This window comes from Burkholderia sp. Bp9142 (assembly GCF_003853415.1).
Classification (GTDB): Bacteria; Pseudomonadota; Gammaproteobacteria; order Burkholderiales; family Burkholderiaceae; genus Burkholderia.
Map to the genome: position 1 here is coordinate 1 of NZ_QTPP01000015.1, position 115,343 is coordinate 115,343.

Here is a 115,343-nt window from a genome sequence, read left to right on the forward strand (position 1 = left end):
GACAACCCTCTTTGCCTGATGACCATAGCGAGTCGGTCCCACCCCTTCCCATCCCGAACAGGACCGTGAAACGACTCTACGCCGATGATAGTGCGGATTCCCGTGTGAAAGTAGGTAATCGTCAGGCTCCCTAAGCCAGAAACCCCCGCCCGAAAGGCGGGGGTTTTTGCATTTGTGGCGCCGGAAACGCGCGATGGCCGCGAGGCGGGGGGCGTGGCCGTCGCGGACTCAACCGATCTGCGATGCATGTCCGGCAACGACACGCCAGGTGCTCCCTGATCGGCGCCACAGGCGCGTATAGGCGAATGTACCGTTGACCGCGATGCCGCCGAAATGACCGGCAAGCACTGCCTTGGTCGTGGTGAGGATCATCTCGCTTATCGCATTCGCCTGCGTCTCCTGGCGATCGAGCGCTTCCAGACGCAGCAGCTTCGCACGATGCGCGGACAGATCATCGTGCTTCGAAATCACCTGTCCGCTTGGAATGGTGAAGATCAGATCGTCATCCAGCAACGCGTCGAGCGCGTCGACGTCGTTGGCCAGCATCGCTGCTCGAAGTGCGGCTTCATAGGGTTCGATGACTGCACGAACTGCATTCATATCGGGGCCTCGCATCGGTTCGAAGGATCGGGATTCCGCGCATGATCGGCAAGCGGGCGGCGGCTGGCACATTCGGGCGCCGCAGCTACGCGACAGAGGCTACTCCGGTTTCGACAGCGCCTGACGCCGCACCATCATCAGCAAGCAGATGCCGAGCGACGCGAGGATGTTGACCGAAGGATAGAACGCGACCGCGACATTCCACGTACTCAACGCCAGCAGCGCCAGCGCGTACTTGAGCACGCACAACGCGAAATACGCAAGGCTCTCGCTCCACGGATCGCGGAGCGTCTTGCGCACGGTCGGGCCGAGGCCGGCAAGCTCGATCAGCGTGACCAGACAGACCGACATCGTCGGGTCGTCGGTCAGCATCCAGAGCGGAATCGCCGATAGCGCCGCGCCCAGGAAAAACCAGTCGATGCGGGTCCAGCCGCGTTCGCCTCGAAACAGGCTCGCGACGAACGTCAGGAAGCACGTGAGCGCAATCGCCGCCGTGCACCACGCGGACGGTCCGGCGCTCGCAACGAACTGGCCGGCGGCCGCGATCGCCGTGACGATCGACCAGATGAGCCAGGTGAACATATGCGGACGAACGGTGCGCCGGTAAATCGCGAGCGCGTACGGAATCGCTGCCAGCAGGGACACGGCAGATCCGACGATCCCCAGCACTGAAGCGGCACCCTGATCGACAGTCACCATCGCAGCGGTCCGGTTCGCACGAGCCGATCAGTATGTGATCGGATCGGCCCATGCGCAACGTTGTGCCGGTGACGAGTATCGATATCCGCGCAGTGAGTCGCGGTCGGGCACTGAAGCGATCGAACACAAACCGGCTAGACGAACTTCATCCTGCTGCTGTTGTGCGTGCTCGTGCCGTGGACGGCGACCAACCTGGTCGACGACTTCCTCGCGTGTCACGGCGAATACGACGTCGATTCGTTCTTCCGGCAGGACGGCGGCATCTACCAGCACTTCAATGCGATCGCGGTCAAGTCGTATTTCATCGGCATCGTCGCGCAGGCGCCGTTCATGGCGACCGAGCGCTATACCGGGAAGCCGGCGAGCCGGCTTGGCGGGGCCGACATCCCGTGGATCGTCGGGCTGTCGTCGACGTCGCTCGCCCACGACGAGGGCTGCAAGCCGTTTTCGCGTCCGCTGCAGGGTGTGGCCGCCAGCATCGACGGCATGTCGTGCTGATCCCGCAGCGTGCCCGGGCCGCGTCGCGCATCAATGCTCCGGCTGCGCCGCATTGACGTCGCGCCGAAACGCGCCCGGGCTCGTGCCCGTCCATTTCCGGAACGCGCGATGAAACGCACTGGGCTCGGTGAAGCCGAGTTCCGCCGCGATCTCCGCGACGCTGAGCGTGTGTCCGCGCAGCAGCGACTGGGCCAGCGCGCCGCGCAGTTCGTCCTTGATCGACGCGAAGCTCTGTCCCTCGCTGCGCAAGCGTCGCCGCAGCGTCGCGGGCGTGGTGCCGAGGCGCACGGCCAGCGTGTCGAAGTCCGGCCACTCGGCGGCCGGCTGCGCTTTCAGGTGGGCGCGCGTTTTTGCGACCCAGCCGGTGTCGTGCCGGTAGCGGACCAGCAGGTTGCCGGGCGCGCCGCGCAGGAAGGTCTTCAGCGCCTGCGCGGAGCGGATCGTCGGCAGCGCGAGATACGCGGCGTTGAATGCGAGCCGGCTGTCGGGGCGGTCGAAATGTACCGGTACCCCGAAGAACTGGTGGTAGTCGCTGCGCTGATCGGGGCTCGGGCACGCGAAATCGATGCGCTGCAGCGGAATGCGCCGGCCGATCAGCCAGCAGGCGACGCCGAGCAGGATCAGCCAGAAGGTCCGGTAAGCGAATGCCGAATAGGGCGCGCCGGACGGCGCGAGGACGATCTGCGCCTGGCCGTCGGCGACCAGGAGCTCGCCGTGCGGTTCGTCAAGCACCACGCGCAGGAACTGCAGCGCGCGCCGCAGCGCCTTCTCGAGCGTGCCCGCGTGCAGCACGGCGTGGCACAGCAGCGTGAAGCTGCCGCGCCGCATCGGGCGGGCCGCGAGCCCGAAAAATTCGTCGTCGATCGCGCTGGCGATCGCCAGCCACAGCCGGCCGTACTGTTGCGGCGTGACGGGCTCGCGCACGGCGGCCGACAGGCCGGCGGCGCGCAGCACGGGCCCGGCCGGAATCCGCTGCCGGCGCAGGCTCTCGAGCGCATCCTCGACGAAATCCGGCGAGATCATCTGCGGCCCCATTTTTCATGCCCCCCAGATATGGCAAAAGCGATCACGATTCTAGATTCTGTTTGTCATTGATTGCAATGTGACGGCTGTCTACCATCATCGATATACCCCCGGTTCGCCGGCGGTCATAACGAACAGGAGACACGCATGCGTGATGGAGCAACTGCCCGGGTGGTGCCGGCCTACGCCGACGCCGTGGCCGGCTTCCGTATCGAGACCGCCGCTGCCTGTCTGCACGGCGACCTGGAGCAGGGCCTGAACGCCTGCGTCGAATGCTGCGACCGGCATGCGGCGGCGGACGAGAACGCGATCGCGCTCGACTGGATCGACGCCGGCGGCCGGCACCGCAGCTTTACGTTCGCGCAGATGCAGGCGCTGTCGGCGCGTGTCGCGAACCTGCTGGTCGAGCAGGGCGTGAAGCCGGGCGACGTGGTGGCCGGCCTGCTGCCGCGCACGCCCGAACTCGTCGCGACGATCCTCGGCACGTGGCGCGCGGGCGCCGTCTATCAGCCGCTTTTCACCGCGTTCGGACCGAAGGCGATCGAGCACCGGCTGCGCATGAGCGATGCGCGGCTGGTCGTCACCAACATCGCGAATCGCGCGAAGCTCGACGAGATCGCGGATTGCCCGCGGGTCGCGACGGTGCGCGAGCCGGGCGACGCGCTGCCGGCCCGCGACGTCGATTTCCGCGCGGCGCTCGACGCGCAGTCCGACACCTTCGAGGCGGTGCCGCGCAAGGGCACCGACCTGTTCATGATGATGTCGACGTCGGGCACGACGGGCTTGCCGAAGGGGGTGCCGGTGCCGCTGCGCGCACTGCTCGCGTTCGGCGCATACATGCGCGACGCGGTGGACCTGCGCGACGGCGACCGCTTCTGGAACATCGCCGATCCGGGCTGGGCATACGGTCTCTATTACGCGATCACGGGCCCGCTGCTGCTCGGCCATGCAACGACGCTGTACGAGGGCGGCTTCACGGTCGACAGCACCTACGACGTGATCGAACGGCTCGGCATCACGAGCCTCGCCGGTTCGCCGACCGCGTACCGGATGCTGATGGCGGCCGGCGCCGAAGCGGCGGCGCGGCTGAAGGGGCAGTTGCGGGTCGTCAGCAGCGCGGGCGAACCGCTGAATCCGGAAGTCGTGCGCTGGTTTCACGCAGCGCTCGGCGCGCCGATCCACGATCACTACGGGCAGACGGAACTCGGGATGGTCGTGAACAACCATCACGGACTCACGCACGTCGTTCATGCCGGTTCGGCCGGTTTCGCGATGCCCGGCTACCGCGTCGCGGTGCTCGACGAAGCCGGTCGCGAACTCGGCCCGGGCGAGCCCGGCAACCTCGCGATCGACATCGCGCGCTCGCCGCTGCTGTGGTTCCACGGGTACTGGCAGCAGGACACGCCGGCGATCGCGGGCGGCTACTACCGGACCGGCGACAACGTCGAGCTCGAGCCGGACGGCACCGTGAGCTTCATCGGCCGCGCGGACGACGTGATCACGTCGTCCGGCTACCGGATCGGCCCGTTCGACGTGGAAAGCGCGCTGATCGAGCATCCGGCCGTGAGCGAGGCCGCGGTGATCGGCGTGCCGGACCCGGAGCGCACGGAGATCGTCAAGGCGTTCGTCGTGCTGTCGAAAGGTTTTGAGGGCACGCCGGCGCTGGCCGACGAACTGAGCCAGCACGTGAAGCGGCGACTGTCGGCCCACGCCTATCCCCGCGCGATCGACTTCGTCGACGCGCTGCCGAAAACCCCGAGCGGCAAGATCCAGCGCTTCGTGCTGCGCAAGATGGAAGCCGACAAGACCGCTCAATCCTGAATACCGAATACGGAGTGCGAATGAATATCAAGGATCGCGTTTTTCTGATTACGGGCGCCGGTTCGGGCCTCGGCGCGGCGGTGGCGCGCATGGTGGTCGCCGAAGGCGGCAACGCCATGCTGCTGGACGTCAATGAAAACGCCGGCGTGAGCCTCGCGCATGAACTCGGCACGTCCGCACGCTTCGTGAAGACCGACGTGACGAGCGAAGCCGACGGTCAGGCGGCCGTTGCCGCCGCGCGCGACGCGTTCGGCCGCATCGATGCGCTCGTGAACTGCGCGGGCGTCGCGCCGGGCGAGAAGGTCGTCGGCCGCGAAGGCCCGCATTCGCTCGATCGCTTCGCGCGCGCGGTGTCGATCAACCTGGTCGGCACGTTCAACATGATCCGGCTGGCGGCCGACGCGATGTCGAAGCAGGACGCCAACGCGGAAGGCGAGCGCGGCGTGATCGTCAACACCGCGTCGGTGGCGGCGTTCGACGGACAGATCGGGCAGGCGGCCTATGCGGCATCGAAGAGCGGCGTGGTGGGCATGACGCTGCCGATCGCGCGCGAACTCGCGCGGTTCGGCATTCGCGTGGTGACGATCGCGCCGGGCATCTTCGCGACGCCGATGATGGCCGGCATGCCGCAGGACGTGCAGGACGCGCTCGGCAAGAGCGTGCCGTTCCCGCCGCGGCTCGGCCGCCCCGATGAATTCGCGGCGCTGGTGCGCCACATTGCCGAGAATACGATGCTGAACGGCGAAGTCATTCGTCTCGATGGCGCGCTGCGCATGGCACCGCGCTGACACTGGAACTGGAGGAACTCGATCATGACGACACAGGATCCGATCGTAATCGTCGGCGCGGCGCGCACGCCGATGGGTGGTTTTCAGGGCGACCTGGCCGCGGCCAGCGCGAGCGAGCTCGGCGCGGTGGCGATCCGCGCGGCGCTCGAGCGTGCGAACGTGCCCGCCGAGCGCATCGATGAAATCGTGTTCGGCTGCGTGCTGCCGGCCGGCCAGGGTCAGGCACCGGCGCGGCAGGCCGCGTTGAAGGCCGGATTGCCGCTGGGCGCGGGTGCGACCACGGTCAACAAGATGTGCGGCTCCGGGATGAAGGCCGCGATGTTCGCGCACGATCTGCTGCTGGCCGGGTCGGCGGACGTGGCCGTCGCGGGCGGGATGGAGAGCATGACGAATGCGCCGTACCTGCTGCCTAAGGCGCGCGCGGGGATGCGCATGGGTCACGGCCAGGTGCTCGACCACATGTTCCTCGACGGGCTCGAGGATGCGTACGACAAGGGCCGGCTGATGGGTACGTTCGCGGAGGACTGCGCGCAGGCCTATCAATTCACGCGCGAGGAACAGGATGCGTTCGCGATCGCATCGCTGACGCGCGCGCAACGCGCGATCGCGGACGGGCGCTTCACGTCGGAGATCGCGCCGGTGACCGTGAAGGCCGGCAAGACGGAAGCCGTCGTGTCGATCGACGAGCAACCGGGCAACGCGAAGCTCGACAAGATTCCGACGCTCAAGCCGGCATTCCGCGAAGGCGGCACGGTGACGGCGGCCAATTCGTCGTCGATCTCCGACGGCGCGGCCGCACTGGTGATGATGCGTCGCTCGGAAGCGGAGCGGCTCGGCCTCGCGCCGAAGGCCGTGATCATCGGGCACGCGAGCTACGCGAACAAGCCGGGCCTGTTCGCGACGGCACCGATCGGCGCGATCCGCAAGCTGTCGGAGAAAACCGGCTGGAACCTGCGCGACGTCGACCTGTTCGAGATCAACGAAGCCTTCGCGGTCGTCGCGATGGCCGCGATGCGCGATCTCGACCTGCCGCACGACAAGGTCAACGTGCACGGCGGCGCGTGTGCGCTCGGCCATCCGATCGGCGCATCGGGCGCGCGCGTGATGGTGACGCTGCTGGCCGCGCTCGAGGCGTATGGGCTGAAGCGCGGCATCGCATCGCTGTGCATCGGCGGCGGCGAGGCGACGGCGATCGCGATCGAGCGCGTCGCGTAACGCGAACGCATTCGCGCATCACGCACGGGACGGCACGTACGCCGTCTCGCGACGCGGGCGACGGGCATCGTGCCCGTCGCCCGTTTTGCTTTCCCGGGAATGCGCGATCGCGCTACGCGCTATACGTTCGCGTTCGGCGACACCGCACCGCATGCGCGGATCACGAGCTGCACGACCTGCTCGGTCTTCTCGGCGAAGGCCTTCTGCGTGAACGCACGCTTGCCGCTCAGCGCGCGGATCTGCGCGTCGAAATCCGCATAGTGCTGCGTGGTCGCCCAGATCAGGTACATCAATGCATGCGCATCGATCGGTGCGAGCAGTCCGCGCGCGATCCAGCCTTCGATCACCTTCACGCGTGTGTCGAACCACGGCTTCACGCGTTCCGACAGGATGTCCTGCATGTGCGTGGCGCCGTGGATGATCTCGTTGGCCCACACTTTCGAGCCGAGCGGGCGCCGTCGCGACAGATCCATTTTCGCGCGCACGTAGCTGCCGATCGCTTCGACCGGATCGTCGCCGGCCTCGAACGATCCGGCCGCGCGGTGCCAGTCTTCGAACAGGTCGTCGAGCACACGGCGGTACAGCGCAAGCTTCGTCGGGAAGTAGTAATGCAGGTTCGCTTTCGGCAGGCCCGCACGTTCGGCGATCATCGCGGTGCTCGCGCCGTCGAGCCCGCGCTCCGCGAACACGGCTTCCGCACAGGCCAGCAGATGCGCCTCGTTGGACTCGCGGATGTGCGCCTTGCGTCGCCGCAAAGGCGTGCCCGTTTCGTCGTGGCCGCCGGCTTCGGTGGCCGCTTCGTCATGTCTCATCGTTGCCCTCGCGCGGCATGCATGCCGCGTTGGGCTTCATTCTAGCCGCTGGTTCGCGTCGAGCGCACGTGCGTGCGCACATCCGCGCATGCGCGATGCTGCGATGCGGTGGCACGTTTCTCGCTCGACCGAGTCACGCAAGAAAGACATTGCGCTGCGCATTTTGATCGTCTAAAACCTGTCCAATCGGACAGGATTCAACGAGCGGCGGAGCGCGGTGCCGGTACTCCGCCGATCGATCGGACGAATCGCGCGAACGATGCGCATCTGCACCTCGCGGGTGCGGGTTTGCCCCGACTGCAGCAATGCGTGCACCGGCAGCGACCGGGATGACGACATGACCGACCCCACAGGAGCGATACGTATGGACGCGGTATCGGAAACAGTGAAGCGGGCAGCATTCGACACGTCGATCAAGGTCGACGGCAGGCGGTTGTGGGACAGCCTGATGGAGGTCGCGAAGATCGGCGCCACGCCGAAGGGCGGTGTCTGCCGCCTCGCGCTGACCGATCTCGACAAGGCCGGCCGCGACCTGATCGTTAGCTGGGCGAAGGCGGCCGGTTGCACGGTGACGGTCGATACGATGGGCAACGTGTTCATGCGCCGCGCGGGCCGCGTGGCCGACGCGGCGCCGGTCGTCACCGGCTCGCATGCGGATTCGCAGCCGACGGGCGGCCGCTTCGACGGCATCTACGGCGTGCTCGGCGGCCTCGAGGTGATTCGCAGTCTCAACGATCACGGCATCGAGACCGAGCATCCGGTCGAAGTCGTGATCTGGACCAACGAGGAAGGCTCGCGCTTCGCGCCGGCGATGGTCGCGTCGGGCGTGTTCGCGGGCGTCTTTCCGCTCGAGTACGGGCTGTCGCGCAAGGACGTCGACGGCAAGACGATCGGCGAGGAGCTGGCGCGCATCGGCTATGCGGGCGCCGTGCCGTGCGGCGGCCGCAAGCTGCACGCGGCGTTCGAGCTGCATATCGAGCAGGGGCCGATTCTCGAGGCGGAGTGCAAGACGATCGGCGTCGTGACCGACGCGCAGGGGCAGCGCTGGTACGAGATCACGTTCACCGGCCAGGAAGCGCATGCGGGGCCGACGCCGATGCCGCGCCGCCGCGACGCGTTGCTCGGCGCGTCGCGCGTCGTCGATCTCGTGAACCGGATCGGCCTCGATCACGCGCCGTTCGGCTGCGCGACGGTCGGGATGATGCAGGTCCACCCGAACTCGCGCAACGTGATTCCGGGCCGCGTGTTCTTCACCGTCGATTTCCGTCATCCGGACGACGCCGTGCTCGCGGAGATGGACGCCGCGCTGCGCGACGGCGTCGCGCGCATCGCGGGCGAGATCGGGCTCGACACCGCACTCGAGCAGATTTTCTACTACAAACCCGTCGCGTTCGATCCGGCTTGCGTGGCCGCCGTGCGCGGCGCGGCCGACCGCTTCGGCTATTCGCATCGCGACATCGTGTCGGGTGCGGGACACGACGCGTGCTACCTGGCGCAGGTCGCGCCGACGTCGATGGTGTTCGTGCCCTGCGTTGACGGCATCAGCCACAACGAGATCGAGGACGCGACGCCTGCGTGGATCGAGGCCGGCGCGAACGTGCTGCTGCACGCGATGCTGTCGCGTGCCTGCGAGCCGGCTTCATGACGGATCGAATGTAGCGCAGCCGGCAGGCGGTTCACCGCCTGACCATGGCACGCCAAAGCATGACCGCCCCGACTGTGCATTCGCAGCCGGCGGGGACGGCTTTGTCTCCACCCAGTCGAAGGAACGCGTATGACCACCCAGCCAACCGGCGATATCGCCGCGCATCGCCTGTCGTCCACGCAACTCTCGTGCGAATTCGCCGATATCGCGCCGCTGCTCGATCCGACTGCCGCCGCGGCCGCAGCCAGCCGCTGCCACTACTGCTACGACGCGCCGTGCGTGCAGGCCTGCCCGACGCAGATCGACATACCGAGCTTCATCCGCAAGATCGGCAACGGCAACCTGAAGGGCGCGGCGACCGATATCCTGTCCGCGAACCCGCTCGGCGGGATGTGCGCACGCGTGTGTCCGACCGAGATCCTGTGCGAAGGCGCGTGCGTGCGCAATCATCAGGATGCGCAGCCGGTCGCGATCGGCGCGCTGCAGCGGCACGCGACCGACTGGGCGATGGCGACCGGCGCGGTGCGCTTCACGCGTGCGCCCGATACGGGGCGGCATGTCGCGGTGGTCGGTGCAGGGCCGGCCGGGCTTGCGTGCGCGCACCGGCTCGCGGTGGCCGGGCATCGCGTCACGCTGTTCGATGCGCGACCGAAGGCGGGCGGCCTGAACGAATACGGGATCGCTGCCTACAAGACCGTCGACGATTTCGCGCAGCGCGAGGTCGAGTGGCTGCTGTCGGTCGGCGGCATCGCGCTGGAGACGGGCGTCGCGCTCGGCCGCGACGTGACGCTCGACGCGCTGCGCGAGCGGCACGACGCGGTGTTTCTCGCGATGGGCCTGGGCGGCGTGCGCACGCTCGAGATCGACGGCGAGCAACTGGCAGGCGTGATGAACGCGGTCGACTTCATCGAGCAGGTGCGGCAGGCCGACGGGCTGGAGAACGTGCCGGTCGGGCGGCGCGTGGTCGTGATCGGCGGCGGCAACACGGCGATCGACGCGGCCGTGCAGAGCCGCAAGCTCGGCGCGGTGCGCGTGACGATGGTGTACCGGCGCGGCGTGGACACGATGAGCGCGACCTGGGCCGAACGCGAGTTCGCGCAAAAGAGCGGCGTCACGCTCGTCACGCATGCGAAGCCGGTGCGCATCGCGGGCGCGGACGGGCACGTGACGGGCGTCGAATTCGAGGCCGCGTCGGGCGAGCGCTTCACCGTCGACGCGGACATGGTGCTGAAGGCGATCGGCCAGACGCTGGTGCCGGACGGTGTCGCGGCCGCGCTGCTGACGGCGGACGGTACGCGCATCGCGGTCGATGCGGACGGACGCACCGCGTGGCCCGACGTGTGGGCCGGCGGCGATTGCGCGGCAACCGGCGGCATCGATCTCACGGTGCAGGCCGTGCAGGATGGCAAGCGCGCGGCCGCGGCGATCGCCGCGGCGCTCGCGCAGCGCGATGCCAAGGCCGCGTGAACGCGACATACGCAACGGCATCGCGCGCATCGCGAGCGTCACGCACGCCGCGCGGATCACGATAAACGCCCCATTTTCACGGAGCCGAACATGGCCGACCTTCGCTGCACCATCGCAGGCATCACTTCGCCGAATCCCTTCTGGCTCGCGTCCGCGCCGCCGACCGACAAGGCGTACAACGTCAACCGCGCATTCGAGGCGGGCTGGGGCGGCGTCGTGTGGAAGACGCTCGGGCTCGATCCGCACGTCGTCAACGTCAGCTCGCGCTACGGCGCGGTGCAATGGAACGGCCAGCGGATCGCCGGGCTGAACAACATCGAGCTGATCACCGATCGACCGCTCGACGTGAACCTGAGAGAGATCGCGCAGGTGAAGCGCGACTGGCCCGACCGGGCGCTCATCGTGTCGCTGATGGTGCCGTGCAACGAGCGCGACTGGAAATGGATCCTGCCGCTCGTCGAGGATACGGGCGCCGATGCGGTCGAGCTGAACTTCGGCTGCCCGCACGGGATGAGCGAGCGCGGGATGGGCGCGGCCGTCGGCCAGGTGCCGGAATACGTCGAGATGGTCACGCGCTGGGTCAAGGAAGGGTCGAAGCTGCCATGCCTCGTGAAGCTCACGCCGAACATCAGCGACATCCGGACGGGCTCGCGTGCCGCCTACAAGGGCGGCGCGGACGGCGTGTCGCTGATCAACACGATCAACTCGATCGTCGCGGTGGACCTCGACCAGATGGCGCCGATGCCGACCGTCGACGGCAAGGGCACGCACGGCGGCTACTGCGGCCCTGCGGTCAAGCCGATCGCGCTGAACATGGTCGCGGAGATCGCGCGCGATCCGGAAACGCCGAACCTGCCGATTTCCGGCATCGGTGGCATTTCGTCGTGGCGCGACGCGGCCGAGTTCATGGTGCTCGGCGCCGGCAGCGTGCAGGTGTGCACCGCCGCGATGCATTACGGCTTCCGGATCGTGTCGGATCTCGCCGACGGGCTGTCGAACTGGATGGACGAGAAGGGCTACGCGACGCTCGACGACGTGCGCGGCCGCGCGGTGCCGAACGTCACCGACTGGAAATACCTGAACCTGAAGTACGACATCAAGGCGCGCATCGACCAGGACCGCTGCATCCAGTGCGGGCTGTGCCATATCGCGTGCGAGGACACGTCGCACCAGGCGATCACCGCCGAGAAGGACGGCGTGCGGCATTTCGAGGTGGTGGATGCGGAGTGCGTCGGGTGCAATCTTTGCATGCATGTGTGTCCGGTCGAGCAATGCATCACGATGGAGCGGGTCGACGCGGGCGACTACGCGAACTGGACCACGCATCCGAACAACCCGGCGCGCGCCGACGCGGGTGCAAGCCCGGCGGAACCCGCGAAGCACGCGAAGGCGGCCTGACCGGCGGCCGGCGGCGCGGTACGGGCCGCCCCCGCCGCTTTTGTTCTGTTCGGCGGCCGGCATCGCACGATGCCGGCGCTGACGTTTACGTGGAGCGCGTTCCGATGAAACCAGCAGCGATTCCCGCCGATCCCGACAGCGCCGTGGCGCCGGCCGGCAGCCTGTACAACGACGACCTCGCGCCGACGACCGCGGCGCAGCGCACATGGAAGTGGTACCACTTCGCGGCGCTGTGGGTCGGGATGGTGATGAACATCGCGTCGTACATGCTCGCGGCCGGGCTGATCCAGGAAGGCATGTCGCCGTGGCAGGCCGTGCTGACGGTGTTGCTCGGCAACCTGATCGTGCTCGCGCCGATGCTGCTGATCGGCCATGCGGGCGCGAAGCACGGGATTCCGTACGCGGTGCTCGTGCGCGCGTCGTTCGGCACGCAGGGCGCGAAGCTGCCCGCGCTGTTGCGCGCGATCGTCGCGTGCGGCTGGTACGGCATCCAGACCTGGCTCGGCGGCAGCGCGATCTACACGCTGCTGAACATCCTGACCGGCAACGCATTGCACGGCGCTGCGCTGCCGCTCGTCGGCATCTCGTTCGGGCAGCTCGCGTGCTTCCTCGCGTTCTGGGCGCTGCAGCTGTACTTCATCCTGCACGGCACCGATTCGATCCGCTGGCTCGAGAGCTGGTCGGCGCCGATCAAGGTCGTGATGTGCATCGCGCTCGTGTGGTGGGCGACGTCGCAGGCGGGCGGCTTCGGCTCGATGCTGTCGGCGCCGTCGCAGTTCGTCGCGGGCGGCAAGAAGGCGGGACTCTTCTGGGCGACGTTCTGGCCAGGCCTGACCGCGATGGTCGGCTTCTGGGCAACGCTTGCGCTGAACATTCCCGACTTCACGCGCTTCGCGCATTCGCAGCGCGACCAGGTGATCGGGCAGTCGATCGGGTTGCCGCTGCCGATGGCGCTGCTGTCGGTGGTGTCGGTCGTCGTGACGTCGGCGACCGTCGTGATCTACGGCAACGCGATCTGGGATCCGATCGACCTGACGAGCCGGATGACCGGCATCGGCGTCGGCATCGCGCTCGTGATCCTCACGCTCGACACGATGTGCTGCAACCTCGCGGCGAACCTCGTCGGCCCTGCCTATGATTTCTCGAGCCTGTGGCCGAAGGCGATCTCGTATCGCACCGGCGGGATGATCACCGCGACGATCGCGATCGTGATGATGCCGTGGAAGATCCTCGCGACGACGGACGGCTATATCTTCACCTGGCTCGTCGGCTATTCGGCGCTGCTCGGGCCGGTCGCGGGCATCATGATGGTCGATTACTTCCTGATTCGCGGCACGCGGCTCGATACACACGCACTGTTCGACGAGCGCGGCGACTTCAGCTATGCGCGCGGCTGGAACCCGGCCGCACTGGTTGCGCTCGCGATCGGCGTGCTGCCGAACCTGCCGGGCTTCCTGCACACCGCATTCCCGGCGTCGTTTCCGAACGTACCGGTATTCTTCAACACGCTTTACACGTATGCGTGGTTCGTCGGCCTCGTGCTGGCGTCCGGCGTGTACGGCACCTGGATGAAGTGGCGCGCCGCACAGCGCGCGCAGGTCGCGAGCGCGTGATGCGCGAACGCATGCGGCATCCGACAGTCAACGAGGAGGCAACGACATGGCAATCCTGATTCGCGGCGGCACCGTGGTCGATGCAGACCGCACCTATCGCGCGGACGTACTGTGTGCCGACCCGCAGGACGGCGGCACGATCCTGCAGATCGCGGAGACGATCGACGCGCCGGCCGGCGCGGCGGTGGTCGACGCGCACGACCAGTACGTGATGCCGGGCGGCATCGATCCGCATACGCACATGGAGCTGCCGTTCATGGGCACGACGGCGAGCGACGATTTCTATTCGGGCACCGCCGCGGGGCTGTCGGGCGGCACGACGAGCATCATCGACTTCGTGATCCCGAGCCCGAAGCAGCCGCTGATGGACGCGTTCCACGAATGGCGCGGCTGGGCCGAGAAGGCGGCGGCCGACTACGGGTTTCACGTGGCCGTTACCTGGTGGGACGAATCGGTGCACCGCGACATGGGCACGCTCGTGCGTGAGCACGGCGTGTCGAGCTTCAAGCACTTCATGGCGTACAAGAACGCGATCATGGCCGACGATGAAGTGCTCGTGAACAGCTTCTCGCGTTCGCTCGAACTCGGCGCGCTGCCGACCGTGCACGCGGAGAACGGCGAGCTCGTGTTCCGGCTGCAACAGGCGCTGCTCGCACGCGGGATAACGGGGCCGGAGGCGCATCCGCTGTCGCGGCCGCCCGAGGTCGAGGGCGAGGCCGCGAACCGCGCGATCCGGATCGCGCAGGTGCTCGGCGTGCCCGTGTATATCGTGCACGTGTCGGCAAAGGACGCGGTCGATGCGATCACGCGCGCGCGCAGCGAGGGGCTGCGCGTGTTCGGCGAGGTGCTGCCGGGCCACCTGGTGATCGACGAAGCCGTTTATCGCGACCCGGACTGGACGCGTGCGGCCGCGCACGTGATGAGCCCGCCGTTCCGCTCGGCCGAGCATCGCGAGGCGCTGTGGCGCGGGCTGCAGGCCGGGCAGCTGCATACGACCGCGACCGATCACTGCGTGTTCTGCGCATCGCAGAAGGCGATGGGCCGCGAGGATTTCACGAAGATCCCGAACGGCTGCGGCGGCGTCGAGGACCGCATGTCGGTGCTGTGGCATCACGGCGTGAATCACGGCCGCATCACGCCGAACGAGTTCGTGCGGATCACGTCGACGAACGCCGCGCAGATCTTCAACCTGTATCCGCGCAAGGGCGCCGTGCAGGTCGGCGCCGACGCGGACCTGGTCGTCTGGGATCCGGCCGCGACGAAGACGATCTCGGTGAAGACCCATCACCAGCAGGTCGATTTCAACGTGTTCGAGGGGATGACGGTGCAGGGCGTCGCGACGCACACGCTCACACGCGGCGCGCTCGCATGGGCCGACGGCGAACTGCGTGCAGTGCGCGGCGCGGGCCGCTACCTGAAGCGCCCGCCCGCGGCCGGCTACTACGAGGCCGCGCGCATCGCGAACCGGCTGCGCGAACCGCATCCGGTCGAGCGCACCGGCTGAGCGAGCGCGAAGCGGGCGAAAGCGGGCGAAAGCGGGCGCGCGCCGCGGCGGTCAGCGCGCGTCGCCCGCGTTCGCTTCGCGGATCGGGATCACGGTGCGCGCGCCGCACTGGCGCAGCAGGTCGCGCAGTTCGTTGATGACCGGGAACACCTCGTGATTCCAGTCGGCGCCTTGCCGGTCGTGCGCTTCCTGCTCGCGCTCGACGATCCAGCGATCCTCGCGGAAGATCCGCTCGGTGAACCAGACGAGCAGCGGCCACGCGAGATCGAGCGCGAACGGAATGCCGGGCTTGTGGATCGACAGCAGTCCGAACGTGCGGTTGGTGCGCTGCTGCGCGTCGAGCGGCACGTAGACGATCCACAGGTCCATCACGAGCGTGCCTTCGCTCGAGCGGATCTGCAGCGTCTGGTACGGGTAGCCGGTGCGCACCGTCATCACGCTCTTGTCGGCCTGGTCGCCGGGCTTCTTGCTCGAACCGAACACGAGCGCCTCGCCGACCGGCTGTTTGCCTTCCATCCGCGCGAACGTGTAGTCGACCTCGACCCAGTCGTCGCCGCGCCGCCGGCCGATGCTGCGCGCGCGCATCTGCCCCATCTGCTTGCGATGCAGGAACTGATGGTTCATGTCCATCAGGTTCTCGTGCATGAACGAGTAGTGGCACTTGACCTCGCGGCCGAAGCGGCGCGTCTTGAATGCGCGGTCGTCCGCCGATTCGAGCGCGGGGAACGGGCGTTCGTCGGCGAGCGTCGCGTCGCCGGGGAACACGAAGATCAGACCGTGCGCTTCGCGGCACGGATACGCGCGCACGCCGTTGGGCAGGCGCTCGCGGCCGAGGTAGGGCACGTCGACGCAGCGGCCGCTGTCGCACGCGTAGGTCCAGCCGTGATAGCAGCAGCGCAGCGTTTCGCCGGTCACGACGCCCGCATGCAGCGGCACCTGGCGGTGCGCGCAACGATCTTCGAGCGCATACACGGCGCCGGATTCGGTGCGCACGAGCACGATCGGATCGCCGGCGAAGCGCACGCCGAGCGTCTGGCCGCGCTTGAGCTCGCGCGACCACGCGAGCGGATACCAGTGATCGGGATGGATGGGCACGCGGCGCAGGTCGCGCACGACCGAGCCGGTGGACGGTTCTTCGAGAGCACTGCTGTCAGGCAAAGGCACTGCGCGCATGCGTGACGCCTCCTGGCGGGCTGAAGCGTTCCGGGCGCCGCGGGTCGCGGCGGGGAGCTGATCTGGAGAAGTCTACGCGAAGTTGGCCCGCGAAGCTGATGCATTGCGGGTTTGCCCGGTCGGGCCGGCATGTGTTTCGTTGATGCAGCGCAAACGCGCCCGGCGGCGCGGGCCGGCCGCGTACCCGCCGCACGGCCGGCGGTCCGTCACTGGCGGGCGTCGCGCCACAGCACCGCGTCGGCGCGGTACAGCGCGGGGAAGCGCTGCTTCAGCCCGGCGACCTTCGGCAGGTCGTTGAACGCGATGTACGGCGCGTCGGGATGCAGCTCAAGGTAGTTCTGGTGATACGCCTCGGCCGGATAGAAGCCCTTGTACGCCTCGACGCGCGTGACGACGGGCGCCGGGAACGTGTGTGCGGTGCCGAGCTGCGCGATGTACGCGGTTGCGACCGCTCGCTGCTGCGCGGTGGTCGGGAAGATCGCGGACCGGTATTGCGAACCTTCGTCGGGGCCCTGACGGTCGAGTTCGGTCGGATCGTGCGCGACCGAGAAGAACACCTGCAGCAGCCGGCCGTAGGTGATCTGCGTCGGGTCGTAGACGATGCGCACCGATTCCGCATGGCCGGTCAGCCCGGTGCCGACCATCGCGTAATGCGCGGTTTCGGATGCGCCGCCAGCATAGCCGGCCGTGACCTGCTTCACGCCCTTCACGTGCTCGAACACGCCCTGCACGCCCCAGAAGCAGCCGCCGGCGAGCACGGCCGCTTCCTCGTGGGACGCGCCCGGGGTTTCGTCGAGCGTCGGCGCGGGCACGGTGCGCATCGGTTCCGCGGAACTGACGACGCGCTGGTAGCCGAACACGGCGGCGGCCGCGACGGCGAGCGCGCCGATGCGGCGCAGCATGGCCGCCCGTCGCCGCGGTGCGGGATCGGGAGTGGATGTCGGGATCATGATTTGCTCCTTCGAAATGCGGGACGGGATAAGGTGATCGGGCTGCGTCCGGAACTGCGTCTGCGTTCAACCAAACGTGAACGCATACGCATCGACGCCGGGGTCGAGAAACTCGATCGAGAACGTGTGGTCGGCGATCGCGCCCGGCTGCCGGACCAGCTGGTACAGGCGTTGGCCGGTGACGGTGCCGTAGCCCTGCGCATCGACGTCGGCGCCGTGTGCCGCGCCCGGTGCCGCGCCGTCGAGCGTCACGCGAAAGCGCACCGGCTTGCCGTTCGCGCCCGGGCCGAGCACGAGGTGCAGGTCGCGCGCATGGAAGCGGTAGACGATCCTGCCGGCGGGCGCGGCGAGCGTCGCGCGCTCGGCGCCGACCTGCCACGTGCCGGCGAGGCCCCAGTCGTTCAGGCCGGGCTGCGCGGGCGCGTCGTAGCGGTGCGCCGCGTCGCGCACGACGCCGCCCGGCGACGTGAAGTCTTCCGCGCGCGCATAGCCGACATAGGTTTCCGGCGAGCGGACGTCCGCGCTGTCGGCCGCCGCGAGCGCGCCCTTCGCGGGTGCGCCGGTGAGGCCGAGCGGCACGTTCAGCGCTTCCGGGTGGCCGGCTTCGGCGAGCAGCGACTGGATCGCGCGTTCCGACTGCGCGTACTCGCCTTCGCCGAAGTGGTGGTGGCGGATCCGCCCCTGCGCGTCGACGAAGTAGTGCGCGGGCCAGTATTCGTTGCCGAACGCGCGCCAGATCGCATAGCCGTTGTCGATCGCGACCGGGTAGTCGATGCCGAGGTCGTGCACGGCCTTCTTCACGTTGCCGATGTCGCGCTCGAACGCGAACTCCGGTGCGTGCACGCCGATCACGACGAGCCCGTACTTCGCGTATTTGTGCGCCCATGCGGTCGTGTACGGCAGCGTGCGCAGGCAGTTGATGCACGAATACGTCCAGAAATCGACGAGCACCACCTTGCCGCGCAGGCCGGCCGCGGTCAGCGGCGGCGAGTTCAGCCACTGCACCGCGCCGTCGAGCGACGGGAGCGTGCCTTCGACGGGCAGCGTGGCCCGCGCCTGCGTCGCGGGCGTCCTGTCGGCGGCGCGCATCATTGCGCTGCCGGCTGCCGGTGCGGCATCGGTCGTCGCGGCCATCATCGCGGCGCCTGCCGCGTCGCCGTTGCCGCTGGCGGCATTGCCCGTCGCGGAAATTGCCGTCGGCGCGCCATTCGAGCGCCCGCCGAGCCGGTCGACGAGCTTCGTCTCGAGTCCGCCCGTCGTGACGGTCGACAGTTGCGCGAGCGCACCCGTATCGAGGCCGAGCGCGATCGCGGCGACACCGGCCAGCAGCGCCGCGCCGATCCCGCGCCGGACCCATTCGCCGGCGCCAAGCGAGCGCTTCATCGCGGCGAACACCTTGCCGCCGATCACGAGCGCGACACCGAGCGACGTCGCCGCGCCGGCCGCATACGCGACCAGCAGCAGCGTCGTGCCGACGCTTGCGCCGCGCAGCGCGGCACCGGTCAGCACGAGGCCGAGGATCGGGCCCGCGCACGGCGCCCACAGCAGGCCGGTCGCGACGCCGAGCAGGAGCGACGATGCGGGGCCCGCCGGGCGGCCGTCGCGCTGCGCGAACCCGGTGAGCCGGTTGCCGGCCGCGACGAGCGGGCGCGTCAGGTGTTCGGCGAAGCGCGGCAGCAGCAGCGTCAGGCCGAATACCGCAAGCAGCACGATGGCGAGCCAGCGGCCGGCCTGGTTGGCCTGCGCGACCCAGCCGCCGCCGACGGCGGCAAGTGTTGCGACGACGGCGAACGTGAGCGCCATGCCGATCAGCAGCGGCAGGCCGGTACGCACGAACGGCTGGTCGGCGCGCGCAAACACGAATGGCAGCACGGGCAGGATGCACGGGCTCAGGATCGTGAGCACGCCGCCGAGATAGGCGAGGACGATGAGCAGCATGGGGCAGTCTCCGGTCGTTCAGGAAGGCGGCGGCCCGTCAGGCGGCGGCCGGATGGAAGGCGAGCGCGAGCCCGTTCATGCAGTAGCGCAGGCCGGTGGGCGGCGGGCCGTCGTCGAACACGTGGCCGAGATGGCCGCCGCAGCGGCGGCAGTGCACTTCGGTGCGTGCCATTCCGTACGACGCATCGGCCTCGGTCGCGACCGCGTGGTCGAGCGGCTTCCAGAAGCTCGGCCAGCCGGTGTGGCTGTCGAACTTGGTGCTCGACGAGAACAGCGCGAGGTCGCAGCCGGCGCACGCGAACGTGCCGCGGCGGTGCTCGTCATTCAGCGGGCTGCTGTACGGCGGCTCGGTGCCGGCGTCGCGCAGCACCGTGTATTGCGCGGGCGTGAGGCGGCGGCGCCATTCGGCGTTGGTGCGGGTGATTTCGAACGGGGTGGCCATCGGTGTGGCGGCCGACCCGGGGGCGGCGGGCGGCGCGGCGAAAGCACGGCCGACCAGCGCGCGGCGGCCGGCCGACGACAGCGCCGCGAGCGCGGCGAGGCCGGTGGCGCCGGCGAACAGCAGATGTCTGCGGGTGGGCATGATGGGCTCCTGGAAGCAGGTCCTGAAAACATGCGCACAGAGTAGGCAGCGGCCGGTGTCGAAGTCCTCACGGAAAGTTAAAGGATTTGTGATGGTTTTCCGGGTGATCCGGCGAGGTCCGTCGAAATCCATCAAAGCCCCGTCTGACAAGGGTTTGCGGGGGATTGATGGTCCGCCAAGTTCTACGGAAATCCTCCACGAGCCGCCGCTTTTTAGTGTTTTTTTAGTGTTTGCGAAGTGAGGTAGGCTCTGCTTAGAGACGCGCGGGCCGACCTGGTTGCGATATTCAAAGGAGGGCGATCATGGGTGCTCTGACGGTTAGACAAATCGAAGCCGCGAAGGCGATCGGAAAGCTGTATTTCCTCTCGGATGGGCGGGGGCTTTTCCTGCGCATCGGCCCGGATGGCACGAAAACATGGCTCGTCCGCGTCAGCATCAATGGCAAGCAACGCGACAAGCCGCTCGGCAAGGCATGGGGGCGCACTATGACTGCGGGAGAGTTGTCGCTAGAGGAGGCACGCGCAGCCGCGGCGACGATCCGTTCACAGGCACGCGACGGTGTGGACTATCTCGAAGCGAAGAAGCGTGAACATCAGGCCAAAGTTGAAAAAGCGGCGACAGCGGAGCTCACGTTCGGCGATATGTTTGATACGTGGTTCGCGACCGTCAACAAGAAGCGCGGTAAGAAAGGCCGCAAGGATGGCGGCAGGATGCTTCGAGGCGCGATGGAAAAACATGTGCTGCCGGCCCTCCGTTCACACAAGATTGCAGGCGTGTTTGCCTCGAACGTTCTGCCGTTGCTTACCGCGATTTCCGATGCGGGATACAACCGGCGCGCAGTCGAGGTATTGGGGGCCGTCCAGCAAATGATTCGATGGGGCGAGCGCAACCAGCCGTGGAAACGCTTGCTGATCGATTGTGATGTGCTCGCGCTCGCAAAAGAGGATGTCGTTGCAGGCGATTACGACCCGGTACGTGACAACGACCGCCATCGGACGCTGTCGGACGATGAAATTCGCGCGCTCGGTGAGCTTATGCCAACTGCACGGCTTCCGCGTTCCATTGAGTCAGCGGTATGGGTGATGCTTGCTTGCGGAACGCGTGTCGGTGAAACGCTCGTGACTCGATGGGCTGATCTCGACTTCAAGGCACGGACGTGGACGATTCCCAAGGAGCGCACGAAGTCAAGCGCGGCGATTACGATTCATCTTTCCGATTTTGTCCTTGCGCAGTTCGCGGCACTGCAGATTGTGCGCGGAGGATGGCCTGAGGACGACGTGCGGCGCGAATACGTATTTCCCTCGCAACAGGGTAAGATTCCGCACGTCACTATCCACACAACGTGCAAGGCGATCCGTGATCGGCAACGCGGGAAGGGGGCATCGACCGAAAATCGTACGACCGCAACGGATGCGCTTATTGTCTCGGGTGGTCAGTGGAAATGCCATGACCTGCGTCGTACCTGTGGAACGATGATGCAGTCGCTTGGTATTGCTGAGAGCATCGTGCATCGATGTCTGAACCACGCGCGTAACGATCCGCTTGATCGGATTTATCTGCAGTTCGATTATGGTGCGCAAATGCGCGACGCATGGCAGCAATGGGGCGATCGTCTGTCAGACTTGCTCGGCGCGGACACGGCAAAAGTGCGTTTCCTGTTCAAGTCGTGATCCGACACTGGCGCGCATGTACGGACTGCATCGTCTCGCTCAGATTCACTTCGGATCAGCCGCGTGGCGCACTTGAGATCCTGTTGATGTAGGGTGCAGGACATGCTCCGTGACTCGCTGTCGTAAGATGTCCGCTTTGAATAGCGTAATGTCTAGCTAATATCGGGTGACGACATTCCGGCCATTTTCGAGATCACACAATGAAGCACGCTGCCAACCGCGACGAAGTCATGACGGCGGACGCCGGAACGATGCGGCAGTTCACGCGTTACGCCAAGGTTAGTGGTCTTTCGCTGGACGACATATTCGACGATGACCTGCGCGAGATTCTCGCACTGAGCGAAACACAGGATCGAATTCCCGCACATGGAATTGTCGATGCACTTGAGGTATGTGCCGCCGCAGCACGTCGACCGGCACTCGGTATTGAATTCGCCAACTGGACCGACCTGCATGGATTCGGGGTGCTCTGCCTGCTGTGGGATCATTGCCCGACCATGGCGGAGTTGTTGCGGATCAACGCGCGTTATCTGCACGTGGAAAGCGATGCGCTGAACGTGACGGTCGAGCGGCAGGGTGACGAGGTCATGATCAGACATATGCTGGCGATCCCCGCGCATTATGGCGGTACCCAGTTCATCGAAAGCACTATGATGCTGTCGATCCGGATCATGAGGATGATCATGGGTGAAAAGTGGGCGCCGGTTCGCATCGAACTGGAGCACCCGGAGCCCATTGGCGGGCGTCGCCACTTATCGCCGTTCGGGTGCGACGTCCAGTTTGGGGCCGAGCGATCGGCATATTTCGTTCGACCACGTGACCTGAATACGCCATCCGTCCGAGGCAATGCTCAACTACTGGATTATCTCGAGCGCCAGATCGGAACGCTCGAAGAAGCCCACGGAGGCACCGTCTCATCTCGGGTGTCGCAACTGGTTACGAAGCATCTATCGTCAGGCAGAGCGACGCTCGAACACATTTCTACCGCTGCAGGCATGACACCGCGTACCCTCCAGCGGCGACTAGCCGAAGAAGGCGCGGAATTTTCCCTGCTGCTCGAACAGGTCCGCAAGCAGATCGCGGAGCAATATGCGCTGACCGAGCGCAAGCCACAACTCACCCGGCTCGCATTCCGGCTCGGATATAGCGAAGCGAGCGCCGCGAGCCGATTCCTGCGGCGACAATTCGGTGCCGGGTTGCGTGAATTGGTTCAGACGATCCGCGCGAGTGCGTACGACAGGCCTCCAGGTTAACACGGAGTGTCGTGATCAGCCATCGTATTGTCGTGATCGGTCAAGAATAATCGATTTTCCCCGTCCTATCATCAGTGCTCCTGCCACGAATGACACCAAAAGGCGTCCCGGACAACCGCACGGTCGGCACCGTCGGACAACGCCTGAGAAAGGAGACAGATGATGACGATCACGGACACGCTTTGCATTTCCGACGTGGATCCCGGCGCCGGGCTGGATATTGAGGGGCTGCGGAAAAAGTACACCGATGAGCGCGAAAAGCGCACTCATCCGCAGCGCAGCGCGCAATTCACGGAAGTGAATGGTGAGTTCTCCCGTTACATCGATGATCCTTATGTCGAGCAACCCTTGGTTCGCGAGCCGGTCGAGCGCACTGTCGAGGCAATCGTTGTAGGCGGGGGCTTTGGTGGTCTCATTACGGCGGCCAATCTGCTCAAGATCGGCATCGAGGATTTCCTGATCGTCGAGAAGGCCGGCGACTTCGGCGGGACCTGGTACTGGAATCGTTACCCGGGCGCGCAATGCGACATCGAATCCTATATTTATATGCCGCTGCTCGAGGAGACGGGTTATGTCCCGACCGAGAAGTACGCTCACGCCGATGAACTGTTTGGCCAGGCCAAACGAATCGGGCAGCACTTCGGCTTGTACGAGCGCGCGCTTTTCCAGACCCAGGCAACACGCATGAAATGGGAGGAGCGAGCAGGGCGCTGGCACGTCACCACTGACCGTGGCGACAGCATCCTGGCACGATATATCTTCAGCGCCAGCGGCCCGCTCAACCGGCCAAAATTGCCGGGTATCCGCGGCATCAATCGATTCGTGGGCAAGACGTTTCACACGAGCCGGTGGGATTACGGATACACCCGAGGCAACAGCCGTGGCGGAATGACGGGGCTGGTGGACAAGCGAGTCGCGGTCATCGGCACCGGAGCGACGGCGATTCAATGTGTGCCGTATGTTGCGCGTGATGCCGCCCATTTGTTCGTGGTGCAGCGCACGCCGTCCACGGTCGACGTCCGTGGCAATCGTCCGACCAATTACGAATGGGTCCGGTCGCTCGTGCCAGGCTGGCAGCGGGAGCGAATGGACAACTTCAATGTTCTGATTTCCGGCTTGTGGGCGGAACGCGATCTGGTCCAGGATGGCTGGACCGAGTTGTTTCGCGACATGGTGCTCTCGTGGTTGCCGCGTGACGGCTCGTCGTTGCCACCTCAGGAAATGGCTCGTCTTTCGGAGATCGCGGACTTTCGCAAAGGCGAGAAGCTGCGAAAGCGCGTTGACGAGCTGGTAAGCGATCCGGCTACGGCCGAAGCCTTGAAGCCGTGGTATCAGGTGTTTTGCAAGCGCCCGACATTCAATGATGATTACTTGCCGGCCTTCAACCGGCCCAATGTCACGCTCGTCGATACTCAGGGCCGGGGGCTGGATGAGATTACCGAGACGGGCATCGTATTCGATGGCGTGGAACACGAGGTCGACTGCATTGTCTTCGCGACGGGCTTCGAAGTAGGAACCGCTTACACCAGGCGCGCCGCATTCGAGGTAATCGGTACGGGCGAACGCAAGCTCAGCGAGCACTACGCGCAGGGTAATCGCAGTCTGCACGGCTTTTTCGTACACGGATTTCCGAATTTCTTCATGCTGGCTCAGGGGCAATCGGGATTCAAGCCGAACGTCACCGACATGCTTGCCGAACAGGCGGAGCACATCATCGGTGTGATTGCCGCAGCCAGGGCAAAGGGACTCACCCGGATCGAGGCCACGGCTGAAGCAGAAGAGGAGTGGGTGCAGACGATCTACGAAAGCTCGCTCGCAAAGCGTGCATTCCTGGAGAGTTGCACGCCTGGGTATTACAGCGGCGAAGGAGATGTCTCGAAGGGGTTGATCGCAGACCACTATGGCCATGGCTCGGTCGCATTCACTGCGCTCCTCGAGGCATGGCGTGCTACAGGGACATTCCGAGGTTTGACGATACGCTGAGATCGGGGTATCCGATAACACATTTAATCGTCGTGTAAATAAGGAATGCGAAGCATAGGGATAAAACGTCGATCGCCCCTGCTTACGTGACTCTATGGGAGTCGGTACTCGATGAAATCAAACATCTCTTTCGAAGCTGGATCAGTCGATTCGCCACTATTGGAATTCGGAATTGGCGAGGCGTTGCGCATGGCCGCCCGGCGCTGGCCCGAGCACGAGGCACTCGTGTCCCGCGCCGAAAGGTTGCGTTATACCTACGTCGCGCTTGATCGGGAAGTCGATCGGCTTGCTGCCGGGTTGCTTCGCCTCGGCCTGGTACCTGGAGACCGCGTCGCGATCTGGGCGCCGAATTCTGCCGCGTGGACGTTGCTGCAGTTCGCGACGGCGCGGGCTGGTCTTGTCTTCGTCACCTTCAATACCGCCTATCGTCGTTCGGAGTTGACGCATGTCCTGAACTTGTCTGGCGCGCGGGCGATCGTGTCGGCGCCCGGCTTCAAGGAAATCGACTATGCAGAGGAGTTGGCGGCTATCGACACATCGGATCTCGAGTGGCGAGTCATGCTCGGCGCACGAGCGCCTCGGGGCTGGCTGACATTCGACAGCCTGTTTTCGGACGATTTTTCGCCGTTGCAGACAGTCGCGCCATTAGCGACCGATCCAGTGAATATACAGTTCACGAGCGGTACGACCGGGCGTCCAAAGGGCGTCACCCTGTCTCATCGAAACATACTGAACAACGGCGCGAGCGTCGGCGAGCGCGCGGGAATTCAGGAAGGTGATCGTGTGTGCATACCGGTCCCGCTGTTTCATTGCTTCGGCATGGTCATGGGCAATCTGGCGTGCGTTACACGCGGCGCGACGATGATTTACCCCGCTGCCGGATTTGATCCACTGGCTACGTTGGCAGCGATCGAAACCGAGAAATGCACGCACTGCTATGGCGTTCCGACGATGTTCATCGCGATGCTCGAATTGGCTGAGACCCTGCGCGTCGACCTCCGTTCGCTGCGCGGCGGAATCATGGCCGGCGCGACCTGTCCGGTCGAGGTCATGCGTCGCGTCATGGAGCGCATGAACATGCGCGACGTCACCATCGCTTACGGGATGACCGAGACCAGCCCGGTCAGTACGCAAACGCTGCCGGACGATCCGTTCGAAACCCGTATCGGCAGTGTTGGAAGAGTGATGCCGCATGTGGAGGTGAAGATCGTCGACACGGATGGTCAGATCGTGCCGCGCGGCGTTCAGGGTGAACTCTGTACGCGCGGCTATTCGGTCATGAGCGGCTACTGGAACGATTCGGCTGCTACGGCTGCGGCGATCGACGTTGATGGCTTCATGCATTCCGGCGATCTCGCGACGATGGATGCAGAAGGATTCGTTGCCATCACTGGACGAGCCAAAGACATGATCATTCGCGGTGGCGAAAACATCAGCCCGCGGGAGATCGAAGAATATCTCTACACGCATCCCGAGATTGTCGATGTCGCGGTGATCGGTGTACCCGATCGCAAATTCGGCGAGGTGGTCTGTGCGTGGATCGTTCCCAGCGCCGGTGCCGGCCTGACGAGCGAGGACGTCATCGCATACTGCCGCGGACAACTGGCCCACTACAAGGTGCCGACATACGTTCGTCTGGTCGATGTCTTGCCGACAACGCCCTCCGGCAAGGTGCAGAAGTTCGTGATGCGCGCCAATGAGGCTGAGCGGTCAACCGATGGAGCCATGCAATGAAGATGAACTGTCCTCAACTGGATGCGGAATTCGAGCCGCTCGTCAAAGCACTTTCGGATCCCGGTCTGCCGACGATTCGTACCGCCGGTCCGGCGGCAATGCGTGCGTTGCTATCGCAGTTGTCACCGACCGGCGGCCCCGAATTGAAGCAAGTTCGTGATGTCGAGTTCGGCGGCGTGAGGGGGCGCGAGTACTTACCCCATTCCGTGACGGGGACGATCGTCTTTTATCACGGCGGTGGCTGGGTGATCGGTTCGGTGTCGGATTACGACTTCTTCGCCCGTACGCTTGCTGAAACGATGGAAGCGAGGGTGCTGTCGGTCGAGTATCGGCTCGCTCCCGAACATCCGTTCCCGGCTGCGGCAGAGGATGCGTGGGCATTCCTGCGTGCCGTCGAACCGTCAGGCCCCCTGTTCGTCGCGGGCGACAGTGCTGGCGGGAATCTGGCAGCAGTCGTGGCGCATATGGCGCGGGATGCGGGCGGTCCTCGTCTGGCCGGACAGATCCTGCTTTATCCGGCCGTATCCGGCGATTCGGACGGCGCGGCGTTGCACGATTTCGAACCGCCAATTATGACGCGTGACGACATCGCCGCGTACTACGATCTTGCCGTACCCGATCGCTCCATGCGGCGCGATCCGCGCTTTGCTCCCGCGCTCGGAAGTCCAGCGGGGCTGCCGCCCGCGCTGATCATCACGGCGGGTGCCGATCTCCTCGCTTACGAGGCCGAGGAATATGGGGTTCAACTTCTGCGCGCAGGTGTGCCTGTCCAACTGCATCGTGCGGAGGGTGTCCCACACGCGTTTATGACGCTGGCGCCTGATTCACGCGCTGCGCGGACCGCATTGAAGCACTGTCGCGATTTCGTCGACGTTTACCGGCCCTGATAAGAATCGCTTCCGAGAGGATTCACGAATCAATAAATATAGGATTACTTTTTAAAAAAGTATATGTGAAAGGAATTGTCGATTTTCGTTGCGAAGGCGAGTGAGAGATCGCTCGATGCCGATTGGCGAGTTGGCGCATTGGCAATTGGATGAAGAAATAGCTGGATCATCAAACAGGAGGCAGCGGATGCAGATCAAAGGTGTGGCGGCAATCGTGACAGGTGGCGCTTCGGGACTGGGTGGCGCCACGGCGAAGAGATTGGCGAGTGCCGGGGCAAAAGTCACGATTCTCGATGTGAATGAGACGTTGGGTCGAGCTCACGCGGAATCGATCGGCGCGCATTTCTCCGCTGCGGACGTCTGCGATGAGGTGGCCGTCGATGCGGTTCTGGACGAAGCCGAGCAATTGCACGGCAAAGCGCGGATCCTTGTCAATTGCGCAGGAATCGGTGCACCTGCCAAGGTTATCGGACGCGACGGTTCCGCGCTGCCGCTCAAGGATTTTTCACGCATCGTCAACATCAATCTGCTTGGAAGCTTCAACGTGCTGGCCCGGTTTGCGGCGCGCCTGCATGCCGAAGCACCGATTGGCGAAGAGACCGGCGTGATCATCAATACCGCCAGCGTGGCGGCCTTCGATGGGCAAATCGGTCAGCCGGCCTATGCTGCTTCCAAGGCCGGCATTGTCGGGATGACGCTTCCTGTTGCGCGCGAGTTTGCTCGATACGGCATTCGTGTGATGACGATTGCACCGGGGATTTTTCTTACCCCGCTGCTTGCGAGCTTGCCTCAGGAGGCCCAGGATTCGCTCGGCAAGCAAGTGCCGTTTCCGAGTCGCCTCGGACAACCGGACGAGTTTGCGCAGCTCGTACAAACGATCGTCGAGAATTCGATGCTGAACGGCGAAGTTATCCGTCTCGATGGCGCTATCCGGATGGCACCGAGATGACGTTCGCCGACCACGACAAGGCCGCTGTCATCGCAGATCGAGTCGAGCGATTCGTCCGCGATTCCGTCGTACCGTACGAGCATGACGGCCGGCGCGATCATCACGGGTGCCCGACCGATGCACTGGTCCGCGAATTGCGGACCATGGCACGCGATGCTGGCGTATTGACGCCGCACGTTCTCCCCAATGGCGAGCACCTGAGCCAGCGTGGCACCGCGCTCGTGCTTGCGCGCACCGGATTGTCGCCGCTTGGACCGCTGGCATGCAATACCGCGGCGCCCGACGAAGGCAACATGTACCTGCTGGGGAAGATCGGGAGTGATGCGATCAAAGCGCGGTTCCTGGTGCCCCTCGTCGCGGGCGAGGCACGCTCGGCGTTCTTCATGTCAGAGCCGGCCGCCGACGGCGGGGCCGGTTCGGACCCGTCGATGATGATCACGACATGCGAGCGAGATGGCGACGCGTGGGTGATCAACGGGCGGAAGGCGTTCATTACTGGCGCTGAAGGTGCGACAGTCGGCATCGTCATGGCCCGCTCGGCAGAGGGGGCGTGCATGTTCGCGATCGCGCTTCCGAATCCGTCCATCTCGATCGAGCGTATTCCGCGCACGATCGACAGTTCGATGCCGGGGGGGCATGCGATCGTCAGGATCGACAATTTGCGCGTGCCCTCCAGTCAGATGATCGGCGAGGCCGGCGAAGGCTTTCGCTATGCGCAGATTCGCCTGGCGCCCGCCCGCTTGTCGCATTGCATGCGGTGGTATGGCGCATGCCTGCGCGCGAACGAGATCGCCGTCGATTATGCGAATCGCCGGATGGCGTTCGGCAAGCTGCTCGTCGATCACGAGGGTGTCGGTTTCATGCTGGCGGAGAACGCGATCGATCTGCGACAGGCGACGTTGATGATCGACTGGTGTGCGGACGCGCTGGACGCCGGTTCGCGCGGCGTAACGGAAAGCTCGATAGCCAAGGTCGCCGTGAGCGAGGCGCTGATGCGTGTGGCCGATCGTTGCGTTCAGGTAATGGGTGGAAGCGGATTGACCGAAGACACGATCGTGGAACAAGTATTTCGCGAGATCCGGGCGTTTCGCGTTTATGACGGCCCAACCGAGGTTCACAAATGGTCGATCGCGAAGACCATTAAACGAGACTGGAGCCGCCACATATGAATATTCTGGGGCAGGGCGAGAATGCGGGCATCACGGCGGTGCAACATGCGATGCGATTCGATGAGGCGGCGCTCGAACGCTGGATGCGAGACAACGTCGACGATTTTTGCGGACCGCTCAAGGTTGCGCAATTCAAGGGCGGACAGTCGAACCCGACCTACCGTATCGACACGCGGAATCGAAGCTACGTGCTGCGCCGGAAGCCGCCGGGCCCGATTCTGAAGGGGGCGCACGCGGTTGATCGCGAGGCCCGCGTGCAGAGTGCCCTCGGCGCCGTCGGATATCCGGTGCCGAAGGTACTTGGCCTGTGCCTGGACGACACGGTGCTCGGCAGCGCGTTCTATGTCATGGAACTGGTCGACGGCCGAATCTTCTGGGACGCGACTTTCCCGGAGATCGGACACGATGTGCGTCCGGCCTATTTCGATGCGATGAACGACGCGATTGCGTCCTTGCATCGCATCGACCCTCGTGCAATCGATCTCGCCGACTACGGAAAGCCCGGAAACTACTTTGCAAGGCAGATCGATCGCTGGTCTCGCCAGTATCGCGACGATGCTGAAGCCGGACGCGATCCCCACATGGATGCGTTGGTCGAGTGCCTGCCCGGCCATTCGCCCGACAACGATTCATCGGCGATCGTGCATGGCGATTTTCGCTGCGACAACTTGATCTTCCATCCGACCGAGCCGCGTGTCATCGCGGTTCTCGACTGGGAACTATCGACGATCGGCCATCCACTGGCTGATTTCGCCTATCACGCAATGATGTATCGGATGCCGCCCGATATCGTCGCGGGGCTCGCGGGAGCCGACCTGGTGGCGCTCAACATTCCGAGCGAACGAGCGTACGTGGACGCTTACTGCGCGCGCACGGGTCGCAGGGATATTCCGGACTGGCCGTTCTATATCGCGTTCAATTTTTTCCGGCTGGCCGCGATTTTTCACGGCATTCAAGGGCGGGTCGTGCGCGGTACGGCCAAGTCGGCGCACGCGTACGAACGCGCGAAGAGTTTTCCGAGGCTTGCCGAGCTCGGTTATCGAGCGATGAAGGATTGTCAATGAATGACGTTGGTCTCACCGTGACCGTGGAGCATGCGATTGCGACGCTCACGCTCAATCGGCCCGATTCGGGCAATGCCATCGATTTGCCGCTGGCCAGGGCGCTTCTGCAAGCGGCGATTCGCTGTGATCACGATCCTGCAATTCGATGCGTCGTGTTGACCGGGAGTGGTCGATTTTTTTGCACGGGTGGCGATCTCGGATCGTTTTCCGAAGCGGGCGGCGACATCTCGGCTTTTCTGAGCGAGCTTGCGGGCACACTGCATCTCGCGATTTCCCGCCTGATGCGAATGGAAAAGCCGCTCCTGGTGCTGATCAACGGACCGGCAGCGGGTGCCGGACTGAGCCTGGCAATCGCCGGTGACATCGTTCTGGCCGCGCGATCCGCTCATCTCACACCGGCATATGGAGCAGTGGGCCTGAGTCCGGACGGAGGATTGTGCTGGCATCTGCCTCGGTTGGTCGGAATGCGGCGAGCGCAGGAACTGGTGATGTTGAATCGCCGTGTTGCAGCGGCGGACGCCGAATCGATGGGGCTCATTACCCGTGCGGTTGACGACGCACGGCTGGCTAGCGAAGGCGGCGAACTGGCTCGAACCCTGGCTTCGTCGGCGACGAAGGCCCTTGCAAGTGTGCGACGCCTGCTCGTCGAATCGTTTCATGGCGAGTTCGAGGCGCACCTCGAGCGCGAATCTCGCAGCATCGCATCGCTTGGGTCCGGTGCGGAGGCACGAGAAGGCATCCGGGCATTCATCGAGAAACGTCAACCCGATTTTCACACTGGAGCCGAACATGGCTGAAGCTTATATCGTTGAAGCGGTGCGCACGGCCGGTGGCCGTCGCAACGGGAAATTGCTCGGCTGGCATCCTGCCGATCTGGGCGCAGAGGTGCTCAATGCAGTGGTGGATCGCTCGGGCATCGATCCAGCGGCGGTCGAGGATGTGATCCTGGGTTGCGTGACGCAGGCGGGCGAGCAGTCGTTTGCGTTCGCTCGCAATGCGGTATTGGCGTCACGCTTGCCGCAAAGCGTTCCTGCCGTGACCATCGACCGGCAGTGCGGCAGCTCTCAACAAGCCGTGCATTTTGCAGCGCAGGCGGTAATGTCCGGCACGCAGGACGTCGTTATTGCCGCAGGCGCCGAGAGCATGAGTCGCGTGCCGATGTTTTCGAATTTCTCGCTGCACGAGAAGGCTGGCATTGGCGCCGGTCCTTTCAGCGAGCGTATTCGTCACCGTTTTGGCGTGGATTCCTTCAGCCAGTTCGAAGGCGCCGAGAGGCTCGCGCGCAAGTATGGACTCGACCGTGACGATCTCGACCGCTATGCGCTCGAAAGCCATCGCCGGTCGAGCCAGGCAACGGCGTCGGGTGCCTTCAACGCGGAAATCGTTCCGCTGGCGATTGACGCAGGAAGGCATGTCGTCGATGAGGGAATTCGCCACGATGCGTCGCTCGCGGCGATCGGCGCGGTGAAGTCGATGACGGAGGGCGGTATCGTTTCCGCGGCAAACGCGAGTCAGGTTTGCGACGGTGCTTCGGCCGCACTGGTTGTGAGCGAGAGGGCGCTGCGGCGCTATGGGCTGACGCCCATTGCACGCATCGTCGATTTGACCGTGACCGCGGGCGATCCGGTCATCATGCTCGAGGAGCCTATCGAAGCGACGCGCCGTGCGTTGAAAAGGGCGGGGCTGGCCATCGGCGACATCGACTTGTACGAGGTCAATGAAGCCTTTGCATCGGTGCCACTGGCATGGCAGAAGGCGCTCGATGTGGACCCGGCACGACTGAATGTCAACGGTGGTGCGATTGCGTTAGGGCATCCGCTCGGGGCATCCGGTACCAAGCTGATGGCAACGCTGATTCATGCACTTCGCGCCAGGGGCAAAAAATATGGCCTTCAGACGATGTGCGAAGGCGGCGGCATCGCGAACGTGACCATTGTGGAGGCTTTGTGACATGGCCTTGCAAACACGTGTGACCGAATTGCTTGGCATCCGGCACCCGATCGTTCAGGGCGGCATGATGTGGGTCGGCCGTGCAGAGCTGGCGAGCGCGGTATCGAACGCCGGTGGGCTCGGTATCTTGACCGCGCTTACGCAACCCAGCCCCGACGATCTTCGCCGCGAGATCGAACGGTGTCGCTCGATGACCGACAAGCCGTTCGGGGTGAATCTCACCATTCTGCCATCCGTCACTCCTCCGCCATATGGCGAGTATCGGCGCGCGATTATCGAAAGCGGGATTCGCATTGTCGAAACTGCGGGAAGTCGGCCTCAAGAGCATGTCGACGAATTCAAGGCGCACGGCATCACCGTCATTCATAAATGCACGTCGGTACGACATGCGATTTCGGCGGAAAAGATGGGCGTCGACGTCATTTCGATTGACGGGTTCGAATGTGCGGGGCATCCCGGGGAGGACGATGTCCCGGGCTTGATTCTCATTCCGGCGGCTGCCGCGAAGATTCGCGCGCCGATGATCGCGAGCGGTGGCTTTGCCGACGGGCGCGGGCTGGCCGCCGCACTGGCACTCGGGGCCGAGGGCGTAAACATGGGCACGCGCTTTTGCGCCACGGTCGAGGCGCCGATTCATGCGGCGGTCAAGCAATTCCTTGTCGACAACGACGAGCGGGCCACGAATCTGGTTCTTCGCAAGTTTCATAACACCGGACGTGTCGCGCGCAACAGCGTGTCGGACAGAGTCGTCGAGCTGTCGGCCGCGGCGGGTTGCACGTTCGAGGATATCCGGTCACTCGTGTCCGGCGCGCGCGGGCGTCAGGCACTGGAGACCGGCGACATCGACGCCGGTTTGATCTGGGCAGGGCAGGTGCAGGGGCTGATCGACGACGTTCCGCGCTGTGCGGTCCTGATCGAGCGGATCGTCGCCGAGGCGGAGGCAGTCATCAACTGCCGGCTGTCCGGTTTTGTTCAGGCGAATAAGGAGAGTGTGTCTTGAAATACGAGTTCATTACGGTCGAGCACGATGAGCGGCTGACCATCGTGACGATCAATCGGCCGTCGGCTCACAACGCGCTGAATGCTGCCGCGCACGAGGAAATGCAGCATGCGTTCGATGCGTTTGCCAAAGACGATGAACAATGGCTCGCGATTCTCACTGGCGCGGGGGAAAAGGCATTCTGCGCGGGGCACGATCTGAAGCAACAGGCAAGCGGTGGTGGCCTGGTTACGCCTCGCGGCGGATTCGGCGGACTGACAGCCCGATTCGACCTGACCAAACCGATCATCGCCGCCGTCAATGGTGTTGCCATGGGCGGCGGCTTCGAGCTCGCGCTGGCTTGCGACATCGTCGTTGCGTCATCGCATACGGTATTCGCGTTGCCGGAAGGACGAGTGGGGCTCGCCCCGCTTGCCGGCGGTATCCAGCGGTTGCCGCAAGCGATCGGCCTCAAGCACAGCATGGGCATGATGTTGACGGGGCGGCGGGTGACAGCGGCCGAGGGCCGAGCGCTGGGTTTCGTCAACGAGGTCGTGGAAGGGAACGTGCTGGCGGCAGCGCTTCGTTGGGCGAACGAGATTCTTGCGTGCAGCCCGATGTCGATCAGGGCAATCAAGGAGGCGGTATTGCGTGGACTCGACACACCGCTCGACAAGGCGCTGAAGGATGAGTGGAACTATCCCGCCATGGAAGCGATGCTGGCGTCGAATGATGCGTTGGAGGGCGCCCGAGCCTTTGCGGAAAAGCGTGCCCCGCGCTGGGCCGGGAGCTAGCGATCGTGTCGGTATTCCGCTCCCCTCAAGCGAACACCGCAGGTACTTGCGGTCGACTCAGCCACGCAAAGGAACCGTCATGAACGTATTTGAAGATCTTGAGCTTCCGGACATGTCGCTACGTGCCGGTGAGGCGCGATTGAACACGCACGCAACCTTCATCGACGAGGATCCGTGTACCGGCCGTGTGATCGCACATGTTGCCGATGCCAGTGCGGCTGATGTGGACGCGATCGTCGCTGCGGCCAAGACCGCCTTTCGCGATCCCGCGTGGCAGGGTATTACGCCGCTTGCGCGCGAGCAGTTGCTGCATCGCTTTGCCGATGCGATGGAGGCGGATTTGCCCAGGCTGGCGAAGCTGGAAGCGCTCGACACCGGCAAGCCGATCTCCATCGCGCAGACGGTGGATATTCCTGCCGCCATCAATTGGCTCAGGGTGTTCGCCGGCTGGCCGACCAAGCTCATGGGGCACGCGGGAAGGCTGGCGGCATCGCCGGGCAATTACCACGTCTATACGCGCCGGGAACCCGTCGGCGTGGTCGCTGCGATTACGCCGTGGAACTTTCCTCTCGTGCTGGCGATGTGGAAGATTGCGCCCGCGCTTGCGGCGGGATGTACCGTCGTCCTGAAACCCTCGCCCGAGGCACCGTTGACGGCACTGCGCGTCGCGGAAATAGCGCGCTCCGCCGGCCTGCCACCCGGTGTGCTCTCCGTCGTGACAGGTGGGCGCGACGCAGGGGCAGCGCTGGCTGCGCATCGGGACGTTGCGAAGGTCGCATTCACGGGATCGACTCGAACCGGGCAAGCCATACTCGATGCCTCGATACCGGACATCAAACGGGTCACGCTCGAACTTGGTGGGAAGTCACCGACCATCATTTGCAAGGACGCGGACTTGTCCCGGGCCATCCCGGAAGCAGCCATGTCCTGCTTCTTCAACGCGGGGCAGGTCTGTTATGCGGGTTCGCGACTCTACGTGGCGCGCGACGTTTATGAACAGGTGCTTGAAGGTATTGCTGCCTTCGCAGCTGCACTGAAGATCGGCGTCAGTTCCGATCCTTCCAGCCAGATCGGCCCGTTGATCAGTGCCAGGCAGCGCGAGCGCGTGTCGGGATTTCTGTCGCGTGCATACGCCGAAGGCGTGCGTAAGCAGGAAGCGCCTTCTGTCGCCTTGCCGGACCACGGCTACTTCTTCGCACCGACCGTATTGCGCGATGTCCCGCAGAACGCGGAAGTGATGCGAGAAGAAATATTCGGTCCGATTCTGGTGGCCGCACCGTTCGACGATATCGATGAGGCCATCACGTTGGCGAACGACAGCGACTACGGACTGGCCGCGCATGTCTTGACGCGTGACGTTGGCGCCGCTCACCGAGTGGCGGAACAACTATCGGCGGGCACGGTATTCGTCAATTGCGCGTTGCTCGCCGACCCCGCCTTTCCGTTCGGTGGCATGAAGCGCTCCGGACTGGGAAGAGAGAACGGCATGGAAGTGCTGGACGCTTATCTTGAACCGAAATCAGTCGTCGTGTCGCTTGGATGAAAGTTCGCCGGATTACCGGATCGGGCTGAATCAAGAAGTCATATCGACACATCACCTTGGGACACATCCCCAATGAAAATCACGGCAGCCATTGCGCGAAATGCGCACACCGAATTCACGATCGAGAGTGCGATTCTCGATGAGCCACGTGCTGACGAAGTATTGGTGAAGATCGCCGGCGTCGGTCTTTGCCATACGGACCTCGTGGCACGCGATCAATTCATTCCCATCGCACTGCCAGCCGTGTTGGGACACGAAGGCTCGGGCCATGTCGAGCGGGTTGGTTCCGCCGTGACGAAGGTCAAGCCTGGCGACCGCGTCGTCGTGAGTTTCGACAGTTGCGGCGTTTGCGGCAATTGCCGCAAGCACATGCCCTCATATTGCTGCGCATTTCCGATGCGGAATTACTCGGGAAGCAGGAGCGATGGAACAACCGCGATCAAGATCGGCGATGAACGGGTTTCGTCGAATTTCTTCGGTCAATCCTCGTTCGCCAGTCATGCGCTCGCGCGGGAGCGCAATGTCGTCAAGATAGACGACACGTCTCTCCCGCTCGAAATTCTCGGTCCGCTGGGGTGTGGATTGCAGACAGGCGCGGGAGGCGTGATGCGCTCGATGGCGTGCCCTTCCGGTTCGTCAATTGCCATTTTCGGTGGCGGGCCGGTGGGGCTTGCCGCCGTGATGGGCGCATTGATCCAGGGTTGCAGTCCGATCATTCTGGTCGAGCCGATGGCTTCCCGGCGAAAGCTGGCGCTCGAACTCGGTGCGCACCATGTCATCGATCCGGCGGAGAGCGACGTGATCGGCAGAATTCGCGAGATCGCCCCTTCGGGTGTTGATTTTGCCTTTGAATCGAGCGGTAGAGAGTTCGTCGTTCAGGCGGCACTTGCGTCGCTCGGGAGCCGAGGCCTGCTTGGCCTCGTTGGCGTCCCGCCGAATCCGGATAGCGCGGTGCCGGTCAATCTGGCGTCACTGATCACATATGGCCATCGCATCCACGGCATTGTCGAAGGAGACAGTGATTTGGATAACTTTATTCCGGAGTTGATCGGACACTTCAGGGCGGGGCGATTTCCATTCGACAAGCTGATCCGGACATACCCGCTCGAGCGCATCAACGACGCGGCGACCGATCAGGCGAACGGTGCGTGCGTCAAGGCAGTTCTCATTCCTTGATCGTGCGCAGCGGGAGGCGTGCGGGCGATGCGCCAACCGGACGCGCCCGCCGGGTCAATTGATAAGTGCGTCACACATAACGGCAATCTACTGGGACGGAACATGCATCCGACTATTCATGCGGCGACCGCGCCGGAGAAACAAGCCTGCATTCTCGGAGAGACAGGGGAGGCGCTCAGTTACCGGGAACTGGATCGGCTGGCAAATCAAGGCGCTCATCTGCTGCGTTCGCTGGGGCTGAAGCGTGGCGATGTGGTCGCCGTGGTGCTCGAGAACGGCTTTGATATTTTCACGATCGCGTGGGCGACCGAGCGTGCAGGTCTTTACCTCACGTGCCTGTCGACCAAGGCTTCGCCCAACGACATTGCGTATATCGTGCGTGATTCCGGCGCTCGGGTGCTGATCGTGTCCGACTCGTTGACGGAACTCGGTGAGTTGGCCGCGGATCGCCTGTCCGACACGAACGTGACCGTATTGTATTCGGGCCCGGCACGAACGAGCTTTACCGAATTGCGCACGCTGGAACAGGATACGACCATCGCCGACGAAAGCCCTGGCGGAGACATGCTGTATTCATCCGGAACGACGGGACGCCCGAAGGGCGTGAAGCCGCCATTGCCTACCGGTCCGCTGGGACAGGAAACAGCGTTGATGACTATGGGCCGGAACTTATACGGCATGGGCGACGATACCGTCTATTTGTCCACTTCGCCGTTGTATCACGCAGCGCCGCTGCGCTGGGCACTGACCGTGCAGCGTCTGGGCGGTACAGTCGTCATCATGGAAAAGTTCGATGCGGAGCAGGCCCAGGCGCTTGTCGAGCGATATCGAATCACACACGCGACCTGGGTTCCGACGCATTTCGTCCGATTGCTGAAATTGCCCGAGGAGGTTCGAGCGGGTTATGGTCATCAGACATTGCGCGCGGCCATTCATGCAGCGGGTCCATGCGCCATTCCGATCAAGCGGGCAATGATCGATTGGTGGGGGCCGATCGTTCACGAATATTACTCTGGTACGGAAATGTGCGGAATCACGGCCATTCAGGCAGACGAGTGGATGGAAAAAACGGGATCCGTTGGTCGCGCGATTTTGGGGACGCTCAAGATCGTGGGATCCGATGGCAATGAATTACCTGCCGGCGAGATTGGCGACATCTATTTTGCCGACGGTCCGACGTTCGAGTACCACAACGATCCGGAGAAGACGCGGCTGGCCCACAACGCTCGGGGATGGGCGACGCTGGGCGACATCGGGCGAGTCGATAAAGACGGGTATCTGTATCTGACCGACCGGAAGTCCTTCATGATCATCTGCGGCGGGGTGAATATCTATCCTCAGGAAATAGAAAACGTCCTGATCGGGCATCCGGAAGTAGACGATGTCGCCGTCATTGGCGTGCCGGACGAGGAGATGGGTGAACGTGTCATGGCGGTCGTCAAGCCGAGCGACTCATCGGTTGCCGGAGCCGATCTTGCTGAAAGACTCAGGCGCTTCGTGCGTGACGCATTGGGCGGAGTGAAGTGTCCTCAGAGATTTGTCTTTCGAGACGACCTCCCTCGAGAGCCGACTGGCAAGTTGGCGAAGTGGAAACTGCGCGATGAATATCGAGATGCCGCGGTGGTGAATCCTTGACTGATTGGCTCGGCGACTTCGGGTTTTGGAAGGCGCGCCGTGTCTTGGTGATCGGTTGCTGCGATTCGTATAAATAAAATTCGCATCGAATACTAAATATAAAGATCGGTAAAGGTGATGGTCTAAATGTCGCGCGTGACTGCGTGATGGGATCGTCATTTTTAAAATCGACCGAATGGTGATTTTCATCAATCAAATATATATTGGAGACGCGTCATGGCGAAAATTTGGATGATTTTGATTCGACTCTCATGTCGTACGGCGGCGGGCTGGTTCGCCATTCTTGCCGCTGCGCCATGTGCAAATGCTCAAGGGAGTGTAACGTTCTACGGAATCGTTGACGCATCGGTCTTCTATGCAAGCAAAACCCTGGATCCTGCGACCGGCAGAACACTTGGGCGGCAGTTCTCGCTGCAGTCCGCCGGAGAAGTTTCTTCGAGTTTCGGTATTCGAGGTAACGAGGATCTTGGTGGTGGGCTCGCAGCAATCTTCGCTCTGGAAAGTGGAGTCAACGTTGCCAACGGCGGATACATAGACTCGAACGGAAATTTCTTCGGTCGGCAAGCATGGGTTGGCTTGACCGGGGGCTTCGGCACTGTTTCCGCCGGCTTGCAGTATTCCCCCTTCCTGCTGTCGATCTTCGACACGGACGCTCGCGGCCTCAAGCTGTTCGGGAGCGGGCTGGTCGTATACGTTGATAATGTCGTCGTCACCGGTATTTTCAATGCGAACTCGATCATGTATACCTCGCCGGAGTTCGCTGGTTTTCAGGGGCGCGCGATGATGGCGCTCGGCGGTACCGCAGGGAACTTTCAGGCGGGGCGGCAGTATTCCGGTAGCCTGACCTATCACATGGGCAATCTTGTCGTCAGCGCCGCGATGTATGGCGGTAATGCTGGCGGTACGGCTGCGTCCACGCCGGTCCTCAGTACCGCTGCATTCGCCGGACGCAACATCGGTGCGAGTTACCGCTTCGGCAAGCTTACCGTCACGACCGCCTATACCCTTTACAAGGTTCAGGGAGCCATTGATAGCCAAGTGATCTCTGGCGGTTTTTCGTACTCGGTGACGCCAGCGCTTCTCGTGGATGGCGGCGTCTGGTATTCCCGAGACGGGAACGATTCTCACAACCATTCGATTCTCGGATCGGTCGGTACCGACTATTTTCTGTCGAAGAGGACGTCGCTATATGCGCAGTTTGCTTATACGTCCAATCACGGGCATATGAATACGGGCCTAGCCGTCAATGGTGCACCATTCGGTGTGTCAGGTTCGCAGTTTGCAGCGGACGTTGGAATTCGCCACTCGTTCTGACAGATTGAGGCGACGGCGGCCGATCCGAGTTCGGTGTCGGTACAGATCGGCCGACGATGAGTCCGGAAGCGTCCGCCGCGGGATCGTCAGCCGGCGTCCAGGTCAAGTGTTGGCGGCAAGTCAGCGTCATCCACTGCAGCCGGGCGCCTGAAGAGGCCGCGCAGCCAGTGCTCGAGATCGTCCACATAGGTGAACACGACCGGAATGACGAGCAGGCTCAACAGCGTGGAAGCCAGCAGGCCGCCGATCACGACGAAGGCCATCGGCTGACGGAAACTCGGTTCCGCGCCCAGCCCGAGCGCGTTGGGGAGCATGCCGGCCCCCATCGCGATGGTCGTCATCACGATCGGGCGTGCCCGCTTGTGGCAGGCGTCCATCAACGCCGCCAACCGGTTCATGCCATGTTCGCGCCGCACCACGATCGCGTACTCGACCAGCAGGATCGAATTCTTCGTCACGATGCCCATCAGCATCAACAACCCGATCAGCGCCGGCATGGAAAAGCTCATGCGGGTAATCAGCAGCGACAGCAACGCGCCACCCAGCGACAGCGGCAGCGCGCACAGGATGGTGGCCGGCTGCAGGAAATCGTGGAACAGCAGCACGAGCACCGCGTACACGCAGAAGATGCCGATGGCCATGGCCAAACCGAAGCTCTGGAACAGTTCGCCCATGTTCTGCACTTCGCCCTGCTGGACTTGACGCACGCCGGCCGGCAAATGCGCAAGTGCCGGCAACTGCTGCGCCTCCTGGTTGACTTCGCCGAGCGTGCGCCCGTTCAGCTCGACCGTCAGCGTGACGTTGCGATTGCGGTCCAGCCGATCGATCTGCGATGGCCCGCTGCCGATCGAAAGCGTCCCCACCGAATCCACCGTCACGCTGCCATGGGTACCTGCGACGCGCAATTGTCCGATGGCATCCAGATCCTGCCGCAGTGCCGGATCGATGCGCGCCCGCAATGCTATCTGTCGCTCGGGTAGGTTCAGCTTGGGCAGCGAGTTCGAATAGTCGCCATAGGTGCCGATGCGAATGGCATCCGCCACGGCCTCGGCGGTCACGCCCAGTGACGCGGCCTTGGCTGGGTCTGGCCGGAACTGCACTTCCGGACGCTGCAGCGCGGCGCTCGACGTGACGTTGTCAATGCCGTGCAGCGATCGCAACTGCGCCTTGAGCTCGGCTGCCGCGGCTTGCAATGCGGTGGCATCGCTGCCGGGGCAAATATGGGTAGGATCGTGGGTACGGGGTCGTCTGCGATCGGGGGAGTCTCACCTGGCGGGTCTCTGCGAGCGATGGTTGGAGTTGGCTGCCTGCACCGCCTGCGACAGAAATCAGGATGTTTCTCCCATCGCTTCCATTCGCTCAAGGCCCTTGCGATAATCCTCACGCTTCATATCTCCAAGATCGCGGGCGCGAATGCAGTATTCGTCGAGCCGATTCTTGGTGGTGCCAATCCATTCACTTGCCGTGTTTTCCAACGCTTGTTCAAGTGCTTGCTCCGGCGAAATCTGATCCCTGAGATTGGCGATCAAATGCCTGTTCAGAGACTCGGACAGAAACGACCTGGGGTGGTGATCAAAGATCGTCTCGATAGCTGCCGCAGGGTCCAGATCCATTTGGGGACGCTGGGCATGCGCTCTGAGTTCGCCGAAAAGGGGATGGAACCGTCCTTGCGTGCTCGGGGTCCGCGATCTTTCAAGCGAAGTGCAGGTTGATTTTCCGATACAGTCTTCTCAGAGTTGACAACTGCCGAATGGAATTTCCGGTATCGCTGACGGTATCGACGCTGCATGACTACGCGGAAACACCGCCCTTCAAGGCTCTAACCCGCAGGTTGACAATCGAGTGGGTATTGGGCGGCGCGAGCACACTTGCTTCGTGACTGCTTGCCCCTCGTGCAGCGATACTTCCGACCGTCGGTCGTCTGTTGTGGAAACGCGACACAAGGTTCCAAAAACTGACGATGTGATCCGGCGTAGGTTTTGGCGTAGGTCAGTCGATAGGAGTGCTATTAGATAGCGTGTTGCGTGGCGTCTTCGTCTTGGCCATCATGCATCGTCATGCGTTACGGTCGACCGATTCTACGCAATCTCGTTACTGCGACAGAATCTTTCGGGACAGTTGGTTTGGCGCTATCTGCTCCTCGTGCTGCCAAATGCACTAACAGCGGGAGGCGCACGGGGAAAGTGACCTTTCACCGTTGAGTCATTCGCACGCTCATCGGCATGCGTCGTCACGTGTGCGGGCCTGAATACCTGCAGGGAGTGGCGCATAATGTTTTGAGGTTGACCCTTGGCTGGAAGAGGGTTTTATGCGCTGCACAATCTGCGGATCCGAGAATCCTCCCGGGGCGAGGTCCTGCCAGGAATGTCAGGCCGTGCTGTCCCACACGTGTCCGCATTGCGGGCATGAGGCAGAGCCTGCGGCCCGCTTCTGCAGCCATTGCGGCGCGTCGCTGGCCGCGCCTGCCGCTGAGCCGCCATTGTCTCGACCGTCGGGGCCGGCGCCGTCACCGCCCCCCGTTCACTACACGCCCGATCATCTCGCCGAGCGGATCCGTGCCGAACACGCGGCCATGGAAGCACGCGGCGAGCCCGCCGGCGAACGCAAGACCGTTACCGCGCTGTTTGCCGACATGGCCGGGTCGACCGCGTTGATCCACGATCTCGATCCCGAAGTCGCGCATCGCTTGATCGTGCCCGTGGTCGAGCTGATGATGGAAGCGGTTCACTACTACGAAGGGTACGTCGCCAAATCGCTCGGCGATGGCATCCTCGCGCTGTTCGGTGCACCGATCGCCCACGAAGACCATGCGCAGCGTGCGCTCTTCGCGGCATTGCGCATGCAGCAGGCGATGCGGCAGCACGGCGATCGCATTCGTCTGCAGGAAGGCATTCCTCTGCAGATTCGCGTCGGCGTTCACACCGGCGAGGTCGTCGTTCGTTCGATCCGCACCGACGACCTGCACACCGAGTACGATCCGCTCGGGCATACGATCCACATCGCGTCGCGGATCGAGGGCATCGCCGCACCGACGTCGATTCTCGTCAGCGAGTCCACCCACAAGCTGGCCGAAGGCTATTTCGAGTTCAAGGCGCTGGGGGCGACGCAGCTCAAGGGTATTCCCGCGCCGCTGTGCGTGTACGAGGTGCTTGGCCTCGGTGCGTTGCGCACGCGCCTGCAACGGGCGGCGCACCGCGGTCTCGCGCGCTTCGTCGGCCGCGAAACGGAAATGGAACACCTGAACCGGGCCCTGGAGACCGTAAGGGCCGGACAGGGGCGCGTGGTCGGCGTGGTGGGCGAGGCCGGCGTCGGCAAGTCCCGCCTGTTCCACGAGTTCAAGGAGCGTTCGCGGCGTGGCGCGCTGGTGCTGGAGACGTTTTCCGTATCGCACGGCAAGGCGTATTCCAATTTGCCGCTCATTGAACTCCTGAAGAATTATTTTCAGATCACGACACAGGACGACGAGCGGCGCTGCCGGGAGAAGGTCATCGGCAAGGTGCTCACGCTCGAACGCAGTTTCGAGGACCTCGTGCCGTACGTCCTCTATCTGCTCGGCATTGGCGAAGGCGGGCCGGTACTCGTCGAGATGGATCCGCAGATCCGGCGCGAGCGGACCTTCGACGCGATCAGGCAGCTTCTCGCGCGAGAGAGCCAGAATCAGCCGGTCCATTTGCTGTTCGAGGATCTGCAATGGCTGGACCGTGAAACGGAAGCCTTCCTCACCTACCTGATCGAGCACGTGCCGGACGCGCGCATCCTGCTGCTGGTGAACTACCGGCCCGAGTATCAGCCCGCGTGGGCTCGCGCGGCGCATTGGAGCACACTGCGGCTCGAGCCGCTTGGCCGCGCCGATGCGCAAGGTCTGCTCGCGGCGCTGCTCGGCGAGGATCGCACGCTCGTGCCGCTGAAGCAGCTCATCCTGGAGAAGACGGAGGGCAACCCGTTCTTCATGGAGGAAGTGGTCCAGACGCTCGCCGAGGAGCGGTCGCTGCTCGGCGAGGCCGGGCGCTATCGCATCGTGGAGACGCCGGCGACGCTGCACATTCCGACCACCGTGCAGGGCGTGCTCGCCGCCCGGATCGACCGGCTTCCGATCGACGAAAAGGAACTGCTGCAGGCACTCGCGGTGATCGGCCACGAGTTTCCGTTCAGCCTGATCCGGCGAATTTGCGGCGAGGCGCCGGCGCGGGACGACGAACTGCGGCGCCTGCTCGCGCATCTGGAAGCGGCGGAGTTCATCTACGAGTGCCCCGCCTTTCCGGAGGTCAATTACTCGTTCAAGCACGCGCTGACCCAGGAGGTGGCGGGGCGCTCGCTGCTCACGGAGCGGCGTACCACGCTGCACGAGCGTACCGCGCAGGCGATCGAGGTGCTGTTCCCGACACGCATCGCCGATTACTGCAGCGAACTCGCGCACCACTACAGTCAGAGCGGCAACATCCTCAAGGCGGTCGAATACCTGCATCGGGCGGCTCAGCAGGCGTTGCGCCACGCTGCCCATCACGATGCGATGAATCATCTCGACGCGGCGCTGGCGTTGTTGAAGGGCTTGCCGGACACACCGGTGCGCGCGCATTGGGAACTGACACTGCTGCTTTCCCTCGGGCCGGTGCTGATGGATGTGCGCGGGTATGGCGCGAACGAGGTGGGCGAGACCTATATGCGCGCACTCGAATTGTGCGAGCGCACCGGCGAGGCATCGCAACGCTTCGCGACGCAGTTGGGATTGCGGATGCACCATGTGGTACGCGGCGAGTATGCCATCGCGATTGATCTAGGCAACCAGATGCTTGGGACGGCCCGGGATGCGAATGATCCAGGCTTGCTCACCGAGGCATATGGAGCACTGGGCTCGTGCTTTTTTCTGCAGGGTGATTTCGGTGCGGCTCGCACACACCTCGAGCAGGCGATTGCGACCTATGATCCGGAGCAGCATCAGGCGCACGTCTTCGCACACGGGGTGGATCCCGGCATTCGTGCGCTCAATTTCCTCGTGTTGACATTGTGGTTTCAGGGGTATCCGGAACAAGCGCTCAAGCGCAGCGTTGAAGCACTCGCGCTCGCGCAGAGTCTTTCTTACGGGCCATCTCTGGCGTTCGGTCTGACCTACGCAGCTCACTTACATCAACTGCGGAGGGAGCCGGTGCTGGCCGGTGAGCGTGCGGAAGCGGTCATTGCCGTATCGACCGAGCACGGATTGCCGTACTGGCTCGCGTGGGGGATGCTGCTGCGAGGCTGGGCGACGAGCGAACAAGGAAGCATTCAGGACGGCATCGCGCAGATGCGGCGGGGCCTCGACGCGCAGCGGGTGGCGGGCGGCGAAGACCAGCGACCTTATTTTCTCGCGTTGCTCGCCGACAGCTACTGGCGCGCGGGTGACAAGAGGGCCGCCCGCGATACGCTCGAAGAGGCGATGGCGATCGTCGAGAAATCCGGCGAGCATTGCTACGAGGCCGAGTTGTTCCGTCTCACGGGCATCTATCTGGCTGGCGGGGCCTGCAAGGACGGCCCTGCACCTGCCAGCGATGACGAAGCCCTAGACTGTTTTCACAGAGCGATCGCACACGCACGCCGGCAGGGTGCCCGATCGCTCGAATTGCGGGCAGCGTCGGACCTGGCGCGGCTATTGCAACGGCAGGGGAAGAACGCAGAGGCAAGGCAAGCGCTGTCCGAGGTGGTCGGCTGCTTCACGGAAGGCTTCGACACGCGCGACCTGCGGGAGGCGAAAGTGCTTCTGGATACATTGGACGCGTGCACAGGTTGAATGGCCCTAAGATTTCGGGCGTGACTCGATACCCGGACACGATACGACCGAACTCGTGCTCTGGTTCCATAATGTGATTTCCGTTCCTTGTGTGGGCGCGAAGAATGGCGAGCCGGTTTTGACAGTGCGAAACAGCTAGGCTAGCAGGCTTATTGAGCGTGCTAGCGTTCAGCGTCAATTCTGAACGAATGCACTTGTTAGCGGCGGCGTAGAAGCGCTACTAGATGGCGGCGCAAGGTTGAGTAAAAGCGTCAACAACAGGGGGCGGTTATTGCCCGCTGTTGTCGGGTGATGGCCGTCAGAATGGATCGTCGAGGTCGCGAGGGTGAGGATTGTCGGGAGGCGCGCGCTGTTCGTGCAGCAGTTCGTTGAGCGGAATCTGGTAGTGCGCGGCGATACGCGCGCGTAGATCGTCGATGAGTTCGACGACGGCCAGCGCCTGATCGGCAGACCAGTTGTCCGGGATCAGGAAGTCGAGCCCGTGAGTGATGCCCGAAGGCAGGTGAAGGCGCTTCATGGTTTCTTCTTCTCCATGCGTGCCGCGCTGCGTTTCCTTGTGCGCTGCTCGGCCCGTTCACGTGCCTCCTTCACCCGGTAGGACTCGCCTTCGATCGCGACGACTTCGGCGCGATGTACCAGCCGGTCAACCAGCGAGACGACGCAGGCGGCGTTCGGAAACACCTCCGACCATTCTGCGAACGGCCGGTTTGTCGTGACGACGGTGCTCGCTGCGCCATACCTGCGGCTGATCAGTTCGAACAGCAGGTCGGCGTGGCGGTTCGAGTAGGACAGGTATCCGACCTCGTCAATTACGAGCACGTCAGGCGTTGCGTAGCGGTGCAGACGCCGGCGTAACGCTGAGTCACTGTCAAGCGCGGCGAGCTCACCGAGCATCTGGCCAGCGGTTGTGAACAGCGCGGTGTGCCCGTTGACGAGCGCCTGGTATGCCAGGTTCAGCGCCAGGGTCGACTTGCCCACGCCATTCGGGCCGATCAGTACAACGTTGGCGGTATCCCTGACGAATTCGAGCGACATCAGTTCTTCAACGGCGGCCCGGTCGCAACGCGTGGGCCAGGCCCAGTCGAAGTCGCACAGCGGTTTGAAGTTGCCCAGATGGGCATCCCGGATGCGTCGCTCGAGCGAACGGCGGGCACGCTCGTCTTCTTCCCACTGCAGCAGCGGCGCAACCCAGCCGGCGTCAGTGAGATCCGGCCAGTGTGCCAGCAATCCATACAGGCGCAAGGCGTTCGCGCGCTCCTGCAGGTTCTCAAGCGAGCTCATCAGCACCTCCCGTTATCTGGTCGTAGATGTCGAGCCGGTGAGGGGTCACCAGCGCGTCCTTGCTGCGCACGTGTTCGGGCAGACTGACGGCCACCGGTGGAGGCGCCTGGCGCGCCTCGCGCCGACGCTCCAGCGCCAGACGCACCGGATTCTGGTGAGGCGCGGCATCGCTGGCGAGCGTTTCCTCGATCGCTGCCTGCAGTTCGGCCGCGCCATAACGGTCGAGCAGCCGCAGCAGGTGGGCGGTGATGTTGCCCAGATTGGCGCCGCGTTCAGCGGCGCGCAGCATGAGTGCGTGACTGGCCGGCGCTGCTCGGGCGAGATGATCGAGGCCGCGATGGTGACGGGCTTCGCGTTTGCGTGCAACGAGGGCGTCGATGTGCGCGGCAATCTCGATCTGCGCGCCGCGATCGTAGCTGCGCACATGCGTAGCGAGCAGATCGGCGCCGTCGAGAATGCGTACCTGCCGGGGATCGGCCCGTACCGTGAGTGTGCGCCGCACGTGGGTATGCGGGATCGTGTAGTCGTTCAGATCGAAACGCACATACGGCTGTTTGCCGACCTTCACGGCCAGTTGCAGTTCACACGGGTACGGATTTGCCGGCAACGCAAGCAGGCTGGGCTGTTCGCGGGCGAAGGCCTCGCGCACACTGATCGTGGGCTCTTCCCGGCAAGGCCGATCGGCCGCGGGACCTGCGCACCAGAGTTCGGCCTGGGCATTCAGGTCGTCGAGGTCAGCGAACTTGCGCGCGGCAAAGAAGTTCTCGCGTACAAACCGGATTGCCCTCTCGACGCGCCCCTTCTCGTTCCCCCTCGCCACCGCCACAGGACGGGGTTCGTAACGATGATGCGCGGCGAACGCGAGCAACGTCGGGTTAAAGCGGATCGCATCACCCTGACGTTCAACCACAGCGCTTTTAAGATTGTCGTACAGGAGGACCTTCGGCAACCCGGACCATGCCGCGAAGGCACCCGCATGCCCCGCCAGGAAGCTGTCCATGCGGGCATCGAGGAAGAAGCGCAGATAGATCTGCCGCGACCACGACAGCACCATGACGAAGGCCATCAGTGGCCGGCGCGCGCGGCCGATCTGGAGGTGGTCGAAGTGCGCCCAGTCGACCTGCCCCTGTTCTCCGGGCAGCGTGCGCAGGCGCAGATAAGCCTCAGGTAGGGGACGCGGACGGTGAAGCGCGACCTGGTGCCGGAAGTGATGAATGTTGCCCCGGTAGCCGCGCTCGGTGACCATCGCATACAGTCGGCTGGCCGTGAGCGACGGAAACTTCTTCAGCGTCTCATGGATGAACGGAAGGTAGGCGTCGATCTGCGAAGGTCGAAGCATCCCGCCGATCCGGGGTAGTCCAGCCTGCGCCAGCACGCGCTGGACGGTGCCGCGGTGTACGTGTAACTGGCGCGCGATGGTGCCGCAGCGCCACTTCTCGACGTGGTAGTAGCGCAGGATCTGCGCCTCGAGTTCAACTCCGATGGTCATGGGTCACTTCCTGTGCAGTGAGTAGCAGTACGAACATCACGGAAGACCCGACGGCGCAGTGGCCCGAGGCGTACGAAGCCCGGACAGACGCAGTGGCAGAAGTGGCAATGCTCAGGCACAGGTAGGGCGGTGACGGGTACCGCCGCTCTTGCCGCCGACGTCGTCGAAGTCGGTGCCAGTAGAGCATCGGCGGCAGGCACAGCGGAACCCTGATGCGTCACTTTATTCTGGCGGTTGCGATAGCGGCGCATCCGTTCGGCGTGCGCAAGGCGGCCGTGACGACTGCGCTGATAGCGTTGGCCGGCCACGCGCATGCTGGCCTGACGTGCGACCTCAGAGCAGTCGCCGTCGCAGTAGATCTGGCCGCGGTCGCAACGGCGGCAAACGATGACCTGCGCCCGGCAGCGGGCGCACACAAACAGGCGGCCTGTGGCCGGCATCAGCAATCCCCGTCAATGCCGAAACGGTATCGACGGGACTGGTGGGCCGTGCCATACTGGACCGGCACCCGTGCCCCGTGCGCGTGTGGGGCTCGACATCGGAGTGAACTTGGCGGTTTGAGCCGGTGTCGGGCCTGTTTCTTCGGCGGTAAGCCTTCTTCTACCGCATCCAGACTTCAGCGTCACCTCCTCCTAAAACGAGCCGCGCCGGGTGCGTCTGCACTCGCCCTACGGGCTCCTTCCGACGCACCCGGTACCGCCTCCCGCTCTTCGCGCAAACCATTACCAAGCCGCTCAGCAGAGCAGGACCATTCCGTATCTCTGATCGACGCCGCCGTTTAGTGTCGGTTTCTCACAGCCGTTCACAGCACTTGACTGTCGATTGCCCGCAGTGACCTACGAGGCGGCAAAGTGCCGGGGTACGGGATCATGCCAGTTCAACTTACATCGACGATTATTCCGCGGGCCCTCAAGCTTCGGCGACCCTCGGTCAAGGCGTTCATAAGTCGGTCACGGCTACCACGAATATGCTCGCGTATAAGTGCGACAGCCTCTTCTGAATCACCTTTGCGCAATGCTGCTATAACCGCTCGATGTTCATCCCAGGCCGCATGTCCCGGGGCAGTATCCAGCCAGCGAGCTCGAGAGAGGCGGTTCATGGCGTCTGCGATTCCACGGGAAATAAATTCGTTTGACGAGAGATCGCCAAGTCGAATGTGGAACTCAGTGCCGAGTTGGTGTGCGTCCCTTATCGCGGTGTCCGGGGCTATGGCTTCCAACGAGGCCTCCAATGCGCTTAAAGCATTGAGATCGACCTGCTGGGCGGCGATACGCACGGCCGCTACTTCCAACACTTCGCGATAGACGAAGAGCTGCTCGATTTCCTTGATGTCCAGCGGCGTCACCATCCAGCCGCGACCTTCCCGGCAAATCAGACCTTCCGCTTCCAGGCGCAATAGCGCAGCCCGAACTGGCGTCCGTGACGCCCCAAATTGGGCTTCCGCCCAGCGTTCCGTCAATCGTTCTCCGGGCCCGATCTCCATGTTGAGGATCATTTCCCGCAGTTGCGCTTCCACATGTTGAGCTTGCGTCATAAGTATGGTCGATAGATTCCAGTCGACGTCCGATTGACGCCATACGTCGGTGACTGTTATTGTATACCATTTTGGTATCCCAAATCGGGATGGCGAGTTGATATGTCTACGGAAGACCCCTTGTACTGGCGACGCAACCTGGGCGTCTGTCTATTTGGCTCCTTCACGACCGTATTGGCGATGACTCTGATGTTGCCCTTTCTTCCGCTCTACGTGGAGGAGCTGGGAATCCGCGGGCACGCGGCCATCGTTCAGTGGTCGGGCATTGCATACGGGGCGACGTTCGTTACAGCCGGACTTACCGCGCCACTGTGGGGCCATCTGGGGGATCGCTATGGTCGTAAGTCGATGCTGCTCCGCGCGAGCCTTGGCATGGCAATCATAGTTTCGCTGATGGGCGCTGCTACAAATATCTGGCAGCTGGTCGGCCTGCGTTTGCTCGTTGGTCTCGCAGGCGGGTATTCCTCGGGGGCGACAATACTCGTCGCCCTGCAAACACCCCGAGCCCGATCGGGCTGGGCACTTGGCGTGCTGGCTTCGGGCGTCATGGCGGGGAACCTTGTTGGGCCGCTCGTTGGCGGGATCTTGCCGCCGATGATTGGCATACGGGCGACGTTTTGGTGTGCGGGACTGCTGATTTTGCTGTCGTTTCTTGCGACGGCCCATTGGGTCCGCGAAGCACCTAATCGATCCGATAAGCGACGCGAAACCGCAACATGGAGCAAGGTTCCGAATAAGGGCGCTGTCGTCACCATGTTGTTGACGGGACTGATCCTGATGGTCTCCAACATGTCGATCGAACCGATCATCACGGTGTATGTAAAAAGCCTCGTAAGCGATCCGGCCAAGGTGACCCTTACTGCCGGTTTCGTCATGTCGGCAGCGGCGCTGGGAAGCGTGCTGTCGGCTTCTCGGCTTGGGAGGCTTGCGGACCGAATCGGCCATTCCACCGTGATACTTACAGCGCTCGCCGTGGCAGCGGCCTTGCTCATCCCGCAAGCACTTGTTACGGCGAGCTGGCAGCTCATCATCCTTCGATTCTTGATGGGTCTTGCACTAGGCGGGCTGTTGCCCTGCATCACTGCCGTTATTCGCCACAATGTTCCGGATCGGCTTGTTGGCACCGTGATGGGATATTCGTTGTCCTTCCAGTTCGCCGGACAAGTTGTGGGGCCGTTGGTGGGAGGATTCGTCGGTGGTCACGCAGGCATGCGCGCAGTGTTCTTTGTCACGAGCGGTTTATTGCTCGTCGCTACATTCTTCAACTGGCGGATGAGAGGGCGTGCACCGGTACGCTCAAGTATTCGCTCCCCTGGTCTTTGATGGAGTATCTCCATGCCCGAACAACTTCACCTCGAACCGGCAAAATCGGCGCTACTGGTTATGGATTACCAGGAAATCCTGCTGGAAAACTATGTCGCCGAGGAGCGGCGCGCCACGGTACTCGGTCAAACGGCGAAGCTGCTTGCCGCCGCTCGTGCGGCCCAGATGCCTGTCATATACGTCATCGTGGCATTCAGGTCGGGTCATCCTGAAGTTAGCCTGAGGAACCGCATGTTCTCCTTCGTCAAGGACAACGGTCTGTTTCTGCGCGACCAGGCAACCACGGCCATCCATCGCGATGTCGCGCCGTTGGAAAGTGAGCCCGTCGTCATCAAGCAGCGCATCGGGGCATTCACTGGAACGGACTTGGGGATGCTGTTGCGCGCAAAGGGCATCGAGACACTCGTGCTCACAGGTATCACGACGGCAGGTGTCGTGCTATCGACGGTTCGCCAAGCGTTCGACCTTGACTATCGGTTGATCGTCGCAAGTGACTGCTGTGCCGACCCGGATATCAACGTGCACGACGTCTTGCTCGAAAAGATTATTTCACACCACGCAGAAGTAGTGCAGGCGCAACGAATCGTTGACGCCTTCGCTACGAAAAACTGAAAGGCGCGCAACGCGGCCACGGCTGGGCCGGGAATGAGCGCAGCATGTGACCGGCGGGGGATCCAGATCCGTCAGCAGTCCCCAAGGGGGCCTTAAGGCCCCTTGGGTAGGCCCCAGATTCCCGGGAAGCCTAGTTAGAACTTATGCCGAATACCGACCAGTGCTGCGACCTGATTCGAAGTCGAAGAGGGGGACAACTGGTTGATGTTGGCGACAGCCGAATGCTGCGTCGAATCCGTACCGCTTGCGTGCTGGTAGACGCCGTCGATATAGATGTCGGTGCGCTTCGAAAGGAAGTAGTCGGCGCCGAGCATGAACTGATGGTACTTTGCGTCGCTGAGGCCATAGCCCTTCGTATAGTCGTATGCGGCGCCGACGAGAAATACGGGCGTTACCTGATACTTGAAGTTGATTTCTGCGTTGTGGAACTTGCCCGAACCGCCCGTGTAGCCAGCAGGATTGAGACCCGCGCCGGCCTCACTGCCAACGTCCTTATACTGCGTGTTGCTGTACGTGGCACCAATGGTCGCGCCGCCAAAGGTGTACGCTCCGGCAGCGGAGATCACCTGCAGCGAATGTGCCGACGCATAGCCAGCGATCACGCGATTGCTCGGGAAGTTCGAAGCAGACGGCGTTGCCGAGCTGGCACGCGAACTCGCGTTGTTTCCCCAGAAGGAATAGTTCGGATCCTGAACTTTCAGGAAACCTGCGCCCAGTTGTAGCGGACCGTTCGAATAACCGGCGCCAATAGACCAGATCTGATTGCGGTTGAACTGACCCGCGTTGCCACCGAGGCTATACAACCCCCCGAAAGTGAAGCCCCCATAGTTCGGGCTGGTGAACTTGATCGAGTTGTTAACCCGGTTGGTGTTGTTCATATTGTCGAGGTCGGCCGGGTGGGCGGAGAAATATGATCCCCATTGACTACCTGCTTCGAGTGGGCCGGTAAAATCGACAACGGAATCGTATTGTCTGCCCATCGTGACCGTTCCAAATCGTGACGTCGACAATCCTACGTACGCTTGACGTCCGAACGCGTCTCCACCTTGACCGAGCGTGCCGTTGAATACATTAAAACCACTCTCCAGCACGAAGATCGCGTTCAAGCCGCCACCCAGGTCCTCCTTACCGCGCAATCCCCAACGGCTGCCCTGCAGGTTACCGCTGCTCGTGAAGAAGTTGTGCTTGCCACCGACGTTGTTCGTATAGGCGATTCCGGCGTCTACGATACCGTAGAGCGTTACGCTGCTCTGAGCATGAGCGGCGCTAGCGAGTGCGCCAAATGCCGCCATGGCGATGACTGATTTTTTCATTGGAAGATCTCCGTAAGTAGGTTTGGTTTTGATGCCGATTTGATTCGGCTTTGCGGAAGAAATATCTGGTCCTTTATTTATCTATTAGATTCGGTATCCGTAATAAATATGATGTATGAAATGAAAGAAGGTCTTGCGAATTCCGAAGCAGGTTTCCTGTCACGCTCCTCAATGGGGCGAGCACAATATCCGGATAGCAGCTTTCGGTGCAAGAGAAGGACCAAAGATTTCGATTATGCAGACACAACTATGTAGCCGGAGCCGAAATCGAAGCTGCGGCCCGGTGCTGGCAAACGCCGAAGCCAGCGCTCGGTCGTGATTGCTTGGGTAGTTCGGTGTTCTCGACGGCCGGTTGGGCCACCACACCAGTTCAATCGAGCAAGTTGGTGGGTGGCCTACAAATTACAAGCCGTGTTCCGATCTTCTCGGTTTAGCCGGGAATGCGGCGAGCGCGGTAAGCGTAGTAGACCTGTACCGCGGAGGACGCAGCGAGCAGGCCAAGACTGACGGCACGGAGAAACTCAGCGCTCGCAAATCGATCGCTCTCGTGTGTAAGAATCCATCCGGCCACTGCGGGCCCGAGTGAGATGCCGCCGACCGCGACGATATAGTAAACACCGTTCATCTGGCCGGTCGTATCCAGCTTCGACATTACGCCCAAGATCATCGGATTGATGACCCAGTAAGCGAAGGCAAAGAGCAGGACGGAACTGATAAAGGTCGGCAGAGACCGCGGTGCGACGAGCTGTAGCGCTATCGAAAGACACAGTGCACCGAAGAACACTGTGATGATAGGGGCTGACGATTTGCGATCTCCAGCGAAGACGGCCATTGCAGATCCCAACGCGCTGGCAATTGCCGACCAACCCAAGATACCCGACATTTGAGAATGGCTGATCGCCGTTGTCTCTCCGAGGACCGATATGAACGGCCAGAACGTCCCCACGCCAAGGTAGAACACGCCAAAAGTCGTCGCAAGAATCACCTTCTCGCCCAAGCCAAGCGCGTGCCCGTTTTGGACCGAAATGGTCTTCTTCTTGGCCACCTTCTCATTGCTTTCCGGGATCCAACCGATCAACATCAATGCAAGCGGAACCGTTCCAGCGAGGATAAGAAAGATTGAGTTTGCGCCGCAAACCCGATTGATGAACGGCATCGCGAAGGCGGCAACAGCGCCATACAACTGGGTGCTTGTCGAATACAGAGCTGCGGTCTTCCCGGGACGTCCGGAGAGAGCAATCAGGATCCCGAGACGTCCGAGACCGAACCCGGCACCAACGCCAGACAGACATCGCAGCGCATACAGGACGAAGCCGGGATCGGCTTTGAATGGAATGCTGGCCAGATTCGCCAACATCATCAATGCGAGCGCGCCGAACAGATAGCCCCGGCGGCGCAACGCAAATGGGAAAGCGGTTGCAAGGATGCTGCCGGCGCTCGTCGAGATCATTTCCGCGGTCAGGAGATACCCTGACGTTGCCTTATCAAATCCGACGGATTGAACGAAGGCTTGGATGATGAGCGGCTTGAGGGACGAAGTGGCATGCCCAGCAATGCCGACCAGCACGATCGCGAGTATTGGCAGTGCGACCAACATCTGTCTTCGGCGATCGTGAGGGTCGACGAGGGCGGACTGGATCTTCTGATGATTGGTTGCTGCGGGATCGCTCATTTCAAATGTCTCCTCATCTGTGAACGACTAAGTAAACCGAATCGAATCCAACTGTTCGTCCGCGCCGTAGATGCCATCTTGTGTGGCTCAATATCGAAGCGGAGACGACTCCAACGTCCAGTGGGGATACCTACAAAACGTGTGCGCTCCTTGGGTACCACACGTGTTGACGATCACACCCACCTCAGTTTGCGAAAAATCCGCGTGTATTAGATCTCGCTGTTCATCGTTGCTCGGGGCTGGCGCTTGCGGTGTCTGAAACACAAACGCATTGCCATCGCATCAATATTCAGTCTTCCTGCTCATGTAATCAGTCTGCCTGTACATTGAGAAGCCGTATGTAAGGGGATGTACTTAAGTAGTCGAGACGGGGTGAGTTTGAGCGGTTTGATCATCTGCAGGCGATTGCCCGCAATATCGACGGTTGCGGCGCAACACGAGCGCCCAGAGGCATAGAAGCTCAGTCTCGGGGCTGCACAGAACTAACTTTCATCCTGGCAATATCCGTGAACCACCGCTTCGATCAGAGGAGGAACCAGTGCGACGAAGCATTGTGAAGAGGCAAGGCGTGGCGTCTATGAGATCCATCTCGTCTCGTGCACGTCACACCCGATACGGGCGGATACACGAACGGCCATAGCGCTTGTGTGAGACGTTCATGCAAATAGGCAGCCTTGCCATTTGGTGGAACTTGACCGGACCATGTCTTGATAAAATGTACGGATTCCTATGGGAAACATGTTGAATGCCGCTAGAGCACCTCAACGCCTTCGAGACATTTCGGGGGCGTAGACGGTTGAGTGCTCATCGTTATGGTACCCATGGTCGGCCGCTGAATTGCTGGCGGAAACACACACCAGGAGCCATCGTCGTGTCTGAAAAATACGAACGAAAAGGTGCCAGATGGGCGTGTAGCCTGAACGCAGACATAGCGCCATACCTTGCGTCTGCCGTGGCTGAAATTTGTCACACACGGCCGTGCGGCAGATTCTGGACCTAACCACTTTTCCACTAGCGATCGCAGGGAAGCTTCGTGAGATCTCATGGTGTGTCTCCATGCGTCGACATCGGAGTTACCGGCGCGGGGCGATCGCTTTGAGCGGATGGAACTCGTGAGGCGCGACGCCACTGTCTGGCATGTCGAAACCAGACTGTGCTGGCGCCGCAGGCAGGATTTTATGATCAGGTAGCCTGCATAACTACATGATCAGTTTGCCTGTATAGTTTGTCAAGGGGATAAGGGAATCCACCTAACCTGGTCCACGAACCGTGCATTGCGAAATCACTCCTCGGGGGATATCAGGATGTACATGCAATGGTGATTGGCATACAAATCCGGGATGCCTTGATGGGCTACATGTCGAACGCGGACGGCGTTGACGCACAAAGTGGAGATGGAATTTGATGACGCAGACGCGGGTAGTGGAAGATCGAGTTCGACGGATGATTCTGGATACGGAAATTGGGCCTGGTGAGCGGTTGACTGAGCGATGGCTCGAGGGACAATTGCAGACATCGCGAACATCTGTACGCGCAGCGTTGTTACGGTTGGAAGGGGAGGGGCTGGTCAGTCGAAATGGCCGCGGCTGGATCGTTCCCCCGATCGACGTCGACGAGGTTCAGCAACTGTTCGGCTACCGTGAAGTTCTAGAGGTTGCAGCGATCCGACTTGGTGGGTCGCGAGCGAGTGTTGCTGAGCTCGCTACGATTCAGGAGATCCTGGACTCGATCGATGAGGAATGCTCGCCTGAAGAACTCGGCAATGCGGCGCGTCAATTCCACCTCAAGATTGGATCGCTCGCGAAGAACAAATTCATTGAACGGGGGATTGCAGATTGCATGACCCAACTGCTTCGTGTGCGATGGATTGAAATCGAAGCCTCGGCTGAAAAACTGTCTGAGCATCGAGCCGTCCTCGTTGCCCTCCAAAAGGGTCAAATTGACAATGCGGTTGAGCTGACGAAGCAGCATATCAGTACGGCTCGCGCTAGGTTGATGGATGCGTTGACTGCTGGACGCCGGACGTTACGCGCGCGAGGAATCGTCGTCTCGTGAGCGGGGGAATCGGTCTTGCCGGCGGCCATCGTGTTTGTCCGGTCACGATGACGATGACTTAGCGTTCACGGAATGCCCGTAGGCAGCGACCGATCAACTTGGCGTATAGATTGCGGTATCGCAGCTTGGGTGAGTGTGTCGTGTGTTACATTGTGAAGATCGACCGCAAACGATGTCTGGCGGTGCTTACGTAGGCGAGTTTTGTCACATATGAACGTTGATCGAAATTCTGTTGCAGAGCTCGCCTCCGTTGCAGAGCTGGCATTTGAGCTTCGCGAAACCTTAGGCCGCGGGGCAAGGCTTATCCGAGTGGAATCGGGCCCGCCGCTGTCACAGCTCACTGTGCTAGGCCATCTCCAGCGACAGGGTTCGATGAGTACGAACGACCTCGCAGCAGCCGAGCGCGTCAGGCCTCAATCCATGTCGCTGACGGTTCAGGCGCTCGAAAAGGCGGGATTGGTTGCGCGTCGGCCGCATCCGACCGATGGTCGTACGACACTCATACAACTAACACGAAAAGGCACCAAAACTCTCGATAGTATTTTTGCGGTGCGAGAAGATTGGTTGACCTCAGTGATCCTCGAGAAGCTTAGTGAGGACGAACGTCAAGAGCTGCAGCGAGGATTGGCGCTCGTCCAGCGAATCATCAACACGCGCGAGTAGCTTGCTGAGGCCGCTTGGGCGGAAACGGCATTGTGTCTGTACTGCATCGAACGGTGCACCCCGTCGGCCGACGGGGTGATCAGCGCCCCTCGAAAGCGTTACTTTTCTCCGAGGGTTCGGCGACACGGGGACATTAGGACTCTTGCAACGTCAGCAGGATTGTCCGAGCATCCGTGGTCTCGAATTTCCCTGGCATTTCGACGTTCAGCGTTTTGACCATCCCATCTTCGACCACCATCGCGTACCGTTGAGAGCGGCATCCCATGCCGAGCCGACTCAGGTCTTGATAGAGGCCGAGGGCAAGAGTGAAGTCTGCGTTGCCGTCGGAAATCATCCTCACTTTGCCGGCAGCCTCGAGGACTTGTCCCCACGCGTTCATGACAAACGCGTCGTTGACTGAAACACACCAAACTTCGTCCACGCCGGCCGCGGCCAGGTCTGCAGAAGCATCAACGTAGCCGGGTAGATGCTTCGACGAACACGTGAGCGTGAATGCCCCCGGCAGGCCAAAAATCACCACGCGTTTGCCGGCGGTCTGCTCTCGTACCGAAAATGCGCTCGGCCCCAAGGTACAGCCTTCTGTCGCGTCGTTGATGTACTCGAAGAGGTGTGTATCGGGTAGGGTGTCACCTACTTTGATCATGCTTGCTTCCCCTTGGCGAAAGGCTAAGATTGTTGACTAATCAGAGGGCGTGCGGCGCGCGTAATAAGAGCGGCGCGTGCGAATGGCTCGAACATTTCCGACTCCGTCTCGAAGTCGGTGGCCAGCTTCCATCGATCGACAAAGCCGCTTGTTTTTGTGAGCGGACCGTCGTCGGCCCCTAGCGCAGTTCGAATTTGTGCAGGCTTCGATGTGGGTGATGTGGCTTCCTGGTGTAGTTCGCGAACGATTCCGGGACTTCTGACACGTAGATGGCGCCCGTTGAATCGACAGCGATCGCGTGTGGGGCGAGAAATTCTAGGCCTGGGCAATCAACCTTAGACACAGCGGTCCCATCGGAATTGCGAATCGTCACTCGACCGGGTAGTTCCTCTGTCGCTCGACCGAGCCGCCACGATTTGAGGTCTCGGGGGCCACGCGGCAGCTCGGTTACGTATGCATACCCGCGTTGATCGAAGGCGACATCCGTAGGACGCTGCACGTTATTCCACACATCGAGCAGGTTGCCGTCATTGGAAAAAATCTGGATCCGATCGTTTTCGCGATCGCACACCAGAACGCGTCCTTCCCCGTCGATCGTCACGCTATGCGGAATGACGAAACAGCCAAGGTTTGCGCCAGGACCGCCCCATGACCGTATTTGCTGGCGATCTGCGGAGAAGCGATGGAGCCGACAATTCCGGTAGCCGTCGCTGACAAACAATTCGCCGTTGGGTCCCGGTACCGCCTTGGTCGGTCTGTTGAATGGTGGCCCTCCGTGGATCTGGCTGAGCGCGGTCTCGGAGTTCGGCGCACCTGAGTCATATCCGGTTTCCGATGGAGAACCACTGCCGATCGTTTCAATCAGACTTCCGGTCGATTCGAATACAAAGACTCGATGACCCCCATCGTCCGCAATGTAGACCCTGTCATCGCTTCCAATAGCAATCAGGTGAGGGCGGCTGGAGAAGTGGCCCGTCCCCCAACGAGCCACGACGGCTCCATCGGGGGTCAGCACGGTGACAGGATTGTCACCGCGGCGCAGGACATAGACGTGATCGCGCGAATCGACTGCGACGCCGGTGACGTCGTGCATCCACGTATCCTCGCCCCAGTTCAGAACCTCGCGATAGTTCATAGCCGGCCTCACTTGTTCGATGGATGAACCCAATGAGGAGTCAGCGTCGGGACGTCGCTGGACGTGTCGTCGAGGAGCAGGGCGTCCACGGGCTCCTCGTCGATGAACCAATCGGAGAAGTCATACGACTGCCAAGCTGTATCGGCAGCGTCGAACGACGAGATTTCGAGCGGGTTTCCGCTGGGGTCGGAAAAGTAGATGGACGAGATGAAGCGATGGGTGTTGTTGGCGCCTCGCCGCTCGGATACTTCGGACACCGCGACGCCCTGGGAGAGCAAATGTTCCCTGAACCAGACAACATTCTCATGCGAGCGCACGTCGAATGAAAGGTGATCTACCTTCTGAGGTTCTACCGGTCGACTCCAGCGTGCCTTGCTGGCAGAAGGCCACAGAACCGAACTCACCGGGGCGTCTGGCTTTTCCGTAACGGTGGGCGCTTCGTAGAGAGAAAACAGCTCGCCGTTGCCCATTTCAAAAAACACCTGGCGCACCACGATGTCGACTGCGATGGGGGAGGTTTCGGCCGAATCATGTGCAGCCGACCCGCTGGAGTGGTGGGCCGCGGTGCGGAGTCCTTTTGCCGTGGTCGAGAAGCGCTGGGTTCGCACCACCCGCATTCCGAGCACGTCGCGGTAGAACCTCACGCCCTCGTTCATGTCGTGAGTGAACATGACGAGGTGATTGATCCCCGAAATTCGGCCAATCGCAGCGCCGGACTCCTGCAGAATTCGACGATGGCGCGGCAGTTCTTCGGCCCTCGATGATCCATCATTCTTCGTTACCATTGCACACATTGATAACACTCCTAATATTTGAACGGTTTTCTAGACCTTCATGAGCCGGCGGAGCATCGATTGCTCTCCAACCCATCGATGCTCACGCCTCTCGTTGCGAGGGCTGATGATGGTGCCGCATCAAGCCGTAATCGCACGAGTTTTGTTACGCATCGAGAACCAGTCTCGCTGAGCATGATCTCGAGACGCATACCATCATCGTCTGACCGGAGGCGCGCTCCTTTGCGCTAAGCAACGAGTCTCGGTGATCAGGGACTCCCGATATCACTCTTGTCTCGCAAGATCCACACACGCCCTCCTGGCAAGAGGAATCGATGTCGACGCCGTGTTCCTCGGCAATTTCCAAGATCGACCGGTCGACCGGTACGGTAGCGACGATGCCGGAGCGAACGAATTCCACCTCAAATGCGGAAACAGCAGATTCGGAGCCGTCTTCGCGCCGGGTAAATCGCTCAACGTGAACCCGATCGTCTGACCAAGATGCGCAGCTCTCGTCAATCGCGCGAAGCATCGTCTCGGGTCCGCAGCAATAGATGACAGTATCAGGGTGGGCCGCGGCAATTAGCGTGGGCAGATCAGCTTGGCCGAGAGCATCACTCGTATGTAGCAAGACCTTATCGGCACCGAAGGCAAGAACCTCATCGACGAAGGGCATCGATTCGGCGGAACGACCGCAGTACACGAGGCGCCAATCCGCGCCCGACGCGTTGACGTTGGCGATCATCGGCAAGATGGGGGTGATGCCGATGCCGCCAGCGATAAACATATAATGCGTCGCTGGCACCAACGGGAAGTTATTGCGCGGCCCCGTGACCTGGACCGTATCGCCTTCCGCGAACGATTCGTGAATGTAAGCGGAACCTCCCCGGCTATCGGAAGCAAGGCGGACTGCTACCTGCCAGCTGCGTCGATCAGTAGTTTCGCCACACAACGAGTACTGCCGCACATATTCCACTCCCTCGGAATTGAAGCGGAGGTCCACATGTGCACCGGGGTCCCAGGATGGAAGTTCAGCGCCATCCTTACGTGCGAACGTGAGGCGAACAACTCCCTGCGCCGCCGCTTCCTTGTGTGTGATCACAAGATCAAGGTCGTTCTCAGACATCATCAAATACCAGGTTGATGGATGGATCCCAGAGTCCAGGCCCTGAGATCCATCCGCCGCGAAACACTCGCTCTTGAGCCGACGGAAAGATCAGATATCGAGGACCACTGCAGCGCCTTCAACCGAAACGGGAACCGTCTCGACGCCTGCTTTCAGTCGCTCCAGTTCCTCCGGCGATTCGATCGTCACAGGGTAGCTGCGGACCTTCTGGTTAGACTTGAAAATCGTCCGCCCGGTCTTGATCTCGAACTCCCAATGATGCCAAGGGCACGACACGACCTCGCCATCCCGAACCCAGTGCATCTCGGGAAGCCCGTCCGTCGGACATTCCGCTTCCGATGTGCCGCGAACGTGCCCCTTGCAAAGCGGGCCGCCCATGTGCGGGCACGTGTTCTTCAGCGCGTAAAACTCGCCGTCGACGTTGAACACACCGATGCCGCTCTTGACTTTTTCCGGATAGACGATCGTCGACGAACCGGGCGGAAGATCGTCTACTGCACCCACTACGTATCGCATTTTGTGTCTCCTATTCAGTCTTGGATTGTCACGCGCCCAGCTCGGCAGACACGCGCGATGCGATACGCGGGTAGAACTGCACGGCGTTGTCGGCGAAACAACGTGCCCGATCCTTCTCGGACCACGCGGGGAACACGTCCTTCGCGTTGGCTCCGTCCCAGTAGGGATGCCGGCTGCCGTAGACGACGAGGGAAGCATTGTCCCCACCGATCGTCCCGGTCGCGGCCTTGCTGTGCGGCGAGATCTCGTCGTCGGCCTGAGTAACGAAGCGGACGTGACGCTCCAGGTACGTCGACGGATCGTTGCTTACCCACGGAACCTCGACCCGATCGGATTGCCAGTCCTTGTCCGTCCGGATTACCAGTGAGCGCGCCGCATGGACGCTGAGATCCCCGAAGACGACGCGAAGATCCGGCAAGCGGTCGAAAACGCCGGCGACGATGAAACTGGTCAACTGCACGATCGATGCCATCGGCCGGAGCGCATGGTCTTCCGCAAAGAAGCTCGGAAAACCGACCTGCGACGGAGGCGGTTCAATCAGCGTCGTGAAGTCATCGTGGACATAGACGACGAGGCCTCGCTCAGCGGCCGCGCGCCAGATCGGGAAGTAACGCTGTTCTCCATACGTCGCCAGAGCGCGCGCCGGCACGACGAGTTGAACGAATCGATCGTCGTCCGCCCAACGGTCGATCTCTCGCAATGCCGTGTCGGTATCGTTCATCGCCAGGCGAATAGAGCCCAGGAACCGTCCTTCGGCTTCAGGTGCTTCGAGCCACTTTCTGAAAAGCAACGTGTTTGCAGCACGTGCAACGGCAGTAGCTTGTTGCGGGTTCGGCCAGTAACCACGTGTGGTCGGGCTAAGAACCGCATAGTCGACGCCCGCACGGCGAAGGTGTTCCGCGACAGCTGCAGGGCTCGTTGCCTGCTCGGTCGGCACCGCCATCTGGTCAAACGGTGCTCGGTACTTCTCGCCGAAAAGGGGAGGCAACTTGAGGAAATTCCAAGGCGAACCGATCGCCTTGTTGAACTCGACATTGCCCAGAACCGGGTGGATAGCGCAATCGATGATCATCGTGCACCCCCTGCCAGATCGAACCGGTCTACCGGGCGGGTTTTCGGCAAGTCGTAGATCACTCGTGCGTTCTCGTACATGATTCGTTTCTTGATCTCGGCGTCCAGCGAACGCGGGAGCGCCTTGCTGGGCGGGTCGTAGTCGTAGTGCGGATAGTCGCTGGAGAACATCACCAGTTCCGCGGCGTTCGCTTCTTCGTACAGGGCTGCGATCTTGTGCGGATCGGTGTTCTCTTCGATCGGTTGCGTCGCGAAACGAACGTGATCGCGCACGTACTGATGAGGCGTCTTCTTCAGCCCGAGCTCCTGTGCTGTCTTTTTCCAATGCCGCTCGAGGCGATCCACGAACGGTTGGTACCACAGGAAGCCGCCTTCGATGAACAGCACCTTCATCTCCGGATGCCGATCGAAAACGCCATTGCAAATCCAGCTGCCCAGGTGTGCGCCGTATGCCATCGGCGCGATGAGCGAGTGGTATTCGACGAAGTATTGCAGAGGACCGGTCGAGGTCCAGCCCAACGGTTGCGTGGCGCCGCCGCGGAAGTGCACTGCAATAGGAAGGTTATGCCGCGCAGCGGCTTCCCAGATCGGGTCATACATCGGATGACCAAACGGGCGAGGGCCATAGTGGCCAATCACCACTTGTCGGAAACCTGGATGTTCGCCCCACTTGTCGATCTCCTTTGCGGCCGCGACAGGATCATCGATGCCGATGGAGATCGAGCCGACATAGCGATTTTCGGCGTTGTACTTGGACAGCCAGGTGTCGGCCAACCATGCATTCACTGCTCCCGCCAATGCTGTATCGAGCTTGGGGTCCACCGTGAATCCGCGGAAGCTCCACGGCAACAGGATCGCGTAGTCCGTCGGATCGTCAACGAACATTTGCTGGCCAACCATGTCCGGATCGGAGCCGATGTCGCCGACCTTCGGATACGCGTCTTTTCGGCCTCCACCTTCCAGCGTCCTGTACGTCGGGCGGCTAAAGGGCACGCTCTCGATAAGGTTGGGAACATCACGCCACGGTGCGTCCAGATAAGGGATAAGTTCTTCGAACGATTTCGGTTCGACGTGGACGTCAGTGTCGATCACTTTGATTTCAACGTGATCGAGCTGCCTTTCTTGCGCTGCCGGTCGCTCGAGTGCTGCAGTCGTCATAATGTTTCCTCCCGACCATTGTGGGTCGTCGTCATGATGTGTCCTCCCGACGATTTGGCGTCGTCGTGATATTCAGTCTGCCTGTATATTTTGGGTGTGTCAACGCGCCGGGGCCTAGGTAGAAACCCCTCGGGCTGCATGATTTCGCCCATTCTTGGAACCGGTTGTTCTGGATACGAGGATCGTTCCGGATCATGGTGGGCGGGCTGTAGAAGGCTGGGGAGCGGGCACAAACCTGTTCACTACATCTTGTGGCTTACAGGGCCATATTCATGCGATTAACGGCATCATGCTCGGCGCCGTGTCGAACGAACTCCGGGCGTATTTAGCGACTCTTCGAAAGCGTTGCCCCAAGGCTCCGTATAGAGAGGGCGCGTGCGGCATGTGTGGATGAAACTTAGGTGGATTCCCTTACATACGAACACAATATGTGCAGGCAGACTGATCATAATGGCAGCGACAACGGCTGATGGATTAGTGTCGGAACGTCGATGATTCCCCGGTGAATGCGAGGCGAGCGATGTGGGAACTGGATGCTTAATTCCATGCAAGGCGTATTGCGAACAGGGGGCTGAGTACACCTCCTGACGCTGACTCCAGCGCGGGACATCGTGCAACTCCATCAGCGTTGACGGCAACCTGGGACCAAACACCTAGGTATGAACATGGTGCTCATGGGGCAGTTGCACGACATTTCCCGGCCTCGCACTCGTGAGCGGTTGATCAGGACAAAACCTGCAAATCACGTCGACGAATCTCAGAAAAAGACGGAGTACGATTATGGTCACACGATTGAATCTCGATGTCTCACGAACGGCTCTTTTGCTGATGGATCTGCAGAGGATTTCATTCGACTGGTATGTGCCCAAGGAGCAAGCGTCGGAGCTGCTTGAAAACACGGCGAATCTGCTTGCCGCGGCGCGTTCGGCGAAAGTCAAAGTGATCTATGTCACAGTCGGATTCAGGCACGGATACCCGGAAATTTCTCCGCGTAACGAGTTATTTTGCTCGATTCGTGATGAAGCGCTGTTTGCTCGAAGCGATGTCAGAACCGAGATTCATCAATCAGTAACTCCATATCTAGATGAACCAATTGTAATAAAGTCTCGAATCGGTGGATTCTCCGGAACAGACTTGCAGACCCTGTTGAGCGCAGCCAGCATTGAAACGCTGGTAATCGCAGGCGTCACAACAAGTGGATCGGTCCTTTCAACGATCAGACAGGCATTCGATATGGACTACCGGTTAATCATCGCGCGAGATTGCTGTGCTGATCTCGATGATGAAGTGCATCGAGTTCTTATGGAAAAGGTATTTCCGCACCATGCGGACGTCGTCTTGTCTGGTGAAATAAGGAGTGCAATTCTTTCGTGATCTGATGTAGAGGGGTTTTCTCTGTAGGCGAGATCGATCGATGAACAGGAATTGTCATGGAAATGATCGGAATTTCATGATTAGAAGTATATTCTCCTGAGCAATTATTTGAGGGGACGGGCGCGCGGAAAGTCGATAGGGTTTCGTGTGAAGGATTGCTCGGGAGATCTGTTGAATTCGGGCGACGTGATATTCACTGATCGCAATCGGAAACCACGGATGATCAATTGCCAAAGAAGTCCCGGGGGCGCTCGATGGTGAAGAAGTAAGAGGCAGTTCACCGGTTCATGGTAGCGGAAAAGTTGATGCGTGATATCGATAGCCAGCATCGCTAGCGTTACCGGCGCACGTGGAGAGGTGGGGTGAGGAGGTTCATTGGAATAACGCTAGCTGCAGTAGCAGGATGAAACCGTACCTTAACATTTGTTACGTGGAATATGCATAGAGCCGTCAGCTGACATTGAATTAGATTCGTAGTCGAAATCTAATTGGGCAGAGGATTTGAAGTCTATATCGTGTGGGCGTGCCAAGCGTGCCTGCGCGATCAAGTGGTCCGATTACCGAGTGAAATTCAAGGGGATGAACGTGTATCGCATTGACGTACGCAAGTTGGTCGACGAGGCCTCCTTCAACAGCTTTCACGCGACGATATTGGTCTGGTGTCTGCTAATCACTGCCATCGACGGCTATGATCTTACTGTCACTGGTATTGCGCTCCCGTCGATCATGCAGCAAATGGGCGTCAGCGCAGTGACGGCTGGCTTTATGACTAGTTCGGCCCTGTTCGGTATGATGTTTGGCTCAATTTTCCTAGGAACCCTGTCAGATCGAATCGGCCGTCGCCGGACGCTCGCTATCTGTATTTTCCTGTTCAGCGTGTTTACGGCGGCTGCCGGATTTACCAGTGAGCCTGTCAGTTTTAGCATATTGCGCTTCGTCGCCGGGCTCGGCCTCGGCGGTGCCATGCCAAACGTCATCGCGCAAATGACAGAGTACTCGCCGAAAAAGATTCGTAGCTTAGTGACGACAATAATGTATTCAGGCTACGGGCTCGGTGCCATACTTGCGGCGGTGCTTGGAAAACTGCTTCTCGTCGACTACGGTTGGCAGGCGGTGTTCTTTGCGGCCGCACCGCCGGTGGTTCTGATTCCGTGTGTGCTGAGGTGGATGCCTGATTCGTTGACGCACTTGATCGCAAACCGCGACGATAGTCTTCTACGAGCAATTGTGCGTCGGCTTAGACCTGATATGGATATCGAGAAATCCGCGGTGTTTCTCCAGCCAGGCGACAACCGTACGTCCGGTGTACCGATTGCACGGCTGTTCCAAGAGGGCCGCAGTGCAAGTACGGTCTTGTTTTGGGCTGCCATAATCACCGGGCTGTTCATGGTCTACTCATTGATCACCTGGCTCACCAAGCTGATGGCGATGTCTGGCTACAGCCTGGGCTCAGCGCTGAGCTTCGTCATTGCGATGAACATAGGCACGATCGTTGGCGCCATTGGCGGTGGATGGCTTGCCGACAAACTCCACATCAAGTGGGTGCTGGTTAGCATGTACGCACTTGGGAGCTTGTTCCTGTGTCTGATGACGATGAAGATGCCGACGGCTCTCTTGTACGTGGTCATGGGTGCTGTCGGCGTTTGCACCACGGGAGCACAGATTGTTGCCTACGTGTACTGCGGCGTATTCTATCCAACCGCAATCCGCTCGACTGGTATTGGAATGGCTGTGGGCGTTGGTCGCTTGGGCGCGATCGTTGCACCGCCGCTTCTCGGGATGATGGTGGCACTGAAGCTGCCGTTGCAACAAAACTTCCTGGTTATTGCTGGAACCGGCATTGTCGCTGCGCTTCTTTTTTCCCTGATCGACCATAGTCGCTCCGCATCGTCGGGTACGGACGAGTTGCGAAATGATGCACTTTCGCAGACGGAGCGCAGGACGACGTGAGACGAGTGACTGACCTATGCCTGCGATGGGTCGATGGGGTTGAATCCCCACATTGCCGGTCGTCGGCCACTTCGTTCTTTATATGATTAGGATGCGATCTCATCTGCGATCGGACGGAATTCGTGGATCTCCCTGGGTTACGCAGCGATCAGATTCAGATGGAGGCGCTGCGTAAATGCGACCGGCGATTGGCAATTGAGATGCGCCCGCGTGAGTTGCAGTTTATAGAAGATCTCGATGTATTCGCTGATCGCGTGCCGGCTGCTTGAGAATTGTGAATGCATTGATGAAAGTCCAGTTCGTTCTTCAACGTCCCCCAGAAGAATTCGATCGGGGCGTTGTCGTAGCAACTGCCGCTGCGGCTCATCGATGCCCGCATTTCGAACCGGCTCACGAGCGATCAATAGGCCAACGCACAATATTGCGACCCGCGATTGATGTGGTGATCAGACCGGCAGGCGGCCGCCTGGTGGCGCCGGGTCGAACAGGGCCTGTATGACCAGATTTTCGTCATCCGTTCGCTCAACGCGTAACCGACGATTTCGCGGCCGTACCGTTCTTTCAGAACGGCAAGATACAACCAGCCTTCGTTGGTCGCGATATAGCTGATGTCACGGTGCCAAGCTTGATTGGGTGCCGTTAGCGAGAAATCCCGGCTCAACAGATTCGGCGCGACAGACAGGTCGTGCTTCGAATTCGTCATGGTCTTGAACTGGCGCTTCTGCGACCAGCTCAGCCCCATTTTTCTGCGCAGCCGTCTGACAAAGCGTGCAACGATTCGCACGCCACGATCCTCAAGATGTTACCGCCGGTGCCCAGGACCGAACCTTTCCCGGGTTTGCTGATGGGCCGCGAGCGCCTCCGCCTCTAGGCGAAGTTGCTGCTGCGTTCTGACAGACGGCTTGTGCTTACGCTACTCATAGTAGACGCTCACCGACACTGAGGTCGGAATATGTGGACACCACAGCGGATACGATCCAGATAGAATCGCGGGGTAGATGTGGCGGGCGACTGGTAGCATAGACGAGCCTGCGTGCGCTGCCGGCTGTAAATCATTCGGAGGTTCGATGATGGCGGGTCTGGTCTTAATATTGCGAGCCGCGGTCGCTGGTTGAATCTTGCCGGCCTGAGGGATCTGTAACGCTGCGAAATCGTTGACTATGAGATGAGCGAGCGCATGGTGAAGGACCTGATGATGCAAGCGCCGTCTCGAGCCGATGTCCGAAGCCGGGCCTGATTTAGCACACACCTCGTTGGCCGCGATATACGTGATGTTGCCGCATCACACCTGATCGGGCGCTGACACCGAGCAGTCCTCCGGCAGCAGGTTCGGCGCGACGGGCAGGCCGTGCTTCGAATTGGTGGTTGCCTTGAATTTGCGCTTTTGCCTGCACCGCAGGCCCAGTTTCCTGCGCATCCGCTTTCGAGCCGGCCCTCTGCTGAATCCGTTTCCAGTACGGGCGTTTGCGCCGAGCGTAACAGCCGTTGACCGAAACACCCAGCGAGCGGCACATCGGTGGCACTGGATAGTCCTGTTGCGTCTGTTCAATCACACTGTACCTCACCGCGATTCCCTCAAGGAGTTCGTCGCGACTTTTCTTAACAGATCGCACTCCATCTTCACTTCCGCCGGTTCTCACTGTACGCGTGCCAGCTCGGCTTTCATTTCGGTCAGCGGCTTCTGCTCTTTGCCAATCTCATGCAGCTTGCCAGCTTTGGCCGAGCGGACCCAGTTCGCCAACGTCGTCAGCGGAGCCGACAGCCGACGTGCCCCCTCCGAAACGCCGACGCTTTCAGTCAGTGCCAGCTTGACCGCCCGCTCGCGAAACTCGCTCGCGTAGACCGCACTGGGAATTCGGGCCCTGCATGCCTCCGTCTCACGATTGTACGGAACGTTGGCCTCCATTTTTTTCAGCCCCTCAGACGCTCGGTATCGCGTAGTCGTCGACGCAGTTGGTCAAGCGCCTTGATCTTTATGATCGAAGGTAGGGTGCGTGGTGATGTATCGTTCGAGAAATCCTTGCAGGTCTTCCCGGGTTGGACGGGTACCCCAATCGCTTCCAGAGTTGACCGTTGCCAGCGCCATCCACGAATCGGGAGGCACGATGGTTTCTACGATGACCGACCCTTCGCGAATCACGAGGTGCGCGGTTGACGCCCGAAAGTGAGCCGAGATCTGCCGGCCCTCCACAAACACTTCTGCGACAACATTTCGTGACCTCATGCGCCTCTCCAGTACCGGTCATGTGCGACCATCACATGTAAACCTGAGGTCGTGATCGGGCCACACTCAAGCCCCTGTCACGAGCTGCCAGATCAGCGCCGCGTTCAGCACCACGATAACTCCGACGCACAGCCAGGCAAGTGCAAGAGGGACTCGCATGACCCGAAATCGCCCCATGAGTTTGCGGTCGGATGCAAACTTGACGAGCGGAATTGTGGCTAGCGGCAGTTGTAAGCTCAGCACTACCTGACTTGCTACCAAAAGTTCGTTGGACCCATGTTCTCCAAACGCGCCGACAGCGAGCAACGCCGGTCCTATGGCAAGTGTGCGGGTTAAGAGTGCACGCACCCAACGTGGGCTCTTGAGCGTCAGAAAGCCCTCCATCACAGCCTGTCCTGCCAGTGTGCCGGTAACTGTCGCGTTCAGTCCGCACGCGAGCAACGCCGCCGCGAAGAGGATGCCTGCCCAGTGACTGCCCACGAGCGGCGCGATAAGGCGATGAGCATCAGCGAGATCACTTACTTCATAATGGCCGCTGGCGTGGAACACGGCAGCTGCCACGATCAACAACGCTGCATTCACGATGAATGCCATGCCGAGCGAGCCGAAGGTGTCGATATTCACCCCCTTAATCGCGTCGGAGATGGACTGATCGTCGCCACGTCGCGCGTAATCCTTTACCAGCGCAGAATGCAGATAGAGATTGTGTGGCATCACCGTCGCGCCCAGAATGCCGGCTGCAAACCAGATCATGCCGGCATCGCGCAATAACGCTGGAGAGGGCGCGAGACCGGCGAGCGCGGCGTGCCATGATGGATTGGCGAGTGCGAGTTCGATGACGAAGCAGAACCCGATAAAAAGGATCAGGGTAGTGATGACGATCTCTAAGGGACGTTGTCCGCGGCTCTGAAGCGCGAGCATCGCGAATGTGCCGATGGCGGACATCAGGACGCCGACCGTCAGCGATACCCCAAGCAACAACTGCAACGCCACTGCGCTGCCGACTACCTCGGCGACGTCGCATGCAATGATCGCGACTTCACAGGTGATCCAGAGAAATACGGTAGTACGGCGGCTGTAACTTTCGCGGCACAATTGAGCGAGATCACGCCCAGTCACGACGCCGACCTTCGACGCTATCCACTGCAACAACACTCCCATCAGGCTTGATGCCAGTACGACGCATAGCAACTGATAACCATACTTCGCGCCGCTGCCGAGTGACGTGGCCCAGTTTCCCGGATCCATATATCCGACCGCAATCATCGCGCCCGCGCCCAGAAACGAGAACCACCGTCTACGTACACGAGGCGATTCATCCTGGGGGGCGCCGAGGTGATTACTTTCGCTGCCGGGGTGTGGGGCGTACGACGGAGCCTCCGCCGAGAGAGTCTGGACGCGATCGCGGGAGCCGACCGCGATAGCTGCACTACCATAGCGGTACCATGGCTCACTTTTCCAAACGGCCGTTTCCTGAAACTTCATCACCTTCCTCGTTCGGTCTACGCTTCGACCCAGTGAGGGTAAGCGGTTAGGAATTCCGAGACCCACCAATCAGTCGCGGGGGGAGCTATATCCTGATCAATGACCAGGTCTGAAAAAGGGCTATTGCCGCGTGGCATCGGCGGCGGTGCATGCCTCAAACGATCTTGGACGTTCGCCATCGTGCGGTTTACCGCGAGGCTTACCTTCACCTTCTGTTGTTGACCGCTCCACATTTCCTGTCGAGCTGGTGTCGTCAACGTCATCAGGTGTCCTCCTAACAATGGCGCGCCTCGATTATGGTCAGTCTGCCTGTATATTGTCGGTGATGTCAATCCGGCTTTGCTCGTGCTGAGCCGATGGCCTTCCGAGCTGCATGTGATTGCCTGTAGGCATAAACCAGCGTTGTAGACGTGGCTCAAACGAGCCGGTCTCTAGGCCGGCAGCCTGAACCCGGAAATTGCTTCGCGAAGCGTACCGGCCTGATCGTTTAGTGATTGAGCTGCGGCGGCCGCCTCTTCCACAAGCGCGGCATTTTGCTGCGTCACTTTTTCCATTTCACCGACGGACCGGTTGACTTGCTCAATCCCGATACTTTGCTCGTTCGAGGAATGGCTGATTTCCCCGAGAATCTCGCTCACGCGATGTACAGACTGCACGATCTCGCTCATTGTTTTGCCGGCGTCTGAGACGTGCGCCGCACCTTGATCGATGGCTTTTGTGGACGCCTCAATGAGCTCCTTTATTTCCTTGGCGGCCGTGGCCGAGCGTTGTGCGAGGCTGCGAACCTCTGATGCGACGACTGCGAAACCGCGACCTTGCCCGCCGGCGCGCGCCGCTTCCACAGCTGCGTTGAGCGCGAGAATGTTGGTCTGGAATGCGATGCCGTCAATGACTCCGATGATGTGACTTACCTGGTGAGCGCGAGAGGTGATCTCACTCATTGTTCGGACGACACCATCGACGACACTACTGCCGCGTAATGCGACCTCGGCCGCCTGGCTGGCCAGATTGGCCGCTTGCGCCGCACTGTCGGCGTTCAGCCTAACAGTGGCTGTCATTTGATCCATGCTGGATGCCGTTTCAATGAGAGCTGCGGCCTGTTGTTCCGTGCGTTGTGAGAGGTCCAGATTTCCCGATGCGATCTCGTTTGCGCCGATGTTGATGTTCTCGGCACCCGAACGAATGCGCGCGACCGCATCCACGAGTCCAGATTGCATCGTCGCGAGCGCGTGGAGCAGGCTGCTTGTGTTCCTGTAGTCGGTCGATACGTTTGCCGTAAGATCGCCCTGCGAGATGCGATGCGCCGTCTCGATTGCGAATTCCAGATCGCCCCCGAGACCACGACGAACGCTACGAAGCACAACAAACATCGCCACGCTGGCAATGAGGCCGAGCACGCAGGTGATGATCGCCCAGCGAATGACTGCGCTAGTGAATTCTGTGTTGACATCGTCCATGTACATGCCGGTGACGATGGTCATGTCCCACGGTGCGAATCTCAGCGCGTAAGATGCTTTCTGCACGGGCGAGTTGCGATCGCCGCCCGGCTTGTACCAGACGTAGTCAACAAACCCACCGCCGTTTCCACTGGCGGCTTTCACGAGATCCTGGAAGACATGCTTGCCGGTAGGGTCGGTGAAGCCGGATTGGTCTTTTCCGACCAGATCATGCGCAAACGGATGCATAAGCATGACGGGACGAGAATCATTGACAGTGAGATAGCCGTCCGTGCCGTAGCGCATGATAGAAAGTGCCTCGAGCGATCTCTTCTTCGCATCGTCCTCACTCATGGCGCTTTGCTGCGATAGCGCGTAGTAATGCTTGATGACGCTTTGACCTTGCTGGACGAGTGCGACCAACTGAGCTCGACGGTCCTTGATCAGTGAATCACGATACTGCCAGACGCTGGCTACAGCGATCAAAACCAATCCAATCCATAGCACGGCAACCGTGGAGCTTAGCTTCTGGTTCAAAGTCATCTTTCGCATCCTAGGAAGGTCTTTTTTTGTATTTGTGTTATTAATATGGAATACTATGTTTATATAGCGGAAGCCGTCCTAAAAACAAAGAAGGGTGCGATGTTTCCGATGCGGGACCGTCATCGAGAGAACCGAAACCCGCCTTATCCCGTCGCGGGCGAAACTGCTCGCGCGACTCCGTCCGTGGCTATGTCGATTGGCTGGACGGCTCGTACGATATCCCCGGCCTAGTTGTCGCGGGTGCCCTAGTTGGCAATTTCCCGCGACATTTGCGTGTCTACTCGAGAAGCGCTAAGAGATGACCGATGAAGTATTACGATTTATCGTCGGCATATAGCGCTTCAAGTTGCGCGTTGATCTGAGTGGAAGGAAAAGACTCCAAACGTTGGTTGAGCTGCGCGTTCTAAATGCAGAGGATGTCGCAAGCTCAACTCACTCATCAACCCCGGGCCTTGATCTTGCCTACACTTCGCTCGCCCTCGCGGACGATATCCACCCCGGTGCCGAACGGTTTCGACAGGTCGTCCAGTCGCGCCAGAATTCGAGCGCCATCCTCTGCGGAGGCAAGTTGAGGGCAGCCACGTCGGCTGCGTGGTACATCGCGTCCGAGCGTAATCGGATGAAATTCGCTATCTGCAAGGACACCGTTCTCATACGTAAAGCGGGCCACCACCGATTCCCAAAACAGCGGTTGCTTCCCATAGCCGGTGACAACATCGAACAGGTCCGCAGGCGTCGAGTTCAGCGGCATGCCTTGTTGTTCGTAGACCTCGAGCGGGAACGACGAGAACGTCTCGACATTGAAGATGAAATTGCCGAGCGAATAGCAGATCGGTCGGCCAGCATACAGTTCTACCCCGCGCAGCATATGCGGTCCGTGCGCGAAGACGCCGTGCGCGCCCGCATCAATCAGTTGATGCGCCAACGGTTGAAGAAACTCTGCAGGCACTTCCGTATTCCAGCGCCCCTGGATACCTTCATGGCAATGCAATCCGACGAATACGAGGTCTGCTTGACGAGATGCTTCCGACACGGACGCAAGGAGCGCCTCGACGTCGCGCTCCAGAACGTCGGTTTGAACCCGCGAATCATCGCTCGGTGCGAAATTGACACCCTCCACCGCGAAGCCACCCGGCGGCGGCGCATCATAGACGTTCTTGTCGGGGTAGGGGAAGTGAATGCCAGGAGCCGTCGTACCGGTTGCGGTTACGTTGACGCCCGCTTCAGCAAGGATCTCGCGCAGCTCTTCGAATCGTTCTTTTCGGATGTAGTGAGTCTTCTGCACACGAATCGGTGCAGTACCGGGACGCCCCACATCCCCAACGCTCGGGTCTGCGGCGAGGCAGAGGCGAGCGTTACTCGATCCAGCTGCGATATATGCGACCCGGCAGCCTGGTGCGCTGAAGTAGCGGGGAGAACGTGCTTCCTTGAGCGTTCTGCCAACGCCAGCGTACGTCAGGCCGCGCGCCTCCAGCGCCTCGATCGAGGACACCAGGCCGGAAACACCATAGTCCGTGGCGTGATTGTGCCCCATCCCATAGATGTTGATTCCAAGCCACTCAAACTCGGAGAGGAGCTCCGGTTCCACACCACATGGAATGCCATGCATGGTGGTCGAAGCCATTCGATCGCGGCCTGGGAAAACCATCTCAACGTTGGTGATGGTCACGTCCGTCTTCCGAAGCATCTCGACAAGTTCGAGAAAATCAGCATCGGGGTTAGGCGAGATGCGTTGCGTGAGCATGGCATCGCCTGTGGCAAGGACGCTAACTTTTGACACGACATTTCCTCCGTTCAAAGCATAAATCGAGTGAAAACTTCACGTGCGCTTTACCTGCGATGTGCATCGCTAGCGGCACGAGCGATAGGGTCATCACGGTATCCTGCTTCGGGCGGCTCGATTCCGTTTAGTGTGTAAGGACACGCCCGAACTTCTAGTGTAGGTGTGAGACCGTATCGGTCGAGTTCATGGGTCACTTGGACGAGCCGTAAATCAGCTAAGACCTTGGATCCACCGTTCACCAGGATCACACAAACGACGCTCCATGCAGCGCAACTGCGAACATTCCCCCAATGACAATAGCAAAGCCGATCGTCAACCGGATAAGGCGAAGTGTGTTTGTGCTATGCAGCAAGATGCCGGATCCGCCATTCGTGGCGTGCCGGAAATGATCGTAGGAATCGCCCGCCGACTTCCTTTCCGAACTAGGGGTTTTTGACGCCTTCATAGTGTTCAGTCCGCCTGCATATCAATGTGATCAGTCTGCCTGTATATATTGAGCGAGTATGTAAGGGTATGTACTACACGTCGGCGGGGAGATTGGGTGGTGACTCGTTCGCTTTTGCTGGCTGGATAGTTCTGGCAGCGTGGTGACGCGAGGGGACGGAACGAGAGCAGATTGCGGGAGATGCGTCGTGGCTAGGTCTGGCGTGCTGTCTGCGGCCTCATTTGGCGATCGGCTGCCGGGTGATTGAGGCATACCGCGATGTCTTGTCAAACGGCGGCGTCAATGCAGTCCACTCGGAGATCGCGAACTGCTGAGCCGGGCACTCTGAAAAATCCCGCATGTTGGAATCATGTCGCTCGCTTCGGCAATGTTCTGCATGTTCGCCTCGCGGCGTCATGGGTAGCATCCGTCGCACTCAAACCACGAAGACGGAGACGACGGGTGAAACATATTTCGATGACGCTTCTCGGCACCGGCGCCGCGCTTGCCGCTGTCCTGCCGACCGCCGTACATGCACAGAGCGCAGTGCAGCTCTACGGGATCATCGACACAGCGGTGACCTATGTGAACAATGCCGGTGGCGCATCGGCGACCGCGTTGAGCGCGGGGCCGCTGAAAGGAAACCGATTCGGGCTGCTTGGCAGGGAGGATCTCGGCGGCGGCATGCGAGCGCTGTTCCGCCTCGAGAACGGGTTCTCCGCGGCGAATGGTTCGCTCGGCCAGGGCGGCTCGATGTTCGGCAGACAGGCGTACGTCGGTATCGGCAGCGCGTACGGCACGATCACCGCTGGGCGGCAGTACGATTCGATCGTCGATTACGTCGGCGTACTGAAGGCGGGTGGCGATACCGCAGGTGCGTATGCGAACCACCCCGGCGATCTCGACAACACGGGCAACAACTATCGCGTGAACAATGCGATCAAGTACGCGAGTCCGAACATTGGGGGCGTGACGTTCGGCGGTGTGTTCAGCCCGGGCGGCGTAGCGGGCGATTTCCGCCGCAAGCGGATCTTTTCACTCGGCGCGGGATATACGAACGGCCCGCTGCAATTCGGCGCCGCATACCTCGATGCACAGGATCCGAATTTCTCATTCTACGGCAATAACCCGTCGTCTAGCACGACCGGCAACAATATGACTACATCGCCGATCTTTTCCGGTTATGCGTCTGCTGCTGCATTGCGCTTACTCGGCGCCGCCGGCGCTTATACGCTCGACGGGTGGACCGCGGGTATTGTCTACACGAACACACGGTTGCGTGATCTCGGCGCCGAACCCGGCCTGAACACGCGCGGTTACGCCGGCAGCGCCGTGTTCAACACGTGGGAATTCAATCTGCGCAAGACGTGGAACACCACGACGATGTTCGGTACGTCCGTGCAGTACACGCGCGCAAGTCACGTCGCTGGAAACGCGAGCGGCGCTGGCTACCTGCAGGCGAATGCGGGGGTCGACTATTTCCTGTCGAAGCGCACGGACGTGTATCTCGTCGGTATCTGGCAGCACGCGACCGGCCACGATTCAACGGGCGGCAATGCGGTGGCATCGATCTATGGGTTTACCGCCGCGAGGACTTCGAGCCAGTTGGCGGCTGCGCTCGGACTGCGCCACAGTTTCTGACGGTTCCAGATTCTGAGAATTTGCAGCAAGCGTTCGCTCGCACGGCATATTCGTCACGAGCGACAACGCCTACGATAAGCGAAAGCCGTCCCCAGCCGCGTGAGCGGATGGAGGATGCAAGCAACACGGATGGAGACTCGAAGTGACCAAACCCTACCGGAAGTACCGGACCACGATCCTTGCGATGCTGATGGCCGCAATGATCATTAACTATATCGATCGGGCGGCTTTGTCGATCGCGATGCCGTTCATCACGCGCGACTTTCATTTGACCGCGGGCGAGAAAGGACTGATCTTCAGCGCGTTCTCGGTCGGCTATGCGCTGTTCAATTTCCTCGGCGGGTATTTTTCCGACCGTTTCGGCGGCAAGCGCGTGCTAGGCATCTCGATGACGTTCTGGTCGATCGCCTGCGGGCTGACTGCGACGGTGTCCGGGTTCTGGTCGATGCTGCTGGTGCGGATCGCGTTCGGCGCCGGCGAAGGACCGAACTCCGCCACGGCCAACAAGGTCGTCAATACCTGGTTCCCCATCAACGAGCGCGCGAGCGCCGCCGGCATCAACCAGGCGGGCGGCCCGATCGGTGGCGCGCTGGCAGGCCCGGTCATCGGCTTCCTGGCGCTGTCGTTCGGGTGGCGGGCTGCATTCATCGTGATGGCCGTGCTCGGGCTCACGTGGGCATTCTGCTGGTATCGGCTAGTGACCGAAACGCCGGAGCAACACCCGAAGGTCGGGCCGGCTGAACTCGCCGACATCGATGCAGGGCAGGAGCCGACGACCGCGGCTGACGGTGCTCGCGTGTCGATCCTCGAGGTGATATCGACGCGCGCGGTGTTGACGACCGGCATTTCGCTGTTCTGCTACAACTACATCCTGTTCTTCTTCATCACCTGGTTTCCGAGCTACCTGGTCGATGCGAAGGGCATCAGCCTGAAGGACATGAGCCTCGTCAGTTCGCTGCCGTGGGTGACCGGCGCGATCGGCTTTTTGTCGGGTGGCTTCCTGGTCGATGCGATTTTTCGGCGCACGGGCAAGCGGATGTACTCGCGCAAGGTCGTGCTCGTGACTTCGCTGCTGATCGCCGCGGTCTGCATCGGCCTGACCGGCATGGTCGGCGAGGCCGCGACGGCCGTCGGCGTCATGACGGTGGCGATCGGCTTCCTGATGCTCGCGGCGCCCGCGTACTGGGCCATCATTCAGGACAGCGTGCCGCGTCACCAGGTCGGCACGGCGAGCGGCTTCATGCATGGCCTCGCGAACGTGTCGGGGATCGTCGGGCCGGCAGCGACGGGCTTTCTGATTCAGGGTACCGGCAGCTATGTGAGTGCGTTCGCGCTGGCTGGCGGCCTTGGCTTGATCGGTTCGCTGATTCTCGCGGTCTTCGTCGGACGGCCGGGTGCGACGCCGGCGGCCTCGCTCGCCTGAGCACCGCCGCGATCACCGTCGCGCCCGCGCGACGGTACCGAACGCGCATGTCCTGTCGACGGACATGCGCCTTTTTTTTGCACGGAAACTGGATGATTCCCGACACCATGAACCTCAGCGCGGGGATGCGCGCCTTCATCGATACCGCGTCGTCGTTTGCCAGCGAGCACGACGACTGGCCATCGCGCAGGGCGGCGTTCGCGCGGCAATGTGCGCATTTCACGCCGCCCGCGCCGGACGGCGTGACCACCGTCGATCGCACACTCGGCGGCGTGCGTACGCGCTGCATCCTGCCGCCCGGCACCGCGCCGGCGCGGGGTTGGCCGGTGCTGGTGTTCTTTCACGGCGGGGGCTGGACAGCCGGCGACCACACGACGCACGACTGGTTCGCGTACGCATTGCTGTCACGTATCGATATTGCGGTACTGATGATCGACTACCGTCTCGCGCCGGAAGCGTGCTTTCCGGCGCCGATCGTCGACGGGCTCGCAGTGTGGGATGCGATGGCGTCGACCGGGCTGCCGCTGGATCTCACGCGGCGAGCCGTTGGCGGCGACAGCGCCGGCGGCACGCTCGCTGCCGCGCTGTGCATTGCGCTGAAACGGCGCGGCGCGGCGCAGCCGGCCGCGCAACTGCTGCTGTATCCGGTGCTGAGTGCGCGTAGCGACTTCGTTTCGATTCGCGAGAACGCGCATGCACCGATGCTGACCGCGCGCGGGTTGGCCGACTCGATCGCGCTGTATGTGCCGCGCGAGGCCGATCGGAACGATGCGCTCGCGATGCCGCTTGAGGGTGACGGCGATGGTGCGCTGGCGCCCGCGCTCGTCGCGGTCGCGCAATACGATCCGTTGCGCGACCAGGGGTTCGCGTATGCGCAACGATTGGTGGCGGCCGGCGGCGAGTCGGTCGCATGGCACGGCGACGGGTTGGTTCATGCGTGCCTGCGCGCACCCTGGTTGCCCGAAGTCGATGCGATGTATGCGCACAGTGCGGCGTTTCTGCTCGAACGCGGACTGGCGTTGGCGCGAGGTCGCGTGGCCGATCGCGCGCTGTAGACGGGGTGTCAGGCGCGGGGGAAGAACGATCACGGGCCGGGTGGACCGGCGCCGCCGCACAATGATGCGCGAGCGACGGGCCGGCGGGTTGCAGGCTCAGCGCGCGCGCAGGAAGCGCGCGACGACATCCTCGTCGGGCGCAAGCCCGATGCCGGGCGTATCGGCGGCTTCGAAGCGGTGACCATCGCGAATCGGCGACAGGTCGATCAGTTGCGCCGCCGGTTCGACGTACAGATACTCGAGCTGCATCGTTTCCGGGAACGCGGTCGCGAGGTGCAGCGTGGCAAGAAAGCCCGGGCCGAAGTACGGGCTGTGCGGCAGCACGCCGAGCCCGTCATCGCGTGCAAGCGCAACGATATCGAGAAACTCGGTCACGCCACCGACCTTGCTGACGCTTGGCTGCAAGTAGTCGACTGCGCCTGCTTCGATTGCGTGCCGGAACTGGACGGCCGTACACCAGTTTTCGCCGGCCGCGATCGGCACGTGCCGGCCGCGTAGTCGCGCGAGCCGCGCAAAATCCTCGGGCGGGAACACCGGCTCCTCGAGCCATTCGATTCCGCCGAGTTCGCGCAGCCGCGCGAGATTGGCGAGTGAGGTCGCATCGTCCCATGCGCAATTCACATCGACCGAGACGGACGCGCGGCCGTCGATCGCCGCATGGCACGCTTCGATCACCGGCATCGCGATCTCGTGCAGCTTGATGTTGCAAAAGCCGTCGTCGAGCGCACGTCGGCACATTGCTGCGGCCGCATCCGCGTGTCCATAGCGCACGAGGCTTGCATAGGTCGTCAGCGAAGCCGGTGCCGTGCCGCCCAGCAACCTGTAGAGCGGCATGCGCGCGCGTTTCGCTGCGAGATCCCACAGCGCCATGTCGACACCGGAGATCGCGAACATCGTGATCCCGTAGCGGCCGAAGATGTGCAGTTGCAGCTGCGTTTGCCGCGTCCAGTCGGCGATCGACTCGATCGTCGCGCCTTCCGCGAGCGGCTTCACGCGCGTTTCGACGACGCTGCACGTCGCATCGGCGACGAAGTATCCGAATGCCTCGCCCCAGCCGACGTTGCCGTCGGTATCCTCGACGCGGATCAGCACAGTTTCGAGCGTCTTCCACGCCGACGGCGTGATGCCGAGCCCGCTGCCGCCATCCTCGAACGGAATCTCGACGACGCGCGCCTCGACCGAGCGAATCTTCATGCCGGCCTCCGGACGATCAGCGGTTGCGGCACGTAGGGGCCACCGACGAAGTCCGGGCCGCTCTCCGCAGGCATGCGTTCGCGCGGCACGAAGGTTGCAGCGAGGTGCGCGGATGCGTCATCCTCCGGCATGTAGCCGAGCTCGGCCGCGCGCGCGTTCGCAAAAAAGGGCGCCGGGCAGCGCGACACGCCGTACACGACGTCGTGCGTGATGTCATCGTGCTCGATGCCGATTCCGATCAGTTGCGCGAGGTCGCGTCCGCTGACCCAGATGTGCTGGCGGCGGCCGTCGGCGACTTCGGTGTCCGCGTTGCCGATCCGGATCGACAGCGCCTTGATGCCGTGTCGATGCGCGTACAGCGCGCACGCCGCTTCGCCGAACACCTTGCTGAGCGCGTAGAAGCCGTCCGGCGCGACCTGTGCGTCGTCGCCGGCGAAGCCGTCGATCCGGTGATGTCCGACCACGTGGTGGCTGCTCGCGAACACGAAGCGACGAATGCCAAACTCGCGGCACGCGTCGAGCAAAAGGAGTTGGGCCCGATAGTTCGCATCGAGGGTCGTCTCGAAATCGATATCGAGGCTGTAGCTGCACGCGAGATGCAGGATGCCGTCGACACCTTCGGCGGCTTTGCGCACGAGCACCGGGTCGGCGATGTCGCCGGTCAGCGCGGTCTCATTGGTGGCGAGGCCGGTCGCCTCGCGCAGGTCGAGCAGCTTCAGGCGGTAGCGGTCGCGCAGGTACGGGCGCACCCGCGTCGCGACGCCGCCGGCCGCACCGGTCACAAGCAGGGTTTTCATCGGAGCGTGTCTCAAATCATCGTTCGAATCGGAGCCGGCCGCGCTGGCGCGACCGGCATGAAAGGGCAGTGGACCCTTTCGGCACTCATCGAGTGTAGTCGCAGGCGACCCACTCGAAGTACGTCTTCAGGTCCGCGACCAGCGCCTGGTGCGCGGGATGCGGCAGATAGCGCTCGACGGCCGCCGCGTCGTCGAACGTCGCTTCGAGCAGATAGTCCCAGCAGATCGGCCGATCGAGTTCGTTTGCCGACACCCGCCACGCGCGAATGAAGTCGATCTCGCGCGCGAGGCCGCGCATGCGTTCGACGAGCGCCGCTTCGCGTGCCGTGTCGGCGTCGACATGCGCGAGGCGCCGGAACATCACGACGTGCTGCATCATGACGAGAGCCCTCCGCGATATGCGTCGAGCGCCCAGCCCGGCGCATCCTGCAACGCGACGGGGCGCAGGAAGCGCGCGATTGCCGTGTAGCCGACGGATGTCGTTTGTGGCTGGGTCGATGCCGGCCACGGGCCGCCATGCTGCTGGGCGTCACACACGGCGACGCCGGTCGGCACGCCGCCGAACAGCACGCGGCCGCCGATGCGGGCCGCTGCGGCGGCGAGCGCGCGATGCTCCGGTGTGTCGTCGTTCGCGCCCCACAGCGTGACGGTTAGCGTGCCGTCGATCGCATCGAGCACGCGCAGCACGTCGGCGCTGTCGCGAACGCAGACGATCAGCGCGGCCGGACCGAACATTTCCTCGTGCAACGCGGGCTGCGCGACGAAGCTGTCGGCATCCGTTTCATACAGGCGCGGCGCGGGTGCCGCATCGTCGGTGTTGCTTGCGGGCGCCAGCCGCGTATGCACGCCGGGTTGCGCGGCGATCGCGCGCGACGCCTGTTCGAAGCCCGCGCGCATGCCTGGCGTCAACATCCGGTGCGGCGTCTGCCGCGCGAGTGCGCTCGCCAGTGCGGCGACAAAGCGCTCGCCGTCATCGTCGCCGCGCACCAGCAGCAGCCCTGGACTCGTGCAGAACTGGCCGCTGCCGAGCGCGATCGATGCGGCGAGCGTGGCAGCCGGCGTGTCGACGCCATCAGCGAGCGCGGCCGGTTGCACGACGAGCGGGTTGATCGAGCCGAGTTCGCCGTAGAACGGTACCGGCCGCGGCCGCGCATTCGTCGCGCGCCACAGCGCGACGCCGCCCTGATACGAGCCGGTGAATGCCACCGCGGCGATCGCCGGATGCGACACCAGCGCGGTGCCGGCGTCGCGCGACACCTGGTCGACGAACGCGATCACGCCGGCCGGCAACGCCTGCTCGCGCAGCACGTCGGCGGCAAGCGCATGCACGCGCCGCGACAGCGAAGGATGGCCGGCGTGCGGTTTCACGACGACGACGCAGCCGGCCGCGAGGGCGGATGCCGTATCGCCGCCGAGTACGGAGAACGCGAACGGGAAATTGCTCGCGGAGAACATCGCGACCGGGCCGAGCGGTTCAAGCACGCGCGTCAGCCGCGGGCGGCCGACGGGCGGTGTGCCGGCCACGGCCACGTCGTCGAGCGTCGAGAACGGTGCGCCGGCGTCGACGCGTTCGGCGAAGCCGCGCAACTGGAATGCCGTGCGCGCAAGTTCTCCGTTCAGCCGGGCATGACCGAGATGCGTTTCGTCGTTGGCGAGCTCGACGAGCTCGGCGGCGTGCCGCTCGAGCGTGTCGGCCAGTCCGCGCAGCAATGCACTGCGTACGGTCGCAGGCGCGGTGGCGTACGAGATCTGAGCGTCGCGGGCGAGCGCGACGGCATGCTCGATCGCGGGGAATGCGGTGTGACCGGTGATGGCATTCACGCTTGCGGCTCCAGATGGTAGCCGCGGCCCGCATAGTCGAATTCGACGATCTCGTTGATCGCGACCGTCTTGTCGGCAGGAGCTGCGTAATACGCGCGGATCTCCTTGATCCGGCCGGATTCCGGCTCGAAGACGTACCACTCGTCGCCGCGCAGCGCGGTGCCGAGCTTCGTCTTCCAGTGCGTCCACTCGATGACCGCTTCGTGCGAATCGTGCGATACGAGAATCTTTTCGATTGTCCACCGCGAGCCGAGCTCCGCGACGCACCATTGCCACTTGCGCGCGATGGTGTCCGCTCCACGCCACGGAATATCGGGCAGCCCGGCCGGAAAGTAATGGACGGCATCGGGGGTGAAGCACGAAACGAGCTTGTCGTAATCGGCTTCGTTGCATGCATCGAAGTAGCGGCGAATCAGTGCCGCGTATCGGGCGGGATCGAATTCTGCCATCGAGTGGCCTCCTCCTGGAATGGCGCGGCGGCGACACTGCACGCCGCACGTGGAATCACGCAATGAGTGTAGGAGTAGGGCGTCGGTCCGTCATCGGCCGCCATGGGGAGGAGGACCCGCGAGTTCCAGCATCTGGAACGATGCGTGTCCGACTGCCGGTTCCCATTCGAGCGACGCGTGCGCATCGAGCGTCGCGCCGGGCGCGAGCACGCGCGTGCCGGTGTCGCCGACGCCGGCCGCGGCGAGGTTGAAGCCGTTTGCGACGTGGCTGACCGGTTCCACGCAAAGGTATGGCGCACCGCGCGGCACATAGGCGACGAGGTGCGTTAGCGGTTCGCCGGCGCGTAGCCGCACGCGGCCGTTCGGGCGTTCGACGATCGCCTCGCCGCGCCAGTCGCTTGCGTAGACGGCACAGTCGACGTCGGACCAGTCGCGCGCGTCGAGCGTGGTTGGCCGCGTGCCGACTTGCGACGCGCCGGTGGGCAGGAAGTGGGTATCGAGTGTCCAGCGGCGACCTGCTTCGAAGCGGATCGTGGCGCCGGGTTCGGCAGCGAAGAACGGATGCCAGCCGAGCCCGGCAGGCATCGGACGCTCGCCTGCGTTGCGCACCGACATCCGCACGTGCAGCGTGCGTTGTTCGATCCGGAAGCCGAGTTTCGCATCGAACGGCCAGGGCCAGTGTTCGCCGTCGTAGCGCAGCGCGAGTTCGACGGCGTCGCCGGACTGCGCGACGACATCCCACGGCAACGCGTGCGCGATGCCGTGCAGGGTGTTCGGCAGGTCGAGCGGGTGCGCCGGCAGCGCGTGGACTTCGCCGCCGAACGCCAGCTGCGCGCCGGCGATCCGGTTCGAATAGGGAATCAGCGGATACGCACCGGCTTTCGGCCAGCCGTGCGGCGGCGCGTTCCATGCGTCGAGCGGAACGACGAGATGCGTATCGCTATCGATGGCAACGAGGCGGGTAACGCGCGCGCCGTGGTGCGGAGCAATCTCGGCGCGAAGCTGATCATTCGCGATGGTAAGGTGGGACGGAGCAGTCATCTTTGAAACCAGGTGAAGTCATGAAGGACAAGGGTTTCAGCTATCGATCGGCAGCCGGAGCAGATGGCCTGACAACGGCGCACTGGCCAGCGATTCGATCGGCTGCTGGTTGCGGTCGCTGGTGACGTAGATCGATGCGCCGGCTGCGTCCCGGACGAACGCGAGTCCGGTCGGCGCTGCCACGGGCAGGCTGACGATCCGATCCAGCGCGCCATCGTCGGTGAAGCGCATCAAGCTCCATCCGTCCTTCAGTGCGACCCAGATGCCGCCGCGGTCGTCGAGCGCGATGCCGGAAAGCCGGCCCGAGCCGGGTGGCATCGACGCGAACCGGCGCACGGTTGCGACGCCGCGCTGTAGCAGGTAGATCGTGCCGGACCCGGAGGCCGTCGCATACGCGCTCGCTCCGTCCGTAGACCATGCGAGGGCATCGATAATCTCGTTGAACTGCCAGCGCGCCTCAAAGCGGTCCGCGTCGTTGACGAAGCCGAGATGGCCGCCGCCGTCGCGTTGCAGCCAGCCCCAGACGCGGCCCGCCGGGTCGGCAGCCAGCAATGTCACTGTCGGATCGCACCAGACGCTCGGCCGGTTATGCGCGATGGACTCATGATTCGCGTCGAGGAATAGATGGCGGCCGGCCTGCACGATCAGCAGTCCGTCCGGGTGGGGCTGCATACCGAAAATCGGCGCGTCGAGTTGCGCGACGATCCTGTCCGTCCTGCCGTCGAATGCATGAATGGCAGGCGCGAGCGTATCGGCCCAATAGAGCAGCCCGCGCTCGGGAAAGTGTACCGGATGCGCACCATGGAATGCCCATGTACGGCTTGCGGCGGCCACCTCTGGTGGCTCGACGGCTGCACGTGCAGGCAGCAGCTGGCCGCCGACGCGGCGTGCGGCTTCCGCGAGCTCGGGCCCGAGCAATTCCAGCCGCGCGACGGACATCCGGTACGCGGGGCCGGCGACGCTTAGCGCGCCGCGGACGTGACCTTCGGTATCGACGATCGGCGCCGCGACGCAGCGCACGCCGAGCACGATTTCCTCGTCGTCGAACGCGAAGCCGCGCGTCGCGGTGATCCGCAACTCGTTTTGCAGCTGACGACGGTCGGTGATCGTGCGCGGGGTGAAAGGCACGAGCGTGACGCTGCGCAGCAGTGCATCGCGCTCATCGCGAGGCATGCGCGATAGGATCGCTTTGCCTTGGCCGGTGCAGTAAACCGGCTTGCTGCGACCGAGCGCGGCCGCCGAGCGTTGCGAATGCGCACCGTCGCAGCGTTCGAGCGAGATCACTTCGTTGCCGTCTAGCGCGGCCAGATAGGTCGTCTCGCCGGTGAGGTCGCGCAGCGCGCGCAGTTCCGGCGTCGCAGCGGCAACGAGGTCCGGCATCAGGTACGCATTGCGAACGAGTTCCAGGTAGCGAAACCCGAGGCGGTAGACGCGATGACTTGCCTCGCGCCGCAGCAATCCATGCTCGATCAGCGTTGCGAGAATGCGGTACAGCGTCGTCTTCGGAAGGCCAGCCTGCTCAAACAGCTCGGCATTCGTCATGCCGCGCGGCGCGGCTCCCACGAGTTCGAGCACCGTCAGCGCCTTGCCGAGCGATGCGGTTCCGTCTCCGACACCCATATTTCCACCTTCTGGGATTCGTCTGCTTGCCCTGCAGATCAGGTTGATTCATGTCTCCGACTTTATCAGTAGTATGAAATCCGTACCGGCCTTCGGGCTGCCTGGGTTCCAGCATCTGGAACTCGTCCATCTTTTTCTTTCAGTACGGGGACAGGACGTGACCATTCATTCGTATTCCGAGGGACTCGATCGGGAGATCGATCGCACCGCTTACGTAAGCGACGAGACGCTTGCGCGGCTGGCGCAAGTCAGTAGCGGATCGCTGACGACGCAATTGTTCAAACGCGGGTTCCGCCAGCCGACGCTGGTCGGGTTGCGCGCGCTGAACCATGAGGTCAAGCCGTTCGCGGGCCGTGCGTACACGATGCGCTTCATTCCGGCGCGCGAGGACATCGATACCTACGGCACGATGACGACGAGGCCGAACGCGGACAACCTGCAATGGCAGGGCATCGAACAGGTGCGCGAAGGTGACGTGCTGGTGATCGACAGCCGTGACGATCCGCGCGCGGCGTCAGCCGGCAACATCCTCGTTACACGCCTGCTGGCTCGCGGAGCGCGCGCTATCATCACTGACGGCGCGCTGCGCGACGGGTCGGAAATTGCCGCGATGTCGTTGCCGGCCTATGCGCGCGAGGTGACCGCGACGACGCGGATTTCGTATCACCACGTTGCCGATTTGCAGGTGCCGATCGGCTGTGCGGGCGTGGCCGTCTATCCGGGCGATGTGATCGTCGGTGACCGCGACGGCGTGACGGTGGTACCCGCGCATCTGGCCGAGGAACTGGCCGACATCTGCGAGAAGCAGGACGACATCGAAACGTATCTGGCGTTGCGCATCGCGGCCGGCGAACCGCTGTGGGGCGTTTATCCGCCGAGTGCGCAGGCCTATGCGGATTATGAGGCGTGGGTGAAGAGCGGACGCGGCAGTGTATTGCGCTGACGAGGCGAGGGGCCGGCGTGCCGTGCACGAGTCGCACGCCGGATGACGGTCAGGACAGCGCCGACTGACGAACGGACGCAGGAAACGCCGCGCGAGGCGGTGTTTTCTGGCAGGTTACATGTTCCGGTAATGCGGCCCGCCGCCTTCCGGCGTGACCCACACGACGTTCTACGTCCGTCCTTGATGTTGCAGGTCTTGCAGTGCACGCGGTTCCGCGCGTTGATCACCATGCGATCGCTGCCGTCGTCGTTCTTCACGAACTCGTACACCGCCGCCGGGCAGAAGTGCCCCTCCGGCCCCGCGTACGTGCGCAGGTTCACGTTCACCGGCGCCGGATGTCGGCGACGGTCGTCACGCACGATCTCGACGAAACACTAGGTGTCGCGCAAGATCCGGTCGACTGGCTCGTCGGCCAATCGCCTTTTCGTCGAGTTTTCCTTATCTTTTGGATAAGAGAGAACGCTTGGGCCAAGTGGCCGGAAGGGACCGTCTCGGGTTCAATTCGAAGCGGGAGATTCTTGCAGTCCGTCGTGACGGGATGGCTGCTCGACGGACTTCCCCGGATCAGGCGTCGCGGTAGGTCCCTTTGGCCTTTGCCGAATGAGTGGACAGGAGATCCATAAGTGCAGGGCTAAGGCAGTCGTACGGCTCGAGTCCTTTGTCTCGCAGCACCTGGCGAATATCCGCCATCCGGGATGGCGGTGTGCCGCTTTCGATGATCGACGAAACAAAGGCAGCGAAGCCCGGGCCGTCCCAGCCAGCATCGTTTGACAGTTCGTTATGGATGAAATCCAGCCCGTAGAACGCGTGCTCCTTGTTCTCGATGCGACCAAAGAGGTGCGTGCCGCATTCGGAACAGGCGTGGCGCTGGATGAGTGCCTGTTCGTCCACCACGTTCAGCTTTTCGCCATGCGCGGTGACTGTCACCTTGTCGCGCGACACCACGCCGACGACAGAGAAAATGGCACCGGCCGGTTTCCAGCATTTGGTGCAGCCACACGCATGGTTGAATGCGACCTGCGAGTCGACGCGCACCTCTACCGGATCGTGAGTGCACAGGCAGCGCAGCGTACCGCCGGTGAACTCGCCTGCACCTTTTGTAATGCCGTGATCGACTGAAGGGTGAATGGCTATGGTCATGCTCGTTCTCCTTGAGGAATCTCAATAGTGAATGACGGTCCGGATCGACTTACCTTCATGCATCAGACCGAACGCTTCGTTAATGTTGGCAAGCGACCTCGTGTGAGTGACGAACGGCGCGAGTTGAATCTTGTTGCTCATTGCGTCTTCCACCATGCCCGGCAGTTCGGAGCGGCCTTTGACTCCTCCGAATGCGGTGCCGAGCCAACGGCGGCCGGTGACCAGCTGGAACGGACGTGTGGAAATTTCCTGACCGGCACCTGCAACGCCGATGACGACCGACTGTCCCCAGCCTCGGTGCGCACATTCGAGCGCGGCGCGCATGACGTTGACGTTGCCGATGCATTCGAAGCTATGGTCCACGCCCCAGCCCGTCATTTCCACAATAACCTGCTGGATCGGCTTCTCGTGATCTTTCGGATTGACGCATTCGGTGGCGCCAAAGACTCTCGCGAGGTCGAACTTGCCCGGATTGGTGTCGACTGCGATGATGCGGCCCGCATTGGCGAGTTTTGCGCCCTGGATGACCGCGAGGCCGATGCCGCCGAGGCCAAACACGGCCACCGTATCGCCTTCCTGGACCTTTGCGGTGTTCTTGACTGCACCCAGTCCGGTGGTCACGCCGCAGCCGAGCAGGCAGACTTGTTCGGGATCGGCAAGCGGACTGATCTTTGCCAGTGAGACTTCGGCCACCACGGTGTATTCGCTGAACGTCGAGCAGCCCATGTAGTGGTAAACGGGCTGGCCGTTATAGCTGAAACGGGTGGTGCCGTCGGGCATGACGCCCTTGCCCTGAGTGGCGCGTACAGCAACACACAGATTGGTCTTCCCACTCTGGCAAAAGAGGCACTCGCCGCATTCGGCCGTGTAGAGCGGGATCACATGGTCGCCAGGTTTCACGCTGGTCACGCCTTCGCCTACTTCGACAACGATGCCTGCACCTTCGTGGCCCAGCACTGCGGGAAAAAGGCCTTCGGGATCGTCCCCCGAAAGCGTGAACGCATCGGTGTGACATACCCCGGTGTGAGAGATTTTTACGAGCACCTCACCCTTGCGGGGTGGTTCGACGTCGATCTCTACGATTTCCAGCGGCTTGCCAGGTCCGAACGCAACGGCGGCACGTGATTTCATGACAGTTTTCTCAATGGGTCGAGTAAGACAGGTGACAGGAACATTCCGCCGAATCAGGATCGAACTGCATCGCCAGAGATTGCTAGCCTGTTTCGCCTGACCGCGACTGTTTCACAAGTCCAGGACGAGTCGCGAGCTTTTTGCTCGGGAGCAGCACGGCGTAAACTGGTCGCAAGCGGCCTGTTCTTCGGCGGTAAGAAACATGTCCCGATGTTCGGGGGTACCTTCCAGTACTCGGGTGAGGCACGCGCCGCAGACACCCTGCTCGCAAGACGTGGGCACCTTGATGCCGTTGGCCGAGAGCGCGGAAATCACGGTCTGATCAGCCCCTACACGGATGACCGCCCCAGTGGAGGCGATCTGCACCTCGAAGCTGCCGTCTCCGGCCGTATTGATCGGAGCTGCTGCGAAGTACTCTCGATGCAGATGCTCCTCTGGCCAACCGGACGATCTGGCGGTGTCGAGCACCCACGACATGAAGCCTGTCGGTCCGCATACATAGAGCGCGCCGCTGGAATTGCGCTTGGCGAGCAAGGTAGGAAGATCCAGTTTTCGTGACGGGGGACTATCGTCGTAGTGAATGTGCACACGGTCGGAAAACGGAGCCGAGCGAATGCGATCGACGAATGCAGTGCGCTCCGCAGATCGCGTGCAATAGTGCAGTTCGAATGACCGGTCCTGGCTTGTCAGTTGCTCAGCCATGCACAGCAACGGTGTAATGCCGATGCCTCCGGCAAGCAGCACACTATGATGCGTATTGTCGACAAGAGGAAAATGGTTCTTCGGGGCGCTGACGGTAATGGTTTGCCCAACGTGGAGCGAATGCATAGCCGCGGAGCCGCCCCGTGAATTCGCGTCCAGAAGCACCGCGATCTGGTACCGGTGCGTCTCCGTCGGGTTATTGCACAACGAATATTGACGCACGAGTCCATTGGGCAAGTGAACATCGATGTGCGCGCCTGCGGAGAACCGGGGGAGCGCATCACCGTCCAGCGAACCCAGCTCGAAGCTGCAGATGTCGCGAGCTTCCGTCACCTTGGCGACGATTCGCACTTGACGACGTGTCACTGCATCCATATCAACGCTCCTGATTGTTTGCCCAACCCTCAGCGACCGATGGGTTGGTGTTCTTGAAAAATGTGCGCTGGTTCGGGTTCCAGCGATACCTGCCTGTCATCACTCACACGCCACCTTTGTCCTCCGGACAGAGCGAATTTGCGTGTCCGAATTTTGTCGCGACAAATAGTGGGGGTCCCGAAAAATAATAGAAACGACCCGTATCGAATTGTAATGATGCCGCCGGGCAAAGGCATCGGGATTTACCCTTTGCCGTGGGGCACCGAATGGTCTATGTGACATATGACTGCCGATGGACCAGGGCAGGCATGTTGCTCACAGCCACGGGGGTTTCGCGAGGTCAAGGCCATTTAGGATCCGTCGGTCGGAATGATTCGAGGACGTCGCGAATACCGCTGAACTTGAGCGCGCGATCGATATCACACTTGCCCGGGGAAAATCGTTGGGCTAAAGTGAAACGAGACGAATCGTTTCGGTAGTTGATTCGTTTCACCTGATGACCACGGCCCTTTCAAGGATCGATCGTTGCCCGGCGGCGCAGCATCGCTCAGTTCCGACACCGATTTGTCGGTTCGATGTTCGCGAGGGGAGTGACGGTGATGGGGGGGGCGTGTCGCCGACGGCCGAATGATCAAATGGCCGGTTCGGGTGGAGCGGTCGCTATAGATGAATTGTCGAGGAAAAGCGGATCGCGCCATAGCGATGACGTAGGCGAGCTAAGCCAGCATGCGGTTGTCTTGGCTGATGTCTTGCGCCGCGGCACCATCAGAAAAAATTCTTTCAACAAGGAGTGAGACATCGTGGCAACCATGAATGTTGCGGAAAGCATCACCGAAACGCGTAACTACCCCTACAACTGCTGGTGGGTTGCTGCATTCGGGAGTGAAGTAGGGCGCTCGCTGCTGGGGCGCTGGTTGCTCGATACGCCTGTGGTGCTTTTCCGGCGGGAGGACGGCAAGGTTGCGGCGCTTGAAGATCGCTGCCCTCATCGCCAGGCACCATTGTCGCTTGGTCGCCTTCATGGCGACACTGTGGAATGCGGCTATCACGGATTCTGTTTTGATTCCACGGGGAGCTGTGTGCGCGTACCGTCTGCAGACGCTGCCCCCACGTTTTCTGCGCGACACTATCCGGTGAAGGAGGTAGGCCCTTTTGTATGGATTTATCTCGGTGATCCGTCGATGGTCGATTCGGTGCCCCCGCCGCCGGAGCTGAACTGGTTGTCCGACTCATCCTTTGCCACTCGATCGGGCGGGATGGAGATCGCGGCAAACTACATGCTTCTCAAAGAAAACGTTCTGGATTTGACGCACTTCGGATATGTCCATGCGTCGACATTTCAGATCGAGGACTGGACCAATCCGCCTGAGGTAAGCGGCGACGGTGAAACCGTCGGATATTGCCAACGTTTCTTGAACAAACCTCTCGCTCCCGGCTACGCAATGTCCCTAGGCGTTCCGCCCGGTACGCCATGGCACCGTGAGCACCGCGGATCGTTCCTTTCACCCGCGCTGCAGGAAGGATGCGTGGACTTCCAGGACCCCTCCAATCCGGAACGCGCGCCGTCCTGCTTCCGCGTTGCACATGCTACGACACCGATTGATCAGACCCACATGCTGTACTTCTGGGTCGTCGGTCGGGACTTTGCCACCGCACCAGAGGCAATGGAGCATCTGGTCGGCGCGATTCGAAAAGGGTTCGACGAAGACCGCGTCGTGCTCGAAGCGATCCAGGCTCAGGCAAGCCGTAGCCCGCGGCGCGTAAGCGCCGGCGAGCGTAGCGTGAAAGCCGACGCAGCTGGCATCCAGGCACGCCGCATCGTTGCTCGCTGGATGGATCGCGAAGCATAGGAGTTACATCGGCAGAGTTGAATCTGATGGAATACAAATACGAGGAAAACCGCCGTCATCAGCAATACGTCCTGACGGAACAAGGAGACAACCACGTGAAGTATCTGCTCAACACATGGTACATGGCTGGCTGGGGTAGTGAGCTTGTGCAGGGTGAGTTATTGACGAGAAAGCTTCTCGATCAACAGATCGTGATGTTCCGTGATTCCGACAATCTGGCTCACGCACTACAGGACCGCTGTCCGCATCGGTTTGCGCCCTTATCCTGCGGGCGACTTTTGGCGGAAAAGGGTGTTGTGCAATGCGGGTATCACGGGCTGCAGTTTGATGGTTCTGGGAAGTGCGTCACGAATCCGCATGGAGACGGAAAAATCCCGGCTGCGGCTCAGGTGCGTTCGTATCCGCTGGTTGAGCGGTTCAGCGTGATGTGGATCTGGATGGGGGAACCAGAACGTGCCGATCCATCGACTATTCCGGACTTTGCTTGCATGGATCCCCAGAACTGGTACGTTGGCAAAGGTTACTTGCGTCCCCGTGCCAATTACCTGCTCGAAGTCGAGAATATTTTGGATCTTTCGCATATCGAGTTTCTTCATCCCGGACTTTTGGGCAGCGAATCGGTAAGGCGCGCTCGTACGGAGGTACGTCAAGATGGAAACCATGTCTGGTCGCTTCGTTTGATGGAAAACGAGGTTCTGCCCGATGCAGCCTGCGAGCAATTCGGCGTGCCACTCGGGATGCGCGTAGATCGCTGGCTCGATGTCCGTTGGGATGCGCCGTCCAATCTTCTCCTGCTCGGGGGCGCGACGCCAACTGGGTGTCCGCGCAGTGAGGCGGTAGGGATTTCGTTCACCAACCCTCATCTATTTACGCCTGAAACAAAGGATACTTCGCACTACTGGTTCTCAATGTGTCTTCCAAAATCGAACGGCCCTCAGGCCGAAGAGGTTGCCGAAAGGATCGTAGAAACATTCGCCAGCACTTTTGATCGGGAAGATACCCCGATGCTTGAGAGGCAGCAGGAGTCAATCGGAGAACGGGACTTCTGGTCCCTCAAGCCGGTATTGCTGCCGGGGGACGCGGCCGGCGTGCGTGTCAGAAGGACGCTGGATGGTCTGATTCGATCCGAGCAGGTGATGAGCGAGGTAAAGGAAACAGTCTGACATTTGCATAAATTAAATAGAAGTACGAAATAAAAAATTGTTTGATTGATGCTATGCGCACACTGACGATCACGCAGTGTGCGCCGTTTTCTCGCAGCGCGAGGACAAATGAAGTAACGGATGGCGTCGTCACTCTCGATAGAGAGACTTCAAGTTGACCATCTAGGAAGCGGATCGCGAAGTCAGGATTCATTTGGTCGGATGACGAGCGCGCCGGAATTCGGTCAGGTCAATGAAGGGCGCGCTCTCACGAGATGTGGGGAGCTGATCCGTTCGGTTGTCCATTGACAGGAGGTAGAAAGTATTGAATCTGATCGAAGAGCATGCCTGCTACGGCGGTGTGCAACGCATCTACAGACACGACTCGGCAACCATTGGCCTGCCGATGCGCTTTTCAGTATATTTGCCGCCCCAGGCGCGTATGCGGAAGGTTCCGGGACTATTCTTTCTCGCGGGTCTGACCTGCACCGAAGAGACGTTTCCAATCAAGGCGGGGGCACAGCGTTTCGCTGCGCTTCATGGTATTGCGCTGATCTCACCGGACACAAGTCCACGCGACGCGGGCGTACCCGGAGAGGATGATGTGTGGGATTTCGGTGTCGGCGCCGGCTTCTATGTCGATGCCATGCGCGAGCCTTGGTCGAAACACTGGCGCATGTATTCGTATGTGCGAGACGAACTGCGCGCAATAGTTATGAATCATCTGCCCGTTGACGGCGGGCGCCTCGGCATCTTCGGTCACTCGATGGGCGGACACGGGGCATTGGTTCTTGCTCTTCGCAATCCACAGATTTTCCGCTCTGTGTCCGCGTTCGCGCCGATTGCGGCGCCGATGCGTTGTCCGTGGGGCGAGAAGGCTTTTAGTGGTTATCTTGGCAACGATCGCGAAGCGTGGAAGCAGTACGACGCAAGCGAGCTGATAGGACACGTCGCGAATCGGTTCGACGATGGGATTCTAATCGATCAGGGGCTCGGGGATCAGTTCTTGCCGAACCAGCTCAACCCCGAGGTGTTCGAGGCAGGATGCAGGGCGGCGGGCCAGATGCTCATGATGCGTCGGCACGTGGACTATGACCACGGTTACTTCTTCATCCAGAGCTTTATCGGAGATCACATCGAACACCACGCTCGCATCCTTCTGTCATTTGACAGAAGTAATCGTGATGGAGATCGTATCAAATAAGCAGTCTGTCGTTTCGGTGATATAGAGGGAAATGGTTCGTTGAATCTTGTCATGGATTTTTATGAGAGGCTGTATATGAATTTTATGTAATTTAATTTGCATTCCATATTAACTGAAAAACACAAAAGACAATCATAGGAGACGATTATGTATCGGAGGTGCTTTATCGGATCGGCGATCGGTGTGACGTCGAGCCTGTTGTTTTCGGTAGCGGCTCACGCGCAAAGCAGCGTCACATTGTATGGCATCGTGGATGCTGGTGTCCTCTACTTGAGTAAGACGCAGAATCTCGCCACGGGAGGGAATAGCGGCAAGTTTGTCGGTTTGCAAAATGCCGGAATTGCTCCATCGATGTTCGGGTTGAGAGGCACGGAGGACCTTGGAGGAGGGTTGAAGGCCGAATTCAATCTCGAAAGCGGCATTGATCTCACCAATGGTGGATTCAACAACTCGAATGGTAATCTCTTTGGTCGTGAAGCATGGGTCGGATTGAAGGGGGGATTCGGGGAGGTGAAGGCGGGGCTTCAATTTTCACCCTTCTTCCTGTCAGTATGGAATCTTGATCCCCGTTTTTTCTCAGAATTCGGCAGTATCTTGGCGATATACGGAAACACCATTGGTGCGACGGGATCGTTTAATCCGAACGCAATTTCGTACACTTCTCCCGTGCTCGCGGGACTGCAGGCGAGTGCGATGTTTTCATTCGGTGGTGTGCCGGGGAATTTTCAGTCCGGCCGTCAATACTCGGCTAGTCTCAAGTACGAATGGAATGACCTGACGCTCAATGCTGCCTACTACGACGGTAACGCAGGGGGGACGGTAAGCACCCTTCCTCCGACGAATGTTCCATTTGAGGGGCGCTTCCTCGGCGCGGCCTACAAGTTCGGTCGGGTGACAGCGAAGGCGTCGTTCATGAGTTTGAGAGTGAGCGGCGGGCCGAGCAACAATACCTACGGTGGCGGTCTCAATTTTCAAGCGTTGCCACAACTGGACTTGAACGGTGGTATCTGGTACGTCAGCAATCGCAATGACACGTCGAGCCACTCGCTGATGGGCGCATTGGGGGCCACGTATTTCATGTCGAAGGCGACCTCGCTGTACGCACAAGTCGGCGTCGTCAACAATCACGGCAAGGCGAATCTTGGCTTGACCCCCGCAGTCGGGGCGACTTCGCTCTTTGCGCCAACCGGGACCACAACGGGGGTCGCTATCGGGATGATGCATATGTTCTGATCTCGTATGCCCATGGCCAGTCGTTCTTTGCTTAGGGTTGGCTGGTCATGGGGAGACGTGAAGTGGATCACGGGCCGTCATAGATCTCTGGGTAGCGGTCGAACGTCTGCTTGATGAGGCGACGTAGCCACATGTTGGCCGAATCGTCGTGGAAACGCGGATGCCAATGCTGGCGTAGCGCGAATGGCGGCAACGGCACGGGGGGAGGGACGATCCGCACCGTGCCGAGCTTCGCAAAGACGTTCGCAAGCTCCAGCGGTACAGTCGCGATCAGGTCCGGCTGCGCGTTGATCAGGTGCGGTACGACCAGAAAGTGGGGCGTTGTCAGAAAGACATTCCGCTTGATCCCCCATTCCTCGAACGCACTATCGTAAGCGGCGCTTGCGCGGCCCGTCAGCGAAACGACGATCTGCGGTGCGCGCTCGAACTGCGCGCGGCTGATCGTTCTGCCGATGGCCTTGTTGTGCACGCTGACCATCGTGACGAACGTGTGCAGAAACAGTTGCTGCTGGTACAGGCCGTCAGGCGCGGCGTGCACGGAGCCGAGCGCTAGATCGGCGTCGCCTGCGGCAAGCGTGGTCTCGATGTCCTCTAGCGGCACCTGCACCGAACGTACCGAACAGTAGGGTGCGACTTCCCGCAGGCGCCGCACAAGAGGCGGCAGGAAGACGAGTTCCCCCATGTCCGTCATGCATATCACGAACATGCGTCGTGCCGTCGCGGGATCGAAGCTCGTCTGGGAAAGAACCCGCTCCCTCAATGCCGTCATCAGCTCCGTGATCGTCGCGCCCAGTTGCGTGGCCTTTTGCGTGGGCTCCATGCCCGCAGGCGTCTTGACGAACAGCGGATCTTCGAAAAACGTCCTCAGACGATTGAGTGCATGACTCATGGCGCCCTGGGAGAGACCGACTTCCGCCGCCGCGCGCGTGACACTTCGCTCGCGAAGCATCGCATCGAACAGCACCAGCAAATTCAGGTCGAGATCACGTATATGTGCGGCATGCATAGATTGAATTAATCCCATTAGATTGCTGCATCACGGATCCGATTCTATCGTTATGGCGCGACGTGCAAAAGCATGTCCTACGACAAACAGGAGACGAGCGATGTTCATCCGAAATACATGGTACGTGGCCGCGTGGTCACACGAGGTGGAGGGCGACAAGCTGTTTTCCCGCACCATCATCAATACGCCAGTGATGCTCTACCGCAAGGAGTCCGGCGAGGTGATCGCACTCGCGGACCGCTGCTGTCATCGTGGTGCGCCGCTGTCGCACGGCCAACGCGAAGGCGACTGCGTACGGTGCATGTATCACGGACTGAAATTCGACAGTCAGGGCACATGTGTCGAGGCGCCGGCACAGGAGCGAATCCCGCCGCACGCGAAGGTGAGGCAGTTCCCGGTGGTGGAGCAGCACCGCTGGATCTGGATCTGGATGGGCGAGCCCGAGCTGGCCGATCCGTCGACTATTCCCGACACCCATTGGGTCGACGATCCGCAGTGGCGTTCGCTGCCCGGCTACATCCATTACGACGTCAACTATCTGCTGATCTGCGATAATCTGCTGGACTTTTCGCATCTGCCCTATGTCCATCCCACGACGCTGGGCGGCGGAGAAGATTACGCGACGGTGCGACCGAAAGTGGAGCGGATTAAGGATGGAGTACGCATTACGCGGTGGACGCTGAACACCGAGCCGCCGCCGTTCGTGAAAGCGGTGCGTGACTGGCCGGGCAAGGTCGATCGCTGGAACATCTATGACTTCACGATTCCCGCGATCCTGCGCATGGATTCGGGCATGGCGCCGGTGGGGACCGGTGCGCCGGAGGGAACCCGTGTGGACGCGGCGGAATTCCACGGTTGCCAGGCGCTGACGCCGGAGACGGCGGGTTCGACACACTACTTCTTCGCGCATCCCCACAATTTCTCGCTTGACAAGCCAGAGGTGACGCGCTCGATCCATCAGTCGGTGGTGGATGCATTCGATGAGGATCGCGAAATGATCAGTGCGCAACACCGCAATCTTGCGCTCGATCCCGGCTTCGAGATGATGCCCTTTGGCATCGATGCCGCACTGTCGCAGTTCCGCTGGGCCGTGAACCAGCGACTCGAAGAAGAGCGCTTGGCCGCTGTGCAAAAGAGCGGGACGACGGCGTAGTGGGTCGAGTACGGTGGCCTCGTCGAGTGATCGTGCCGGAGCCACCGGAAACGGCAGGCCGGCTCCGGGAAGTACGCCATCCCGGCGGAGCGATTTCCATCGCGATGGGCAAGTCATGCCACCGGTCGAAGCGAGCACTAGCGCAAGCCGAACAGCCTGGTTCTCACCGAGCGAAGATGTTCGCGCATCAATTGTTCCGCGCGCGTCGGATTGTGCGTCCGGATCGCGTCGACGAGCTGCCGATGCTCGTCGTCGGTATCGTGTCGAGGGCCCGTCTGCGAAGAGAAGACCTCTTCCATGCGTGCATCCAGATTGAGGTGCACCTGCACCCGCATCGTGTCATACAGCATCAGCAGCAGCGCGTTATGCGTCGATTGCGCGATGAGCCTGTGCAGGTGCTCGTCCAGACGTTTCCACGGCATGAACGGCGTAGTTTCCGCCATGTCGGCTAGGCACTGCGTCATCGCGGCGACGTCGGTGGCTGTGGCGTGTACTGCCGCCTGCGCGGCGAGCTGGGGCTCCAGCACCAGTCGCGCATCCATGATGTCGTCGACGCTGATGGATGAAGACCAGGTCTCGTCGTCGGGCTTGACCTGCTTCGGGCCGACGAACGTGCCCTTGCCGACATGTCGCCAGATGACACCCTCGTCCTCGAGCCTTTTCAGCACCGTGCGCAGCCTTCCGCGCGAAACGCCCAATGCTTCGCTGAGCTTCGGTTCCGGGGGCAGGCGCAGGTCGCCGCTCGTAGCGACATGGCCCTCGATGTACTCGCGCAGCCGCAGCACATCGTCATCGATCAAGTTCGTTTGTACAGACATATTCTCGGCCTCCCGCGCGGAGAGGCTCTTTGGTCCACTGATGGCTATCGAGTTGTGCATATACCGCAGCCCCGTTCCTGCGAATCGGCAGGAGATGGAGCGAGGTCCATGTCAGAAGATTGATGTGTGATTGAACTCATCAATCGACGGCACATTATGCCTGATTGGCCTTCCGGCCGCTATTGAACCCTAGGGTATACGCGAAAAACACGAATCAAGATACATAATGATGCGTCGTAATCATTGCATTGATGCTCACTCGCGGTTAGCATGACGTCAAGATGAATAGCCATGAATAGCCCGGTGTGACTGGGTTGGAGACGCCGCATGTTGAACTTCCTGCTGCCGTTGCTGCGCAACGCCGCCGCCGTCGTCGAGCCGGACTCGGTGGCGCGCCCGGCATGGTCATTCGAGGCCGCGCATACCCACATCGGCTTCTCGGTTCGCCATCTCGGGCTCACGCGTACGCCGGGGATATTCAGGCGCTTCGATGCGCAACTGGCGTTCGACGACGAGTGCATCGAGGCATCGCGGGTGTCGTTCGAAATCGATGCAGCGTCCATCGACACGGCTTTCGACCTGCGCGACGAACACTTGCGCGGTACTGACTGGCTGCACGTTCACGCACATCCGAAGATCGTCTTCGTCTCCCGTTCGGTGCGACTGTTCGACGGCCGCCAGTACGCGATCGACGGCGACCTCACGATCCGTGGCATCACGCTGCCGGCCTTGTTCGACGCGACGCTGATCGATCGCGCGGTGAATCCGTGGACGCGTCATCCCGTGGTCGGATTCGAAGCGACGGCGAACATCAGTCGCAGCGCTTACGGCATGGACGCGATACCGCACGCGCTGTCGGACAACGTGCGCCTGAAGATCGCGACTGAAATCACACGGGAGCCGTGATCCACGTGCCGCCGGACGCTCCCATGAAATGTAGCGACTCCGCGGCCCGGTACCCGTCTATCGCTCTCGAGCCTGTCGCGCATCGATCATCTGCCGCGCGGCTGGCCGAGCCCTTCAAGCCAACTTCCGGTTCTGCATATGACTATTTCTTCGTTTGCACCCGTGTTCGTGTCCAGCGAGGCGGCCCGCTCCGTTTTCGTCTGGAAGGACGCGATCCATGCCCTTCAGGCGGCCTACGCCCAATCCATTCCGCCCCGGAGCACGCCGCCGCGGACGGTCGCAGTCGCCGGCAAGACGTGGCTGCGCACGCTGCCGGCCGTTCCCGTGGGGAGCCGCTACTACGGGGCCAAGGTCATGGGGATGGCGATGGGTTCCGCTTCGCCCGGTGTCGAATACGTGATCGTGCTGTTCGACAAGGAAACGAGCCGCATCGCGGCGTTCGTCGACGGCAACCTCGTCACGGGTTTTCGCACGGCAGCCACTTCCGCAGCGGCGCTCGACCGGCTTGCGCCTGCGAAAGCCGCACGTCTGGCTGTACTCGGCAGTGGCCTCGAAGCGTCGATGCACACCCGCGCGATTGCCGCGGTGCGGGACCTGACCGAGGTCGTCGTGTTCAGTCCGACACCCGAACGCAGGGCGGCATTCGCGCAAGCCGTGACGCGTGACCTGGGCGTGCCCGCGCGTGGCGTGGCATCCGCGCAGGAAGCGGTCGAGGCCGCGGATCTCGTGCTGGCAGCAGCCCGTTCGCGCGATGAGCAGCCGATCCTGTTCGGCGACTGGTTGCAGCCTGGCGCGACCGTCGTCTCCATCGGCTCCACGATTCCCGAGCAGCGCGAGATCGACGTGTCGGTCGTCGCGCGCAGCGACATCATTGTGTGCGACATGCTGGAAGAAGTGCTGGAGGAGACCGGCGACATGCTCGCTGCGCACAAAGGGGGCGTCGCGTTTCACGATAAGTCGTTCAGTCTCGGGGATCTGCTCGCGGGCGCGCTCGACGACCGTCTGAAAGATGCACGGACCCGAATGTACAAATCGGTCGGAGGCGGCCTGCAGGACATCGTGGTTGCCGGGCTGATCCTCGACAAGGCGATCGAGGCCGGACTCGCCACGACGTTGCCGATCGAATTCGAAACCAAGCGCTAGGCGCGCGCGTCGACGCGACACCCAATATCCCCGCAGACTACAAGGAGCACTGCATGGCCCGCTACACCAAAAAAGAAGCACGTGAATGGGCGCGTGAGCATCTCGTTGGCGTTGCCAGCGTGACCCTTCCGACGATGACGTCGGACTTCAAGCGCATCAACGAAAAGGCTGTACGCCACGATGTCGAGCTGGCCATCCAGCACGGATTTGTCGGCTCGCTGTCGTGTTCGGAGGTCGCCATCACGTTGGAACAGTACGGTGAGTTCTGCGACATCATGGCCGACCAGGCGTCAGGCCGGCTAGTGGTCGTCCATCACGCGGTATTCAATACGCTCGAGGACAACATCGAGGCAATTCGTCGTGTCGAGGCAGCGGGCGCCGACCTGGTGTTGCTGGGCTACCCGCCGTACTTCTATCCGAAATCGTACGACGAAGTATTCGAATACACGCGGAAGATCTGCGAGGCAACCAACCTCGGCGTGATCATTTTTCCGCTGCCTGCGTGGGGCTTCTCGCGTCTGCATCCGGCCGACATCCCGGTGCCCGTGCTGCGCCGTATGGTGGACGAAATCCCCAACGTCGTCGCGATCAAGGCCGAAGGCGGGTATCCAAACTTCATGTCCGCCATCGAGGTACATCGCGAGTTCCACAAAGAGGTGGTGATCTCCTCGCCGCTCGAGCACGAGTTCGTGCCGCTTGCCCAGGTGATGGACATCCCGTTCTGCGGCACGAACTACACGGCCTATTACGGACCCGTCATGCCGAAGATCTTCAAGCTTATCCAGGCGGGGGAATTCGACGAGGCCACCCAACTCTGGTACAAGATCGATCCCGCGCGTAAGGCGTTCGCCAGCCTGCCGATGGCGCCGAATGGCCTGCTCAACCGTATGGCGTGGAAATACCAAGGGTGGCTGCAAGGATACAACGGCGGGCCGTTGCCGCACCCGACGCAGCGCATCTACCAGCGAGATATGGCATCGCTGCGCAAGGGCCAGGAAGTGGCCGGCCTGAACCCGACGAGCGATCCGGACGAAGCTTTCTTCGTCGGCCGCAACCCTGCCTGAAGGAGGCTTCATGAACGAACCTGTCAAGCTTCCGCTGAAAGACGCCGGCCTGTTGCGCCAGGCGATGCTGATCGATGGCGAATGGGTGCAGGCCGACAGTGGCCAGACCCTGGAGGTGCGCAATCCTGCGACCGGCGAACTGGTCGCATACGTTCCCAATGGCGGCGCGGCCGAGACACGTCGAGCCATTGCCGCGGCCGAACGGGCGACGCAGGGCTGGCGCAAGACGCTCGCGAAGGATCGCGCGAAGGTGTTGCGTACCTTGTATGACCTGATGCTGGCCAACGTCGACGACCTGGCGCTCATCATGACAGCCGAGCAGGGCAAGCCGCTGGTCGAGTCGCGCGGTGAGATCCTGTACGCCGCGGGCTTCATCGAGTGGTTCTCGGAAGAAGCGAAGCGCGTCTACGGCGACATCATTCCGCAGAACGTCGACGGCCGGCGGATTCTGGCACAGAAGGCCCCGATCGGCGTTTTCGCGGCGATCACGCCGTGGAATTTTCCGTCGGCCATGATCACGCGCAAGGCGGGCCCGGGGTGGGCCGTCGGCTGCGCCGGCGTGATCAAGCCGGCCAGCCAGACGCCGCTTTCCGCGCTGGCGCTGGCGGTGCTGGCGGAGCGCGCCGGCTTGCCGTCGGGCGTGTGCAATGTCGTCACCGGGTCGGCTCGCGCAATTGGCGGCGAACTGACGTCGAACCCGGTGATCCGCAAGGTTTCGTTCACGGGCTCGACCGAGGTCGGGGCGCAACTGCTGGCCCAATGCGCGCCGACCATCAAGAAGACGAGCATGGAGCTCGGCGGCAACGCACCGCTGATCGTCTTCGACGATGCCGACCTCGATGCCGCGGTGAAGGGCGCCCTTGCCGCAAAGTATCGCAATGCCGGTCAGGCTTGTGTCGCGGCGAACCGGATCCTGGTGCAATCCGGCGTGTACGATGTTTTCGCCGCGAAGCTCGCCGCGGCTTCTGTCGAACTGAAGGTTGGCAACGGCATGGAGGCGGGCGTGGTTCAAGGGCCGCTCATCAATGAGGACGCCGTCCGGAAGGTCGAAGAGCATATCTGCGATGCGCTGTCGAAGGGGGCTCGCGTGCTGGCGGGCGGTAAGCGTCACGCGCTGGGCGGATTCTTCTTCGAGCCGACCGTGCTGGCCGACGTGCCGACTAACGCGTTGATCTTCCATGATGAGACCTTCGGCCCGATCGCGCCGCTGTTCCGGTTCGAAACGGAAGAAGAAGCGATCGCGCTCGCAAACGACACGCCGTTCGGCCTGGCCTCGTACGTGTTCGCGCGCGATGTGGGCCGAATCTTCCGCGTAGTCGATCAGCTCGAATTCGGCATGGTCGGTGTCAATGAAGGGCTGATCTCGACCGAAGTGGCGCCGTTCGGCGGCGTCAAAGCGTCCGGGCTGGGGCGAGAGGGGTCGAAGTATGGGGTCGACGACTACCTCGAGATCAAGTACGTGGCCCTGGGCGGCCTTTGAGTGACGCGTTCGGTGCTGGCTTGGCGTCGGCGTCGATTGTGCGCTAGGAGTTGACCATCCGGGCAAGAAACGGGGCGGCCGTCGCCGAGCGACGGTCGCCCCGTTCCATTACGACCGGTTTTCGTCGCGGGCGCGAATTAAGGTACGAGCTGTCTTATAATTGGGCGATACCGTTCGCGGCACACGTCAACACGGGACGCCAATGAAGACCAATACCCAGCTTTCCGTTCCCGCACCAACTGTCGAGCGCGGTGTGGGCAGGCCACGCAGCGAGGAAACCCGCACGCAGATTCTCGCGGCGACGGTCCGTCTGCTCCAGAACAACACCATTCAGTCGATTTCCATTGAATCGATCGCCAGGGAGGCTGGCGTCGGAAAGGCGACCATCTACCGCTGGTGGGACTCCAAGGCGCTGGTCGTGATCGATGCATTCATGGAGCATCACATCGTCAAGACCCCGATGCCGCATGACCTGCCACCCGGTGAAGCGATCGCCGCGCATCTGATGTCGCTGATTCGCGAGTATTCGGGATGGTCCGGCCGGATCGTCGCGCAGATCATCGCCGAAGGGCAGGCCGATCCCGCCGTGCTGCGCGAATTCCGCGAGCGGTTCCACTATGGGCGGCGAGCGCTCGTGAGGGAAATGCTCGAGGCATGGCGCAGTTCGTCGCGCATTCCGGCGCCGCCCAATATCGAGACCCTCGCCGAGTTGTTGTATGCGCCGGTCTACATGCGTCTGCTGGTTGGCAACGGCCCGCTCGACGAGCATTTCGCGCGCGAGCACATCAGCTATGTCTACACGTTGCTGGGCGCCGAAGTGCCGGAAATGCTCAATCCCGGCACGCGTCAGAAGAAGCAAAAGCCTGCGGCAAAAAGAGCGCCGGCCAGCACACGTTGACGGTAAGAAAAAGCGCGTCGACGAGTCGCGCATGATTGTGACAGACGGAGCCGTCGATTCGCAGGAAGGGCCGCGAAGGCACAAGGCCGGTGGCTTCGCCTCTCACGGGTTTATGCATGCGCTCCGGACGATTTTTCCCAGCGGTTTATCCGGACTGCTGAAGGAGGCGCGGGCGGCCGATTGAACCCGCGGCCGCCGCTTGTCCTCGGCGCTTCAGATATTTGCGCATTTCGATCGACGCACGGTCGCTTGCAACCGAAATCTCGAAGAACGGGGCGGCGGCGTTGCGAAGCGTGTCCTCGAGCAGTTCGAGCGCCTGCATGTCTTCCCTGAATGCGGTGAAGAGCCGCTCATGCATGCGTTGCGTCATTGCCGCGTCGTCGAGCCCGAAGTCCCGACAGTGGACGATGAAGTAGTGTGTCGATGCGTGGCTTTCCGGCGTGGGCAAGTGCAGCGTCCTGATCGTGAAAAGCGTCCGCTCCGCGGCAGGCAGGGTGCTTTCGTAGAACGTGACCTGCACCTCGTGCAGACCCGGCGATACGAATGTCGAAGTCGCGATGCGCGCTGCCGTGGAACTGGAGATTCCGGTCGGTTCTGCCCAGACCGGCGGCAATGTTGTCGGAACGACATGACGTCTGACCGCGTAGCGGCCTTCGTCGACAGACGCCTCGAACGGCGCCTTGGCGTAGTCCGGCGTTCCGAAGCTCTTCGCATGTACGTAGGTGAGATGCGTCAGATCGAGGAGATTCTCGTGCAGGCTCACATAGTTGCCGTTCAGGCGCAGATAGCCCTCCGACAGTGCCCATCGGGAAAGATCGAGCGATCCCTCGCTCGGCGGCTCGGTTCGCGGTTCGGCGCTCGGGTCCATGTAGATCCAGACCAACGGGCCGATTTCCCGTACCGGATAGCGATGTACGCCAAGCCCGCGAGGGCAGCGTTCCTGTGACGGCACCTCGACGAGGTCACCCTTTGCGTCGTAGCGAAAGCCGTGGTATCCGCAGATGACCGTATCGTCATCGAGGGTGCCCGCGGACAGCGGATACGAGCGATGGACGCAACGGTCGTCGAGTGCGACGACCTGTCCTTCCAGCGTCCGGTAGAGGACGACCTGCTTGCCCAGCAGCGTGCGGGGCAGCAGTGCCCGGCCGATTTCCGAAGATTGTGCGGCCACGTACCACTCATCGAACACGAATGGCGTATCGCGGTCCGCCATATTGCCGGCGCTCGCTTGAGCGGCAGAAATCACTGCTTCGGTGGGTCTTGTCATCGTCTTTCCCTCATCGTGCGAAACGTGGCGTAAGAAAAAGGTGGCGCGATTCGCATCCGTTGGCAGATTCCTGTTACCGCGGCGCCGCGGTAGCGGGAGCGAGCGCTGGTTCGGTTCGGCGGTTCGCTTGCCAGAAGCAGAGTGTGCTGATGCCTGCGGCGACGACGATGGTCCACCCGATGCTGCCGTATCCGAAATGGTCCGCCACGGTGCCGCCGAGAATCGGGCCGATGGCCGATCCCGTCATGGCCATGACGGGGGTGGCGGCGACGGCTCTCGTCGACGGGTCGTTTCGCGCAAGGAACGCGAAGATGAACGTATGCGTGAAGATCATCACGGTGGGGAAGATCACACCGGCAAACGCGTAAGCGCCAAACAAGGTCGACCGGGCGAGCGTGAAGCCTAGGACGGCTTGCAGCACCGGACCGGCGATCATTACGGCGCGGCTCGACACCTTGCGCTCGAGCAGCGCGGCGAGCAACCCGGGCAACATGTTCACGAGGCCGATACCGAGCAGCACGTTCATGATCTGGCCGGTGCCGAAGCCGTGCGCGAGACCGATCGGCTCGAGGAAGCTCAGCATCATCGAGTGACTGACGGTGAGCAGGCTGGTCCCCACCATCGCAAACCATACGCGTCGGGACAGCTTAGGAAGCGCGCGCGGCGCGCTGTCGGGCGAGGCTGCTGCCCGGCGCTCCGGAAAACCAGCGAGCGCGGCAAGCGCGGCCGTGAGCATGATGGCGCCGAGAACGACGAACGCCACTTGCCCCCCGAACGCCGCGATCGCGTGCGGCACCGCGCCGAGGAATCCCAGCGACAGCAGGCTGAGCACGGTGAAGCCGGTCGCGATCAGGCGGTGCGGATTGGGGCTCGCGCCAATCGCGGAATGGGTGAGCGACAGGCCGCAGCCAACCGCAAGACCACCGGCGACATGCAGTGCCAGAAGCGTCGCATAGTCCCGCGTCAGTGCCATCGCGAAGAATGCGGCCGCTGTGACGGCGAAGCCGGCGGGCACGGCGATCGTGCCGCGGACGCGGTCGATTCGCGGCGCGATCGACAGGCTGCTTGCGACCACCGCGCCGAGGAAGGCGGTGGCGAGTGCGCCGGCCCGTTGCGGATCGAGTCCGTCATGTCGGATCAGGACGATCCCTACCCACACCGGTAATGCAACGACATCGATCATGCCGGCACAGTGGCCTAGCACAAGCGATATCCGGCTTTTCAACCCGTCAATGGATCTGCTCATCATGTCTCCGGAGGGGCGGCCCCCTTAGTTTATATACGAAACGGAGTGTTTCGTTTGTGATATGGTAACCGTGATGCCGTTCGACGATATTGGGTCAAACCCGTGGCGTGGTTCGGCGGTTGGCTGCTGAAACATGAGTAGAAGATGCAGGACATTCGTCATGTATTCGGGGCTCGTATTGATCGTAAGATCAGGAATCAGTGCCCACTGGTATCGCGATAATTCAGATACGGTGTGTATTACAATTTGTGTTGCCGGCGATGTTATCCGCTGCAGGGTAGCTTCGCGACGTGGCGTGACGAGCGCCGTTCACCATTCAATCGTCTAGCTGATGAAAACAGATATCCAAGGTGCCGCCGCGGTGGTACTTCCTCGAGGGGTCGGCCGACCCCGCAGTGAGGGCACGCGCATGCAGATTCTCGCGGCAACCGCTCGCCTGCTCGAGACCCGTACGGTCCAGTCGATTTCGATCGAGGCCATCGCCAGGGAGGCGGGTGTCGGAAAGGCGACGATCTACCGTTGGTGGGACTCCAAGGCGCTCGTGGTGATTGATGCCTTCATGGAGCACCACATAGTCAAGACGCCGATGCCGCGTAACCTGCCTCCTGGCAAGGCGATCGCAACGCATCTGGTGTCGCTGATCCACGAATATGCGGGGTGGTCGGGGCGCATCGTTGCGCAGATCATCGCTGAGGGGCAGGCCGATCCCGCCGTGCTCAGGGTCTTTCGGGAACGGTTCCATTACGGCCGACGCGCGCTTGTCCGCGAAATGCTGGAGGAGTGGCGCATTGCCGAGCGCATCCGTGCGCCTGAGAACGTGGAGATACTGGCCGAACTGCTGTACGCGCCGGTCTATATGCGATTGATGACGGGCGTCGGCGCACTGGATGATCGATTCGCGCAGGAACACATCGACTACACCTATGCGCTCCTCGGCGCAGACGTCCCGAACGTCGCGGAACTGGAGGTCGTCAGGCGCGGTGCGCCTCTGGTCAGGACGGCTGCCGCACGCTGACGCGCGGCAGCCGTTTCGCACCGGCGGGTGTCGGGCGCGAACGACGTCATCGCCTAGAAGTTCACCTGATCGGCGCCTTTCAGATCGAGAATCCGGCGTGCCTCGTCCGGAGAGGCGATCTCGATTCCCAGTTCCTCGAGAATCCGGCGGATTTTTCGGACCTGGTCCGCGTTGCTTTGTGCGAGCTGACCGCGGCCGATGTAAAGGCTGTCCTCCAGGCCGACGCGAACGTTGCCACCCATCAGGCTTGCCATCGTTGCAAGCGGCATCTGGTGTTTGCCCGCCGCGAGCACCGACCAATGATAGTCATTGCCAAACAGTCGGTCGGCCGTTCGCTTCTGGTGGAGCAGGTCTTCGACGTGCGCACCCATCGCGCCACGCAGCCCGAATACGGTCTGCACGAATAGCGGCGGCTTGACGAGCCCCTTTTCTAGGAAATACTGAAGCGTGTACAGGTGGCTGACGTCGTAGCATTCGAATTCGAAGCGCGTACCGCCGAGCCTGCCGACGTTTTCCAGGATCCATTCGATGTCGTCGTAGGTATTGCGGAAGATCAGCCCCCGAGTGCCCTTCAGGAACGGCACTTCCCAATCATGCTTCCAGTCCCGCTGTCGCTCGGCCATCTCGGCCAGCACCAGATTGATGGACCCCATGTTGAGCGAGCACATTTCGGGCTTCAGGGCCCGACCCGCCGCTGCGCGATCCTCGATCGACATGTGCGGACCGCCGCCGCCCGTCGAGATGTTGATGATCGCGTCGGTCGCCGATTTGATCGGGCTCACGAAACGCCTGAAGATCTCCGGGTCGCCGGTGGGGCGGCCATCCTCGGGATTGCGCGCATGAAGATGAACGATGGCGGCGCCGGCTTCAACGGCTGCGATCGACTCGGCCGCGATCTGCTCTGGCGTAACGGGCAGAAACTCGGACATCGACGGGGTATGGGCGCCGCCCGTCACGGCACACGTAATGATTGCCTTGCTCACAGCGGCTCTCCGTCAACGAGGTCGAGCAGCACGAACGCCATGCGGCACGCCTTGCCCGACCGGTTTGCCCAGCTATGGTTGGTGGCGCGCTGGATCAGCACGTCGCCGGCGCGCATGAGCTTCTCGCCTTCATCGAGCAGCGCCCAGATTTCCCCATCCAGGACGAACGCGTAGTCGAGCGATTCGGTTTTGTGGAACCAGAAATGCCGGGGATTGCTTTTGTCCCGCACGCCGTTGGCGTCGAGAAACTGTTGCAGCGTCGCCTCGTCGTAGGTTTCGTCGGGCGGAAAGTCGACGATCCGCAGCAGCGAGCCGCCGCGCGAATGGAACTCGAATGCGTGGCCGGCCGGCGCGGGCTCTGCACCGGGTGCGCGGGCTTCCCCGGTCGCCCACAGAACATGCGCGACCGGCAGGCCCGCGCGCGCCGTCCTGTTCGGGGCCGGCCCATCCGATACAAAGTACGACTTCCCGTCGGCGTTGGTGTCCGTGATGAGTCGACGCACGGGCCGATAACCGTTTCCTTCCACGGGCTGCGCGCTGTCCCTGTCTACCGTCATGTCCATTTTTCCTCAATTAACGAGTCGAATCGTTTCGTATCGTTAACCGTTGGGGTTTCAGTGTCAATAGGGAAATGACAGGTCAATGAATTTGTATCTCGAAAACATTTCTTGACAAAACGGAACGATGCGTTCTGTAATTGATGGTAGCCAACCATGAGGAAACGACGTGATGGAGACACAGGCGATCCGGGTGATGTGGTTCGTGCCGCCGTTGCTGGCGATGGTCGCCGGCCGCGATCCGCGCGCCGCGGTGACGACGCGGGCGGTCCGCAACCGCTCGTCGGACGAACAATACGATGCACTGGTGGCCGGCGACGTGGATGCCGTCGTCACCGCGATGGACAACGTCATCGGATGGAACCGGCGTGCCGGGCCGGCCGATTTTCGCGTCGTCGCCCAGATCGAGCGGACCACGCCGCTGACGCTGGTGGCGCGGGCCGGCAGGCATGACGTGGGTTCGCTTCGCGGCGCCGACATTCTCATCGACGCACCCGACAACGGCTTTGTCACCGCGTTGCGGGCGATGCTCGGCGATGCGGGGCTTGACGGCGATGCCTGTCGTCTCGTGACCGCGGGCGGTGTTCAGGAGCGTCTGGAAGCGTTGCTGGCGCGACAGGGCGTTGCCACGCTGCTCGGCCCGCCGTTCGATGCGATGGCGATCAAGGCCGGCTTCGTCAGGGTGGCGAGCGTTCAGCAGATCTGGCCGCATTTTCCGGGGCAGGGAATCGTCATGCGCACCGGCGGTGCGCGGGCGCGCGTGGGCGCGTGGCTCGCGGATCTCGAGAGCGCGCGGCAGACGGTTCGCGACCAGCCGGCGCTAGCCCGGGAAGCGGTGGTCGCGGCATCGCTGCCGGCGGCAGCGGCCGACGGAATGATCGCGCTATCCCCCCGGTCGTTGCTGCCGGCACCGGACGGGGTGGCGCTTCTCGTTGCGCATCGCCGGGCGCTGGGCCTGGCGGGCGCTGACAGCGACTATTCGGCGATCGTCGACGATTCGCTGGTTCGCAAACATATCGGAGACATGGCATGACGCGGTATTCACTCGGGACATTTTCCGCAGGCGATGGTGCGCGGTTCGTTGGCTTCGTTCTCGACGAGCGCGTGACGCCGCTTGCCGAACTCGCGGCAAGACATGGCGACACCATGCTGGCGCGGGCGTCCACGGTTCTCGGGCTGCTCGAAAACTGGGATCTGAGCCGCCCGGCGCTGGAGCGTCTTGCGAGCCAGATCTCGGCACCGGAAGCGCAATGGTACCGGCTGTCCGATTTACATACCCATCCGGCAATCGACCTGCCGCGCCAGGTGTTCTGCACTGGTGCCAACTATCGCAAGCATGTTGTCGATCTGACCGTCGACGCGAAGGTGGGCCCCGACGGCCTGAACGACATGCAACTTCGGGTGTGGGCAGAAAACATGCTCGACGAACGCGTGGCGCACGGGGAGCCTTACGCATTCACCAAACCGGTGTCGGCGATCTCCGGTGCGTTCGATCCGCTGGTGTTGCCCGACACGACGACGCAGCCCGACTGGGAACTCGAGCTGGCCGTCGTGATCGGCCGCGGCGGCTATCGGATCAAGCGGGAGGATGCGTTCGCGCACGTGGCGGGCTATACCATCGTCAACGACATCTCAGCACGCGATCTCATCCCGCGGACCGATTACAAGATGCTCGGCACCGACTGGCTGCGCTCGAAAGGCCAGCCGGGATTCCTTCCGCTCGGCCCGTACTTCGTTCCGAGCGCGTTCGTGCCGGATCCGCACCGGCTGAGGATGCGCCTGACCGTGTCCGGTCAGGTCATGCAGGATGAAACGACGGCCGACATGCTGTTCGGCATCGACCGGCAGATCGAATACATTTCGCGGTACGCGCGGCTCTTGCCGGGGGACATCATCTGTACGGGGTCGCCCGCCGGAAACGGCACGCACTACAACCGCTTCCTGCGCGACGGCGACATCATGGAGGCGGAGATCGAAGGGCTCGGGCGGCAGCGCCAGGTGTGCACGGAGCGGCGACATGGCTGAGGCGCTCGAAGCGGAAATCGGCGTGCGGCCCGATAACCTCGACCGCGCGTTCATCGAGCAAACCGTTGCGGCCGGGATCGGCAACGTCCCACTCGCGATGAATCCGGCATTGCGGTGGCTCGGCGCGACATTGCTGGGAGGCAGCAGGGGCGCGCTGTCGATCGGTTTTACCGCGCCCGCCGACTCGGTCCAGGGCAACGGCGTCGTCTCCGGCGGCGCGCTGGCGTCGATGCTGGATCTGGCAATGGCGCTTGCGTTGCTCTCGCAACTCCCGCACGGCCGCACGTGCGCAACCGTCAGTCTCACGGTCAACATGCTCGAGCCGGGGCATGTCGGGAAGTTCGCGGCAGAAGCGCGCGTGAAGCGGCTCGGCAACCGCATCGCGTTCCTCGAGGCAGACCTGTATGACGGGGCGCGCGTGCGCTGCGTGGCCAATGCGACCGCGTCGTTCGCCGTATTCGACGTGCGCGGTTGAGGGCAACGAAGGGGGGCTGCTTCGTCGACCGGCTCGCGGTGCGTCGGTGGCGGCCCCGCCGCACCGCGACAAACCTGTCCGGCCATGACGGAAGCGGCCGGACGACCTGCCGGGCCGACCTAGAAGTTGTGACGAATCCCGATGTCGACGGCGAACTGGTTGCCGCCCGATGCGGAACCGAGCTGGAACAGTTGCGCGAGGCCCCGACCTGACGTGTGCTCGTAGACGGGCGAAATGAACATGTCGGTACTCTTCGAGAGGAAGTAGTCGGCCGAGACGTTGACGTTGTCGTAGCGCGTTTGCGCCGCGCGGAAATTCGCGTGCCAGTAGCCGAAACCGAGCACGACGTCCGGTCGCACGTAGTAACCCGCGTTCGCATTCACGATCGGCATCGATGCAGATTGACCATCGCGGCCCTTCAGGTGAACGTCGAATGCGCCGATCGCGAACCTGGCGTGTCCCCACGTGTAGCCAGTGCCTGCACCGGCCATGTCGAGTCTTGCCAGCGGAACGACCGCCGTACTGCCGGGCGTCCCGTTCACGCCCCAGAACGTGCCGCCCGCCAGTCCCAGTCCGCTCGTCGGTGACCATGGCTTCAGCGCGTAATCGGAGAAGCTCGACCACGCGAGCGCCGCATCAAACCCGTTTTTCGACCAGGCGAGCAGTGCGCTGAGCGTCCTGCCGGAGAACGCCTGCCCTGTTGCCGCGTGATCCGGCAGCGCGTACATGAAGCCGACCGTCAACGGCCCCAGCTCGTTTCGGTACTTGATTGCGTTGTTCACGCCCGGGAAATTGAAGCGATCGATGCCGCCCGGATGGGCGGCCATGGTCGTCGAGTAGTAGTTCGCCTGATAGGGCAGCAACTCGGCCATGTAGTCATGCTGCCGCCCGACGGTGACGGTGCCCAGTCGTGCGTCGGCCAGTCCGGCGTATGCCTTGCAGAAGAGCTGCGTGCAGCCTCCCGCTCCGGACAGCGCGCCATTGGAAGGTCGGATGGCCATCTGCAGGTTGAACACCGCGGATAGTCCGCCGCCCAAGTCTTCCTTGCCTTTCAGGCCCACGGTGGAATTCCAGTGGTCGTTATCGAGTTCTCCCGCGTAGGCGCCGCCTCTGACATTGGGCGAATACACCAGGCCGGTGGCCAGGGTGCCATACAGGGTGACGCTCGATTGCGCCGAGGCAATGCCGGGGGATAGTGCGGTCGCCGTGACGGCGAGCACCAGTAGCGGTGTTTTCATGTCTCCTGCTCCGTTTTGGTTTTCTTCTTCGTGAAATCTTCGGTATCCGAATCGATGGTGCTAGGCGACGGTCTTCCCCGCGTCCGTGCCATTGCCGGTCGGCACGGGTTCCGGTGTGGCGGGACGGCGCGAGCCTGTCGCGAGCCATGCAAGCAGATCGTCGCGGACATTCTGGTAGCTCGTCTGGCCGAGCCAGCACGCGAGAAAGCCGATCACGGAGAGCGGAGCGATGACGATCACGAGCGAACTGCCGAGCAATGCGTTGTCTTTCAGCACGTATTGCGTCACGAGCGCAACGGACGTCGGCCCCATGGACAGGCCGATAATCCCCGTCCAGATATAGTTCAGCGCCGCGGCCTGACCCCTGAGCTGATTTGGCACGATGTCCTGGATGACGGCTGCCGCGCCTGAAAAGGACAGCGCGCTGCCGAAGGTGAGCAGGCCGAGGAAAAGAAGGCTCAGTGTCGGACTGGAAACGCACACCATGCCGATGACCGATCCGAGCGCGATGGGCCACCAGGCGAGCGGAAGCCTGAAGCGGCCGCCGCGAATTCGACTCGACGCCAGTACGTCGGTCAGATGCCCGCCGCAGATACATCCCGCGACGCCGCTGACGATCGTCATTGCGCCCATCGTGAGGCCGACGTGGACGGGCTGCATGTGGTGGTGACGGATATAAAAGGACGGCGCCCACGCGACGATGATGTAGCCGATCATCGCGGTCAGCGTATAGACGGCATAGACGGACGCGAATGCACGTTTGCGACGCGACAGATACGACCACAACCCGAGCGTCTCGCGGTTTCCATCGGCCGCCTGCTTGACTTCGCGGCGCACCGGTTCCTTCAGCGCAAGAACGACGAACGCCATCAGGATGCCGGGCAAGCCTGAAACGATGAAGGCGAGCCGCCATGTCGGCATGCCGGAAACGCCGGGCAGGCCGAAACCGGAGAAGCGCGTGAGCAGCGAAATGATCGCACCGCCGAACAGCAGCGATGCGCCGACGCCGACGTAGTTGGACATGTTGTAGGCGGCGATGGCCCGTCCGCGCTGTGCCGGCACGAAACTGTCGGCGATCATCGAAAACGCCGCGGGCCCAAGGCAAGCCTCGCCGATGCCGACACCCATCCGCGAGAAGAAGAGCTGCCAGAAGCCGGTACTCAGGCCGCAGCAGATCGTCATGACGCTCCACAGCAAGACGCCCGCCGCAATCAGGTTCCTGCGGGTGTGACGGTCGACCAGGCGGCCGAACGGCAGTCCCATCACGGAATAGAACAATGCGAAGGCCACCCCTTGCAGCAGGCTGATCTGCACGTCCGACAGTCCGATCTCGTGCCGGATCGGCCCGACGAAAAGGGAAATGATGTTCCGGTCGAGATACGACACGACGCTCGTGCAGAACAGGACGAATACGAGGAACCACGGATAGTAGTGCTGGAAAGCCATTGCTTTGCGACGCATGAACGCTCCGGAGTGACGGTGAGACTCGGGCTGGTCGATGGGGCAGGCGCGAGGAGGCGACGGATTTCGCAGCGTATGCATCGTTCGCCTTCACTTGCCGCGTGGTTCGTGAAACGCGTGTCGTGGCACCGTTTCTGATGTGCCTGCGGTCGGCCTTAGGTTTTCGATTGGCGGTGCGTGAGAATCATTTAATAAACGATACGAATCGTATACTAAAGTTTTGCATCATCGACTTCGAAGTCCGCCGGGAAATACCCTAGCTTTTATGTCATTGACAAAACGATACGTTCAGTTTCATTATGGCTCATCTCAATTTCTTCACAGGGAGACGGCATATGAAGCTGGGGCGATTTGTAGTCGAAGGTCTGGACGGGCCGGTTCACCGCATCTGTCTGGTGCAGCCGGAGCAGGGGCGCGTCATCGATCTGCGTGCGGCAGAAGCGCTGCGGCTGCAGGCGCAAGGAGCAACCCGCGACGCCGCGCTGCGTTACGCATCCGTCGTGTTCCCGGAAAGCATGTCGGCCGCCATCGCGCTCGGGCAGCGTTTTCTCGACACCGCGACCGAAGCAGCCGCGAAATACGGCGACGACGCGTCGCGTGCGATCGACGGGCTGCAGTGGGGCGCTGCCTGCGATCCGTCCGTGGTGCGCGACGGGCTCACTTTCACCAAGCA

95 protein-coding genes, 1 rRNA gene and 4 pseudogenes (1 of these 100 running past the window's edge) are annotated in these 115,343 nt (G+C 61.9%); 52 read left to right on the forward strand and 48 right to left on the reverse strand.

Annotated features, from left to right (window positions below):
• Window positions 1-14 precede the first annotated feature (14 nt).
• Window positions 15-127: ribosomal RNA gene (rrf, locus tag DIE22_RS18170) — 5S ribosomal RNA — on the forward strand.
• Window positions 128-228: 101 nt separating this feature from the next.
• Here rrf and DIE22_RS18175 read toward each other — a convergent pair.
• Window positions 229-600, reverse strand: a complete 372-nt coding sequence (locus tag DIE22_RS18175) for a nuclear transport factor 2 family protein (protein WP_124605721.1) — start codon at window positions 598-600, stop codon at window positions 229-231.
• A gap of 99 nt (window positions 601-699) precedes the next feature.
• Entirely contained in the window at window positions 700-1,299 is a 600-nt protein-coding gene (locus tag DIE22_RS18180) for a hypothetical protein (protein WP_124605722.1), read from the reverse strand.
• 150 nt (window positions 1,300-1,449) lie between these two features.
• On the opposite strand from DIE22_RS18180, the gene DIE22_RS18185 reads away from it, so the two are divergent.
• Complete coding sequence (locus DIE22_RS18185; protein ID WP_311767748.1) at window positions 1,450-1,797, forward strand: cytosine permease; 348 nt, start codon at window positions 1,450-1,452, stop codon at window positions 1,795-1,797.
• A gap of 30 nt (window positions 1,798-1,827) precedes the next feature.
• Here DIE22_RS18185 and DIE22_RS18190 read toward each other — a convergent pair whose 3' ends face one another.
• A complete protein-coding gene (locus DIE22_RS18190) occupies window positions 1,828-2,832 on the reverse strand; it encodes an AraC family transcriptional regulator (RefSeq protein WP_124605723.1) in 1,005 nt (334 codons plus the stop codon).
• A gap of 135 nt (window positions 2,833-2,967) precedes the next feature.
• Here DIE22_RS18190 and DIE22_RS18200 point away from each other — a divergent pair, with 135 nt between their 5' ends.
• From DIE22_RS18200 to DIE22_RS18210, 3 genes are read left to right on the forward strand one after another with little or no spacing between them, the layout of a single operon-like run.
• Window positions 2,968-4,641 (forward strand): acyl-CoA synthetase, encoded by a 1,674-nt coding sequence (locus DIE22_RS18200; protein WP_124605724.1) that lies wholly within the window; start codon window positions 2,968-2,970, stop codon window positions 4,639-4,641.
• A gap of 20 nt (window positions 4,642-4,661) precedes the next feature.
• On the forward strand, window positions 4,662-5,429 hold the full coding sequence (locus tag DIE22_RS18205; protein WP_124498411.1) for a 3-hydroxyacyl-CoA dehydrogenase: 768 nt from the start codon (window positions 4,662-4,664) through the stop codon (window positions 5,427-5,429).
• Between the two features lie 24 nt (window positions 5,430-5,453).
• Complete coding sequence (locus tag DIE22_RS18210) at window positions 5,454-6,644, forward strand: acetyl-CoA C-acetyltransferase (protein WP_124498410.1); 1,191 nt, start codon at window positions 5,454-5,456, stop codon at window positions 6,642-6,644.
• A 119-nt stretch (window positions 6,645-6,763) separates the two neighbouring features.
• On the opposite strand, the gene DIE22_RS18215 is transcribed toward DIE22_RS18210, so the two are convergent.
• Window positions 6,764-7,456, reverse strand: a complete 693-nt coding sequence (locus tag DIE22_RS18215; protein WP_124605725.1) for a TetR/AcrR family transcriptional regulator — start codon at window positions 7,454-7,456, stop codon at window positions 6,764-6,766.
• Between the two features lie 364 nt (window positions 7,457-7,820).
• Between DIE22_RS18215 and DIE22_RS18225 the strand changes: the two genes are divergently transcribed.
• From DIE22_RS18225 to hydA, 5 genes are all read left to right on the forward strand, one after another.
• The gene (locus DIE22_RS18225) at window positions 7,821-9,101 is read left to right on the forward strand and encodes a Zn-dependent hydrolase (protein ID WP_124605726.1); all 1,281 of its coding nucleotides are present in this window, start codon (window positions 7,821-7,823) and stop codon (window positions 9,099-9,101) included.
• Between the two features lie 129 nt (window positions 9,102-9,230).
• Window positions 9,231-10,568: an NAD(P)-dependent oxidoreductase gene (locus tag DIE22_RS18230; protein ID WP_124605727.1), complete on the forward strand. Its 1,338-nt coding sequence runs from the start codon at window positions 9,231-9,233 to the stop codon at window positions 10,566-10,568.
• Between the two features lie 90 nt (window positions 10,569-10,658).
• Window positions 10,659-11,966, forward strand: a complete 1,308-nt coding sequence (gene preA / locus DIE22_RS18235) for an NAD-dependent dihydropyrimidine dehydrogenase subunit PreA (protein ID WP_124498406.1) — start codon at window positions 10,659-10,661, stop codon at window positions 11,964-11,966.
• Window positions 11,967-12,070: 104 nt separating this feature from the next.
• A complete protein-coding gene (locus tag DIE22_RS18240; RefSeq protein ID WP_124605728.1) occupies window positions 12,071-13,579 on the forward strand; it encodes an NCS1 family nucleobase:cation symporter-1 in 1,509 nt (502 codons plus the stop codon).
• Between the two features lie 46 nt (window positions 13,580-13,625).
• A complete protein-coding gene (gene hydA / locus DIE22_RS18245) occupies window positions 13,626-15,083 on the forward strand; it encodes a dihydropyrimidinase (RefSeq protein WP_124605729.1) in 1,458 nt (485 codons plus the stop codon).
• A gap of 51 nt (window positions 15,084-15,134) precedes the next feature.
• Here the strand turns inward: hydA and DIE22_RS18250 are convergent, their stop codons facing one another.
• The 4 genes from DIE22_RS18250 to msrB form a co-directional block, all read right to left on the reverse strand.
• The gene (locus DIE22_RS18250) at window positions 15,135-16,256 is read right to left on the reverse strand and encodes an aromatic ring-hydroxylating dioxygenase subunit alpha (RefSeq protein WP_124605730.1); all 1,122 of its coding nucleotides are present in this window, start codon (window positions 16,254-16,256) and stop codon (window positions 15,135-15,137) included.
• Between the two features lie 206 nt (window positions 16,257-16,462).
• The gene (gene msrA / locus DIE22_RS18255; RefSeq protein WP_124605731.1) at window positions 16,463-17,206 is read right to left on the reverse strand and encodes a peptide-methionine (S)-S-oxide reductase MsrA; all 744 of its coding nucleotides are present in this window, start codon (window positions 17,204-17,206) and stop codon (window positions 16,463-16,465) included.
• A 66-nt stretch (window positions 17,207-17,272) separates the two neighbouring features.
• A complete protein-coding gene (locus DIE22_RS18260; RefSeq protein ID WP_124605732.1) occupies window positions 17,273-19,144 on the reverse strand; it encodes a cytochrome c biogenesis protein DipZ in 1,872 nt (623 codons plus the stop codon).
• A 37-nt stretch (window positions 19,145-19,181) separates the two neighbouring features.
• On the reverse strand, window positions 19,182-19,727 hold the full coding sequence (gene msrB / locus DIE22_RS18265; protein WP_124498400.1) for a peptide-methionine (R)-S-oxide reductase MsrB: 546 nt from the start codon (window positions 19,725-19,727) through the stop codon (window positions 19,182-19,184).
• A gap of 302 nt (window positions 19,728-20,029) precedes the next feature.
• On the opposite strand from msrB, the gene DIE22_RS18270 reads away from it, so the two are divergent.
• The 16 genes from DIE22_RS18270 (at window position 20,030) to DIE22_RS18345 (ending at window position 39,827) form a co-directional block, all read left to right on the forward strand.
• Complete coding sequence (locus DIE22_RS18270) at window positions 20,030-21,397, forward strand: site-specific integrase (protein ID WP_124605733.1); 1,368 nt, start codon at window positions 20,030-20,032, stop codon at window positions 21,395-21,397.
• Window positions 21,398-21,597: 200 nt separating this feature from the next.
• A complete protein-coding gene (locus DIE22_RS18275) occupies window positions 21,598-22,650 on the forward strand; it encodes an AraC family transcriptional regulator (protein WP_124605734.1) in 1,053 nt (350 codons plus the stop codon).
• A 162-nt stretch (window positions 22,651-22,812) separates the two neighbouring features.
• The gene (locus tag DIE22_RS18280; protein ID WP_124605835.1) at window positions 22,813-24,633 is read left to right on the forward strand and encodes an NAD(P)/FAD-dependent oxidoreductase; all 1,821 of its coding nucleotides are present in this window, start codon (window positions 22,813-22,815) and stop codon (window positions 24,631-24,633) included.
• 111 nt (window positions 24,634-24,744) lie between these two features.
• Entirely contained in the window at window positions 24,745-26,367 is a 1,623-nt protein-coding gene (locus tag DIE22_RS18285; protein WP_124605735.1) for an AMP-binding protein, read from the forward strand.
• Window positions 26,364-27,254, forward strand: a complete 891-nt coding sequence (locus DIE22_RS18290; protein ID WP_221623892.1) for an alpha/beta hydrolase — start codon at window positions 26,364-26,366, stop codon at window positions 27,252-27,254. The genes DIE22_RS18285 and DIE22_RS18290 overlap by 4 nt, the downstream gene beginning before the upstream one ends.
• Window positions 27,255-27,441: 187 nt before the next feature.
• On the forward strand, window positions 27,442-28,203 hold the full coding sequence (locus tag DIE22_RS18295) for an SDR family NAD(P)-dependent oxidoreductase (RefSeq protein ID WP_124605736.1): 762 nt from the start codon (window positions 27,442-27,444) through the stop codon (window positions 28,201-28,203).
• Window positions 28,200-29,372: an acyl-CoA dehydrogenase family protein gene (locus tag DIE22_RS18300; protein ID WP_124605737.1), complete on the forward strand. Its 1,173-nt coding sequence runs from the start codon at window positions 28,200-28,202 to the stop codon at window positions 29,370-29,372. The genes DIE22_RS18295 and DIE22_RS18300 overlap by 4 nt, the downstream gene beginning before the upstream one ends.
• Entirely contained in the window at window positions 29,369-30,436 is a 1,068-nt protein-coding gene (locus DIE22_RS18305; protein ID WP_124605738.1) for a phosphotransferase, read from the forward strand. The genes DIE22_RS18300 and DIE22_RS18305 overlap by 4 nt, the downstream gene beginning before the upstream one ends.
• Window positions 30,433-31,233 (forward strand): enoyl-CoA hydratase/isomerase family protein, encoded by an 801-nt coding sequence (locus DIE22_RS18310; RefSeq protein WP_124605739.1) that lies wholly within the window; start codon window positions 30,433-30,435, stop codon window positions 31,231-31,233. Before DIE22_RS18305 ends, DIE22_RS18310 begins: the two co-directional genes overlap by 4 nt.
• Entirely contained in the window at window positions 31,226-32,386 is a 1,161-nt protein-coding gene (locus DIE22_RS18315) for an acetyl-CoA C-acetyltransferase (protein WP_124605740.1), read from the forward strand. The genes DIE22_RS18310 and DIE22_RS18315 overlap by 8 nt, the downstream gene beginning before the upstream one ends.
• A gap of 7 nt (window positions 32,387-32,393) precedes the next feature.
• On the forward strand, window positions 32,394-33,386 hold the full coding sequence (locus DIE22_RS18320; protein ID WP_311767749.1) for a nitronate monooxygenase family protein: 993 nt from the start codon (window positions 32,394-32,396) through the stop codon (window positions 33,384-33,386).
• Entirely contained in the window at window positions 33,383-34,159 is a 777-nt protein-coding gene (locus tag DIE22_RS18325; RefSeq protein WP_124605742.1) for an enoyl-CoA hydratase-related protein, read from the forward strand. Before DIE22_RS18320 ends, DIE22_RS18325 begins: the two co-directional genes overlap by 4 nt.
• Before the next feature lie 79 nt (window positions 34,160-34,238).
• A complete protein-coding gene (locus DIE22_RS18330; protein WP_124605743.1) occupies window positions 34,239-35,702 on the forward strand; it encodes an aldehyde dehydrogenase in 1,464 nt (487 codons plus the stop codon).
• Window positions 35,703-35,774: 72 nt separating this feature from the next.
• Window positions 35,775-36,878: an NAD(P)-dependent alcohol dehydrogenase gene (locus DIE22_RS18335; RefSeq protein ID WP_124605744.1), complete on the forward strand. Its 1,104-nt coding sequence runs from the start codon at window positions 35,775-35,777 to the stop codon at window positions 36,876-36,878.
• A 102-nt stretch (window positions 36,879-36,980) separates the two neighbouring features.
• The gene (locus DIE22_RS18340) at window positions 36,981-38,513 is read left to right on the forward strand and encodes an acyl-CoA synthetase (protein ID WP_124605745.1); all 1,533 of its coding nucleotides are present in this window, start codon (window positions 36,981-36,983) and stop codon (window positions 38,511-38,513) included.
• Between the two features lie 216 nt (window positions 38,514-38,729).
• The gene (locus DIE22_RS18345; protein WP_260426710.1) at window positions 38,730-39,827 is read left to right on the forward strand and encodes a porin; all 1,098 of its coding nucleotides are present in this window, start codon (window positions 38,730-38,732) and stop codon (window positions 39,825-39,827) included.
• An 86-nt stretch (window positions 39,828-39,913) separates the two neighbouring features.
• On the opposite strand, the pseudogene DIE22_RS18350 reads toward DIE22_RS18345, so the two are convergent.
• Window positions 39,914-41,038, reverse strand: a pseudogene (locus DIE22_RS18350) (efflux RND transporter permease subunit); the annotation flags it as partial.
• A 117-nt stretch (window positions 41,039-41,155) separates the two neighbouring features.
• The gene (locus DIE22_RS18355; RefSeq protein ID WP_185640643.1) at window positions 41,156-41,440 is read right to left on the reverse strand and encodes a hypothetical protein; all 285 of its coding nucleotides are present in this window, start codon (window positions 41,438-41,440) and stop codon (window positions 41,156-41,158) included.
• Between the two features lie 695 nt (window positions 41,441-42,135).
• Between DIE22_RS18355 and DIE22_RS18360 the strand changes: the two genes are divergently transcribed.
• Entirely contained in the window at window positions 42,136-45,591 is a 3,456-nt protein-coding gene (locus DIE22_RS18360; protein ID WP_124605746.1) for an adenylate/guanylate cyclase domain-containing protein, read from the forward strand.
• Window positions 45,592-45,889: 298 nt separating this feature from the next.
• Here the strand turns inward: DIE22_RS18360 and DIE22_RS18365 are convergent, their stop codons facing one another.
• The 4 genes from DIE22_RS18365 to DIE22_RS18380 form a co-directional block, all read right to left on the reverse strand.
• Window positions 45,890-46,108 carry a hypothetical protein gene (locus DIE22_RS18365; RefSeq protein ID WP_124605747.1) on the reverse strand — a complete coding sequence of 73 codons (219 nt, stop codon included), beginning with the start codon at window positions 46,106-46,108 and terminating at the stop codon, window positions 45,890-45,892.
• Window positions 46,105-46,872, reverse strand: coding sequence for an IS21-like element helper ATPase IstB (istB, locus tag DIE22_RS18370; RefSeq protein WP_124605748.1), 768 nt, complete (start codon window positions 46,870-46,872; stop codon window positions 46,105-46,107). The genes DIE22_RS18365 and istB overlap by 4 nt, the downstream gene beginning before the upstream one ends.
• A complete protein-coding gene (istA, locus tag DIE22_RS18375; RefSeq protein WP_124605749.1) occupies window positions 46,859-48,361 on the reverse strand; it encodes an IS21 family transposase in 1,503 nt (500 codons plus the stop codon). Before istA ends, istB begins: the two co-directional genes overlap by 14 nt.
• A gap of 877 nt (window positions 48,362-49,238) precedes the next feature.
• Window positions 49,239-49,895, reverse strand: coding sequence for a GntR family transcriptional regulator (locus DIE22_RS18380; RefSeq protein WP_124605750.1), 657 nt, complete (start codon window positions 49,893-49,895; stop codon window positions 49,239-49,241).
• 102 nt (window positions 49,896-49,997) lie between these two features.
• Here DIE22_RS18380 and DIE22_RS18385 point away from each other — a divergent pair, with 102 nt between their 5' ends.
• Both DIE22_RS18385 and DIE22_RS18390 read left to right on the forward strand, forming a co-directional pair.
• Window positions 49,998-51,218: an MFS transporter gene (locus DIE22_RS18385; RefSeq protein WP_124605751.1), complete on the forward strand. Its 1,221-nt coding sequence runs from the start codon at window positions 49,998-50,000 to the stop codon at window positions 51,216-51,218.
• Between the two features lie 12 nt (window positions 51,219-51,230).
• Complete coding sequence (locus tag DIE22_RS18390) at window positions 51,231-51,830, forward strand: cysteine hydrolase family protein (RefSeq protein WP_124605752.1); 600 nt, start codon at window positions 51,231-51,233, stop codon at window positions 51,828-51,830.
• Window positions 51,831-51,964: 134 nt separating this feature from the next.
• On the opposite strand, the gene DIE22_RS18395 is transcribed toward DIE22_RS18390, so the two are convergent.
• Both DIE22_RS18395 and DIE22_RS18400 read right to left on the reverse strand, forming a co-directional pair.
• The gene (locus DIE22_RS18395; protein WP_124605753.1) at window positions 51,965-53,143 is read right to left on the reverse strand and encodes a porin; all 1,179 of its coding nucleotides are present in this window, start codon (window positions 53,141-53,143) and stop codon (window positions 51,965-51,967) included.
• Between the two features lie 430 nt (window positions 53,144-53,573).
• Window positions 53,574-54,815, reverse strand: a complete 1,242-nt coding sequence (locus DIE22_RS18400; RefSeq protein ID WP_124605754.1) for an MFS transporter — start codon at window positions 54,813-54,815, stop codon at window positions 53,574-53,576.
• 1,404 nt (window positions 54,816-56,219) lie between these two features.
• Between DIE22_RS18400 and DIE22_RS18410 the strand changes: the two genes are divergently transcribed.
• Together DIE22_RS18410 and DIE22_RS38865 are read left to right on the forward strand one after the other, a co-directional pair.
• Window positions 56,220-56,870, forward strand: a complete 651-nt coding sequence (locus tag DIE22_RS18410; protein ID WP_185640644.1) for a GntR family transcriptional regulator — start codon at window positions 56,220-56,222, stop codon at window positions 56,868-56,870.
• A gap of 210 nt (window positions 56,871-57,080) precedes the next feature.
• The gene (locus tag DIE22_RS38865; RefSeq protein ID WP_124605756.1) at window positions 57,081-57,533 is read left to right on the forward strand and encodes a MarR family winged helix-turn-helix transcriptional regulator; all 453 of its coding nucleotides are present in this window, start codon (window positions 57,081-57,083) and stop codon (window positions 57,531-57,533) included.
• Between the two features lie 133 nt (window positions 57,534-57,666).
• Here the strand turns inward: DIE22_RS38865 and DIE22_RS18420 are convergent, their stop codons facing one another.
• The 7 genes from DIE22_RS18420 to DIE22_RS18450 all read right to left on the reverse strand — a co-directional run bounded on the left by DIE22_RS18420 (window position 57,667) and on the right by DIE22_RS18450 (window position 63,955).
• The gene (locus DIE22_RS18420) at window positions 57,667-58,176 is read right to left on the reverse strand and encodes a peroxiredoxin (protein ID WP_124605757.1); all 510 of its coding nucleotides are present in this window, start codon (window positions 58,174-58,176) and stop codon (window positions 57,667-57,669) included.
• A gap of 178 nt (window positions 58,177-58,354) precedes the next feature.
• Complete coding sequence (locus DIE22_RS18425; protein WP_124605758.1) at window positions 58,355-59,311, reverse strand: hypothetical protein; 957 nt, start codon at window positions 59,309-59,311, stop codon at window positions 58,355-58,357.
• 8 nt (window positions 59,312-59,319) lie between these two features.
• The gene (locus DIE22_RS18430; RefSeq protein WP_260426712.1) at window positions 59,320-60,096 is read right to left on the reverse strand and encodes a VOC family protein; all 777 of its coding nucleotides are present in this window, start codon (window positions 60,094-60,096) and stop codon (window positions 59,320-59,322) included.
• 154 nt (window positions 60,097-60,250) lie between these two features.
• Complete coding sequence (locus DIE22_RS18435) at window positions 60,251-61,210, reverse strand: PDR/VanB family oxidoreductase (RefSeq protein WP_124605760.1); 960 nt, start codon at window positions 61,208-61,210, stop codon at window positions 60,251-60,253.
• 90 nt (window positions 61,211-61,300) lie between these two features.
• Window positions 61,301-61,726 (reverse strand): Rieske 2Fe-2S domain-containing protein, encoded by a 426-nt coding sequence (locus DIE22_RS18440; protein ID WP_124605761.1) that lies wholly within the window; start codon window positions 61,724-61,726, stop codon window positions 61,301-61,303.
• 28 nt (window positions 61,727-61,754) lie between these two features.
• Window positions 61,755-62,798, reverse strand: a complete 1,044-nt coding sequence (locus DIE22_RS18445) for an amidohydrolase family protein (RefSeq protein ID WP_124605762.1) — start codon at window positions 62,796-62,798, stop codon at window positions 61,755-61,757.
• Complete coding sequence (locus DIE22_RS18450; protein ID WP_124605763.1) at window positions 62,795-63,955, reverse strand: amidohydrolase family protein; 1,161 nt, start codon at window positions 63,953-63,955, stop codon at window positions 62,795-62,797. The genes DIE22_RS18445 and DIE22_RS18450 overlap by 4 nt, the downstream gene beginning before the upstream one ends.
• Before the next feature lie 780 nt (window positions 63,956-64,735).
• Here DIE22_RS18450 and DIE22_RS18455 point away from each other — a divergent pair.
• Window positions 64,736-65,329, forward strand: a complete 594-nt coding sequence (locus tag DIE22_RS18455; protein ID WP_124605764.1) for a cysteine hydrolase family protein — start codon at window positions 64,736-64,738, stop codon at window positions 65,327-65,329.
• A gap of 585 nt (window positions 65,330-65,914) precedes the next feature.
• Window positions 65,915-67,279 carry an MFS transporter gene (locus DIE22_RS18460; RefSeq protein WP_124605838.1) on the forward strand — a complete coding sequence of 455 codons (1,365 nt, stop codon included), beginning with the start codon at window positions 65,915-65,917 and terminating at the stop codon, window positions 67,277-67,279.
• Window positions 67,280-67,416: 137 nt separating this feature from the next.
• Here the strand turns inward: DIE22_RS18460 and DIE22_RS38870 are convergent.
• The 6 genes and pseudogenes from DIE22_RS38870 to DIE22_RS18495 all read right to left on the reverse strand — a co-directional run.
• Window positions 67,417-68,219: pseudogene (locus DIE22_RS38870) on the reverse strand (IS3 family transposase); the annotation flags it as partial.
• Window positions 68,210-69,185 (reverse strand): annotated as a pseudogene (locus DIE22_RS39335) (transposase). The pseudogenes DIE22_RS39335 and DIE22_RS38870, both read right to left, overlap by 10 nt.
• A gap of 51 nt (window positions 69,186-69,236) precedes the next feature.
• Window positions 69,237-69,503, reverse strand: coding sequence for a hypothetical protein (locus DIE22_RS18480; RefSeq protein WP_124605766.1), 267 nt, complete (start codon window positions 69,501-69,503; stop codon window positions 69,237-69,239).
• 66 nt (window positions 69,504-69,569) lie between these two features.
• Window positions 69,570-70,988 carry an Nramp family divalent metal transporter gene (locus DIE22_RS18485; RefSeq protein ID WP_260426713.1) on the reverse strand — a complete coding sequence of 473 codons (1,419 nt, stop codon included), beginning with the start codon at window positions 70,986-70,988 and terminating at the stop codon, window positions 69,570-69,572.
• 431 nt (window positions 70,989-71,419) lie between these two features.
• Window positions 71,420-72,976: a methyl-accepting chemotaxis protein gene (locus tag DIE22_RS18490; RefSeq protein WP_124605767.1), complete on the reverse strand. Its 1,557-nt coding sequence runs from the start codon at window positions 72,974-72,976 to the stop codon at window positions 71,420-71,422.
• Between the two features lie 430 nt (window positions 72,977-73,406).
• Window positions 73,407-74,747 carry a CapA family protein gene (locus tag DIE22_RS18495; protein WP_124605768.1) on the reverse strand — a complete coding sequence of 447 codons (1,341 nt, stop codon included), beginning with the start codon at window positions 74,745-74,747 and terminating at the stop codon, window positions 73,407-73,409.
• A 730-nt stretch (window positions 74,748-75,477) separates the two neighbouring features.
• Between DIE22_RS18495 and DIE22_RS18500 the strand changes: the two genes are divergently transcribed.
• The 3 genes from DIE22_RS18500 to DIE22_RS18510 all read left to right on the forward strand — a co-directional run bounded on the left by DIE22_RS18500 (window position 75,478) and on the right by DIE22_RS18510 (window position 79,293).
• The gene (locus DIE22_RS18500; RefSeq protein ID WP_311767746.1) at window positions 75,478-76,815 is read left to right on the forward strand and encodes a porin; all 1,338 of its coding nucleotides are present in this window, start codon (window positions 75,478-75,480) and stop codon (window positions 76,813-76,815) included.
• Window positions 76,816-76,957: 142 nt separating this feature from the next.
• The gene (locus DIE22_RS18505; protein WP_260426714.1) at window positions 76,958-78,238 is read left to right on the forward strand and encodes an MFS transporter; all 1,281 of its coding nucleotides are present in this window, start codon (window positions 76,958-76,960) and stop codon (window positions 78,236-78,238) included.
• 92 nt (window positions 78,239-78,330) lie between these two features.
• Window positions 78,331-79,293 carry an alpha/beta hydrolase gene (locus DIE22_RS18510; RefSeq protein WP_185640646.1) on the forward strand — a complete coding sequence of 321 codons (963 nt, stop codon included), beginning with the start codon at window positions 78,331-78,333 and terminating at the stop codon, window positions 79,291-79,293.
• Between the two features lie 96 nt (window positions 79,294-79,389).
• Here the strand turns inward: DIE22_RS18510 and DIE22_RS18515 are convergent, their stop codons facing one another.
• The 7 genes from DIE22_RS18515 to DIE22_RS18545 all read right to left on the reverse strand — a co-directional run bounded on the left by DIE22_RS18515 (window position 79,390) and on the right by DIE22_RS18545 (window position 86,170).
• Window positions 79,390-80,487 carry a mandelate racemase/muconate lactonizing enzyme family protein gene (locus tag DIE22_RS18515; protein ID WP_124605770.1) on the reverse strand — a complete coding sequence of 366 codons (1,098 nt, stop codon included), beginning with the start codon at window positions 80,485-80,487 and terminating at the stop codon, window positions 79,390-79,392.
• Complete coding sequence (locus DIE22_RS18520; RefSeq protein WP_124605771.1) at window positions 80,484-81,284, reverse strand: NAD(P)-dependent oxidoreductase; 801 nt, start codon at window positions 81,282-81,284, stop codon at window positions 80,484-80,486. Before DIE22_RS18520 ends, DIE22_RS18515 begins: the two co-directional genes overlap by 4 nt.
• A gap of 85 nt (window positions 81,285-81,369) precedes the next feature.
• Window positions 81,370-81,663, reverse strand: coding sequence for a Dabb family protein (locus DIE22_RS18525; protein ID WP_124605772.1), 294 nt, complete (start codon window positions 81,661-81,663; stop codon window positions 81,370-81,372).
• Entirely contained in the window at window positions 81,660-83,105 is a 1,446-nt protein-coding gene (locus tag DIE22_RS18530) for an aldehyde dehydrogenase (NADP(+)) (protein WP_124605773.1), read from the reverse strand. Before DIE22_RS18530 ends, DIE22_RS18525 begins: the two co-directional genes overlap by 4 nt.
• Window positions 83,102-83,554: a nuclear transport factor 2 family protein gene (locus tag DIE22_RS18535; RefSeq protein WP_124605774.1), complete on the reverse strand. Its 453-nt coding sequence runs from the start codon at window positions 83,552-83,554 to the stop codon at window positions 83,102-83,104. The genes DIE22_RS18530 and DIE22_RS18535 overlap by 4 nt, the downstream gene beginning before the upstream one ends.
• Window positions 83,555-83,644: 90 nt before the next feature.
• On the reverse strand, window positions 83,645-84,595 hold the full coding sequence (locus tag DIE22_RS18540; protein ID WP_124605775.1) for an aldose 1-epimerase: 951 nt from the start codon (window positions 84,593-84,595) through the stop codon (window positions 83,645-83,647).
• A 36-nt stretch (window positions 84,596-84,631) separates the two neighbouring features.
• Complete coding sequence (locus tag DIE22_RS18545; protein ID WP_260426715.1) at window positions 84,632-86,170, reverse strand: IclR family transcriptional regulator C-terminal domain-containing protein; 1,539 nt, start codon at window positions 86,168-86,170, stop codon at window positions 84,632-84,634.
• On the opposite strand from DIE22_RS18545, the gene DIE22_RS18550 reads away from it, so the two are divergent.
• Window positions 86,136-87,158 (forward strand): ribonuclease activity regulator RraA, encoded by a 1,023-nt coding sequence (locus DIE22_RS18550; protein WP_260426716.1) that lies wholly within the window; start codon window positions 86,136-86,138, stop codon window positions 87,156-87,158. The two genes, DIE22_RS18545 and DIE22_RS18550, sit on opposite strands and share 35 nt — an antisense overlap.
• Window positions 87,159-87,272: 114 nt before the next feature.
• Here DIE22_RS18550 and DIE22_RS18555 read toward each other — a convergent pair.
• The 4 genes and pseudogenes from DIE22_RS18555 to DIE22_RS18570 all read right to left on the reverse strand — a co-directional run.
• Window positions 87,273-87,487 (reverse strand): annotated as a pseudogene (locus tag DIE22_RS18555) (4Fe-4S dicluster domain-containing protein); the annotation flags it as partial.
• 235 nt (window positions 87,488-87,722) lie between these two features.
• Window positions 87,723-88,298 carry an S-(hydroxymethyl)glutathione synthase gene (gfa, locus tag DIE22_RS18560; protein ID WP_124605777.1) on the reverse strand — a complete coding sequence of 192 codons (576 nt, stop codon included), beginning with the start codon at window positions 88,296-88,298 and terminating at the stop codon, window positions 87,723-87,725.
• Between the two features lie 21 nt (window positions 88,299-88,319).
• A complete protein-coding gene (locus tag DIE22_RS18565; RefSeq protein WP_124605778.1) occupies window positions 88,320-89,429 on the reverse strand; it encodes an S-(hydroxymethyl)glutathione dehydrogenase/class III alcohol dehydrogenase in 1,110 nt (369 codons plus the stop codon).
• 111 nt (window positions 89,430-89,540) lie between these two features.
• Window positions 89,541-90,506, reverse strand: coding sequence for a PDR/VanB family oxidoreductase (locus tag DIE22_RS18570; protein ID WP_124605779.1), 966 nt, complete (start codon window positions 90,504-90,506; stop codon window positions 89,541-89,543).
• 809 nt (window positions 90,507-91,315) lie between these two features.
• Here DIE22_RS18570 and DIE22_RS18575 point away from each other — a divergent pair.
• The 4 genes from DIE22_RS18575 (at window position 91,316) to DIE22_RS18590 (ending at window position 95,935) form a co-directional block, all read left to right on the forward strand.
• Window positions 91,316-92,356, forward strand: coding sequence for an aromatic ring-hydroxylating dioxygenase subunit alpha (locus DIE22_RS18575; protein ID WP_124605843.1), 1,041 nt, complete (start codon window positions 91,316-91,318; stop codon window positions 92,354-92,356).
• Window positions 92,357-92,382: 26 nt separating this feature from the next.
• Complete coding sequence (locus DIE22_RS18580) at window positions 92,383-93,519, forward strand: aromatic ring-hydroxylating dioxygenase subunit alpha (RefSeq protein WP_260426717.1); 1,137 nt, start codon at window positions 92,383-92,385, stop codon at window positions 93,517-93,519.
• 304 nt (window positions 93,520-93,823) lie between these two features.
• Window positions 93,824-94,702 (forward strand): S-formylglutathione hydrolase, encoded by an 879-nt coding sequence (gene fghA, locus DIE22_RS18585; protein ID WP_124605780.1) that lies wholly within the window; start codon window positions 93,824-93,826, stop codon window positions 94,700-94,702.
• A gap of 147 nt (window positions 94,703-94,849) precedes the next feature.
• Window positions 94,850-95,935: a porin gene (locus tag DIE22_RS18590; protein ID WP_124605781.1), complete on the forward strand. Its 1,086-nt coding sequence runs from the start codon at window positions 94,850-94,852 to the stop codon at window positions 95,933-95,935.
• Window positions 95,936-96,002: 67 nt separating this feature from the next.
• Here the strand turns inward: DIE22_RS18590 and DIE22_RS18595 are convergent, their stop codons facing one another.
• On the reverse strand, window positions 96,003-96,941 hold the full coding sequence (locus tag DIE22_RS18595; RefSeq protein WP_185640647.1) for a LysR family transcriptional regulator: 939 nt from the start codon (window positions 96,939-96,941) through the stop codon (window positions 96,003-96,005).
• 100 nt (window positions 96,942-97,041) lie between these two features.
• Here DIE22_RS18595 and DIE22_RS18600 point away from each other — a divergent pair, with 100 nt between their 5' ends.
• Complete coding sequence (locus DIE22_RS18600) at window positions 97,042-98,094, forward strand: aromatic ring-hydroxylating dioxygenase subunit alpha (RefSeq protein WP_124605782.1); 1,053 nt, start codon at window positions 97,042-97,044, stop codon at window positions 98,092-98,094.
• Window positions 98,095-98,231: 137 nt separating this feature from the next.
• Here the strand turns inward: DIE22_RS18600 and DIE22_RS18605 are convergent, their stop codons facing one another.
• Window positions 98,232-98,912 (reverse strand): FadR/GntR family transcriptional regulator, encoded by a 681-nt coding sequence (locus tag DIE22_RS18605; RefSeq protein WP_124605783.1) that lies wholly within the window; start codon window positions 98,910-98,912, stop codon window positions 98,232-98,234.
• A 327-nt stretch (window positions 98,913-99,239) separates the two neighbouring features.
• Here DIE22_RS18605 and DIE22_RS18610 point away from each other — a divergent pair, with 327 nt between their 5' ends.
• The 5 genes from DIE22_RS18610 to DIE22_RS18630 all read left to right on the forward strand — a co-directional run bounded on the left by DIE22_RS18610 (window position 99,240) and on the right by DIE22_RS18630 (window position 104,403).
• Window positions 99,240-99,818 (forward strand): YceI family protein, encoded by a 579-nt coding sequence (locus tag DIE22_RS18610; protein ID WP_124605784.1) that lies wholly within the window; start codon window positions 99,240-99,242, stop codon window positions 99,816-99,818.
• 138 nt (window positions 99,819-99,956) lie between these two features.
• A complete protein-coding gene (locus DIE22_RS18615) occupies window positions 99,957-100,961 on the forward strand; it encodes an ornithine cyclodeaminase family protein (RefSeq protein WP_124605785.1) in 1,005 nt (334 codons plus the stop codon).
• Window positions 100,962-101,014: 53 nt separating this feature from the next.
• Window positions 101,015-102,025 (forward strand): dihydrodipicolinate synthase family protein, encoded by a 1,011-nt coding sequence (locus tag DIE22_RS18620; RefSeq protein WP_124605786.1) that lies wholly within the window; start codon window positions 101,015-101,017, stop codon window positions 102,023-102,025.
• Window positions 102,026-102,035: 10 nt separating this feature from the next.
• Window positions 102,036-103,505 (forward strand): NAD-dependent succinate-semialdehyde dehydrogenase, encoded by a 1,470-nt coding sequence (locus DIE22_RS18625; RefSeq protein WP_124605787.1) that lies wholly within the window; start codon window positions 102,036-102,038, stop codon window positions 103,503-103,505.
• Window positions 103,506-103,707: 202 nt separating this feature from the next.
• Window positions 103,708-104,403 (forward strand): TetR/AcrR family transcriptional regulator, encoded by a 696-nt coding sequence (locus tag DIE22_RS18630; protein WP_124605788.1) that lies wholly within the window; start codon window positions 103,708-103,710, stop codon window positions 104,401-104,403.
• A gap of 145 nt (window positions 104,404-104,548) precedes the next feature.
• Here the strand turns inward: DIE22_RS18630 and DIE22_RS18635 are convergent, their stop codons facing one another.
• Together DIE22_RS18635 and DIE22_RS18640 are read right to left on the reverse strand one after the other, a co-directional pair.
• Window positions 104,549-105,670, reverse strand: a complete 1,122-nt coding sequence (locus DIE22_RS18635; RefSeq protein WP_185640648.1) for an aromatic ring-hydroxylating dioxygenase subunit alpha — start codon at window positions 105,668-105,670, stop codon at window positions 104,549-104,551.
• A 73-nt stretch (window positions 105,671-105,743) separates the two neighbouring features.
• Complete coding sequence (locus tag DIE22_RS18640) at window positions 105,744-106,916, reverse strand: MFS transporter (protein ID WP_260426718.1); 1,173 nt, start codon at window positions 106,914-106,916, stop codon at window positions 105,744-105,746.
• Between the two features lie 409 nt (window positions 106,917-107,325).
• Here DIE22_RS18640 and DIE22_RS18645 point away from each other — a divergent pair, with 409 nt between their 5' ends.
• Complete coding sequence (locus DIE22_RS18645) at window positions 107,326-107,931, forward strand: TetR/AcrR family transcriptional regulator (RefSeq protein WP_124605789.1); 606 nt, start codon at window positions 107,326-107,328, stop codon at window positions 107,929-107,931.
• Window positions 107,932-107,984: 53 nt separating this feature from the next.
• Here the strand turns inward: DIE22_RS18645 and DIE22_RS18650 are convergent, their stop codons facing one another.
• Window positions 107,985-108,914, reverse strand: coding sequence for a 3-keto-5-aminohexanoate cleavage protein (locus DIE22_RS18650; protein ID WP_124605790.1), 930 nt, complete (start codon window positions 108,912-108,914; stop codon window positions 107,985-107,987).
• Window positions 108,911-109,471, reverse strand: coding sequence for a cupin domain-containing protein (locus tag DIE22_RS18655; RefSeq protein WP_260426719.1), 561 nt, complete (start codon window positions 109,469-109,471; stop codon window positions 108,911-108,913). Before DIE22_RS18655 ends, DIE22_RS18650 begins: the two co-directional genes overlap by 4 nt.
• Window positions 109,472-109,643: 172 nt before the next feature.
• On the opposite strand from DIE22_RS18655, the gene DIE22_RS18660 reads away from it, so the two are divergent.
• The 3 genes from DIE22_RS18660 to DIE22_RS18670 all read left to right on the forward strand — a co-directional run bounded on the left by DIE22_RS18660 (window position 109,644) and on the right by DIE22_RS18670 (window position 111,971).
• On the forward strand, window positions 109,644-110,504 hold the full coding sequence (locus DIE22_RS18660) for an ABC transporter substrate-binding protein (RefSeq protein WP_124498324.1): 861 nt from the start codon (window positions 109,644-109,646) through the stop codon (window positions 110,502-110,504).
• Window positions 110,505-110,575: 71 nt separating this feature from the next.
• Entirely contained in the window at window positions 110,576-111,496 is a 921-nt protein-coding gene (locus DIE22_RS18665; RefSeq protein ID WP_221623894.1) for a fumarylacetoacetate hydrolase family protein, read from the forward strand.
• Complete coding sequence (locus tag DIE22_RS18670; protein WP_124605793.1) at window positions 111,489-111,971, forward strand: PaaI family thioesterase; 483 nt, start codon at window positions 111,489-111,491, stop codon at window positions 111,969-111,971. Before DIE22_RS18665 ends, DIE22_RS18670 begins: the two co-directional genes overlap by 8 nt.
• Window positions 111,972-112,090: 119 nt before the next feature.
• Here the strand turns inward: DIE22_RS18670 and DIE22_RS18675 are convergent, their stop codons facing one another.
• Both DIE22_RS18675 and DIE22_RS18680 read right to left on the reverse strand, forming a co-directional pair.
• Window positions 112,091-113,209, reverse strand: coding sequence for a porin (locus tag DIE22_RS18675; protein ID WP_124605794.1), 1,119 nt, complete (start codon window positions 113,207-113,209; stop codon window positions 112,091-112,093).
• 60 nt (window positions 113,210-113,269) lie between these two features.
• Entirely contained in the window at window positions 113,270-114,670 is a 1,401-nt protein-coding gene (locus DIE22_RS18680; protein WP_260426720.1) for a spinster family MFS transporter, read from the reverse strand.
• Window positions 114,671-115,005: 335 nt separating this feature from the next.
• Here DIE22_RS18680 and DIE22_RS18685 point away from each other — a divergent pair, with 335 nt between their 5' ends.
• Window positions 115,006-115,343: the 5' end (the start) of a fumarylacetoacetate hydrolase family protein gene (locus tag DIE22_RS18685; protein WP_260426721.1), read on the forward strand. 661 nt of this gene lie beyond the right edge of the window; 338 of the gene's 999 nt are visible here — the first part of the coding sequence; it begins with the start codon at window positions 115,006-115,008; its stop codon lies beyond the right edge, outside the window.

Bases quoted from the DNA above. Each gene is read 5' to 3' on its own strand.
- DIE22_RS18175 (WP_124605721.1), bottom strand. From the start codon at position 600: ATGAATGCAGTTCGTGCAGTCATCGAACCCTATGAAGCCGCACTTCGA.
- DIE22_RS18180 (WP_124605722.1), bottom strand. From the start codon at position 1,299: ATGGTGACTGTCGATCAGGGTGCCGCTTCAGTGCTGGGGATCGTCGGA.
- DIE22_RS18190 (WP_124605723.1), bottom strand. From the start codon at position 2,832: ATGGGGCCGCAGATGATCTCGCCGGATTTCGTCGAGGATGCGCTCGAG.
- DIE22_RS18200 (WP_124605724.1), top strand. From the start codon at position 2,968: ATGCGTGATGGAGCAACTGCCCGGGTGGTGCCGGCCTACGCCGACGCC.
- DIE22_RS18205 (WP_124498411.1), top strand. From the start codon at position 4,662: ATGAATATCAAGGATCGCGTTTTTCTGATTACGGGCGCCGGTTCGGGC.
- DIE22_RS18210 (WP_124498410.1), top strand. From the start codon at position 5,454: ATGACGACACAGGATCCGATCGTAATCGTCGGCGCGGCGCGCACGCCG.
- DIE22_RS18215 (WP_124605725.1), bottom strand. From the start codon at position 7,456: ATGAGACATGACGAAGCGGCCACCGAAGCCGGCGGCCACGACGAAACG.
- DIE22_RS18225 (WP_124605726.1), top strand. From the start codon at position 7,821: ATGGACGCGGTATCGGAAACAGTGAAGCGGGCAGCATTCGACACGTCG.
- DIE22_RS18230 (WP_124605727.1), top strand. From the start codon at position 9,231: ATGACCACCCAGCCAACCGGCGATATCGCCGCGCATCGCCTGTCGTCC.
- preA (WP_124498406.1), top strand. From the start codon at position 10,659: ATGGCCGACCTTCGCTGCACCATCGCAGGCATCACTTCGCCGAATCCC.
- DIE22_RS18240 (WP_124605728.1), top strand. From the start codon at position 12,071: ATGAAACCAGCAGCGATTCCCGCCGATCCCGACAGCGCCGTGGCGCCG.
- hydA (WP_124605729.1), top strand. From the start codon at position 13,626: ATGGCAATCCTGATTCGCGGCGGCACCGTGGTCGATGCAGACCGCACC.
- DIE22_RS18250 (WP_124605730.1), bottom strand. From the start codon at position 16,256: ATGCGCGCAGTGCCTTTGCCTGACAGCAGTGCTCTCGAAGAACCGTCC.
- msrA (WP_124605731.1), bottom strand. From the start codon at position 17,206: ATGATCCCGACATCCACTCCCGATCCCGCACCGCGGCGACGGGCGGCC.
- DIE22_RS18260 (WP_124605732.1), bottom strand. From the start codon at position 19,144: ATGCTGCTCATCGTCCTCGCCTATCTCGGCGGCGTGCTCACGATCCTG.
- msrB (WP_124498400.1), bottom strand. From the start codon at position 19,727: ATGCCCACCCGCAGACATCTGCTGTTCGCCGGCGCCACCGGCCTCGCC.
- DIE22_RS18270 (WP_124605733.1), top strand. From the start codon at position 20,030: ATGGGTGCTCTGACGGTTAGACAAATCGAAGCCGCGAAGGCGATCGGA.
- DIE22_RS18275 (WP_124605734.1), top strand. From the start codon at position 21,598: ATGAAGCACGCTGCCAACCGCGACGAAGTCATGACGGCGGACGCCGGA.
- DIE22_RS18280 (WP_124605835.1), top strand. From the start codon at position 22,813: ATGACGATCACGGACACGCTTTGCATTTCCGACGTGGATCCCGGCGCC.
- DIE22_RS18285 (WP_124605735.1), top strand. From the start codon at position 24,745: ATGAAATCAAACATCTCTTTCGAAGCTGGATCAGTCGATTCGCCACTA.
- DIE22_RS18290 (WP_221623892.1), top strand. From the start codon at position 26,364: ATGAAGATGAACTGTCCTCAACTGGATGCGGAATTCGAGCCGCTCGTC.
- DIE22_RS18295 (WP_124605736.1), top strand. From the start codon at position 27,442: ATGCAGATCAAAGGTGTGGCGGCAATCGTGACAGGTGGCGCTTCGGGA.
- DIE22_RS18300 (WP_124605737.1), top strand. From the start codon at position 28,200: ATGACGTTCGCCGACCACGACAAGGCCGCTGTCATCGCAGATCGAGTC.
- DIE22_RS18305 (WP_124605738.1), top strand. From the start codon at position 29,369: ATGAATATTCTGGGGCAGGGCGAGAATGCGGGCATCACGGCGGTGCAA.
- DIE22_RS18310 (WP_124605739.1), top strand. From the start codon at position 30,433: ATGAATGACGTTGGTCTCACCGTGACCGTGGAGCATGCGATTGCGACG.
- DIE22_RS18315 (WP_124605740.1), top strand. From the start codon at position 31,226: ATGGCTGAAGCTTATATCGTTGAAGCGGTGCGCACGGCCGGTGGCCGT.
- DIE22_RS18330 (WP_124605743.1), top strand. From the start codon at position 34,239: ATGAACGTATTTGAAGATCTTGAGCTTCCGGACATGTCGCTACGTGCC.
- DIE22_RS18335 (WP_124605744.1), top strand. From the start codon at position 35,775: ATGAAAATCACGGCAGCCATTGCGCGAAATGCGCACACCGAATTCACG.
- DIE22_RS18340 (WP_124605745.1), top strand. From the start codon at position 36,981: ATGCATCCGACTATTCATGCGGCGACCGCGCCGGAGAAACAAGCCTGC.
- DIE22_RS18345 (WP_260426710.1), top strand. From the start codon at position 38,730: ATGGCGAAAATTTGGATGATTTTGATTCGACTCTCATGTCGTACGGCG.
- DIE22_RS18355 (WP_185640643.1), bottom strand. From the start codon at position 41,440: ATGGATCTGGACCCTGCGGCAGCTATCGAGACGATCTTTGATCACCAC.
- DIE22_RS18360 (WP_124605746.1), top strand. From the start codon at position 42,136: ATGCGCTGCACAATCTGCGGATCCGAGAATCCTCCCGGGGCGAGGTCC.
- DIE22_RS18365 (WP_124605747.1), bottom strand. From the start codon at position 46,108: ATGAAGCGCCTTCACCTGCCTTCGGGCATCACTCACGGGCTCGACTTC.
- istB (WP_124605748.1), bottom strand. From the start codon at position 46,872: ATGAGCTCGCTTGAGAACCTGCAGGAGCGCGCGAACGCCTTGCGCCTG.
- istA (WP_124605749.1), bottom strand. From the start codon at position 48,361: ATGACCATCGGAGTTGAACTCGAGGCGCAGATCCTGCGCTACTACCAC.
- DIE22_RS18380 (WP_124605750.1), bottom strand. From the start codon at position 49,895: ATGACGCAAGCTCAACATGTGGAAGCGCAACTGCGGGAAATGATCCTC.
- DIE22_RS18385 (WP_124605751.1), top strand. From the start codon at position 49,998: ATGTCTACGGAAGACCCCTTGTACTGGCGACGCAACCTGGGCGTCTGT.
- DIE22_RS18390 (WP_124605752.1), top strand. From the start codon at position 51,231: ATGCCCGAACAACTTCACCTCGAACCGGCAAAATCGGCGCTACTGGTT.
- DIE22_RS18395 (WP_124605753.1), bottom strand. From the start codon at position 53,143: ATGAAAAAATCAGTCATCGCCATGGCGGCATTTGGCGCACTCGCTAGC.
- DIE22_RS18400 (WP_124605754.1), bottom strand. From the start codon at position 54,815: ATGAGCGATCCCGCAGCAACCAATCATCAGAAGATCCAGTCCGCCCTC.
- DIE22_RS18410 (WP_185640644.1), top strand. From the start codon at position 56,220: ATGACGCAGACGCGGGTAGTGGAAGATCGAGTTCGACGGATGATTCTG.
- DIE22_RS38865 (WP_124605756.1), top strand. From the start codon at position 57,081: ATGAACGTTGATCGAAATTCTGTTGCAGAGCTCGCCTCCGTTGCAGAG.
- DIE22_RS18420 (WP_124605757.1), bottom strand. From the start codon at position 58,176: ATGATCAAAGTAGGTGACACCCTACCCGATACACACCTCTTCGAGTAC.
- DIE22_RS18425 (WP_124605758.1), bottom strand. From the start codon at position 59,311: ATGAACTATCGCGAGGTTCTGAACTGGGGCGAGGATACGTGGATGCAC.
- DIE22_RS18430 (WP_260426712.1), bottom strand. From the start codon at position 60,096: ATGGTAACGAAGAATGATGGATCATCGAGGGCCGAAGAACTGCCGCGC.
- DIE22_RS18435 (WP_124605760.1), bottom strand. From the start codon at position 61,210: ATGTCTGAGAACGACCTTGATCTTGTGATCACACACAAGGAAGCGGCG.
- DIE22_RS18440 (WP_124605761.1), bottom strand. From the start codon at position 61,726: ATGCGATACGTAGTGGGTGCAGTAGACGATCTTCCGCCCGGTTCGTCG.
- DIE22_RS18445 (WP_124605762.1), bottom strand. From the start codon at position 62,798: ATGATCATCGATTGCGCTATCCACCCGGTTCTGGGCAATGTCGAGTTC.
- DIE22_RS18450 (WP_124605763.1), bottom strand. From the start codon at position 63,955: ATGACGACTGCAGCACTCGAGCGACCGGCAGCGCAAGAAAGGCAGCTC.
- DIE22_RS18455 (WP_124605764.1), top strand. From the start codon at position 64,736: ATGGTCACACGATTGAATCTCGATGTCTCACGAACGGCTCTTTTGCTG.
- DIE22_RS18480 (WP_124605766.1), bottom strand. From the start codon at position 69,503: ATGAGGTCACGAAATGTTGTCGCAGAAGTGTTTGTGGAGGGCCGGCAG.
- DIE22_RS18485 (WP_260426713.1), bottom strand. From the start codon at position 70,988: ATGAAGTTTCAGGAAACGGCCGTTTGGAAAAGTGAGCCATGGTACCGC.
- DIE22_RS18490 (WP_124605767.1), bottom strand. From the start codon at position 72,976: ATGCGAAAGATGACTTTGAACCAGAAGCTAAGCTCCACGGTTGCCGTG.
- DIE22_RS18500 (WP_311767746.1), top strand. From the start codon at position 75,478: ATGCAGTCCACTCGGAGATCGCGAACTGCTGAGCCGGGCACTCTGAAA.
- DIE22_RS18510 (WP_185640646.1), top strand. From the start codon at position 78,331: ATGATTCCCGACACCATGAACCTCAGCGCGGGGATGCGCGCCTTCATC.
- DIE22_RS18515 (WP_124605770.1), bottom strand. From the start codon at position 80,487: ATGAAGATTCGCTCGGTCGAGGCGCGCGTCGTCGAGATTCCGTTCGAG.
- DIE22_RS18520 (WP_124605771.1), bottom strand. From the start codon at position 81,284: ATGAAAACCCTGCTTGTGACCGGTGCGGCCGGCGGCGTCGCGACGCGG.
- DIE22_RS18525 (WP_124605772.1), bottom strand. From the start codon at position 81,663: ATGATGCAGCACGTCGTGATGTTCCGGCGCCTCGCGCATGTCGACGCC.
- DIE22_RS18535 (WP_124605774.1), bottom strand. From the start codon at position 83,554: ATGGCAGAATTCGATCCCGCCCGATACGCGGCACTGATTCGCCGCTAC.
- DIE22_RS18540 (WP_124605775.1), bottom strand. From the start codon at position 84,595: ATGACTGCTCCGTCCCACCTTACCATCGCGAATGATCAGCTTCGCGCC.
- DIE22_RS18550 (WP_260426716.1), top strand. From the start codon at position 86,136: ATGCCGCGCGGCGCGGCTCCCACGAGTTCGAGCACCGTCAGCGCCTTG.
- gfa (WP_124605777.1), bottom strand. From the start codon at position 88,298: ATGACCATAGCCATTCACCCTTCAGTCGATCACGGCATTACAAAAGGT.
- DIE22_RS18565 (WP_124605778.1), bottom strand. From the start codon at position 89,429: ATGAAATCACGTGCCGCCGTTGCGTTCGGACCTGGCAAGCCGCTGGAA.
- DIE22_RS18570 (WP_124605779.1), bottom strand. From the start codon at position 90,506: ATGGATGCAGTGACACGTCGTCAAGTGCGAATCGTCGCCAAGGTGACG.
- DIE22_RS18575 (WP_124605843.1), top strand. From the start codon at position 91,316: ATGAATGTTGCGGAAAGCATCACCGAAACGCGTAACTACCCCTACAAC.
- DIE22_RS18580 (WP_260426717.1), top strand. From the start codon at position 92,383: ATGGAATACAAATACGAGGAAAACCGCCGTCATCAGCAATACGTCCTG.
- DIE22_RS18590 (WP_124605781.1), top strand. From the start codon at position 94,850: ATGTATCGGAGGTGCTTTATCGGATCGGCGATCGGTGTGACGTCGAGC.
- DIE22_RS18595 (WP_185640647.1), bottom strand. From the start codon at position 96,941: ATGCATGCCGCACATATACGTGATCTCGACCTGAATTTGCTGGTGCTG.
- DIE22_RS18600 (WP_124605782.1), top strand. From the start codon at position 97,042: ATGTTCATCCGAAATACATGGTACGTGGCCGCGTGGTCACACGAGGTG.
- DIE22_RS18605 (WP_124605783.1), bottom strand. From the start codon at position 98,912: ATGTCTGTACAAACGAACTTGATCGATGACGATGTGCTGCGGCTGCGC.
- DIE22_RS18610 (WP_124605784.1), top strand. From the start codon at position 99,240: ATGTTGAACTTCCTGCTGCCGTTGCTGCGCAACGCCGCCGCCGTCGTC.
- DIE22_RS18615 (WP_124605785.1), top strand. From the start codon at position 99,957: ATGACTATTTCTTCGTTTGCACCCGTGTTCGTGTCCAGCGAGGCGGCC.
- DIE22_RS18620 (WP_124605786.1), top strand. From the start codon at position 101,015: ATGGCCCGCTACACCAAAAAAGAAGCACGTGAATGGGCGCGTGAGCAT.
- DIE22_RS18625 (WP_124605787.1), top strand. From the start codon at position 102,036: ATGAACGAACCTGTCAAGCTTCCGCTGAAAGACGCCGGCCTGTTGCGC.
- DIE22_RS18630 (WP_124605788.1), top strand. From the start codon at position 103,708: ATGAAGACCAATACCCAGCTTTCCGTTCCCGCACCAACTGTCGAGCGC.
- DIE22_RS18635 (WP_185640648.1), bottom strand. From the start codon at position 105,670: ATGACAAGACCCACCGAAGCAGTGATTTCTGCCGCTCAAGCGAGCGCC.
- DIE22_RS18640 (WP_260426718.1), bottom strand. From the start codon at position 106,916: ATGAGCAGATCCATTGACGGGTTGAAAAGCCGGATATCGCTTGTGCTA.
- DIE22_RS18645 (WP_124605789.1), top strand. From the start codon at position 107,326: ATGCAGATTCTCGCGGCAACCGCTCGCCTGCTCGAGACCCGTACGGTC.
- DIE22_RS18655 (WP_260426719.1), bottom strand. From the start codon at position 109,471: ATGACGGTAGACAGGGACAGCGCGCAGCCCGTGGAAGGAAACGGTTAT.
- DIE22_RS18660 (WP_124498324.1), top strand. From the start codon at position 109,644: ATGGAGACACAGGCGATCCGGGTGATGTGGTTCGTGCCGCCGTTGCTG.
- DIE22_RS18670 (WP_124605793.1), top strand. From the start codon at position 111,489: ATGGCTGAGGCGCTCGAAGCGGAAATCGGCGTGCGGCCCGATAACCTC.
- DIE22_RS18675 (WP_124605794.1), bottom strand. From the start codon at position 113,209: ATGAAAACACCGCTACTGGTGCTCGCCGTCACGGCGACCGCACTATCC.
- DIE22_RS18680 (WP_260426720.1), bottom strand. From the start codon at position 114,670: ATGCGTCGCAAAGCAATGGCTTTCCAGCACTACTATCCGTGGTTCCTC.